The 112,017-nt window shown below is 63.0% G+C and carries 109 protein-coding genes, 19 pseudogenes and 1 riboswitch (1 of these 129 only partly in view); of the genes and pseudogenes, 77 read left to right on the top strand and 51 right to left on the bottom strand.

Going from position 1 to position 112,017, the window contains the following annotated elements:
• From F1C10_RS16435 to F1C10_RS16420, 5 genes and pseudogenes are all read right to left on the bottom strand, one after another.
• Window positions 1–393, bottom strand: a pseudogene (locus F1C10_RS16435) (replication initiator protein A) (it extends 563 nt beyond the left edge of the window).
• Between the two features lie 43 nt (window positions 394–436).
• Window positions 437–727, bottom strand: coding sequence for a ribbon-helix-helix domain-containing protein (locus tag F1C10_RS16900; protein WP_308458088.1), 291 nt, complete (start codon window positions 725–727; stop codon window positions 437–439).
• Window positions 728–731: 4 nt separating this feature from the next.
• Window positions 732–1,208, bottom strand: a complete 477-nt coding sequence (locus F1C10_RS16425) for a ParA family protein (RefSeq protein WP_258043203.1) — start codon at window positions 1,206–1,208, stop codon at window positions 732–734.
• Window positions 1,144–1,380: a ParA family protein gene (locus tag F1C10_RS16845; protein ID WP_258043202.1), complete on the bottom strand. Its 237-nt coding sequence runs from the start codon at window positions 1,378–1,380 to the stop codon at window positions 1,144–1,146. Before F1C10_RS16845 ends, F1C10_RS16425 begins: the two co-directional genes overlap by 65 nt.
• 244 nt (window positions 1,381–1,624) lie before the next feature.
• Window positions 1,625–2,135: pseudogene (locus F1C10_RS16420) on the bottom strand (recombinase family protein).
• A 142-nt stretch (window positions 2,136–2,277) separates the two neighbouring features.
• On the opposite strand from F1C10_RS16420, the pseudogene F1C10_RS16840 reads away from it, so the two are divergent.
• From F1C10_RS16840 to F1C10_RS16830, 3 genes and pseudogenes are all read left to right on the top strand, one after another.
• Window positions 2,278–3,045, top strand: a pseudogene (locus tag F1C10_RS16840) (IS1380 family transposase); the annotation flags it as partial.
• Window positions 3,046–3,286: 241 nt separating this feature from the next.
• Window positions 3,287–3,394: pseudogene (locus tag F1C10_RS16895) on the top strand (transposase); the annotation flags it as partial.
• Window positions 3,373–3,633: a transposase gene (locus F1C10_RS16830; RefSeq protein ID WP_258043207.1), complete on the top strand. Its 261-nt coding sequence runs from the start codon at window positions 3,373–3,375 to the stop codon at window positions 3,631–3,633. The pseudogene F1C10_RS16895 and the gene F1C10_RS16830, both read left to right, overlap by 22 nt.
• A 307-nt stretch (window positions 3,634–3,940) precedes the next feature.
• Here the strand turns inward: F1C10_RS16830 and F1C10_RS16410 are convergent, their stop codons facing one another.
• From F1C10_RS16410 to F1C10_RS16400, 3 genes are read right to left on the bottom strand one after another with little or no spacing between them, the layout of a single operon-like run.
• Complete coding sequence (locus F1C10_RS16410; RefSeq protein WP_185210367.1) at window positions 3,941–4,390, bottom strand: hypothetical protein; 450 nt, start codon at window positions 4,388–4,390, stop codon at window positions 3,941–3,943.
• A gap of 29 nt (window positions 4,391–4,419) precedes the next feature.
• Window positions 4,420–4,767 (bottom strand): hypothetical protein, encoded by a 348-nt coding sequence (locus F1C10_RS16405; RefSeq protein WP_185210366.1) that lies wholly within the window; start codon window positions 4,765–4,767, stop codon window positions 4,420–4,422.
• Window positions 4,768–4,782: 15 nt separating this feature from the next.
• Window positions 4,783–5,325 (bottom strand): hypothetical protein, encoded by a 543-nt coding sequence (locus F1C10_RS16400; RefSeq protein ID WP_219729822.1) that lies wholly within the window; start codon window positions 5,323–5,325, stop codon window positions 4,783–4,785.
• Window positions 5,326–5,875: 550 nt separating this feature from the next.
• Between F1C10_RS16400 and F1C10_RS16395 the strand changes: the two are divergent.
• Window positions 5,876–6,197 (top strand): annotated as a pseudogene (locus tag F1C10_RS16395) (type II toxin-antitoxin system RelE/ParE family toxin).
• A gap of 3 nt (window positions 6,198–6,200) precedes the next feature.
• The gene (locus F1C10_RS16390; protein WP_185210363.1) at window positions 6,201–6,482 is read left to right on the top strand and encodes a helix-turn-helix domain-containing protein; all 282 of its coding nucleotides are present in this window, start codon (window positions 6,201–6,203) and stop codon (window positions 6,480–6,482) included.
• 12 nt (window positions 6,483–6,494) lie between these two features.
• Here F1C10_RS16390 and F1C10_RS16385 read toward each other — a convergent pair whose 3' ends face one another.
• The 4 genes from F1C10_RS16385 to mobQ are packed head-to-tail and all read right to left on the bottom strand — an operon-like array spanning window position 6,495 to window position 8,687.
• Window positions 6,495–7,001: a hypothetical protein gene (locus F1C10_RS16385; RefSeq protein WP_185210362.1), complete on the bottom strand. Its 507-nt coding sequence runs from the start codon at window positions 6,999–7,001 to the stop codon at window positions 6,495–6,497.
• 11 nt (window positions 7,002–7,012) lie between these two features.
• Window positions 7,013–7,267 carry a CopG family antitoxin gene (locus tag F1C10_RS16380; RefSeq protein WP_185210361.1) on the bottom strand — a complete coding sequence of 85 codons (255 nt, stop codon included), beginning with the start codon at window positions 7,265–7,267 and terminating at the stop codon, window positions 7,013–7,015.
• On the bottom strand, window positions 7,254–7,550 hold the full coding sequence (locus F1C10_RS16375; protein WP_185210360.1) for a BrnT family toxin: 297 nt from the start codon (window positions 7,548–7,550) through the stop codon (window positions 7,254–7,256). The genes F1C10_RS16380 and F1C10_RS16375 overlap by 14 nt, the downstream gene beginning before the upstream one ends.
• Before the next feature lie 45 nt (window positions 7,551–7,595).
• Window positions 7,596–8,687 carry a MobQ family relaxase gene (gene mobQ / locus F1C10_RS16370; protein WP_185210359.1) on the bottom strand — a complete coding sequence of 364 codons (1,092 nt, stop codon included), beginning with the start codon at window positions 8,685–8,687 and terminating at the stop codon, window positions 7,596–7,598.
• 219 nt (window positions 8,688–8,906) lie between these two features.
• Here mobQ and F1C10_RS16365 point away from each other — a divergent pair, with 219 nt between their 5' ends.
• The 5 genes from F1C10_RS16365 to F1C10_RS16345 are packed head-to-tail and all read left to right on the top strand — an operon-like array spanning window position 8,907 to window position 11,795.
• Window positions 8,907–9,257, top strand: a complete 351-nt coding sequence (locus F1C10_RS16365; RefSeq protein WP_054434199.1) for a YnfA family protein — start codon at window positions 8,907–8,909, stop codon at window positions 9,255–9,257.
• A gap of 11 nt (window positions 9,258–9,268) precedes the next feature.
• Window positions 9,269–9,616 carry a conjugal transfer protein TraD gene (locus F1C10_RS16360; RefSeq protein WP_054434201.1) on the top strand — a complete coding sequence of 116 codons (348 nt, stop codon included), beginning with the start codon at window positions 9,269–9,271 and terminating at the stop codon, window positions 9,614–9,616.
• A gap of 19 nt (window positions 9,617–9,635) precedes the next feature.
• Window positions 9,636–9,860, top strand: a complete 225-nt coding sequence (locus F1C10_RS16355) for a conjugal transfer protein TraD (RefSeq protein ID WP_054434204.1) — start codon at window positions 9,636–9,638, stop codon at window positions 9,858–9,860.
• A complete protein-coding gene (locus F1C10_RS16350; RefSeq protein WP_185210358.1) occupies window positions 9,860–10,150 on the top strand; it encodes a hypothetical protein in 291 nt (96 codons plus the stop codon). Before F1C10_RS16355 ends, F1C10_RS16350 begins: the two co-directional genes overlap by 1 nt.
• A 1-nt stretch (window position 10,151) precedes the next feature.
• Window positions 10,152–11,795 (top strand): type IV secretory system conjugative DNA transfer family protein, encoded by a 1,644-nt coding sequence (locus F1C10_RS16345; protein ID WP_054435620.1) that lies wholly within the window; start codon window positions 10,152–10,154, stop codon window positions 11,793–11,795.
• Window positions 11,796–12,063: 268 nt separating this feature from the next.
• On the opposite strand, the gene F1C10_RS16340 is transcribed toward F1C10_RS16345, so the two are convergent.
• The 12 genes from F1C10_RS16340 to F1C10_RS16285 all read right to left on the bottom strand — a co-directional run bounded on the left by F1C10_RS16340 (window position 12,064) and on the right by F1C10_RS16285 (window position 20,251).
• Complete coding sequence (locus tag F1C10_RS16340) at window positions 12,064–12,774, bottom strand: replication protein A (RefSeq protein WP_231635603.1); 711 nt, start codon at window positions 12,772–12,774, stop codon at window positions 12,064–12,066.
• Window positions 12,775–13,131: 357 nt separating this feature from the next.
• Window positions 13,132–13,383: a ribbon-helix-helix domain-containing protein gene (locus F1C10_RS16335; protein ID WP_231635604.1), complete on the bottom strand. Its 252-nt coding sequence runs from the start codon at window positions 13,381–13,383 to the stop codon at window positions 13,132–13,134.
• Window positions 13,384–13,436: 53 nt separating this feature from the next.
• Window positions 13,437–13,703 carry a ribbon-helix-helix domain-containing protein gene (locus F1C10_RS16330; RefSeq protein ID WP_054435622.1) on the bottom strand — a complete coding sequence of 89 codons (267 nt, stop codon included), beginning with the start codon at window positions 13,701–13,703 and terminating at the stop codon, window positions 13,437–13,439.
• Window positions 13,700–14,383: a ParA family partition ATPase gene (parA, locus tag F1C10_RS16325; protein WP_054435623.1), complete on the bottom strand. Its 684-nt coding sequence runs from the start codon at window positions 14,381–14,383 to the stop codon at window positions 13,700–13,702. The genes F1C10_RS16330 and parA overlap by 4 nt, the downstream gene beginning before the upstream one ends.
• A gap of 188 nt (window positions 14,384–14,571) precedes the next feature.
• Window positions 14,572–14,811: a hypothetical protein gene (locus F1C10_RS16320; protein ID WP_054435624.1), complete on the bottom strand. Its 240-nt coding sequence runs from the start codon at window positions 14,809–14,811 to the stop codon at window positions 14,572–14,574.
• A gap of 26 nt (window positions 14,812–14,837) precedes the next feature.
• On the bottom strand, window positions 14,838–15,176 hold the full coding sequence (locus F1C10_RS16315; protein WP_054435625.1) for a helix-turn-helix domain-containing protein: 339 nt from the start codon (window positions 15,174–15,176) through the stop codon (window positions 14,838–14,840).
• Complete coding sequence (locus F1C10_RS16310) at window positions 15,173–15,523, bottom strand: type II toxin-antitoxin system RelE/ParE family toxin (protein WP_054435626.1); 351 nt, start codon at window positions 15,521–15,523, stop codon at window positions 15,173–15,175. The genes F1C10_RS16315 and F1C10_RS16310 overlap by 4 nt, the downstream gene beginning before the upstream one ends.
• Window positions 15,524–15,653: 130 nt before the next feature.
• Window positions 15,654–16,253 carry a recombinase family protein gene (locus F1C10_RS16305; RefSeq protein ID WP_054435627.1) on the bottom strand — a complete coding sequence of 200 codons (600 nt, stop codon included), beginning with the start codon at window positions 16,251–16,253 and terminating at the stop codon, window positions 15,654–15,656.
• 157 nt (window positions 16,254–16,410) lie between these two features.
• The gene (locus F1C10_RS16300) at window positions 16,411–16,893 is read right to left on the bottom strand and encodes a cytochrome c (RefSeq protein WP_021224435.1); all 483 of its coding nucleotides are present in this window, start codon (window positions 16,891–16,893) and stop codon (window positions 16,411–16,413) included.
• A gap of 12 nt (window positions 16,894–16,905) precedes the next feature.
• Window positions 16,906–18,141 (bottom strand): molybdopterin-dependent oxidoreductase, encoded by a 1,236-nt coding sequence (locus F1C10_RS16295; protein ID WP_021224436.1) that lies wholly within the window; start codon window positions 18,139–18,141, stop codon window positions 16,906–16,908.
• 89 nt (window positions 18,142–18,230) lie between these two features.
• Window positions 18,231–19,382, bottom strand: a complete 1,152-nt coding sequence (locus tag F1C10_RS16290; protein WP_185210357.1) for a TDT family transporter — start codon at window positions 19,380–19,382, stop codon at window positions 18,231–18,233.
• On the bottom strand, window positions 19,379–20,251 hold the full coding sequence (locus F1C10_RS16285) for a LysR family transcriptional regulator (protein WP_007406272.1): 873 nt from the start codon (window positions 20,249–20,251) through the stop codon (window positions 19,379–19,381). The genes F1C10_RS16290 and F1C10_RS16285 overlap by 4 nt, the downstream gene beginning before the upstream one ends.
• Before the next feature lie 146 nt (window positions 20,252–20,397).
• Here F1C10_RS16285 and F1C10_RS16280 point away from each other — a divergent pair, with 146 nt between their 5' ends.
• A complete protein-coding gene (locus tag F1C10_RS16280) occupies window positions 20,398–21,465 on the top strand; it encodes a molybdopterin-dependent oxidoreductase (RefSeq protein ID WP_007406227.1) in 1,068 nt (355 codons plus the stop codon).
• Window positions 21,426–21,974 (top strand): MgtC/SapB family protein, encoded by a 549-nt coding sequence (locus tag F1C10_RS16275; protein WP_179510735.1) that lies wholly within the window; start codon window positions 21,426–21,428, stop codon window positions 21,972–21,974. The genes F1C10_RS16280 and F1C10_RS16275 overlap by 40 nt, the downstream gene beginning before the upstream one ends.
• Before the next feature lie 51 nt (window positions 21,975–22,025).
• Here the strand turns inward: F1C10_RS16275 and F1C10_RS16270 are convergent, their stop codons facing one another.
• From F1C10_RS16270 to F1C10_RS16255, 4 genes are read right to left on the bottom strand one after another with little or no spacing between them, the layout of a single operon-like run.
• Window positions 22,026–22,796, bottom strand: coding sequence for an anti-sigma factor (locus F1C10_RS16270; RefSeq protein WP_007406229.1), 771 nt, complete (start codon window positions 22,794–22,796; stop codon window positions 22,026–22,028).
• Window positions 22,793–23,302 carry an RNA polymerase sigma factor gene (locus F1C10_RS16265; protein WP_007406239.1) on the bottom strand — a complete coding sequence of 170 codons (510 nt, stop codon included), beginning with the start codon at window positions 23,300–23,302 and terminating at the stop codon, window positions 22,793–22,795. The genes F1C10_RS16270 and F1C10_RS16265 overlap by 4 nt, the downstream gene beginning before the upstream one ends.
• 1 nt (window position 23,303) lies before the next feature.
• Complete coding sequence (locus F1C10_RS16260) at window positions 23,304–24,743, bottom strand: YncE family protein (protein ID WP_054435629.1); 1,440 nt, start codon at window positions 24,741–24,743, stop codon at window positions 23,304–23,306.
• 1 nt (window position 24,744) lies between these two features.
• A complete protein-coding gene (locus tag F1C10_RS16255) occupies window positions 24,745–25,143 on the bottom strand; it encodes a DUF305 domain-containing protein (RefSeq protein WP_037569481.1) in 399 nt (132 codons plus the stop codon).
• Between the two features lie 130 nt (window positions 25,144–25,273).
• A riboswitch (Fluoride riboswitch) is annotated at window positions 25,274–25,350 on the top strand.
• Window positions 25,351–25,373: 23 nt separating this feature from the next.
• Between F1C10_RS16255 and F1C10_RS16250 the strand changes: the two genes are divergently transcribed.
• From F1C10_RS16250 to F1C10_RS16235, 4 genes and pseudogenes are all read left to right on the top strand, one after another.
• On the top strand, window positions 25,374–26,732 hold the full coding sequence (locus F1C10_RS16250) for a voltage-gated chloride channel family protein (protein ID WP_007406263.1): 1,359 nt from the start codon (window positions 25,374–25,376) through the stop codon (window positions 26,730–26,732).
• A 25-nt stretch (window positions 26,733–26,757) separates the two neighbouring features.
• Window positions 26,758–27,141 (top strand): DUF190 domain-containing protein, encoded by a 384-nt coding sequence (locus F1C10_RS16245; protein ID WP_007406288.1) that lies wholly within the window; start codon window positions 26,758–26,760, stop codon window positions 27,139–27,141.
• 139 nt (window positions 27,142–27,280) lie between these two features.
• Window positions 27,281–28,144: pseudogene (locus F1C10_RS16240) on the top strand (DUF4158 domain-containing protein); the annotation flags it as partial.
• Between the two features lie 63 nt (window positions 28,145–28,207).
• Window positions 28,208–29,385, top strand: a protein-coding gene (locus tag F1C10_RS16235; protein ID WP_100239940.1) for an IS3 family transposase whose coding sequence is annotated in 2 segments (ribosomal slippage) — window positions 28,208–28,472 and window positions 28,472–29,385 — 1,179 coding nt in all. Because the reading frame shifts where the segments join, the coding sequence is not laid out codon by codon here.
• A gap of 398 nt (window positions 29,386–29,783) precedes the next feature.
• On the opposite strand, the gene F1C10_RS16230 is transcribed toward F1C10_RS16235, so the two are convergent.
• From F1C10_RS16230 to alr, 3 genes are read right to left on the bottom strand one after another with little or no spacing between them, the layout of a single operon-like run.
• A complete protein-coding gene (locus F1C10_RS16230) occupies window positions 29,784–30,131 on the bottom strand; it encodes a RidA family protein (RefSeq protein WP_185210356.1) in 348 nt (115 codons plus the stop codon).
• A 17-nt stretch (window positions 30,132–30,148) separates the two neighbouring features.
• Complete coding sequence (locus tag F1C10_RS16225; protein WP_185210355.1) at window positions 30,149–31,408, bottom strand: D-amino acid dehydrogenase; 1,260 nt, start codon at window positions 31,406–31,408, stop codon at window positions 30,149–30,151.
• Window positions 31,405–32,511: an alanine racemase gene (gene alr, locus F1C10_RS16220; RefSeq protein WP_258043197.1), complete on the bottom strand. Its 1,107-nt coding sequence runs from the start codon at window positions 32,509–32,511 to the stop codon at window positions 31,405–31,407. The genes F1C10_RS16225 and alr overlap by 4 nt, the downstream gene beginning before the upstream one ends.
• Before the next feature lie 156 nt (window positions 32,512–32,667).
• Between alr and F1C10_RS16215 the strand changes: the two are divergent.
• The 9 genes and pseudogenes from F1C10_RS16215 to ppdK all read left to right on the top strand — a co-directional run.
• Window positions 32,668–33,093: pseudogene (locus F1C10_RS16215) on the top strand (Lrp/AsnC family transcriptional regulator); the annotation flags it as partial.
• Window positions 33,090–33,605: pseudogene (locus F1C10_RS16210) on the top strand (transposase); the annotation flags it as partial. The pseudogenes F1C10_RS16215 and F1C10_RS16210, both read left to right, overlap by 4 nt.
• 197 nt (window positions 33,606–33,802) lie before the next feature.
• The gene (locus F1C10_RS16205) at window positions 33,803–34,459 is read left to right on the top strand and encodes a site-specific integrase (RefSeq protein WP_185210354.1); all 657 of its coding nucleotides are present in this window, start codon (window positions 33,803–33,805) and stop codon (window positions 34,457–34,459) included.
• 955 nt (window positions 34,460–35,414) lie between these two features.
• The gene (locus tag F1C10_RS16825; RefSeq protein WP_258043196.1) at window positions 35,415–35,897 is read left to right on the top strand and encodes an aromatic ring-hydroxylating dioxygenase subunit alpha; all 483 of its coding nucleotides are present in this window, start codon (window positions 35,415–35,417) and stop codon (window positions 35,895–35,897) included.
• 13 nt (window positions 35,898–35,910) lie between these two features.
• The gene (locus F1C10_RS16820; RefSeq protein WP_258043195.1) at window positions 35,911–36,660 is read left to right on the top strand and encodes an RHO alpha subunit C-terminal catalytic domain-containing protein; all 750 of its coding nucleotides are present in this window, start codon (window positions 35,911–35,913) and stop codon (window positions 36,658–36,660) included.
• A complete protein-coding gene (locus F1C10_RS16195) occupies window positions 36,657–37,007 on the top strand; it encodes a hypothetical protein (RefSeq protein WP_185210353.1) in 351 nt (116 codons plus the stop codon). The genes F1C10_RS16820 and F1C10_RS16195 overlap by 4 nt, the downstream gene beginning before the upstream one ends.
• Window positions 37,004–37,528, top strand: a pseudogene (locus tag F1C10_RS16190) (SDR family NAD(P)-dependent oxidoreductase); the annotation flags it as partial. The gene F1C10_RS16195 and the pseudogene F1C10_RS16190, both read left to right, overlap by 4 nt.
• Window positions 37,529–37,583: 55 nt before the next feature.
• Window positions 37,584–39,110: pseudogene (acs, locus tag F1C10_RS16185) on the top strand (acetate--CoA ligase); the annotation flags it as partial.
• A 232-nt stretch (window positions 39,111–39,342) separates the two neighbouring features.
• The gene (gene ppdK / locus F1C10_RS16180; RefSeq protein ID WP_185210351.1) at window positions 39,343–42,090 is read left to right on the top strand and encodes a pyruvate, phosphate dikinase; all 2,748 of its coding nucleotides are present in this window, start codon (window positions 39,343–39,345) and stop codon (window positions 42,088–42,090) included.
• Window positions 42,091–42,269: 179 nt separating this feature from the next.
• Here ppdK and F1C10_RS16815 read toward each other — a convergent pair.
• Window positions 42,270–42,452: pseudogene (locus F1C10_RS16815) on the bottom strand (hypothetical protein); the annotation flags it as partial.
• Window positions 42,453–42,725: 273 nt separating this feature from the next.
• Between F1C10_RS16815 and F1C10_RS16170 the strand changes: the two are divergent.
• Together F1C10_RS16170 and pyrE are read left to right on the top strand one after the other, a co-directional pair.
• Entirely contained in the window at window positions 42,726–42,926 is a 201-nt protein-coding gene (locus F1C10_RS16170; protein ID WP_185210349.1) for a LysR family transcriptional regulator, read from the top strand.
• A gap of 103 nt (window positions 42,927–43,029) precedes the next feature.
• Entirely contained in the window at window positions 43,030–43,548 is a 519-nt protein-coding gene (pyrE, locus tag F1C10_RS16165) for an orotate phosphoribosyltransferase (RefSeq protein WP_048575104.1), read from the top strand.
• 37 nt (window positions 43,549–43,585) lie between these two features.
• Here pyrE and F1C10_RS16160 read toward each other — a convergent pair whose 3' ends face one another.
• Complete coding sequence (locus F1C10_RS16160) at window positions 43,586–46,543, bottom strand: Tn3 family transposase (protein WP_026150043.1); 2,958 nt, start codon at window positions 46,541–46,543, stop codon at window positions 43,586–43,588.
• A gap of 103 nt (window positions 46,544–46,646) precedes the next feature.
• Between F1C10_RS16160 and F1C10_RS16155 the strand changes: the two genes are divergently transcribed.
• The 15 genes from F1C10_RS16155 (at window position 46,647) to F1C10_RS16085 (ending at window position 63,263) form a co-directional block, all read left to right on the top strand.
• Window positions 46,647–47,420 carry a site-specific integrase gene (locus F1C10_RS16155; protein WP_258043193.1) on the top strand — a complete coding sequence of 258 codons (774 nt, stop codon included), beginning with the start codon at window positions 46,647–46,649 and terminating at the stop codon, window positions 47,418–47,420.
• Between the two features lie 78 nt (window positions 47,421–47,498).
• Complete coding sequence (locus F1C10_RS16150; protein WP_185210348.1) at window positions 47,499–47,780, top strand: type II toxin-antitoxin system RelB/DinJ family antitoxin; 282 nt, start codon at window positions 47,499–47,501, stop codon at window positions 47,778–47,780.
• Window positions 47,749–48,069 (top strand): type II toxin-antitoxin system YafQ family toxin, encoded by a 321-nt coding sequence (locus F1C10_RS16145; RefSeq protein WP_185210347.1) that lies wholly within the window; start codon window positions 47,749–47,751, stop codon window positions 48,067–48,069. Before F1C10_RS16150 ends, F1C10_RS16145 begins: the two co-directional genes overlap by 32 nt.
• A 138-nt stretch (window positions 48,070–48,207) precedes the next feature.
• Complete coding sequence (locus tag F1C10_RS16140; RefSeq protein ID WP_185210346.1) at window positions 48,208–48,591, top strand: helix-turn-helix domain-containing protein; 384 nt, start codon at window positions 48,208–48,210, stop codon at window positions 48,589–48,591.
• Window positions 48,527–48,841 carry a hypothetical protein gene (locus F1C10_RS16890; RefSeq protein ID WP_185210388.1) on the top strand — a complete coding sequence of 105 codons (315 nt, stop codon included), beginning with the start codon at window positions 48,527–48,529 and terminating at the stop codon, window positions 48,839–48,841. The genes F1C10_RS16140 and F1C10_RS16890 overlap by 65 nt, the downstream gene beginning before the upstream one ends.
• Complete coding sequence (locus tag F1C10_RS16130; RefSeq protein WP_185210345.1) at window positions 48,838–50,304, top strand: Shedu immune nuclease family protein; 1,467 nt, start codon at window positions 48,838–48,840, stop codon at window positions 50,302–50,304. The genes F1C10_RS16890 and F1C10_RS16130 overlap by 4 nt, the downstream gene beginning before the upstream one ends.
• A gap of 98 nt (window positions 50,305–50,402) precedes the next feature.
• The gene (locus F1C10_RS16125; protein WP_185210344.1) at window positions 50,403–52,472 is read left to right on the top strand and encodes an ATP-dependent endonuclease; all 2,070 of its coding nucleotides are present in this window, start codon (window positions 50,403–50,405) and stop codon (window positions 52,470–52,472) included.
• Window positions 52,465–54,231, top strand: coding sequence for a UvrD-helicase domain-containing protein (locus F1C10_RS16120; protein WP_185210343.1), 1,767 nt, complete (start codon window positions 52,465–52,467; stop codon window positions 54,229–54,231). The genes F1C10_RS16125 and F1C10_RS16120 overlap by 8 nt, the downstream gene beginning before the upstream one ends.
• A 128-nt stretch (window positions 54,232–54,359) precedes the next feature.
• On the top strand, window positions 54,360–55,259 hold the full coding sequence (locus F1C10_RS16115; RefSeq protein ID WP_258043192.1) for a type IV toxin-antitoxin system AbiEi family antitoxin: 900 nt from the start codon (window positions 54,360–54,362) through the stop codon (window positions 55,257–55,259).
• Complete coding sequence (locus F1C10_RS16110; protein ID WP_185210341.1) at window positions 55,249–56,214, top strand: nucleotidyl transferase AbiEii/AbiGii toxin family protein; 966 nt, start codon at window positions 55,249–55,251, stop codon at window positions 56,212–56,214. Before F1C10_RS16115 ends, F1C10_RS16110 begins: the two co-directional genes overlap by 11 nt.
• Window positions 56,211–57,464 (top strand): DNA repair exonuclease, encoded by a 1,254-nt coding sequence (locus F1C10_RS16105; protein ID WP_185210340.1) that lies wholly within the window; start codon window positions 56,211–56,213, stop codon window positions 57,462–57,464. The genes F1C10_RS16110 and F1C10_RS16105 overlap by 4 nt, the downstream gene beginning before the upstream one ends.
• On the top strand, window positions 57,451–60,936 hold the full coding sequence (locus tag F1C10_RS16100; protein WP_185210339.1) for a YhaN family protein: 3,486 nt from the start codon (window positions 57,451–57,453) through the stop codon (window positions 60,934–60,936). Before F1C10_RS16105 ends, F1C10_RS16100 begins: the two co-directional genes overlap by 14 nt.
• 209 nt (window positions 60,937–61,145) lie before the next feature.
• Entirely contained in the window at window positions 61,146–61,661 is a 516-nt protein-coding gene (locus tag F1C10_RS16095) for a hypothetical protein (protein ID WP_185210338.1), read from the top strand.
• A complete protein-coding gene (locus tag F1C10_RS16090; protein WP_185210337.1) occupies window positions 61,658–62,455 on the top strand; it encodes a hypothetical protein in 798 nt (265 codons plus the stop codon). The genes F1C10_RS16095 and F1C10_RS16090 overlap by 4 nt, the downstream gene beginning before the upstream one ends.
• Entirely contained in the window at window positions 62,445–63,263 is an 819-nt protein-coding gene (locus F1C10_RS16085) for a hypothetical protein (protein ID WP_258043191.1), read from the top strand. Before F1C10_RS16090 ends, F1C10_RS16085 begins: the two co-directional genes overlap by 11 nt.
• A 146-nt stretch (window positions 63,264–63,409) precedes the next feature.
• Here F1C10_RS16085 and F1C10_RS16080 read toward each other — a convergent pair whose 3' ends face one another.
• Window positions 63,410–63,733 (bottom strand): hypothetical protein, encoded by a 324-nt coding sequence (locus F1C10_RS16080; RefSeq protein WP_185210336.1) that lies wholly within the window; start codon window positions 63,731–63,733, stop codon window positions 63,410–63,412.
• A 77-nt stretch (window positions 63,734–63,810) separates the two neighbouring features.
• On the opposite strand from F1C10_RS16080, the gene F1C10_RS16075 reads away from it, so the two are divergent.
• Window positions 63,811–64,008 (top strand): hypothetical protein, encoded by a 198-nt coding sequence (locus tag F1C10_RS16075; RefSeq protein WP_185210335.1) that lies wholly within the window; start codon window positions 63,811–63,813, stop codon window positions 64,006–64,008.
• A 143-nt stretch (window positions 64,009–64,151) separates the two neighbouring features.
• On the opposite strand, the gene F1C10_RS16070 is transcribed toward F1C10_RS16075, so the two are convergent.
• Both F1C10_RS16070 and F1C10_RS16065 read right to left on the bottom strand, forming a co-directional pair.
• Window positions 64,152–64,676 carry a GNAT family N-acetyltransferase gene (locus tag F1C10_RS16070; RefSeq protein WP_258043190.1) on the bottom strand — a complete coding sequence of 175 codons (525 nt, stop codon included), beginning with the start codon at window positions 64,674–64,676 and terminating at the stop codon, window positions 64,152–64,154.
• A gap of 2 nt (window positions 64,677–64,678) precedes the next feature.
• A complete protein-coding gene (locus tag F1C10_RS16065) occupies window positions 64,679–65,299 on the bottom strand; it encodes a recombinase family protein (RefSeq protein WP_008832583.1) in 621 nt (206 codons plus the stop codon).
• Between the two features lie 125 nt (window positions 65,300–65,424).
• On the opposite strand from F1C10_RS16065, the gene F1C10_RS16060 reads away from it, so the two are divergent.
• On the top strand, window positions 65,425–68,316 hold the full coding sequence (locus F1C10_RS16060; RefSeq protein WP_054735635.1) for a Tn3 family transposase: 2,892 nt from the start codon (window positions 65,425–65,427) through the stop codon (window positions 68,314–68,316).
• Window positions 68,317–68,344: 28 nt separating this feature from the next.
• Here the strand turns inward: F1C10_RS16060 and F1C10_RS16055 are convergent.
• Window positions 68,345–70,069: pseudogene (locus F1C10_RS16055) on the bottom strand (conjugal transfer protein TraG N-terminal domain-containing protein); the annotation flags it as partial.
• A gap of 60 nt (window positions 70,070–70,129) precedes the next feature.
• On the opposite strand from F1C10_RS16055, the gene F1C10_RS16050 reads away from it, so the two are divergent.
• The 3 genes from F1C10_RS16050 to F1C10_RS16040 all read left to right on the top strand — a co-directional run bounded on the left by F1C10_RS16050 (window position 70,130) and on the right by F1C10_RS16040 (window position 72,107).
• Window positions 70,130–71,307, top strand: a protein-coding gene (locus F1C10_RS16050) for an IS3 family transposase (RefSeq protein ID WP_185210332.1) whose coding sequence is annotated in 2 segments (ribosomal slippage) — window positions 70,130–70,394 and window positions 70,394–71,307 — 1,179 coding nt in all. Because the reading frame shifts where the segments join, the coding sequence is not laid out codon by codon here.
• Window positions 71,308–71,348: 41 nt separating this feature from the next.
• Window positions 71,349–71,636, top strand: a complete 288-nt coding sequence (locus F1C10_RS16045) for a hypothetical protein (RefSeq protein WP_185210331.1) — start codon at window positions 71,349–71,351, stop codon at window positions 71,634–71,636.
• A gap of 66 nt (window positions 71,637–71,702) precedes the next feature.
• Entirely contained in the window at window positions 71,703–72,107 is a 405-nt protein-coding gene (locus F1C10_RS16040; protein ID WP_037523445.1) for a hypothetical protein, read from the top strand.
• Window positions 72,108–72,113: 6 nt separating this feature from the next.
• On the opposite strand, the pseudogene F1C10_RS16805 reads toward F1C10_RS16040, so the two are convergent.
• Window positions 72,114–72,336: pseudogene (locus tag F1C10_RS16805) on the bottom strand (hypothetical protein); the annotation flags it as partial.
• Between the two features lie 134 nt (window positions 72,337–72,470).
• On the opposite strand from F1C10_RS16805, the gene F1C10_RS16035 reads away from it, so the two are divergent.
• Window positions 72,471–73,694: an ATP-binding protein gene (locus F1C10_RS16035; RefSeq protein WP_185210330.1), complete on the top strand. Its 1,224-nt coding sequence runs from the start codon at window positions 72,471–72,473 to the stop codon at window positions 73,692–73,694.
• 26 nt (window positions 73,695–73,720) lie between these two features.
• Here F1C10_RS16035 and F1C10_RS16030 read toward each other — a convergent pair whose 3' ends face one another.
• Window positions 73,721–74,893 (bottom strand): tyrosine-type recombinase/integrase, encoded by a 1,173-nt coding sequence (locus F1C10_RS16030; protein ID WP_185210329.1) that lies wholly within the window; start codon window positions 74,891–74,893, stop codon window positions 73,721–73,723.
• A 159-nt stretch (window positions 74,894–75,052) separates the two neighbouring features.
• Between F1C10_RS16030 and F1C10_RS16025 the strand changes: the two genes are divergently transcribed.
• From F1C10_RS16025 to F1C10_RS16015, 3 genes are read left to right on the top strand one after another with little or no spacing between them, the layout of a single operon-like run.
• Window positions 75,053–76,705 (top strand): Mu transposase C-terminal domain-containing protein, encoded by a 1,653-nt coding sequence (locus F1C10_RS16025; protein WP_170112583.1) that lies wholly within the window; start codon window positions 75,053–75,055, stop codon window positions 76,703–76,705.
• Window positions 76,702–77,625 carry a TniB family NTP-binding protein gene (locus tag F1C10_RS16020; protein ID WP_107394497.1) on the top strand — a complete coding sequence of 308 codons (924 nt, stop codon included), beginning with the start codon at window positions 76,702–76,704 and terminating at the stop codon, window positions 77,623–77,625. Before F1C10_RS16025 ends, F1C10_RS16020 begins: the two co-directional genes overlap by 4 nt.
• Entirely contained in the window at window positions 77,622–78,770 is a 1,149-nt protein-coding gene (locus F1C10_RS16015) for a TniQ family protein (protein ID WP_185210328.1), read from the top strand. The genes F1C10_RS16020 and F1C10_RS16015 overlap by 4 nt, the downstream gene beginning before the upstream one ends.
• 34 nt (window positions 78,771–78,804) lie before the next feature.
• On the opposite strand, the gene F1C10_RS16010 is transcribed toward F1C10_RS16015, so the two are convergent.
• The gene (locus tag F1C10_RS16010; RefSeq protein WP_107394495.1) at window positions 78,805–79,695 is read right to left on the bottom strand and encodes a recombinase family protein; all 891 of its coding nucleotides are present in this window, start codon (window positions 79,693–79,695) and stop codon (window positions 78,805–78,807) included.
• Window positions 79,696–80,145: 450 nt separating this feature from the next.
• Between F1C10_RS16010 and F1C10_RS16005 the strand changes: the two genes are divergently transcribed.
• Together F1C10_RS16005 and F1C10_RS16000 are read left to right on the top strand one after the other, a co-directional pair.
• Entirely contained in the window at window positions 80,146–81,162 is a 1,017-nt protein-coding gene (locus F1C10_RS16005; RefSeq protein WP_185210327.1) for a hypothetical protein, read from the top strand.
• A gap of 338 nt (window positions 81,163–81,500) precedes the next feature.
• A pseudogene (locus F1C10_RS16000) lies at window positions 81,501–81,899 on the top strand (chromosome partitioning protein); the annotation flags it as partial.
• 53 nt (window positions 81,900–81,952) lie between these two features.
• Here F1C10_RS16000 and F1C10_RS15995 read toward each other — a convergent pair.
• The gene (locus tag F1C10_RS15995; RefSeq protein WP_001389365.1) at window positions 81,953–82,717 is read right to left on the bottom strand and encodes an IS6-like element IS6100 family transposase; all 765 of its coding nucleotides are present in this window, start codon (window positions 82,715–82,717) and stop codon (window positions 81,953–81,955) included.
• Window positions 82,718–82,852: 135 nt separating this feature from the next.
• On the opposite strand from F1C10_RS15995, the pseudogene F1C10_RS15990 reads away from it, so the two are divergent.
• The 3 genes and pseudogenes from F1C10_RS15990 to F1C10_RS15980 form a co-directional block, all read left to right on the top strand.
• Window positions 82,853–83,741: pseudogene (locus F1C10_RS15990) on the top strand (VOC family protein).
• A gap of 81 nt (window positions 83,742–83,822) precedes the next feature.
• Window positions 83,823–84,155, top strand: coding sequence for a non-heme iron oxygenase ferredoxin subunit (locus tag F1C10_RS15985; protein ID WP_185210326.1), 333 nt, complete (start codon window positions 83,823–83,825; stop codon window positions 84,153–84,155).
• Between the two features lie 75 nt (window positions 84,156–84,230).
• Window positions 84,231–84,386, top strand: a pseudogene (locus F1C10_RS15980) (anthranilate 1,2-dioxygenase); the annotation flags it as partial.
• Between the two features lie 119 nt (window positions 84,387–84,505).
• On the opposite strand, the gene F1C10_RS15975 reads toward F1C10_RS15980, so the two are convergent.
• A complete protein-coding gene (locus tag F1C10_RS15975; RefSeq protein WP_258043186.1) occupies window positions 84,506–85,048 on the bottom strand; it encodes a DUF4143 domain-containing protein in 543 nt (180 codons plus the stop codon).
• Between F1C10_RS15975 and F1C10_RS15970 the strand changes: the two genes are divergently transcribed.
• From F1C10_RS15970 to F1C10_RS15960, 3 genes are all read left to right on the top strand, one after another.
• Window positions 85,035–85,799, top strand: a complete 765-nt coding sequence (locus F1C10_RS15970) for an IS6-like element IS6100 family transposase (protein WP_001389365.1) — start codon at window positions 85,035–85,037, stop codon at window positions 85,797–85,799. The two genes, F1C10_RS15975 and F1C10_RS15970, sit on opposite strands and share 14 nt — an antisense overlap.
• Window positions 85,800–85,881: 82 nt before the next feature.
• Complete coding sequence (locus F1C10_RS16940) at window positions 85,882–85,974, top strand: hypothetical protein (protein ID WP_374939387.1); 93 nt, start codon at window positions 85,882–85,884, stop codon at window positions 85,972–85,974.
• Window positions 85,975–85,979: 5 nt separating this feature from the next.
• Window positions 85,980–86,258: a 2Fe-2S iron-sulfur cluster binding domain-containing protein gene (locus tag F1C10_RS15960; protein ID WP_185210324.1), complete on the top strand. Its 279-nt coding sequence runs from the start codon at window positions 85,980–85,982 to the stop codon at window positions 86,256–86,258.
• 91 nt (window positions 86,259–86,349) lie between these two features.
• Here the strand turns inward: F1C10_RS15960 and F1C10_RS15955 are convergent.
• A pseudogene (locus F1C10_RS15955) lies at window positions 86,350–87,365 on the bottom strand (IS1595 family transposase).
• Between the two features lie 170 nt (window positions 87,366–87,535).
• On the opposite strand from F1C10_RS15955, the gene F1C10_RS15950 reads away from it, so the two are divergent.
• On the top strand, window positions 87,536–88,774 hold the full coding sequence (locus F1C10_RS15950) for an NAD(P)/FAD-dependent oxidoreductase (RefSeq protein WP_226870539.1): 1,239 nt from the start codon (window positions 87,536–87,538) through the stop codon (window positions 88,772–88,774).
• Window positions 88,775–88,834: 60 nt separating this feature from the next.
• Here the strand turns inward: F1C10_RS15950 and F1C10_RS15945 are convergent, their stop codons facing one another.
• Window positions 88,835–89,278 (bottom strand): SDR family oxidoreductase, encoded by a 444-nt coding sequence (locus F1C10_RS15945; protein WP_226949248.1) that lies wholly within the window; start codon window positions 89,276–89,278, stop codon window positions 88,835–88,837.
• Between F1C10_RS15945 and F1C10_RS15940 the strand changes: the two are divergent.
• Window positions 89,277–90,112: pseudogene (locus F1C10_RS15940) on the top strand (IS3 family transposase); the annotation flags it as partial. The gene F1C10_RS15945 and the pseudogene F1C10_RS15940 sit on opposite strands and share 2 nt — an antisense overlap.
• 182 nt (window positions 90,113–90,294) lie before the next feature.
• Here F1C10_RS15940 and F1C10_RS15935 read toward each other — a convergent pair.
• The 3 genes from F1C10_RS15935 to F1C10_RS15925 all read right to left on the bottom strand — a co-directional run bounded on the left by F1C10_RS15935 (window position 90,295) and on the right by F1C10_RS15925 (window position 91,487).
• Window positions 90,295–90,711 carry a Fic family protein gene (locus F1C10_RS15935; RefSeq protein WP_258043183.1) on the bottom strand — a complete coding sequence of 139 codons (417 nt, stop codon included), beginning with the start codon at window positions 90,709–90,711 and terminating at the stop codon, window positions 90,295–90,297.
• Window positions 90,712–90,713: 2 nt separating this feature from the next.
• Window positions 90,714–90,971, bottom strand: a complete 258-nt coding sequence (locus tag F1C10_RS15930) for a hypothetical protein (protein ID WP_185210322.1) — start codon at window positions 90,969–90,971, stop codon at window positions 90,714–90,716.
• A gap of 129 nt (window positions 90,972–91,100) precedes the next feature.
• Window positions 91,101–91,487: a DUF3768 domain-containing protein gene (locus F1C10_RS15925; RefSeq protein ID WP_185210321.1), complete on the bottom strand. Its 387-nt coding sequence runs from the start codon at window positions 91,485–91,487 to the stop codon at window positions 91,101–91,103.
• A gap of 258 nt (window positions 91,488–91,745) precedes the next feature.
• Between F1C10_RS15925 and F1C10_RS16885 the strand changes: the two genes are divergently transcribed.
• Together F1C10_RS16885 and F1C10_RS15915 are read left to right on the top strand one after the other, a co-directional pair.
• A complete protein-coding gene (locus F1C10_RS16885) occupies window positions 91,746–92,423 on the top strand; it encodes a hypothetical protein (RefSeq protein ID WP_308458087.1) in 678 nt (225 codons plus the stop codon).
• A gap of 86 nt (window positions 92,424–92,509) precedes the next feature.
• Entirely contained in the window at window positions 92,510–93,367 is an 858-nt protein-coding gene (locus tag F1C10_RS15915) for a DUF3800 domain-containing protein (protein WP_185210320.1), read from the top strand.
• A 223-nt stretch (window positions 93,368–93,590) separates the two neighbouring features.
• On the opposite strand, the gene F1C10_RS15910 is transcribed toward F1C10_RS15915, so the two are convergent.
• The gene (locus tag F1C10_RS15910) at window positions 93,591–95,438 is read right to left on the bottom strand and encodes a ParB/RepB/Spo0J family partition protein (protein WP_185210319.1); all 1,848 of its coding nucleotides are present in this window, start codon (window positions 95,436–95,438) and stop codon (window positions 93,591–93,593) included.
• A 30-nt stretch (window positions 95,439–95,468) separates the two neighbouring features.
• Here F1C10_RS15910 and F1C10_RS15905 point away from each other — a divergent pair, with 30 nt between their 5' ends.
• From F1C10_RS15905 to F1C10_RS15845, 13 genes are all read left to right on the top strand, one after another.
• The gene (locus F1C10_RS15905; protein ID WP_258043182.1) at window positions 95,469–97,838 is read left to right on the top strand and encodes a VirB4 family type IV secretion/conjugal transfer ATPase; all 2,370 of its coding nucleotides are present in this window, start codon (window positions 95,469–95,471) and stop codon (window positions 97,836–97,838) included.
• Window positions 97,839–97,852: 14 nt separating this feature from the next.
• The gene (locus tag F1C10_RS15900) at window positions 97,853–98,563 is read left to right on the top strand and encodes a type IV secretion system protein (RefSeq protein ID WP_185210318.1); all 711 of its coding nucleotides are present in this window, start codon (window positions 97,853–97,855) and stop codon (window positions 98,561–98,563) included.
• Entirely contained in the window at window positions 98,563–98,877 is a 315-nt protein-coding gene (locus tag F1C10_RS15895) for a hypothetical protein (RefSeq protein ID WP_185210317.1), read from the top strand. Before F1C10_RS15900 ends, F1C10_RS15895 begins: the two co-directional genes overlap by 1 nt.
• A 36-nt stretch (window positions 98,878–98,913) precedes the next feature.
• Entirely contained in the window at window positions 98,914–99,918 is a 1,005-nt protein-coding gene (locus F1C10_RS15890; RefSeq protein ID WP_185210316.1) for a type IV secretion system protein, read from the top strand.
• 415 nt (window positions 99,919–100,333) lie between these two features.
• A complete protein-coding gene (locus F1C10_RS15885) occupies window positions 100,334–101,026 on the top strand; it encodes a virB8 family protein (RefSeq protein ID WP_185210315.1) in 693 nt (230 codons plus the stop codon).
• Window positions 101,023–101,865 carry a P-type conjugative transfer protein VirB9 gene (gene virB9 / locus F1C10_RS15880; RefSeq protein ID WP_185210314.1) on the top strand — a complete coding sequence of 281 codons (843 nt, stop codon included), beginning with the start codon at window positions 101,023–101,025 and terminating at the stop codon, window positions 101,863–101,865. Before F1C10_RS15885 ends, virB9 begins: the two co-directional genes overlap by 4 nt.
• 1 nt (window position 101,866) lies before the next feature.
• Window positions 101,867–103,060 (top strand): type IV secretion system protein VirB10, encoded by a 1,194-nt coding sequence (gene virB10, locus F1C10_RS15875; protein ID WP_258043181.1) that lies wholly within the window; start codon window positions 101,867–101,869, stop codon window positions 103,058–103,060.
• The gene (virB11, locus tag F1C10_RS15870) at window positions 103,057–104,070 is read left to right on the top strand and encodes a P-type DNA transfer ATPase VirB11 (protein WP_185210313.1); all 1,014 of its coding nucleotides are present in this window, start codon (window positions 103,057–103,059) and stop codon (window positions 104,068–104,070) included. The genes virB10 and virB11 overlap by 4 nt, the downstream gene beginning before the upstream one ends.
• On the top strand, window positions 104,060–105,862 hold the full coding sequence (locus F1C10_RS15865; protein WP_185210380.1) for a type IV secretory system conjugative DNA transfer family protein: 1,803 nt from the start codon (window positions 104,060–104,062) through the stop codon (window positions 105,860–105,862). Before virB11 ends, F1C10_RS15865 begins: the two co-directional genes overlap by 11 nt.
• A 1-nt stretch (window position 105,863) precedes the next feature.
• Window positions 105,864–106,610, top strand: a complete 747-nt coding sequence (locus F1C10_RS15860) for an LPD7 domain-containing protein (protein ID WP_185210312.1) — start codon at window positions 105,864–105,866, stop codon at window positions 106,608–106,610.
• Window positions 106,611–106,883: 273 nt separating this feature from the next.
• Complete coding sequence (locus tag F1C10_RS15855) at window positions 106,884–107,600, top strand: hypothetical protein (RefSeq protein WP_185210311.1); 717 nt, start codon at window positions 106,884–106,886, stop codon at window positions 107,598–107,600.
• Window positions 107,590–108,660, top strand: coding sequence for a hypothetical protein (locus F1C10_RS15850; RefSeq protein WP_185210310.1), 1,071 nt, complete (start codon window positions 107,590–107,592; stop codon window positions 108,658–108,660). The genes F1C10_RS15855 and F1C10_RS15850 overlap by 11 nt, the downstream gene beginning before the upstream one ends.
• 7 nt (window positions 108,661–108,667) lie before the next feature.
• On the top strand, window positions 108,668–109,450 hold the full coding sequence (locus F1C10_RS15845; RefSeq protein WP_185210309.1) for a hypothetical protein: 783 nt from the start codon (window positions 108,668–108,670) through the stop codon (window positions 109,448–109,450).
• A 57-nt stretch (window positions 109,451–109,507) separates the two neighbouring features.
• On the opposite strand, the gene F1C10_RS15840 is transcribed toward F1C10_RS15845, so the two are convergent.
• Together F1C10_RS15840 and F1C10_RS16800 are read right to left on the bottom strand one after the other, a co-directional pair.
• The gene (locus F1C10_RS15840; RefSeq protein ID WP_258043178.1) at window positions 109,508–110,575 is read right to left on the bottom strand and encodes a relaxase/mobilization nuclease domain-containing protein; all 1,068 of its coding nucleotides are present in this window, start codon (window positions 110,573–110,575) and stop codon (window positions 109,508–109,510) included.
• 38 nt (window positions 110,576–110,613) lie between these two features.
• Window positions 110,614–110,862, bottom strand: a complete 249-nt coding sequence (locus F1C10_RS16800; protein WP_258043177.1) for a hypothetical protein — start codon at window positions 110,860–110,862, stop codon at window positions 110,614–110,616.
• A 6-nt stretch (window positions 110,863–110,868) separates the two neighbouring features.
• Here F1C10_RS16800 and F1C10_RS16795 point away from each other — a divergent pair, with 6 nt between their 5' ends.
• Window positions 110,869–111,180, top strand: coding sequence for a hypothetical protein (locus F1C10_RS16795; protein ID WP_258043176.1), 312 nt, complete (start codon window positions 110,869–110,871; stop codon window positions 111,178–111,180).
• A 230-nt stretch (window positions 111,181–111,410) separates the two neighbouring features.
• Here F1C10_RS16795 and F1C10_RS15830 read toward each other — a convergent pair.
• Window positions 111,411–112,017, bottom strand: a pseudogene (locus F1C10_RS15830) (chromosome partitioning protein ParB); the annotation flags it as partial.

Genomic DNA, 112,017 nt, shown 5'->3' with positions numbered 1-112,017 from the left:
AGTCGTCCTGCAACCGCTGTAGGGCGGCTTGGAGGTCTTGATAGGCGCGCCCGCTGGTGTTGCGCTTGATCGCCCGCAAAAGGTCGTAGGACGTGGTTGTAAGCGTCCTGGGCAGGTCGTTTATCCCCTGCTCCCGCATTCTATTAAGCGCTGACGTGGCCCATATGATGATATCGGCGTCCCAGATCGTCGCCATGCCGTAGGCGGGTATCGCCTCGATCTTCACCCAGGTTGCGCCGTCCGGGCTGGTATATTCGATCGGCTTGACCCGCTTGCGTTTCTGCAAGGAAAAGAACGGCCGTTCCATCGTCTCCGCTGATCCTTGAGCGGAAGGTCGCCCATGATGGGCAGGAACAGGTCGAACTCCGGGCTAGGATCGCGCCGTTTCTTCATGCTTCAATCCTGCACGCTTGCAATTGTGCATGTGTGCACACGTTCAAGTACGTCCGAACTGCTTGTCGGCGTCATATTTGGCGACCAGTTCGGCGATCGCTTCGGCCAACAAGTCCTGGTGGCTACGGCGCGTCCTTGCCGCCAGCACCCGGAACGCCTCGGCAGTTGGATCGGCCGGGTCGAAGTAAGCGCCCAAGTGATATTTGCCAGGACGTTGCCCGCTCGATCGGGGAGCGCGCGCGTCCGGTGGGGACGTTACACGCTCAGGCGCGGCGGACTCGGGCTTTGCATTTGTGGCGACGGCAGGCGCAAGGAGTGAGGAACGTCGTGCCATAACATCAAGCCTTCACATTTGCAGGTGTGCAATTCTGCAATTCATCAAACAGGAACTGGCGAAGCGACGCAATCTCCTGGGCGGCTTTTCCATTGGGTTCATGCTCGGCCACGCCAAGTCCGTAGGGCCATGCTGCCCGATAGGCGCTGCGCTCCCTGATGACTGCGCGCGCGACCTTTAATCCAGTATCCTCCGCCAGTGTCCTCGCATCATCCAGTAGCGTCGTTGCCGTAGGCGGGGCCGCATTGAGCACGACAAAGCCGGTCCTGCCGGTGCTGATGATGAGCTGAGCCGTGCGCTTGATTGCGTCCAAGTCGATGAGGGAGGGGCGGCACGGTATCAGCACGAGATCGGCCCGTTGTGCGGCTGCGGCTGCCTCGGCTCCGGCTGCCGGGGGCGTATCGATGATGGTGAGGTCAAAACCGTTTGCCTCGGCCGCGTCGATCGCCTGGTTCAAGCGGCGCGCGCTGATCGGCTCCACGTGGGGTAGCTCGGCCTCGCGGCGCTCGCTCCACGCCGTCGCGCTTTCCTGTGGGTCGAGGTCGAAAAGGGCCGTCCTGATGCCTGCCGCTTGCGGCCGCAACCGCCAGATTGACCGCGAGCGTCGTTTTGCCGACGCCGCCCTTTTGCGCTGCAAGTGTGATTATATGCAAGTGTGCACACCTTCAATTCTGATAGTCTGATGAATATGCAGAATAGCAAGATCGCACAACCTTCTTCTTGCCGGGCAAAAAGCCCGGCCCAAGGGTTGGGTGGGTGGGATAACAACGCGGTCGCTTTTAAGCGGCCTCCTATTCGCGCGAGCGATCGTTGCCTGTCAGGGACGAGGCGCCCAGCCACGGGCGGCTCGGTCGGAGCGTAGCGGAGATAGAGCGCGGCCCGGCAGGGCGCGCCTGCCTACGGCCTGGGAAGCCGCGATATGGTCGCCTGACTGACGTTGAACAGTGCGGCGACGGTGCGTTGCGTGTCGCCGGCGTCGAGCTTCCGCAATGCCTCGGTCTGCTGGTGAGGGGTGAGGGCGGTCTTGCGACCGAACTTGACGCCCCGCGCCTTGGCCTGGGTTCGCCCTGCGGCTGTGCGCTCAGTAATCCGCGCGCGTTCCCAGCTCGCCGCGATCCCCAGCACTGCGATAATCACCTCGGCGAATTGCGACGTGGTATCGACCATCGGCTCGGCGATCGAGCGGAAGCCCCGCGCCAACCTCCTTTACCGCATGGAGGATGTTCAGCAGGTCGCGGGTGTTGCGGGCAAGCCGGTCGGTCGCCCGTCACCATCAACACGTCGCCGGGATCGAGCGCGCCGATCGCCGCCTGAGCTGGGGCCGCTCGGCCGACGCGCCGCTGATCTTCTCGCGATAGATTTTGGTGCATCCCGCCGCTTCAAGCTGGGCGAGTTGCTGGGGCCAGATTTTGGCCGGTGCTAGCCCGGCTTATTCACCGCGTTGGCCGAGAGGGTTGGCGGGAGTGGCATAAGCCTCTGATCTGAAATTAGGAACTGGGTGTCTAAGCCGAACCTGCCGCAGGGCAGAAGATGCCACAGGCCACCCCGCCATGACCGACGATACTGCAAAACCCATTCCGATTCCCCAGCAGTGCGCAGCCGGAAAGTCACAGCCGCCTTTGAATGGTGGTCGGCTGACCTCGGACGGCGGCGTCCTGCTACTGGCACAGGCTGAGCGCGCGATGGGCATCTGCCGTCGGCTTGCCGCTTGCATAGCCGACCCGCGTGACCCTGGCCGGGTGATCCATGCGCTGCCCGACATCCTGCGCGCCCGGGTGTTCGCGATCGCTTGCGGATACGAGGATGCCGACGATCTCGACGCCCTTCGCGACGATCCCGGCTTCCGCCTGGCGCTGGGCAAGCTGCCGGGCTCCGGTGCCGGGCTTGCGAGCCAACCCACGATGAGCCGCTGGGAGAACGCGCCGACCACGCGCGAACTGGCGAAGTTGATGGCCGCCATGATCGATATCTACTGCGCCAGCTATCCCACTTCGCCGGCGGCGGTGACGTTGGATATCGATGACACCTGCGATGTCGTCCACGGCTATCAGCAGCTCTCGTTCTGGAACGGGCACCATGGCGAGCGCTGCTTCCTGCCGATCCACGTCTACGACACCGCCAGTGGCCGGCCGGTGGCGATGCTGCTTCGCACCGGCAAGACGCCATCTGGCGCCGAAGCTGCTGGCCACATCCGGCGTCTGGTGCGTCACATCCGCCGGCACTGGCCCGATACCCACCTCACCATCCGCGGTGACGGGCACTATGGCCGCCCCGAGGTCCATGGCGTTCTGCGAGGCGTACGGCATCGATTCGTGTTCGGCCCTGCCAACCAACGCTGCGCTGCGGGCCGATCCCGCCATCGTCGCCGTCGCCGATACCTGCGCGGTCAAGCGGGCCGAGGAGCAGCGTGTGATCCTGCGAAACTATGCCGAGACCCGCTTACGGCGCCAAAAGCTGGAAGGGCCAGCGCCGCGTCGTCGCCCGGATCGAGGCCAGCACGCTGGGCATGGACATCCGCTATGTCGTCACTTTCGCTGACCCAAGGGCTCGGCCGAGCACATCTACGACACGCTCTACTGTGCCCGCGGCCAGGCCGAAAACCTGATCAAGCGGCACAAGACCCAGCTCGCCAGCGATCGCACCTCGTGCCGCTCGGCCAATGCCAACCAGATGCGCCTCATTCTGCACACCGCCGCCTACTGGCTCCTGTGGCGGATCCAGCAAGAAATCCAAAATCTGCCGCGCTTGCCGTCGCCGAGTTCGCAACGATCCGCCTCCGGTTGCTCAAGGTCGCCGCCCGCGTCATTGAATCCGCAACGCGCATCCGCATCGCCTTCGCGTCAGCATGCCCCGATGCCGCCACGTTCAAGGCCGTCGCCACCAACCTTCGGCCTGCTCCTACATAGCCCGCGCGGCCGTGCCGCCGAACCGCAAGCCCCCCTCCATTAACCCCGAAAAGCCCATCGATCCCACCGCGGTGAAAAACACCGCCAGAGGCGCTCGTCCGGATCACATCACCGAAAACGCATCGCCACCCAACAAGCCCGGAACCTCAGTCTCATGAATAGGCCGGGCTAGAGACGCGGGCGTAACCGTAAATCACAGGCAGAATCGTGCATCAGATTTATGCATCAGGGAAGGGGCTGGATTTGCAGGTTTTCCGATCTGATGCAAAACCTTTGATTTTTGTATCACGCACTCCAGCAAGCGCTCTCAACCTTGTAGAGCGGCCTTCTTATTTCGAAGGCAATCCAGTGCATGGGAATGAGTTGCCTTAACGTAACCCTGCTTGTCGGCTTCCGTCATGTTTGAAGTTTTCTCAGCACTTTCGGCAACAGTTGAGCGCAATTCCTCCATAACACTCTCTTTGTTTCGTCCGATCTGACCACCTGCCTTCACAACATCTTCCATGAATGCGTCCGCAAGAACCTTGTTAACCTTAAACTCTCCGCTCGATTCTTGGTTCATCGAGTTCATCATGGTATCAATGAAGCAATTTTTTGCCTCAAGGTAAATTACCAAACCTGCATCTGACGATCTAGATTGTGATACCTCGAGACTTTCTTTTTGATGTGACTGATCGACCTTTGAAGGAATGTCTGTAGTTTGTTGCTGGCACCCTGCGATAAGAAGACCAGACGCCACAATTATGCTCTTTTCCATGGCAGCAAACTGGTCCGCTATTTTCCAGTTTACCACTTGCCGTTGACACAATTGACGATCCGCATCGCACCTTCACCTTGCATCACAGCCCCGGTCTCGGCCTGACACTCTCCAATGAGACGATCCATCTTCACAGAATCCTCCGCATGATGCGCTTGCAGCGTGGCCATGCCTCCGTCGATTTCATTTATCTTTGCCTGTGACCCGCTAACGGTCGATGGCGAACCATCCATTGTCGAAACCGACGCAGCTGCGTTGCTCGTAACAACAGGCTCATCATAACCCTTATTCCCGCACGAAGCCAATATTGGCAGACATGCCAATGTTACCAAAGCTAAGATTTTCATTCCCTGCCCCCGTTTCAAAAATTCTTTCAATAGAACGACCACTCTTTACTGACAGTCCGCACCTTTACCAGCTTCACAGAGCCGCCTTATCGCTGCCGCCGCTTGTCGGGCATCGGTATCTGAATAGCCTTTGGCTTTCAGTGCGTCATAGGAACGGCGATCTTCTTTCGGTAGCGCCTCACGGCCAGCGGCTTCAGGAGCCGGGCCTTTCGAAGACTGGGGCAACGGCAAGGGCGTGATTTCAGGCAGTGGCCTTCCCTGCTCTAGACCCCGCACAATTACTTGGAACACATCGTCGCGGGATATTTTGAAATGCTTGGCAGTGGCGCTCAACGCTGCCTCCTTTCCAAGCCTATCCTCCAAAGGAGTATAGAACTCCCAAATGGCAGATTCTTCCTCGGATGAACGTGTCGGCTTTCCGTTAGATGGCGTATAATAGACATCAACGAACCATTCTGAATCACGCCACACGGCTTTTGTAGAATTTTTTCCTGTCTGCCACACAGCATTGCAGGCACCATCGCCATCGGTTGATGTAGCTGCTTTGTCGCCCAGAGAGATTTTCAGTTTTGATAGAAAACCATCCACGAATGGAGCCTGCCGACTTTTATTATTGTGCCGCTCATGCACGCCGCTCAACACGCCGCTCGAAAACTCAAACTGTATCCAGTCGTCATAAGCCGTTCGCGTAGGCCGTAAGACCACTGTCATCCCTGGAAGTTTTCGAAGCGATCGAGTTTGCGACACTCTGGACCCGACCTTCACTAGCTCCCCACTCCAAGCGCTTTTCGATACTCGGAAAGATGAGCTTGCCAGCCCCGCTTGTGGCACTTGCCAGCTTCATCGCACAGGGGTCCATTTGGGGTACAGCAGGCACCGGGATGGAAGGTTGAGGCACTGCTGTAGCGTGCTGATCTGCTTCGGCCTGCGAAGAGTTTGATGATCCACAACCGGACAATTGAACCGCTGCAATTGCCAATACCCCTGTTGCGAATCTCATTCTTATTCCCCGCCTTACGCTCGATTTTGAACTGTATCAGCGTCTAGCTCGGAACGTGAGGTTCTCAAGCGGAAGCGACTGCTCATTTGCACTCGAAAGCTTGCTTGCTTTTTGTATCGAATTTGATACACCCCTCCCGTGAAACAAATTTCGTTCCTGGGTGACAGCCTCGCTCGGCTTCGTGATTTTCCTGATGATGCCCGCTCCGAAGCGGGCCATCAGCTCAACGAGGTCCAGATCGGCAACGATCCCGACGACTGGAAGCCGATGAAAACCATTGGCCCCGGCGTGCGCGAAATCAGGATCAGGGAGCAATCCGGGGCTTTCCGGGTGATCTATCTGGCGACGTTACCGGAGGCGGTGCTTGTCCTCCACGCCTTCCAGAAGAAAACCCAGGCGACCCCGCAAAAGGGACATTGAGCTGGCCGCGAACCGTTTACGGGCATGGAGGAAGGAATAGGCAATGGAAGTCCAGACTTTCGATAGCGTCTTTGACGCACTGGCCGACACCCCGGCAGAGGCCGCGAACATGAAGGCGCGCTCCGAGCTGCTGTCTGCCCTGAAAAGCCGTATCCGCGCATGGGACATGCCGCAGGAAGCGGCGGCGGCACGCCTTGGCATCACCCGCCCCCGGCTCAACGATCTGCTGCGCGGGAAGCTCGGCAAATTCTCCCTCGATGCGCTGGTGAACCTCGCCACGGCATCCGGCCTGACGTTAGAAATCAGGATCGCGGAAGCAGCATAATCAGACTGGGCGCTACCGCTCCAGGCCTGGCTGACGCGCAACCCTGACACGGCCACCGAACATTTCTTCATGGATCGGCTCGATCACGGCATGGGCCGCGCCATCTTCACGGCGCTTGGCCTTCGCCATGTCGAACTGTCGCCCTTGGTCGAGCTGATCCGCGATCCAGCCCCGCGCCCGCACCGCTTCCTGCTCTGCCATGACGGGATTGCCCCGGTGAAGGTTCTGGGCGATCGCCTGGGCAACCACATAATGGGTATAGGCTGCATAAAGCGCCGGATCGCGCGCGGCCTCCTCGGCCGTCGCATGCCTGAACCTTTCGCCCAATGTTGGGACACGATCGGCACCGCCCACCACAGCCGCGTCGGCGCTGCCGGCGACGAGCTGGGCCAGCACGCCACTCATGGCGTCCACCTTCGCCTGCATCGCCTCCACCTGGTTCGCCAGATTCTCCACCGCTGCCAGCATCGCCCGCTGGGTCGCCAGCAGCGCCATCACCGGATCGTCGCTGTCATCCATGATCGATAGCCTTACCGATGCAACGCCTGTTCCAGCGCCTGACGAATGAACCGCTGATACGGCATGCCCTTGCTGGCGGCGATCGCCTTGACCTGTTCCAGCAATTGCGCGGGCAGACGCATATTGACCCGCGCATCCTTGCTGCCGAACTCGAACCGCGTGGGCGTGAGCGCAGAAAGATCATAGCCGGTAAGATCGGCCGAACCCACGAAGTCCTCGGCTTCCTCATCGCTGGAAATCAGCGGAAGGGGTTTATCCTTGCTCATAGTGCTGCACCTCCTTGGCGTGCATGTAACGGGCGCTGATCGGGCGGATAAATCTGGCCCCGTTCCGCTCGCGCCAGGTGAAGGCCAGAAACACATGACGGCCACTGCTGGCGCGGCCGATCGCCAGAAAGCGCGTCTCCACCGTCGAATGCGCAGCATCTGGCCCTATGGATGGCGTCCCGGCGAACACGCTTTCGATTTCCGCCAGCGTCACACCATGCTTCTGGCATTTGGCCTGGTTGCCTTCGTCCCAATCGAAGCCAGCGACATTTTTGCTATCCATGAGAAAGAATGGCGTTTGTATGTACGTTTGTCAACCTTGCCAACATTACCGTTCACGGCCCCTGTCCCGTTCCTTGCTGCGATCCCGTTCAAGATCACGCTCGGCCTGGTCGTGATCCGACCCGCCCTTGCTGCCCATACGCGAGGCGATGCGATCGGCGGCGCTCCCCGGAGCCGGGGTGTCCTTATCCCGCTCCACACGCTGCGCCGTCGCCTCCGCGATCCGCTCGGCCGCACCGCGATCGTCGGCCTGGTCCTGACTACCCCATGCCGCGCTGAGACGGTCGCGCAGCCCCTGCGCCATGTCCTTGGCCTTGTCGCCAATGCCGCGCATCGTTTCCGCGATCCTGGCGCTGAGTTCGCGAAGCTGCTGCGTCAGCTCGCGCCGCTCCCGATTGCGGGCCTGCACCCCGCGCTGTTCGTCACCGCGATCGGTGGACCTGCCCTTGCGCTCCATCGCCACCGCCGACAACGGCACCTTGCCCAGCGGCTCCCGGCCTAGATCCTCATGCCCCTCCGCGTCACCACGTGTCCGCGCCGCCTCGCGCTGATCCTTCAACGACCGATGGTCTATGCGCTCATCACACCCGGCCCGTTCCAGCGCCTGGTTCGCGTGGTCGGCCCAAGAGGCCCGCCACCCCTCAAGCCGCTCGGCTGCATTCCAGTCCCGGTTCTTCTTTCCGAACCCCTCGCCGGTCAGATCGCGCATGGTCAGCATGACATGCGCGTGCGGCTGCTCCTGCCCGTCTGCCGAATGGCCCCGGTGCAGCGACACGTCCGCAATCATGCCCTGGGACACAAACTGCTCGCGCACATAGGTCTCGACCAGGGCGCGCCGCCCCTCCGCGTCCAATTCACGCGGAAGGGAGATTTCCACTTCGCGGGCAAGCTGGGCGTCCTTGCGCCGTTCCGCCGCCTCGACGCCGTTCCACAAACGGGCGCGATCAAGCATCCAGTCGGGCGTGCGATCCGGGGCCATGATCTCGCGATGCTCGATGTCGGATTTGCGCGTGTAGTCGTGGCATTTGCCCAGGCGCTCGTCGGTCAGCCGCTCGCCCGACCGATAGGCGGCGGCGGCGACCGCGCTGCGCCCGGTGGCCCGCGAGATGACTTTGACCGAACAATGGTAGATCGCCACGACGCCCCGCCCTTCTGCCTTACTGCACTTAAGGGGGAGCCGTCCGGCGGGGGCAACGCCCCCACTAGGACCACGCACATTGGGAACCAATGTATAAGCGTGCACTCACAATCCGCTACGCTCCTCGTGACTGACTCGCTGGCGCTTTCCGATCGTTCTGGCTTTACCCTCATACCGGGTGCGCTAAGGTGCTGTCGTTCAAGGCGCGGAAGCGACACGATGCCGACACTGGGTACACTGACTGCAACCGGCGTGATCTACGCTATGGCGGCGCTCGCTGAAATCGCGGGCTGCTTCGCTTTCTGGGCGTGGATAAAGCTCGGGCGGTCGGCATGGTGGATCGCGCCGGGCATGATCGCGCTGGCGCTGTTCGCGTTCCTGCTCACCCGTGTCGATGCCGATGCTGCGGGGCGGGCCTACGCTGCCTATGGCGGCGTCTATATCGTCGCGTCGCTGCTATGGCTGTGGCTGGTCGAGAACCGCGCGCCTGATCGGTGGGATATGATCGGTGCGACCATGTGCATCGTCGGCGCCGGCGTGATCCTGCTCGCGCCACGATCTGCTTCATGATGGAGGAATAGATGCGGAAGGTTCGCGATTACGATGCCGAGCTGAAGGCGCTGAACGACAAGGCCCGGACGCTCAAGGCGAAGCGGGTCGAACAGCTCGGGCAACTGGTCGCCGCTACGGGTGCGGATGCGCTCGATGCGGAAACCCTCGCCGGGGTGCTGCTCGATGCGATCGGATCGAAGGATGCGGGCGCGAAGGAGGCATGGCGTGTGAAGGGCGCTGCCTTCTTTCAGCGGCGCGGGCGCAAACCTGTCCCGAGCGAAGTCGAGGGGGGTAGCGGCACTGCTGCAATCGACGGATCGGGCGCTGCGACTGAACCGGGCGGCGACGCTGCGCGCGGAAGCGGCGGAACGTCGTAGCGATACGCGGGGCTGGGTCATGCAACGCCGCGAACGCACCCGTCACCTGATCGAGCTGGGCGGCCTCGTCCAGAAAGCCGGCCTGGTCGAGCTGACCGACGACGATCGCGCCACGCTCTACGGCGCGCTGCTCGACCTAGCGGGACGCGCGCGCGGCGATGATGCCGGCGACGCGCTGGCGCTCTGGAAGCGGCGCGGCAAGCGAGCGTTTGATGCGGACGCGGAAACGATGGAAGCGAGCTGATGGCGGATTTCGATATCGAGGCGGTGCGGGCGGAAGTCCGGGCGATGGATTTCGTGCGCGGTACGCCCGTGGAAGTCGCCATGTGGCGCGAGGATATGGCGGAGTCGCGCGCCAACCTCGTCATCGAGGACATGATCCCGACGCCCAACGATGATGCGTTTTTCGATATGCTGCTAGACGAAGGGGTGTCCCCTCCCCTCGTCTCGCAAATCCTGCTCCGGCTGCTCGATCATCCCGACGCCGATCGCTCGTTGCCGATCACGCCCATGATGGCGGCGGAAAGCCGCTAGGATGGGCATCGCGCGCGCTACCCGTAACCTTGCCCGCACTGCCCGCGCCAATCCGATGTGGGCGCTGCTCGGCATCCTGCTCGCCCCCTTCCGGTTCGCCCGTCACATCATCGGCATGGGCATGTTCGCGATCGTGCTGTTCCTCGGGCTGTTCGCCCTGCTGCTGCTATCGATCTGGTTTTTCGAGCTGGATAAGAACGGCGTGGTCCCCCAGCTCGGCTTTATCGGGATCGGCGGTGCCGTGGTGCTGGTCACGGCCTGGATGTTCGTTCTGCCCCTGCTCCGCCGGTTCGACTATGACGATCGCGCCGACACGCACGGCTCGGCCCGCTTCGCCAGCGCCGGCGAAGCCCAGGCCCTCAACGACGATCACGGCCTGCTGATCGGCCGCGACGTGAAGACCGGCAAGCCGCTGCGCTATGCCGGCCCCGCGCATCTGCTGACGATCGCGCCGGCCCGCACCGGCAAGGGCGTCGGCACCATCATCCCCAATCTGCTGGAATATCCGTTCGCGGTCGTCTGCATCGACCCCAAGGGCGAGAACGCCCGGATCGCCGCGCGCCAGCGCGGCAAGTTCGGCGCGGTCCATGTCCTCGATCCGTTCGGCGTCACCGGCCTGGCCTCGGCGGCGTTCAATCCGCTCGATCGTATCGACCCCAACGGCCTCGATCTCGCCGACGACTGCATGACGCTCGCCGACGCGCTGGTCCACGACGCGCCCGGCGAAGCCGGCGACGCGCATTGGAACGAGGAAGCCAAGGCGCTGATCGCCGGTATCCTGCTCCACATCATCACCACCGAACCGCCCGCCACTCGCACCCTGGACACGCTCCGCGACCGGCTGACGCTCGCTCCGGCCGCATTGGCGGCGCAGCTCGCGGCGATGCAGGCGCAAGGTGGCCTGGCCGCGCGCGCCGCCAACCGTCAGCTCGGCAAATCCGACCGCGAAGCTGCCGGCGTGCTGTCGGCCGCGCAGCGCCATACCCACTTCCTCGACTCCCCACGCATGGCGACGGTGCTGGGCGGCTCGGATTTCACGTTCGCCGGGTTGAAGGATGCGCCGGCGACGGTGTTCCTCGTGCTGCCGCCCGATCGGCTCGCCAGCTATGCGCGCTGGCTGCGGCTGATGGTGGCGCAAGCCCTGACCGAGCTGGCGCGCGCGCCGGGTCGTCCACCCTGGCCGGTGCTGTTCCTGCTCGATGAGTTCGCGGCGCTCGGCCGTCTCGAACCGGTCGAACGCGCGATGGGGCTGATGGCGGGCTATGGCGTCCAGCTCTGGCCGATCCTGCAGGACGTCCACCAGCTCCGCGCCCTCTACGGGCAACGCGCCGGCACCTTCCTGTCGAACGCGGGCGTCCTCCAGGTGTTCGGGGTCAACGATCAGGACAGCGCCAAGCTGGTCTCCGATCTGGCCGGGGAGGAAACCGTCGTGTTCGAGACGATGAGCCGCGCGATCGACGCGGAAGAAAGCGGCCTCTCGTTTGGTCAGCAGCATGTCGGCCGCGCGCTGCTCACCCCCGATGAAGTCCGCACACTGCGCCCCGACCGCCAGCTCCTGTTTCTCGCCGGGCAGCGCCCGATCATCGCGGCCAAGCTGCGCTACTATGCCGATCGCGAGTTCGCCGGGCGGTTCGATCCGGCATGATCGATCGCGGCTAAGTCGCTGGGCTGCAAACTAACGGGTCGATTTAAGCCCCGCTGGTGAGCTTGGGCGCAACCAGCGCGGGACAACATGTCGAAAGCCCCTTCCCTGCCCTCACCGCGCTCCTGACGGTCGCTACGGCACGTTCCGGTCGCGACCTCGCCCACTTTCTTCCCGCCAAGCCTGCGGCCGGTAGGCCGCCCGGTGACGCCGAAGGCGGCACGAAACGAACTACGCATTGGCCGTTAGGCCAATTCCGCATTGTATATTTCTAACTCTGGCTGGATTCATTCTGCCTCTCTGAATCACGTTCCTGGTCCATGATTGCTCGCCCGATCCGGGCAAGGATCGCGGCTAGGCCGGGATCGTCGATGAGCTGGCCCGGCTGCTCATCGAGCGGTAGCCTGGCAATCATCACCCTGCCCTCCTCGGCCGCTGCCTGCCGCCGATCGCTGTCGTCTTCTGGCGGTGGAGGCGTCATGCCACGCTCGACCTGCGGCGGGAGCATCAAGCGGTAGGCGTTCGAGGTCTGTTTGACCTGGGGGCCGCGCATTCCTGCGTTGCCGGTCGGCACATAGCGACGCAACCAGTCGAGGAAGCCATGCGCCTTGAGCCGCTTGAGCGCATCCACCACGGCCGCGATCGAGCGGCCGATGCGAAGCGCCAGCGTCGCGATGGCCGGATCGAGTCGGCCTGTCTTGTAGTCGATCAGGCGAAGCAACTCGCGCAACACCTCAAGCCCGACATGGCCGATCGCGCCATTCTCGCGGTTGTTGCGCTCGCGCCGGTGGGCAAGCCGTTTCAACCGGTCATATTTCTCGGCCGCCTGCATGAAGCGAGCGACGTTCTTGGGACTGAACGGTTGCCAGAACCGCCCTTCCCGGCCCTCCTCGGTGCGGCTGTAGCGGTGGACCCGCTGGCCGGTCTGACGGCCGGGCCGCCTACCCTTCGCCCCTCCAAGGGCCTCGAACACAGTTTGCATGGAACCTCCCGTCGTTCGGTCGGCCCGGCTGCTGGCGGCAATCCTTCATGGACAAAGCTCTCCCGTTCTCGAAAACAGCGTTTTCGAGTTGACTTCGCGTCCGATCTGCGGGAGGCTGTTCCTGCTACAGAACGCGGGCCTCCGCCCATCAGACTTTCCGAGAGCCCGGCCGCCAAGCCGGGCTTTCGTCGTTTTGGCCCTAGCGGTGCCACCCGCTACGATCGCCACGGCGAATCGGCGAACGTGTCCGCCGACACCAAAGCCTGTCAGATTCCTATGTCTTTGGGAAGTGCGCTCTATAATGCTGGCGCAATAGGTCAGGTGTTCACGTGTTCACACATTCACACGTGAACCTGTTCACTTCTCGATGGGCTGATTGTATTTCTGGAGAATGTCGAGGACGGCCTCGGTCAACATCGCCTCGATCGTGCTGTCTTCCTTGACGGCGAGGATCGCGAACGCTCGGGCAACCGCCGGATCGAAACGACCGGCGATCGACTTCTTGCCGATGCGATTGCGCTGGCGACGTGGCGCTTCGATCGGCAGCATCGGTTCTTCAACCTCTGCGGGCGTGCCGGTCGATTTCCTGGCGTTCGTCGATCTTGCCACCCCCAAAGCTCCTAATCTTGTGTTCACACGTTCACATATTCACACGTGGACAGTTATCGCTCGCCAAACGGATGCTTGCCGTGCTGGCGCATGAGCAGGTCGATGGCTTCGCCAAGGAGCGCCTGCAACGTCGTTCCCTGCTCGGCCGCCAGCATGTTCAGACCGCGACTGACCTCGGGGCTGAAATAGGCGCTCACGGCCTTCTTGCCCTGCCGGGTCTGCGCGCGGGTGGCGGGCGTCGCCGTCGCCTGGTCGGGGCTGTCGCCGATCGCGCCAGCCTTCTCCACCCGCTGCTGCTTCATCGCGCCAAATTTGCTCATGCCGCGCCCCGCTTCTTGTTCATCCGTGAACGTGTGGACACGTTCACCTGTCCACTTGTCCACGCCCATAGCGCGGCGACCTCCTCGGCCGCTTTACCTTCGGGTTCCAGCTCGATCGCGGTTTTCCCCTGCGCCGTGCTGTGATGATAGATCGCCCGCTGGGTGAGCATGACGGGCGCAACGTCTACGCCCATGCCGGCGACGCCATCGCTGCCCTCGATCAGCTCGCGGGCATCCCGGTAGGTTGTCGGCGCGCGCTGGGGGCCGCCCATGAACAGCACGAACGCGGGCTTGCCGCTCGCCTGCACAAGCTCGGCCGTCATCTCGACGGCTTTGAGGTCGAAGGCTTGCGGACGACACGGAATCAACACCAGGTCTGCGACCTTGCAGGCCTCCCGCGCCATGATGTCGGCATGGGGCGGGGTGTCGATCACCACCAAGTCGGCCCCGAGTTCGGCCGCTTGTTGGAGCTTGCGGGGCAAAAGGGGAGGGGAGGCGCAATCGACCACCTCAAGGTCCGACGATCCGCGCCACTCGCTCCAGTGGCTTGCCGTCGCCTGCGGGTCGGTATCGAGAATCAACACGGCAAGCCCCGCGCCCGCCCCGGCCGCGGCTAGGTGGATTGCCAGTGTCGTCTTACCCGCGCCGCCCTTCTGACTGATGACGGTGATGACCTTCATGTGAACCCCTGAACACGTGAACGTGTGGACTTGTGAACACGTTCACGTGTGGACGTTCCATGCGTCTAGGTCAAGGCGGCGATCCGCTGCGCGGATCCTCGCCCCCGCCAGCCGATCGGAACCCGGCGGGCCAAGACCGCTTGAGCGGCGGTGCCGCGCAGCGGCAGGCACCCCATGTCCTGCTGCTATCAGCGACCTAAACGAGTTTCGTCGTCGAGGGCGTCAAGGAGTTCCTGCGGATCGGTGAAGCCGACGCGGTGCGCCTTCATTGTAACGCGCGCCGACTCCATCGCCGCGCGCGTCTCGGCGTTCGGCATTTCGGATCGAACGGCGTCCTCGTCGATCGCCTTGGTCTGTGAGTCGGCAAGAAAGCCTTCCTGCTCAAGGAAGCTGTCGAGGGTTGGCCCTCGGTGTTTGTTGTCAGCCATCTTCAATCTCTCTCGGTGCGTGCCGATCAGGCCGGATGAAGGTGAAACCCCGCCTGACCGTCCACCTTACGCGGCAATACCGATACCGACACCTGCACGTCGCGATTGAGCCGGTCGAGAATCGTCATCAACCGGTCGATGGTAAAGCCCTTGAGCTTGGCCTGGCGGATGCGCGAAAAATCGGCGGCAGCGACGCCGGTGATCTTCTCGGCCGCCCGCACCGTCAGATTGTCGGTCGCCAGCGTCTTGCTGATCTCGCCCGCCAGAATGGCGCGAAGCTGGCGCTGTTCGGGTTCCTTCATGCCAAGGTCGGCATAGACGTTGCCAGTGCCTCGGATCAGCTCGAAGTCGTCATCGTCGGTCATTGCAGCGCCTCCTTCAGACGCTTGATGCGCTCGCGCACCAAGTCGATTTCCTGCTTCGGGGTGGCGATCCCGCTCTTGGACTTCTTCTGGAAGGCGTGAACCACCCAAATGTCGTCGTCGAGCTGGAGGGCGTAGATCACCCGGAAGGCTTCTCCCCGTTCCTTGATCGCCAGTTCCCATATGCCCGAACCCAACCCGGTCATGGGCTTGGCGATTTCCGGCGTGTCGCCCTCGGCGATCACCGTGAGAGCGTCGGTCGCCTGGTCCTGCGCGTCCTCGGGAAAGCGGCCGAACTCTTTGAGCGCGCCCTTGATCCACGAAATGTTGCGCAGGGCTTTTCGATGCATTGGCTCAAATGTAGTTGTATCTCACAACGCGGTCAAGAGATAAGCGTTGCTCGGCCCAAGGGTCGGGTGGGTAGGATAAAGACGCGGACGTCGAAACGACGACCTCCATCAAGCCGGGCAGGGCAGGGGGCTACACTCCCGCCAATCGCGCCCGATGTTCGCGCAATACGCGCTGCACGGTCGATCGCGACACGCGGAACAGGTTGGCGAGCTGGGCGGGGGAGCCTTGGCCGGATTCGGCCTTGGCGATGATATCGGCACGCTGGGGGCCGGTGAGGCTCGGCCGACGTCCAAGGTGCCGCCCCGCCTGGCGCGCATGATGCAGCCCGTTCATGGTCCGCTCGCGGATCATGGCGCGCTCGAACTCGGCGAACGCGCCCAGGGTCTGCGTCATCAAGCGCCCTGCCGCCGTGGTGGTATCGACGGCCTCGGTCAGCGATCGGAACCCCGCGCCTGCCTCGGTGATCTTCTCCAGCGTGAACAGGAGGTCGCGAAGCGAGCGCGATAGCCGGTCCAGCTTCCACACCACGAATACGTCGCCGGGCTGCAACGCGCCGATCGCGCGCGCCAGCTCGGGCCGATCGGACCGGCCGCCCGATGCCTCCTCGCGGTAGATCGGATCGCATCCCGAATCGGTCAGCGCGCGAAGCTGCGGGTCGAGGTCTTGCGAGTCGCCGCGCGACACGCGGGCGTAGCCGATCAGCCTGCGACCATTTGGCACGGTTTCCATGCTGTCATTGTGGCACGGGTTTATGACACCTGCAAACCCTTGGAAAAGCTGGGGTGGCGAGTTGGTGTCAGAACCGACCGTGGCTGTTGAAAAAGTCCTACTGAAGGCTGCCGATCGTCTGTCGAAATCGCCTTTTTAGATTATGCGAGAGGTTTGCTTATCCGGTTCCACCTGAGACATCAGGAGCCACCTTGGGGTCGGGATCCTGTGCCTTGCCGGTTGCGGGTGCCGCTTTCTGGCTCGGCATAGCGGTGAGATAAGCAACGATCGCGTCAACGTCCTTCTCGGCCACCGGCGCCTTGTACACCTCACGCATCTTGGTGACGGTCGCCTTCCACTGGTCCGCCGATAGCGCAGGCTGAGTTAGCGCCATGCTGGCCGAGTGGCACGAAGTGCAGTTGGCGTTGATGACGTCGGCGTGCGGACCATCGGGGTAGGTAGCGTCATCGACCGGCAGGTCGACGCTGGTCGAGGCGAGCGAAAAGCCGCGGGCTGAGACGCTGGTGGGCGGTGCCGGCTCGGATGTCTCGGAGATCGGGGCAGGCGCCTTGCGGCTGCTCGGCGCCCCGATCGAGACGAGGATAATGCCGGTCAGGCCGATCAGGCCAGCGGCCATGATGCCGGGAGACGGGGTCTTCATGCTACTCGCTCCTCAGGCCGCGATGATGGTGGTGGTCTCGATATTGCCGCGCATGAACCCGCCCGGGTTCCAGATCGGCTTCATCGGCTGGGCGACACCGTTGGTGTTCCAGCAGCGCACCATGATCGGGTTGGCACCGCGTCGCAGCGGCACGCGACCATCCCACCGACGGAAGCTGTACCTGCCCTCGTCCGCTCCGAGCGTCGTCCTGTACCAGGTGCGGCCTCCGTCCGACGATACATCGACCTTGGCGACGCCGCAGTCGCCGCCCATCGCGATGCCGCCGACCGGGATCGATGCCTCATAGGCTATCGTCTGGCCATCGGGCAGGCTGGTCATCCAGCTGCGCGGGATCATGCGGTTGATGGGGACAGTCGGGAAGTCTCTGGCGCCGGGCGCGACATTCGCGCCCGGCGTCGCGGGGATCTTGTAGGCCTTGGCCATCCAATACTGGTCGTCGGGGCCGGGCAGTACCTCGATCGAGTTCAGCATCTTGACCCAATAGGTCGAGTACCAGCCCGGCACGATCAGCCGGCAGGGAAAGCCATTGAGGAGCGGCAGCTGCTCGCCGTTCATGCCGAAGGCGATCATCACTTCGCCGTCGCGGGCATGGTCGATGTCGAGCGCCTTCTCAAAGTCAGGGGCGCCCGCCACGACCGGTTGATCGAGCGCACCGAAGCGCACCTGCACCGCGCCTGTCTTGACCCCGGCGAGGTCGAGCACGTCGCGCAGGCGCACACCGAGCCATTTGGCATTGCCCATCGCGCCGTTGCCCCATTGCGCGCCGGCAACACGTGGCTGGAACAGCCCACGGCTGTTTCCCGAGCATTGGTTGACCGCCGCCATCTCGACCCGCGGCAGGCGCAGCAGCTGGGCGAGGCTGATCGACAGCGGTCGGTTGACGTGGCCGAAGACGTTGAGGCGGAAAGTCTCGACATCGATCGAGGTCGGGATGTCGGCCCAGTGCCAGCGGACGAAGAACTGGTCGTTGGGCGTGAACACCGACTTGTCGAACACGTCCATCGGCGTTTCCAGCAAGGGCGGATGGACACGCTGGAGGATCATGCTGCCCTTGCCGGGAAAGGCGCTGGTCATCGGCCGTTCGGCATTGCCGCCAGGCAGCTTCAGGTCGACGAGCTGCTGCGCCAGTGCCGGCGCGGCGGCAAGGCCGGCGGTACCGAGCGCGGCATGCCTGAGAAAGCGGCGACGGCTGGTCTCACTCGCCAGTTCGGCGTCGAAATTGTCCATGACAAGGCTCTCCTGTGGCCAGCCACGCTGGCGGATCGAAGGGGCGTTTCGCAAGTGATCGGACCGACTGATCCGATCATCATGGCGGATCAGTTCGGGGTGGCGATGCAGGGTGAGACGAACAGGTTGCCGCGCCATGCGCCGGCCAGCGTCTTGGCGCCGACGAGCAGCCACATCGCCGCAAGCGGGACTGTCAGCACCGTGCCGACGAAACCGAAGAAACCGAGGTTCAGCGTCGTGCCTAGGCGGAAGGTGGCGACGGTGTAGACGCCGAGCGGAAAGGTATAGCCCCACCAGCCCAGGTTGAACGGGACGCCGGCGCGCCAGTAGCGGATGGTGATGAGCGTCGCGAGCGCCAGCCACCACAGGCCGAAGCCCCACAGGCAGAGTCCGGCCACAACGCCGATCCCTTCCGCGACGGTACCGACACCGGCCAGCCCGTGCGCCGCGAGGATCGCCGGCGCGTCCGCCCCGAGCACCAGCATGCCCAGAGCACCCGTGCCGATCGGTCCCAGCGCCAGCCAGGAGGACGCCGCCATGCTCTCATGCGGCAGCCTGTGGAGCGCCATGCGCAGGATGAGGATGGCGAGGATGCCGAACGCGACCGGCACCGAATAGGCCCACAGCACATAGGAGGTCGCAAGCGTGACTAGCTGCGCATGAGGATCGGTTAGATGCGGCGCGAGCAGCCCGCCGCTGGCGCCCGCCACTTCGGCAGCGACGACCGGCAGCAGCCATACGGCGGTCATGCCGTCCAGGCTGTGCTCGTGGCGGGTAAACATCAGGTAGGGGATCAGCACGCCGCAGGCGAGCGACATGGCGACGTCGATCCACCACAGGATATGCGCGACCGGCACGATGCCATTTCCGAACCGCGCGATGCCGAAGGCGAGACAGCCGTTGATGATCGTCGCCAGCCCCATCGGAATGGTCCCGATGAACATCGACACGGTGTTGTGCCCGAAGATGCGCCGCGCCTCGTGCCCGAACATCACCCAGCGCGCGCCATAGAGGCCGGCGAACAGCGCGAAGAGCGCGATATTGAAGAACCACAACACCTCGCCGACAGGTTTAAGCGAAGGCCCGATGCCGGGCACCTGCGGCAGCGCGAGGGCAAGGATGCCCGTGCCCATCGTCGCGGCGAACCAGTTGGGCGTGAACTGGCGGATCATCTCGCGGGGGTGATCGAGCCGGCTGAGCGGCTTGAGGCCGCTGAGAACGGAGTGCGTGTCGGCAGTCATGCGACCTGCTCCTTGATGAGATCCGTCAGCGCGTCGGCCGCGCGGGTGCGATAGCGTTCCTTGTGGCGCAGCGCGTGAAAGGCGCGGTCGGGCAGCCCGAGCGGCAGCTCGACGAGATCGCCAGCCTTGAGCGCGCGCGCGACGACCAATCGCGACAAGACGGCAACGCCGGCACCGGCCTCAACGGCGGTGCGCACCGCCTCGTTGGACGGCAGCGTCATCGCTATCGTCAGCTGGGCCGGATCAAACCCGCGCGTTCGCAGCACGTCCTCGAAAGTCGAGCGCGTACCCGATCCCTGCTCACGGACGATCCAGCGTGTAGTGCGCAGCCAGGCCTCGTCGATGCGTTCGGCTTCCTCGCGGCCGACCAGCACCATTGGGTCATGCCCGACATTCCAGTGGGCAAGCGCCGGTTCGTCCACCTCGCCCTCGACAAAGCCGAGTTCCGCCGCGCCGCTCAACACCTGCGCTGCCGCGCCTTCGGTGTTGTCGATCGCCAGCTCGACCGCGATCTGTGGGTGGCGTTCGTGGAAGGCGGCGAGCTTTGCCGGCAACCAATAGCTCGCGATCGTCTGGCTGGCGACGATCCGCAACGAACCACGCGCGAGCCCGGCATAGTCCGCGAGCATCGTCTCGGCATGCGCTGCCCGCCCCAGCACCGCGCGCGCTTCCTCCAGAAAGCCGCGGCCTGCCTCGGTAAGCTGGATGCCACGCCCGACGCGGTGGAACAGCGGAACGCCGTAGCGCGCTTCGAGGGCCGCAACCGCCCCGGAGGCAGCAGACTGCGTGACGTTCAGCGCCTCCGCTGCCTTGGTGACGTGTTCGCGCTCCGCGACACCGACGAATATTCTGAGCTGCTCCAAAGTCATGCAGCATATATCGCGTACTTAGATCGATACGACCAACCGTTTGATATGGTCATTCCAATCTGGATATCGGAATGGTCGGCAGCCTTTCGTCTGCGATGGTCTCGAAGACTTGAAGCGTTACGCGTGCCCGCGACGTTTGATCGTCCATGACCGATATGATCGAGCGCAGTTCTGATCCCTACAATGCCGAGCCGACGCCCGGTGCGTTGATCGAGCGGTTTCTGACGCCGCAGGCGCTGTTCTACGTGCGCAGCCACGGGCCGGTGCCGGATCTGCCCGCCAATCATCGGATCGAGGTGAGCGGGAGGGGCATGGCGAGCCGCTTCTTCTCGGTGCAGGAACTGAAGAGCACGTTTGCCACGCGCACGGTAACGGCGGTTCTCCAGTGCGCCGGCAACCGGCGTACCGATCTCCAGCAGGTCGCCAACACCTCCGGCGATCCGTGGGACGTAGGCGCGATCGGCAATGCGGAGTGGACCGGCGTACGCTTGGCCGATGTGCTCGATGCGGTCGGCGCGCCGGATGCGTCCGAGCTGTTCGTGGCGTTCACCGGCGCGGACGAGGTGGACGTGGAGGGTGAAGAAGCCTTGTTCGGGGTATCGATCGCCATGAGCAAGGCGCGGGAGCCCGACGTACTCCTCGCCTGGGCGATGAATGGCGAGCCGCTGACGCCCGAACATGGCGCCCCGCTCCGCATGGTGGTGCCTGGCTATGCCGGGGTCCGCAGCGCCAAATGGCTGACACGGATCGAGGTGCGTGAAACGCCCTCCGAGGCACCGATCCAGGCGCACGACTACAAGCTCTTCCCCGCCGCTGTGACGAGCGACACCGTCGACTGGAGCCAGGGTCTGACGATCAATGCCATGCCGCTCAACGCCGCGATCTGCTCGCCCGGTGCGGGCGAGAGTTTGGCCGCCGGAGAGGTGCGGATTGAGGGATATGCCATTGCCTATGACCGCCGTATTTCTCGGATCGAAGTGTCGGTGAACGGCGGTCGCGACTGGCAACAGGCGACCTTCGCCGATGATCCGGAGACGCGCTGGGGCTGGCGGCGCTGGATCCTTGACGCCACACTTGCCAAGGGACGCCAGCACCTTGTCGCCCGTGCCTTCGACGAGACCGGGCAGGGACAGCCCGAGCGGCCGGATACGATGTGGAATTTCGCCGGCTATCTGTGCACCGCCTGGCATCACGTTCACGTGCTGGTCGAATGATCGAAGCATCAGCGGCACCGGACGTCGCTTTCTGGATCGATGCGATTGGCCGGCTGGTGGTGGCGACCGCGGCCGGGATGGTGCTCGGCTGGGAACGCTCGCGTGAGAACCGGCAGATCATGGGCCTGCGGACGCTGGGTCTGGTCGGTCTGGCGAGTTGCATCGCCGTTCAGGCGATCGTGCATAGTGGCTTGCCGAACGTGAACGCCGATGCCGCAGGACGGGCGATGCAGGGCATTCTGTCCGGCGTCGGCTTCATCGGTGCCGGTGCGGTGCTGCGGGTCGGCCAGGGTCAGGAAGTGCATGGATTGGCGACCGCCGCGTGCATCTGGGTGACAGCCACGATCGGCGCGGCAGCAGGGTTGGCGGTGTGGCCGCTCATCATCGGCGGGGTGAGCCTTGCAATGCTCGTCCTGTTCGTCGGCGCGCCGCTGGAACGCCGCATCCGCGAGCGAGCCCGTCTGACGCCGGCCGAGACCGACAGGAAGGATGTCGAGCGCAAGCCGTGATCGCGCTGGACCGCCCGGTGCCCGTCGGCGCCGGGAGGCGGCAAGGCGCTATCAGGACACAAGCGCGGCATCTGCCTGACGCCGGACTTCATCGGCGATCGGATGCAGTTCGGCCGCGGGTCGCTCGCCCACCACACTATAGCCGATCCCGTCGACCGCCCATGTGACCCGGCCCATGGTCCCGCTGGACGTGCTGGTCATGCTCGCGGTCTTGTCGATCTGCATGGGCCTCGTCAGCACCGCAAGTTTCGACGCTTGCGGTCCGTCGTAGAGGAGCAGTGCCGCAGGGCCGTGGGGCGTCGCGACCAGTCGCCCCCCGCCATAGCGATAGCCGGCCGTGCTGAGGTCCGGGATCGTGACGCGCTCACCCAATCGAGCGGAGGTCCATCGGATCAGCATGGCGCGCTGGTCGGGGCCGATCTCCGCCGGTCGTATCCGGTCGGCGGCATAGACACGGAAATTATCACTCGCCTCGTTGGCCAGCGCCGCGATGCCCGCGCGGGGTTCGCCGCTCCACCGCGCGCTCGACCAGCCACCGCCAAACCCCAACGCCAGCAGAAGTGACGCGGCGATGGCGAGCTGCCAACGCGGTTGCCGTTGCCGTCCCCTGATCGCTGCCACGCGCATCGTCGCCGGGATCGGTTCATCCGCGACGGGGGCGAACAGGGATGCAAGGGCTCGCGCCTGCTCCGCCTGCTCTCGCACACGGGCATGCACGTCCGGCTGGCCTTCAAGATAGGCGTCGACCAGGCGCTGCCGCTCGGGCGACAGCCTGCCATCGATCCATGCGGCCAGATCGTCCTCGCCGATCGGGCTGGTCATTGCACGCTCCTCAATCGCGGCCGTTCACCCTCCCGGAGGAGGGTCGCCAGACGGTCGCGCCCCCGCGATATGCGCGACATTACCGTGCCCAGCGGCACGCCGACTACGGCAGCGACCTCCGCATAGGGCAGGCCCTCGACCGAGACCAGGAGCAGCACCGTTCGCTGTTCTTCAGGCAACGCATCAAGCGCGCGCAGCAGGTCGCGGTGGTGCAGGCCTGTGTCCTGATCGGCCGGGCGGCCGAGCGCGGCGTCGTCCACGAGGTGGAGCGGAACCGCCGTACCTCGCCGGCTATGCTGCCGCTGATGATCGACCAACAAATTGTGCAGGATCGCATAGACCCACGGGCGGACCTCCGCACCCCGTCGCTGTCGCCAGCGCCCGACCGCGCGCTCCAGGCAATCCTGCACCACGTCATCCGCCATCACCCGGTCGCGCAACCACGACCGGGCATAGCGGCGCAGCCCGGGGATCAGCGGTTCGATCGCGGCGGCAAGCGGGTCCATCTCAGTCGCGCTGCACCTGCACGATGCGCCCCGGCGCGCCGTTCACCACCTCCGCAACCGCCAGAAAGCGCCGGGGTGTCGCGGTGCTGCCCTGAACGATCTGGCGGATCGGACCCGATGCGTTGACGATCGCCGCACCTGCCGGGTTGCTCATGAAGTTCGCAAGCGGCTCTACAGCGCCGCTGCCGTCCGCATTGGCGGTCAGTACGAGCATGTAAGGCTTCTTGGGCTGCAAACCGGTAACGGCACTCTGCACGACCTGAATGATGCCCTGGTCGAAGAGGGTGATGCTGCTTGCCGTACCTTTGCCGCCAATCGGCCCCATGGTCAGATGCAGCGCCTTGCCCGCTGTGCCGAGCGGCTGGAGATTGTCGGTGCCGGGGCCTGTCGGAACTGCGTTCGACACATAGGCGATCGCCTGCGGTGCCTGTCCGACCGGCACGGTAGCGACGACCGTGTTGCCGGCAGTGTCGATCGCGGCCAGCTCATCGGAATTCTCTAGCCCGACATAAACGCGCCGGCCGTCGCCCGATGGCCAAACACCGTGCGGCATCTTGCCGACCGGAATTGTTGCCACCGGCGTGAAGTCGGACGTGCGGAACACCTTGACCACATTCTCTCCGCCGACCGTCACATACGCGAACTGCCCCTTGGCCGTGCGGGCGAAATTGACATGGTTCGTGATAGGCCCGGTATCCAGCACCTTCAGGATCGCGAAGGGTGGCCGAGCATCGAATGCGACCGTCTTGCCGATGTCCTTCAGCGTAAACCACACTTGCTTGCCGTCCGGCGTCGCGGCGATGTTGGGGCAGAAGGGGCTTGGCTGCGCCACCTGTCCGACCTGCGCGTGGGTCGCGACATTGAACACAGCCAATACCGGATTGAACGAAGAGCAGACATAGCCGTACCGGCCATCGGGAGAGAAGATCGTCATGCCCGGACCACCGGGCGTCTTGATGCGCCCCGTCTCCTTGTACGTCGTGGGGTCGAGCACGGCGATATAATCCTCGCCGCGGACCGTGACCCACACCTCCTTGCCGTCCGGCGTGAAGAACGCCTCGTGCGGACTGCGCCCGACATAGGTCGTGTGCTTGACGGTGTTGGTGGCGGTGTCGATCCACGACACGGCGTTCGATCCGATCGACACGACCGCCAAGGTCTTCCCGTCCGGCGAGAAGCCCAGGCCGTGAACCAGCACCTGTCCCTTGTAGAGCGGGGAGAAGTTCATCGGCTGGGGATCGCCGAGTTTGATGACGCCGAGCAGCCGGTTGTCGGCCGGGTCGGTCACCGACACCGTGTTGGAGAATTGTTCAGACGCATAGACGCGGTCGCGGTGGCTGACGGGCATGTCCTTAGCGTTCCACGGCGCCTGCTGGGCCATGGCGAGGCCCGGTGCGGCGCTCATCAGCAAGGCGGCCGAGCGCAGGATGGTCCGGATCATGTCAGTGCTCCATAGGGCTATGGTGGTCGCCGCCCTGCGTCGGGGCTGGCGTCGAAGGCGGTAGCGGCTGGCCGATCGCCAGCTTCATGGCGGCGATCTCCTGCTGCTGATCGATGATGATTTCCTGCGCGATGCGCTTGAGCTGCTCGTTATGGCCGTAGCGCAGCTCCGCCACCGCCATATCGATGGCACCCTGATGATGCGGAAGCATCATCGCCACGAAGTCGCGGTCGACGTCACCGGACGGCTTGACCATCATGCCCGCCATCATCCGGTCCATCGCGACAGACATCATGGTAGCGTAGCCATCGGCGGGGGCGGCCGCGACTGCGCCGGTAAGTAGGGCCGAAGCCGTCAGACCCAGCATCCAATCTCGTCTACGCATAAGCCTCCAGCGCATCGGTCTCGAAAGCGTAGACGATGCTCGTCGGGGTTTATTCCGTGGCCAAAGCCATTTTATCGGTCCTCACCAAAACGATAGTCTCATGCTTCTGCGGTTGGTTGACCGGGTCGCGGTCGGACAGCATATGCGCAGGCACGGCGATGGATTTCCGCCGGGCCATTCGGTCGAACCGCCCTCGCAAGGGCCGATGATTCCTACCAGGCGCCGCAAGGCAGCAAGGAGGAATCGTGCGCGCGACATTTCGCAATCTCTATGACCAGTTCAACATGGCAGCGTTCATTCGCGATCGCCGCACCCATGCCACGTCGGTACTGCGGTGGGCTTTGATCCTGGTCCCGATGGCCGCAGCGGTGGGAACGCTCTGCGCGGCCTTCCTGCGGAGCCTCGACGCCGTAACCCGGCTTCGCTTCGCCTTTCCCTGGCTGCTCTACCTGCTGCCGATCGGCGGGTTCGTGGTCGGACTGCTCTACCATCTGACAGGGCGCTCGGTCGAAGGCGGCAACAACCTCATCGTCGAGCAAATCCACGAACCGGGGGGCGGCGTGCCGCTGCGCATGGCTCCGCTCATCTTCTTCGGCACGGTCGTGACACATCTGTTCGGGGGATCGGCGGGACGTGAAGGCACCGCCGTGCAGTTGGGCGGCAGTCTTGCCAGCGGGTTTGGACGCGCGCTCAGATTGGATGCGGAAGCGACACGCACCCTCCTTATGACCGGGATCGCGGCTGGGTTCGGCGCGGTCTTCGGGACGCCGATTGCGGGCGCGGTCTTTGCACTGGAGGTGCTGGCGATCGGTCGGGTCGAGTATCGCGCGCTGGTGCCATGCCTGGTCGCGGCGCTGGTCGGTGACTGGACCTGTCTTGCCTGGGGCATTCATCACGGCGTCTACCATGTCGATGCGCTGGTGCCGGTCGACGCGCTGCTCGTCGCCAAGGCCGGTGTCGCCGGCATTGCCTTCGGTCTGACCGGGCTGACCTTTGCCGAGGCCAATCACGCGCTGGGCGGATGGTTGAAGCGCGTGATCCCCTATGGCCCACTACGACCCGTTATCGGCGGGCTGGCCGTGATTGCGCTGGTCTGGCTGCTCGGAACCCGCGACTATCTTGGCCTGGGTACGCTCGCCGCGACACCGGACAGCCTGACCATCGCCAGCTTCTTTGGTCCCGATACGCACTCGTGGAGCTGGGCGCTGAAGCTGCTCTTTACCGTCGTGACCCTGAGCGCGGGCTTCAAGGGGGGCGAGGTCACGCCGCTGTTCTTTATCGGCGCGGCGCTCGGCAATGCGCTCGCGCCGATGTTCGGAGTACCGTCGGGGCTATTCGCAGCGATCGGCTTCGTCGCGCTGTTCGCGGGCGCGGCCAACACACCGCTGGCTTGCACGTTCATGGGGATCGAGTTGTTCGGCGCGGCCTATACGGTGCCGATCGCAGTCGCGTGCTTCGTCGCCTACCTCTGCTCAGGCCACAACGGCATCTACCTGTCGCAGCGCGTCGCTGTGCCAAAGGTACCTGCCGCACACCTCACACCCGACGCGACCCTGCGCGATGCCCGCACGCACCGCGCTTCTCGCCGGCGCACGCGCGCCTGATCCTGTTTCCTGTCGAAAGCCCGTCATGCCCAATCGTTTCACCGTCCATCACCGCGAAGTCGGGATGCTGCGCATCTATCTGAAACCGTCCGACAAGATCGGCCCGCGTCGCTTCTGGGGGGCAAAGCCGCTCTATCGCGAGCTGATTCGCACCGCGAAGGCGGACGGCATCATCAACGCCGTCGCGCAAAATACCCATTACGGCTTCAGCAATCACGAACCGATCCGGGAGAACGGCTCGGAAATTGCCGATCCGCATCTGACGATCTGTGTCGAACTGGTCGGCGATCGCGATCAGCTCGACCTCTTCTGTCGCCGGCATGGAGATCTGATCGGCGACAAGGTGATCGTCTACAAACGACTGGAGCATTGGACTATCACGCGCAAAACTGAGCTAACCAGAGCCTGATCGGCGTTCCCGTAAAGGGTCGTTCTGTGGACGCTCTGAAAGGCGACCGCTTCGCCACATCCATATCCGTCCACATACTATGTCTCTTTACTCATGGCTGTCCATAGGCCCAGATGACCTTTTGTGGACGGGAATCGGCATGACGAAGCGCAAGCATCAACTCCTGACCGAGAGCGAACACGATCAGATCCTCGCCATCCCGACCGAGCGCGACCATCTGGCCCGACTCTATAGCTTCGAGCCTTCGGACATCGAGATCATCGGCGCACGACGGGAGCGACGGAACCAGTTGGGCGTCGCGCTGCAACTCGCGCTCTTACGGCACCCGGGCATCACACTGGCGCAGTTGATACAAGACAGGGGAGCGATACCCCATGATCTCGCCGCCTTCGTCGCGGAACAGCTTGGTCTCCACGTAACCGACCTGGCCAACTATGCGGCGCGGGATCAGACGATGACGGACCATGCCCGAGAGTTGGCCGCGCGCCTGGGACTGCGGGGGCCGACCCGCGCCGATATCCCCTTCATGATAGAAGCGGCCAGGAAAATGGCATGGGCGACTGACAAGGGGATGACGATAGCGACCGGAGTTGTCACCGCCCTTCGCGAGGCCCGGATTCTGCTGCCGTCAATCTCCACTATCGAACGTGCCAGCAGCGCGGGGCGCGCGCGTGCCCGCAAGCAGGCTGCCTATGCCTTGATCGCCGATCTCAGCACCGAACAGGTCCGCGCCCTCGACCAGCTCTTTGACGACGCCGGCGGCACGAGCCAGCTCGCTTCGCTCAAGACAATCCCCATCGCGGCCAAGCCCGATCACATCCGCCAGATTCTCGACCGCCTGCGGCAAGTGCGGAAGATCGGCATCTCCCCGGACGTGGCTGGCCGCATCCATGCGGACCGATTTCGGCAATATGTCAGGGAAGGCCGCGCTTCGCCTGCCTATATGATCGAGCGATATATTCCCTCCCGGCGGCGCGCCACGCTGGTTGCGCTCCTGGTCGATTGATCTGCCCCCCGCTGAGTGGCCCAGAGACTATGATAGTTTGGACCACGAAAGGGACGATGAATGCCGAGCAAGAAGCACAAGCCGGAAGAAATTATCGGCAAGCTGCGTGAAGTTGAGATTGTTCTGGCGCAGGGAGCCTCGACAGCAGAGGCGTGCCGCCGGATCGCAGTCAGCGAGCAGACATACTATCGCTGGCGCAAGGAATATGGTGGCCTGAAGACCGACCAGGCGAGGCGGATGAAGGATCTGGAGAAAGAGAACCAGCGGCTACGCCGGGCGATTTCGGATCTGACGTTGGACAAGCTGATCTTGCAGGAAGCTGCCAAGGGAAACTTCTGAGCCCCGCGCGGCGGCGGCGCTGCATCGATCAGTTGGGACGAGATTTGCCGATCCGGGTGTCCGAGCGACGGATATGCCGGGTGCTGGGGCAGCATCGATCGACACAGCGCAAGGTGCCGCGTGGGGCAGATGACGAACAGGCGCTCACGGAGGACATCGTCGCGCTGGCGAAGCAATATGGCCGCTATGGCTACCGCCGAGTGACGGCGTTGCTATGCCATGCGGGGTGGACGGTGAACCACAAACGGGTCGAGCGGATATGGCGACGCGAAGGACTGAAGGTCCCGCTGCGTCAGCCCAAACGGGGACGCCTGTGGCTCAACGACGGATCATGTATCCGCTTGCGGCCTGAGTATCCCGGGCATGTGTGGGCCTACGACTTCGTCGAAGGGCGCACGCACGATGGCCGCAAGTTCCGGATTCTGACGATCATCGACGAGGCCAGCAGGGAATGCCTGGCACTCATCGTTGCCCGGCAGCTCAAACACGAGGATGTGCTGGCGGCGCTGGCTGACCTGTTCATCTCGCGTGGGCCACCAGCGCATATACGATCCGATAATGGTAGCGAGTTTATCGCGACCGCCGTCCAGAAATGGTTGGGGCAGATCGGCGTGAAGACGCTCTATATCACCCCGGGATCACCATGGGAGAATGGCTATAACGAAAGCTTCAATGGGTCGCTTCGCGACGAACTGCTCAACGGCGAGATCTTCTACAGCCTCGCTGAGGCCAAGGTGCTGATCGAGGCATGGCGGCGGCATTACAACACCGTTCGCCCTCACAGCAGCCTGGGCTACCGACCGCCGGCACCGGAAACGGCGACACCGCCATATCCGGCCTCCGGTTCCGCTTCGCTCCACCTCCGTCCGGATATGGCGGCGATGGGCTTAATCCACTAACAAACCAATCGGGCCACTCGGTGGGGGCAGATCAAAGCCATACAATGGAGAACATGAAGGCCGATTGCTCGCGGTTGATGTTGAACTTCCGCAATAGGTCGGCACACGAAGTAAGGCCCGTGCCGACTTCCGGACGTTACCCTAGAGCGCTACGCAGCCAGCGCTGGCTCGGCGCCGGACCGCCAGTTCCACGGCAGCCGCTCCTCGTCGCTCCAGCGTCGACGCCGCTCCGGCCCGGAAAACACCGTGATCTGCCCCATCGACCGCTCCTAAGTGCACTCTTAAGAGCACGCTTAAGACCGGTCGCTCACCTCATCGACAAGGCGGGACCCGCCGGATGGGTACAAAAGAACATCGGGAGACGCCGCACACCGCGCATCTCCTGAAACGTCCGGAGGTTATCGCTGAACGGCAGTTACGATGATTTCAATTTTATATTCAGGCCCGGCCAGTTTAACCTCACCCGTCGCGCGGGTGGGTGCCGTGACGTCCTTCAGCCACTCCTCCCAAATCTCGTTCATGCTCGAAAAGTCTGTCATGTCCGCGAGCCAGATCGTTGCCTGGAGCAAATGACCGCGGTCCGAGCCGGCCTCCTCCAGCAGGCTGTCGATCGCTGTCAGAACCGCTCGGGTTTGTGCCGCGATATCCTTGCCAGGTGCGCCGATCTGGCCCGAAAGATACACGACGCCGGCATGGATGGTGGCCTGGCTCATGCGTGGGTTGGTGCTCAAATAGCTGATGGTCATGATAAACTCCTTGTCGTTCAGGACTGGTGATACCGGGACAGGGCAAGATCACGGGCTTCGATGGCTGGCGCTTCACCGCCTATGAGGCTGCCGATCAAATGGCCCGAACCACAGGCCATGGTCCATCCAAGCGTACCGTGACCCACGTTGAGAAAGAGATTGGGGGACTGGGTCGGTCCGATGATCGGCGGACCGTCTGGTGTCATGGGACGCAAGCCTGACCAAAAGGATAGATCGTCAAGCCGCGCGGCTCCCGGAAACAGGTCGGACAGACAATGGACCAACGTAGTGCGACGGCGCTCGGGCAGGTCATGCGAGAAGCCGGAGATTTCGGCCATTCCGCCCACCCGGATGCGATCGCCCAACCGGGTGATCGCAACCTTATAGGTTTCGTCGAGGAGCGTGGACACAGGCGCGCGAAAGCTGTCGGCGATGGCCGCCGTGATCGAATAGCCCTTGACCGGATAGATGGGGAGACGAATGCCAAGAGGCCGAAGCAGGGCTGGAGCGTAGGCCGCCAGTGCGACGACATAGCGATCGGCGGTGATAGGACCTTGATCCGACACCACTTGAGCAATGCGCCCGCGCTCGACATGCAGTTTGTGTATCGTTGTATTGTAGCGGAACTCGACCCCTTGACGCGCGAGGAGTTCGGCTAGTCTGGTCGTGAAAAGATGGCAGTCGCCGGTTTCATCGCTTGGCAACCGTAGTCCGCCGACGAAGCGGTCGCGCGATGCGCTAAGACCGGGCTCGAAATCAACGCAACCATCACTGTCCAGGCATTGATAAGGGATGCCATAGCGTTTGAGAACCTCCACGTCCTTCGAGCTGGCCTCTACCTGATGCTGAGATCGGAATAGCTGCAGGGTGCCTTGAGTGCGGTGGTCGTAAGAAAGAGCGAGTGCTGTTCGCAGGTCGGCGAGCTGATCCCGACTGAATTCAGCAAGCCGTACCATGCGCGCCTTGTTCACGGCGTAGCTGCGGGCGTTACAGTTGCGCAGCATGGCAAAGAGCCAGCGCGCCATTGCCGGGTCGAAGCGTGGACGCAGGACGAGCGGCGCATGGCGCATCAGCAGCCAGCGCATCGCCTTCAAAGGGATGCCCGGGGCCGCCCACGGTGATGCATAGCCAGGCGACACCTCGCCGGCGTTGGCGAAACTCGTCTCCAGAGCGGGGCCGGGTTGTCGATCGATGACGACGACCTCATGCCCCGCTCGATGCAGATAGTAGGCGGAGGTGACGCCGATGACCCCCGAGCCCAGGACGGCGACCTTCATGACCATGCTCCCGCGCCATAACGTTCCATGTGATTGTTCTCGAGATAGAGGCGTTCATGCCGCCGGCCGAAGCCGGTGAGAATTTCATAGGGAATGGTATCCGCAGACTCGGCGATGACTTCGATCGGCTGGGCTGACCCGATAAATTCGACAAACGCCCCGTCATGCAGGAGGTCGTCGGGCAGATTTGAGGCATCGAGCGTCAAGCTGTCCATCGAGATCCGCCCCACGATGGGAAGCCAGTGATTTTGATACCATGCGCCACCCCGCTCCGAGAATCTGCGAGGCACGCCATCGGCATAGCCGATGCCGATGGTAGCGATCCGCATCGGCCGTCGAGCGACATGATCCAGACCGTAACCAATGCCGCTGCCGGCATCGATCAAACGGATCTGAACGACGCGGGCATCGAGCCGGACGACCGATCGGAGCACACATGACTGTGACGAAGAGGTGGCTATTCCGAAGAGCGCAATTCCGCATCGAACGATGTCCATGTGAAAATCGCGCGTCAGGAATACGCCGCCGCTATTGGCAATGGAGGCCGCGACGCCCGGGAATCGGCGCGCAATTCCTTCAAAGCGCTCGAGCTGCCCTCTATTTTCGCTCCGGTCCGGCTCGTCGGCACAGGCGAGATGGGTCATTATCAGGCGTAGATCGACATCATCGCGCACCGAAGTTTCGCTCAGCGTCGCGGCCTCAATGGGGCTAAGTCCGAGCCGTGACATACCGCTATCGACCTGCAAAGCCGCTGGAAGGCGCCGTCGCTGAGCGATAGCGAGCGCCCGCCACCGCTCGACCTGCGCAAGGGAATTTAGGACCGGCAAGAAACCATGCTCAGCGCAGAGCGGTTCGCAATCCGGATCAAGTCCATTGAGAATGAAGACATGGCATGTCGGATCAAGCGCGGGAGCAAGGTCGAGTGCTTCTGCCAAATGGGCGGTGAAAAACCGGGTGCAGCCGGCACGGCGCAGGGCGCCCACAACCGGCAAGGCACCCAATCCATAAGCATTGGCCTTGACGACCGCACCGCACATCGCTGGCGCAATCCTGTGCGACACCGTCGCATAATTCTCGCGCAAAGCGTCCAGGTCGATCGTCAATCGACTGCCGGCGCTTGGACATGTCCTCCGAGCCATTTGCGCTCCTCTCTGGAAGAGCATATCGTTCAAATCGACGAATTAATGATCAAACCGTGCGCGAACCTGGCGTTTTTAGTGATTTAATAGCGGATTCGGTGAAGGAGTGATGGAAACGTGATGGCTGGTCTGGACGAGTTCGATAGGAAGATTCTTACACAACTCCGGTTGAATGCCCGGATCACCAATCATGCTTTAGGAGAGGTCGTCGGGCTATCGCCATCTGCCTGTCTCCGGCGTGTGCGTATCCTCGAGCAGAACGGGACGATCCGCGGATATACCGCCCTTTTGGGAGGCTCGATGCCCGAAGAGGGAACGACGGCTATGGTCCAGGTCGTTTTGGTGCAACAGACCAAGGAATGCCTTACTCGGTTTGAAGCGGCGCTGCACGATCATCCTGAAATCCGAGAGTGGTACCTCATGACGGGAGAGGGGGATTATTTTCTGCGAATTCAGATCTCCGGCATCGATGATTATGAGCGATTTCACCGAGAAGTACTTTCGCTGCTACCCGGTGTTTCACGGATAACCTCCAGTTTCGCTATCTGTCGACCGTGCTCGACGACTTCTCGCGCTACATCATCGCCTGGAAGCTGTGCACCAACATGCGAGCCGAGGACGTCACCGACACGCTGGACCTCGCCCTGGCGGCTTCTGGTTGCGACAGCGCCACGGTGCTGCACAAACCCCGGCTACTCAGCGATAATGGCCCCAGCTACATCGCGGGTGAGCTGGCGGAATACATCGAGGCCCGGAAAATGAGCCATGTCCGCGGCGCCCCGTGTCATCCCCAAACCCAGGGCAAGATCGAGCGCTGGCACCAGACCCTGAAAAACCGCATCTTGCTGGAAAACTACTTCCTGCCCGGCGACCTCGAAGCCCACATCGAGGCCTTCGTCGAGCACTACAATCACCAGCGATACCACGAGAGCCTGGCCAACGTGACGCCTGCCGACGCCTACTTCGGCAGGGCTCCGGCAATCATCAAACTGCGCGAAAGGATCAAGCGACAGACCATCGAACATCGGCGCTTGCAGCACCGCAAATTCGCCGCCTAACATCAACCCCCTGACGAGGTCCGCACTCCGCTAATCTACGCCGCGAGTTGTGCCGAATGTTCTGACGACGGACAGTCCGGACCGTCAGCTATCGCCTCGTTCGTCAGGGTGACCGACGCCTCAAGCGTCAACCCTACCTTCGGGATCTCTACGATTCTCCGTCCGTCTGACCGGAGCTTCTCCAAGAACGCCAGCTCGTGCGCGTCGCCCTGCCGCTGAAGCAGCTTGGCCTCGTCGCCGTCGGTGCACGGTACGATGTCGCGCCGCTCGAGCAGCCGCAGATCGAGCGCCGTCGCATCTGGCACGACAGCGCTTACTGGATACCACTTCTTCTGGTTTACACTGGCTGCCGACGCGAGGAGGTCGCAAAGGCGATGGTCTCGGACATAGAGCTGATCGACGGCATTTGGGTGCTGCGTGTCCGGAGAACCGAGGCCGGGCGCGTAAAAACCGAGTCGTCGGTGCGCGACGTGCCGCTGGCCGACGAGGCCCTCCGACTGGGATTCCTGAGCTATGTCGACCACCTGCGTAGCGCGGGAGCGGCCGCCCTTTTTCCGGAGCTGGGAGCGCAGCCCGGCAAATTCGGCGACATCTTCTACAAAAAGTGGTGGCGAGGGTTCGAGAGAGCAGGCCTCGTGCCTGAAGGCAAAGACATGCACTCCATCCGCCACTTCGTAGCGACCGAGCTTGCCGTTGCAGGTGTATCCGAGGAACGTCGGGCTGACCTGCTCGGCCATACGGTCACATCAAGTGAAACGGCGAGGACCTACACAAAGCGTACCCCGCTTGTGATCCTCCAGCAGATTGTGAATATGATACCCGTGGTGACGTCTGCTATCATGCCGCTTCGTTGAACATTTTGTCAGAGTGACGAGCGGGCGACACATGGTGCCCGCTCGCGCGGCGGAGAAGCGCGAGCCTAGAGCAACCGGTCCTCTCGCCTTCAGAATGCGAGCACTGCTTCTAGACGGCGGACTTAGAGGACCTTACCAAGAAAGCTGTGGCTTGCAGACCGCTGATGACCTTGACCTGACTGGCAGTCACAGGGGCCTCCTGGCGTCTTTTTAGCGTGCGATGACGCGCTGCTAAACTTAAAATCAGCATCTTAGGAAGAGCCCGGCCGGCACGTCTCGCCGCGCGTTGCCCTGTGCTGGGAATTCGCACTTCCTCGACGCCCGGGGCGTCCGGGCCGGCTTTTCTTCGAAGCCTTGGCTGCTCTACCGTCCCGATCGTCATCACGAGCGCTCCTCGTTCGCGTAGTTGACGAAGGTCGCGCCGCTTGAACGCTGGCGCTTCTCCAGAATGGCGGTGAGCTTGGGGATGTTGTGCTCGATGGTGGCGTCGCATGGAGCCCGCTCATACCGGTCTGCGCCCGGCCGGGATCGACCCCCAGCCATGTCCGTCTTTCGACGCGTCGCGCCGCAATGCTGCCCAACCCCATGTTGAGCTTGGCCTTGCTGGTTTGATACGCCTCGTAGCCCCTCCGCCTTGAAGGGTGATGCTTCCAAGGCTGGACGACATCAAAGCCACCATGCCAGTCGGCTTCACCAGATCGGCATAGCGGTCTGAGATCCGCAGCGGCGGGAGCGCGTTGACGAGCAGAATTTCGGCCAAGGCGGCGGGTTCTACCTCAGCTGTTGCCCTTTCGGCTGCCACCGCTCCGCTATGCTCCAAACTCTCTCGAGGAAATGTCATATCTCGAGATAAGCGTTGACACGCGCCGATGATGCACTTAGCTTGAGCAAGTGGCGCCGATTCTTTTGAGCGCCTTAATCAGATCCCGGAAACTCGGGCCACGGAGAATCGATGATGGGCGTCCTGGAAGGACTAGAACTACCGCCGATGGGGAGCCACGAGCTTGGCACCGAGAAGACTCCTGTAGATCATTATATCTCGCCGGAGTTTTTCGAGCTCGAGAAGAGGCATATCTTCGCCAAAAGCTGGCTGATGGTAGGTCGCGAGAGTGACGTTCGAAACCCGGGCGACTATGTGCTCCATCAGGTTGAGCCGCTGAGCGCGTCGGTCATCATCGTGCGCGGCAAAGACGCTGTACTACGCGCCTTTCACAATGCCTGCTCGCACCGAGGTGCGCGGATCGTCAACGCCCCGTGCGGCAAGGCTCGCGGCGGACTGGTCTGCCCTTTTCACGGCTGGGCCTATGGCTTCGACGGCAAGCTGCTCAACGTCCCGGCTCAGGAGACGTTCGGGTCCCTGAATCTTGATGATGAGAAGCTCCGTCCAGTATCGGTTGACGTCTGGGGGGGGGTTCGTCTTCATCAATCTGGATCCTAGCCCGGTCCATTCGTTGCACGAGTATTTCGCGCAGCTTGGCGACGCATTCGATAGATATCTCGCTAACCCGAAGTGGTCTTGGAGTTATGGGTGGCGCTCTAGTTTTAAGGCCAACTGGAAGTTTCACATCGATGCGCAGGTTGAGGGCTATCATGTTGACCAAAACCATCGCAATACCATCGGAGGCAACATTCCCTCCGACAGCTGCCGGCCGTATGCGTTTCCGGACAGTGTCGGCGTGCCTGGTGGCGTGGGCGTCTATCTAGGGCCGGACCCCACCGCGGGCCTGCATACGCCTGTCGCAACGCTATCAGCCAGATTCGGCGCGACGTCGCCCTACACTAAGCCCGAAAAGCGATTTGAAGCCGACGGTGGCGAAGGAGTGCTACGGACGGAACATCCGCTCTGGGTGTTCGACAACTACTTGCTGTTCCCCAACGTTGTCATGTTCGTGCAGAAGGGGCAGCTTTACATTCAGCGCACCACGCCAATATCAGCCGATGAATGTATCTGGGAGGTCGATTTCTACCATACTAACAAGATCACCAATTTTGGGGAGATGTTCAGCTCGGAACAAGGCCGTATCCAGATGCGCGACGTGGTCAGTGAAGATCTGTCCACCGCCGAGGGCATTCACGCCAATTTCAAGTCGGGCGCGATCACTGAGATCAGCTTTAGCGCGCAGGAGGTGGCGCTGCGTGCCTTCACCAAAGCTCTGATGCGGGCAACGGGGCAAAAGGCCGAGGCGGAGGTGGCAGCGTGAGCAGCAGCATTTCCCGTCCTTTGACAACCGACATCGATCCGTTCTTGCCTGCCTGGGGGCTGCCGACGTCGCATGAGCGAATGGTCAAGCGCGCGAACAGCACTATGGACGAGATTCAAGCATTTTACGATGCGATGATGCCGCGCCTCGAAGAGATTATCGAATATCTCAACCAGTTCCCGATCGCGGAGATACCTGAGGCCGATCAGCCACTAGCAAACGCCGCGCTCGCGATGTGCGAAGTCGACAACGCCGTTAACAAATGGAAAAGTCCGACCCTCGAAAGCGGAATTGATATCCGCCGCATGCCTGAGAAGGCCCATTTGTACGACAGTCCCAGGTCATGAGCGGCCGCCTGGCGGGGAAGGTAGCGCTCATTACTGGCACCGGAGGCGGACAGGGCCGTGCCGCTGCAGTGCTCTTCGCAAAGGAGGGTGCACGTATCGTCGGTTGTGACCTGAAGGCGGAGGCCGATCAGGAAACTGTTGAAATGGTGCGGGCCGCAGGCGGTGACATGGTCACTGCGGTCGTCGATCTCGGCGATGAGGATGCGGTACGGGGCTGGATTGACCTGGCGGTGCAGACCTATGGCGACTTTGATATTTTGTACAACAACGCCTCCGCTGTCCGATACGGTCGGATAGGCGACTTCAGTACCGAGGACTGGCGTTTCCTGATCCGCAATGAACTGGACCTTGTTTTCTACGCCACAAAATATTCCCATCCGATTCTCAAGCGGCGCGGCGGCGGATCGATCATCAATACAGCGTCAATCGCGGCAATGATTGGCTCTAACTTCAATGGGGGCGTTTATCAGTTCGCACACAGCATGACAAAAGGTGGCATCATCGCAATGGGGAGGACTTGGGCCGCCGAGTTCGCTGAGGACGGTATTCGCGTGAACAGCATCTCCCCGGGCCTGATTGCCAGAGGCGGCTTTCGCGATCCTGGCTTGCGCGCGCATCGGCGCCGTTCACTCAGTGGTGTTTGGTGGCTTCTCAGCGGATTCGCTTGCGGGGCGTATGGAGGACTGCGGCAGCCGTGTGATCATCACCGCGGACGAGGGCCGGCGGGCGGGTAAGACCATCCCGCTCAAGAACGTAGTGGACTCGGCTGCACGGGCCGTTGGTGGCGTAGAGACGATACTGGTGGTACGCTGCACGGGCGGTGACGTGCTGATGCTCGAAGGTCGGGACGTTTGGTATCACGATGCTGCCGAGCACGTCTCAGCCGAGTGCAGACCCGAACCGATGTGCGCCGAGGATCCACTCTTCATCCTCTATACGAGCGGCTCCACGGGCAAGCCAAAGGGTGTGGTACATACTACGGGGGGCTATCTGCTCTGGGCGGCGCTCACCTTCGCTACGACCTTCGACTACAGACCGACCGAGGTCTTTTGGTGCACCGCAGATGTGGGCTGGGTTACTGGGCACACCTACTTGATCTACGGTCCGCTGGCGAATGCCGCCACATCCTTATTCTTTGAGGGGGTCCCGAACTGGCCGAGCGCGTCGCGGATCTGGCAGGTAGTGGACCGCCATCAGGTTGCAACTCTCTATACGGCCCCCACGGCACTTCGCTCGTTGATGAAGGAGGGTGAGGGGCCAGTTAAAGCTACCTCCCGCCTCAGCCTGCGGATCTTAGGAACTGTCGGCGAGCCGATTAATCCCGAAGCCTGGCGGTGGTACCACGACGTCGTAGGGGACGGGCGCTGCCCGGTCGTTGACACCTGGTGGCAGACTGAAACTGGCGGCCATATGATAACGCCCTTCCCGGACACCGAGACAAAGCCGGGGTCCGCCACATTGCCCTTCTACGGCGTAGAGGCGAAGTTGCTTGATGCGGAAGGAAATGAACTTCACGGCGAGGCTGAAGGAAACCTCGTCATCGCGCGTGCCTGGCCTGGCATGATGCGCGGCGTCTGGGGTGATGATCGCCGGTTCTTCGAAACATATTTCAAGACATTCCCAGGGGTTTACACGACGGGCGACGGCGCGCGTCGGGATGAAAGCGGCTTCTACTGGATCACCGGGCGTGTTGATGACGTAATTAACGTCTCGGGTCACCGTATGGGTACGGCTGAGGTGGAAAGCGCTTTGGTTCTACATGGTGACGTTGCGGAAGCCGCGGTGGTCGGCATGCCGCACGAAGTGAAGGGTCAGGGCATTCACGCTTTCGTCACGCTGAACTCCGGCGTCCATGCCGACGACCACTTACGCCAGGCACTGCGTGAGCACGTGCGGAGCGAGATCGGGCCAATTGCCACGCCTGATGTGATCCAATTCGCCCCTGGCCTACCTAAAACCCGCTCCGGCAAGATCATGCGCCGCATCCTGCGAAAGATTGCTGAAGGCGAACCCGGCGCGATTGGAGATACCTCGACGCTAGCCGACCCTTCAGTGGTGGACGAGTTAATCAATAATTATTCGCTTCAAATGTCTGGGCGCTGAAGATTGGAATTCAGCTGGTGTGCAGCCGAGCTCAGCCGGCATGGCGTATCCGGCATTCGCGTCCCAGAAATTCTAATTGCTGCTTTCCCGTTCTTCACACGAGTTCTGCCGAACTGCCGCGCGTGAGGCGACATGCCGTAAAGCGGATCCATCGCTTATAGTGTACGTAGCGAATAGCTTGGATGTTGTCGGGGACGAGCTCATTGACGGTATGTAACTTGTAAGGGAAGACATGGCTGACTCACTCAACCCGACGTTCCGGTCTGACACCGGGCCCGCGGCGACCCCGCGCTACGTCTATCGCTTTGGCGGCGGCGTTTCGGACGGCGGTGATACAGGCCATGGCGGCGACAAGAACCTGCTGGGCGGCAAGGGCGCGAACCTGGATGGCATGGCCTCGATCGGGCTGCCCGTGCCCCCCGGTTTCACGATCTCGACCGCGATGTGCACGCGCTACTACGAGGAGGGACAGGCTTTCCCGGACAGCCTGCGGGCGGAGGTCGCAAAGGGCATCGCGCATATCGAGGGCATCACCGGCAAGGCGTTCGGCGACGTCGCCAATCCGCTGCTCGTCTCGGTGCGATCGGGTGCGCGCGTGTCGATGCCGGGCATGATGGATACCGTGCTCAACCTCGGCCTCAACGATGCCACCGTCGAGGGGCTGGCCCGGGTCTCGGGCGATCAGCGGTTCGCGTGGGACAGCTATCGCCGCTTTGTCCAGATGTACGCCGATGTCGTGCTCGAGCTGGATCACGGCGCGTTCGAGGAAGCGCTGGAGATCGCCAAGGAGGACAAGGGCGCCCAGCTCGACACCGACTTGTCCGCAGACGATCTGAAGGCGCTCGTCGCCACCTACAAGCGGCTCGTGCAGGAAGAATGGGGCAGGCCCTTTCCGCAGGACGTGCACGATCAGCTCTGGGGTGCGGTCGGCGCGGTGTTCGGATCGTGGCAGTCGGAGCGTGCCAAGGTCTATCGCCGGCTGAACGACATCCCCGCCAATTGGGGCACCGCGGTCAACGTCCAGGCGATGGTGTTCGGCAACATGGGCGATACGTCGGCCACCGGCGTCGCCTTCACGCGCGATCCGGCGAAGGGCGACCGCGCTTATTACGGCGAGTTCCTGATCAACGCGCAGGGCGAGGACGTCGTCGCCGGCATCCGCACGCCGCAATATCTGACGAAGGTCGCGCGCGAGACGGCGGGTGCCAAGGCCGCGTCGATGGAAGAGGCGATGCCGGAGGTCTACGGCCAGCTCGCCAAGGTATTCGATCTGCTGGAGACGCATTATCGCGACATGCAGGACATCGAATTCACCGTCGAGCGCGGCCAGCTGTGGATGCTGCAGACGCGATCGGGCAAGCGCACCGCCAAGGCCGCGCTCAAGATCGCGGTCGATATGGCGGAAGAGGGGCTCATCTCCCAGGAGGAGGCGGTCGCGCGCGTCGATCCGTCGGCGCTCGACCAGCTTCTCCACCCGACCCTCGATCCGGCGGCACCGCGCGACGTGCTCACCAAGGGCCTGCCCGCCTCACCCGGTGCGGCGTCAGGCGCGGCGGTGTTCGATGCCGAAACCGCGCAGGCCTGGGCGGAGCGCGGCGAGGCGGTGATCCTGGTACGAGTCGAGACGAGCCCGGAGGACATCCATGGCATGCACGCCGCGCGCGGTATCCTCACCGCCCGTGGCGGCATGACCAGCCACGCCGCCGTGGTCGCGCGCGGCATGGGGCGGCCCTGTGTCTCGGGCGCCGGCGCGCTCACCATCGATGCGCGTCAGCGCCGGATGCGGATCGGCACGCGCGAGATCGACGAGGGCGAGACGATCACGATCGACGGTGCCACCGGCGAGGTGATGGCGGGCGAGGTCGCGACCGTGCAGCCCGAGCTCTCGGGCGATTTCGGCACGCTGATGGTGTGGGCCGACAAGGTCCGCCGTCTGCGCGTGCGGACCAACGCCGAAACGCCCGCCGATTGCCGCGTCGCGCGCGATTTCGGCGCGGAGGGGATCGGGCTGTGCCGCACCGAGCACATGTTCTTCGATGCCGCGCGCATCACCGCGGTCCGCCAGATGATCCTGGCGGAGGACGAGCGTGGCCGCCGCGTCGCGCTCGATCGGCTGCTGCCCGAACAGCGCGCCGATTTTGCCGAGATCTTCACGATCATGGCGGGGCTGCCTTGCACGATCCGGTTGCTCGATCCGCCGCTCCACGAGTTCCTGCCGCACGAGGAGGAGGAGTTCGCCGAGGTTGCCAGAGCCGCAGGCGTTGGTGTCGAGACGCTCAAACGCCGCGCGGCCGAGCTCCACGAGTTCAACCCGATGCTCGGCCATCGCGGGTGCCGGCTGGGGGTCACCTACCCCGAGATCTACGAGATGCAGGCGCGTGCGATCTTCGAGGCGGCGGTCGATGTCGCGGAGAAGACGGGCGCCGCGCCGATCCCCGAGGTGATGGTGCCGCTGGTCGGCACGCGCCGGGAGCTGGAGCTGATGAAGGTCGTGATCGACCAGGCGGCGGAAGCGGTGTTCGCCGAAAAGGGCCGCCGCATCGACTATCTCGTCGGCACGATGATCGAGCTGCCGCGCGCCGCACTCCGCGCCGCCGATATCGCGCACGACGCGGCGTTCTTCTCGTTCGGCACCAACGATCTGACGCAGACCACATTGGGCGTCAGCCGCGACGATGCCGCGCGGTTCCTTGGCGTCTATGTCGACCAGGGGATCTACGCCAAGGATCCGTTCGTCAGCCTGGACGTGGAGGGCGTCGGCGAGCTGATCCGGATCGCGGCCGAGCGGGGCCGGTCGACGCGCGCCGACATCAAGCTCGGCATCTGCGGCGAACATGGCGGCGACCCTGCCAGCATCGCGTTCTGCGAGGAGGTCGCCCTCGATTACGTCTCCGCGTCCCCGTATCGAATTCCGGCGGCAAGGCTAGCTGCAGCTCAAGCTTCGCTGGTCCGAGCGGCGCAAAGGAGTATCAGCACCTAGTATGCGCAAAGACAGGTTAACGGATTGCTTGCCCTTTGAGGCTTCCTGTAATGCAGTGCTATAAAGATGCACTTGGCAGCACAGGTTGCTAAATAAGAAAACGTCACAGTCAAGTCTTCGCGGTCCGACAATTAAGTCCGCAAGCGCCACCAGCTTCTCAGGCATGCCGACCAGCCGCACCACCTCATCGATGATCAGCTTTCCGATGAAGAGCGTCACGATCGGCAGCAGCGCCCGCACCAGCCGAAGCAGGAGCGTGGCGACGTGAGCATGCGGCTCGTCCTCCACACCATCACCACGAACGGGGGCGGATTGCGGAGTGCGCCGAACCGTTCGCGAACCGAGGTGCGCTTAGGCGGCAGCCCTCCGCCGGGCGAAGGACCTCCGAACGTGCGCGCGCCCTCGATTTATTGGCGTGGCATGGCGTGTTCCTGTTCCCGTCCCGGGTTTGTCGTCCGGGAGCTGAGGATCGGGGGCCAGCATAGACGTAGTTACCCGCGGGCTGGCGGCATGGATATGTTTCCTGTTGGCGGCGCCGGCCCAGCGCCAAAGTCGTCCGGTGATGGCATCACAGCCGATCGGTGCTAGCGTGCGCCGGGCGCGGTCCTGATCCTGCAACCGCGCATGGAGCAAGCGTGGCAGACAAGTACGAGGACCTTCGGACGTACGTCGCGGTGATCGACAACGGGGGGATCAACGCGGCCGCCGCGGCACTGGACATCGCGAAGTCAGCTGTCAGCCGGAGGCTCGGTCAGCTGGAGGAGCGCCTCGGCGCGACACTCATCATTCGAACGACGCGCAGCTTCGAGCCCACAGCAGCGGGACGGCGCTACTAGGGGTCACCACACGAAAGTGAGTTTTACGTACGCTAGGCGAGAACAGAAAACGAACGGCAAAAAGTGATGGGAAGCGGCCGTTTGCTTATGGCAAGACGTACGCATGATCGACCCGACCCTAGCCGCCGACATCAACGCTGCCTCTGCCTTGGAAGGAACGTTCCGGCTGCGGTCTGGACAGCTATCATCTACATATTTCGACAAATACCGATTTGAAGCTCGGCCTGATCTTCTGAGCAGGGTGGCCGCGGAGATGATCCCATTGATCCCCGCCAACGCAGAAATCCTTGCCGGACTGGAACTTGGGGGTGTGCCGATAGCAACGGCGTTGTCGCTTGCCACAGGAATGCCCGCCGCGTTCGTTCGGAAAGCACCGAAGGACTACGGCACTTGCCTAGCGGTCGAAGGGGGCGACGTTTCAGGCAAGCGCGTGGTGCTCATTGAGGATGTTATCACGACTGGCGGTGCGGTCGCGGACGCTACCCGGCTCGTAACAGAGGCTGGGGCAACGGTCATAGGTGTAGTCTGTGCGATCTGGCGTGGTGATGGACTTCCCAGGATTGCAGCGTTGCCCGATCTTCCTGTCTCGGCTGCCATGACGATGGATGACCTGCTCGCCTGAATGGGCGCGGGTCGGCAATTCCCATCCCCGGATCATATCACGCGGCAAGAAGTGATGGTGAAATGCGAAGCTGCCTCAGCTGATGCGGTGCCGGCCGATCGTCCCGCTCCCAGCTATAGTCGCCGGTGAGCGCGATATGCTCCCAACCCAGCGGCGCGATATGGCGGGCAATGTCGTCCGACGTGTTCATGTCCGCCAATGCCTGTTCGAGATAGCGGGTGTTCCACAGGATGATCGCGGCGACCAGCAGGTTGAGACCGGAGGCGCGATAGGACTGGTTTTCGAACCGACGGTCGCGCAGCTCGCCGAGCTGGTTGAAGAACAATGCGCGGGCGAGCGCGTTGCGCGCCTCGCCCTTATTCAGCCCGGCCTGGGTTCGCCTGCGCAGATTGATATCCTGCAACCAGTCGAGCATGAAGATCGAGCGTTCGAGCCGCCCGACTTCGCGTAATGCCAGTGCCAGGCCGTTCTGGCGCGGATAGGCGCACAGCTTGCGCAGCATCGCCGAGGCGGTGACGGTCCCGGTCCGGATCGAGGTGGCAAGCCGCAGCAGTTCGTCCCAATGCGCAGCTGCATGGTCGTACGCGATCGGATCGCCGACCATGCCGGCGAGCAACGGCCCCGCCTCCTGCCCGGGCAGGAGATGCAGGCGGCGCTCTTTGATATCGCGTAGGCGGGGCGCGAAGCGGTAGCCGAAGAACGGCATCAGCCCGAACACATGGTCGGACGCGCCGCCCGTATCGGTATAATGCTCTTCGATCGATAGCCCGGTCTGGTGGTACAGCAAGCCATCGAGGACATAGGGTGCTTCGCCTGCGGTCGCGGCGATCACGCGCGAGCCGAAAGGGTCATACTGGTCCGATATATGGGTGTAGAATGACACGCCGGGTTCGTTGCCGTTGCGCGCGTTGATATCGCCGATCGCGGCACCGCGCCCGCCGGCATGAAATTGCTGCCCGTCGCTCGATGAACTGACGCCGGTGCCCCATAATCCAGCGAGCGGCATTGCGCGATGAGCGTCGATCAAGCGCCCCAGCGCCTCGCCATAGGCAGCCTCGCTGATGTGCCAGTCATGCAGATGGGCGAGCTGGCGCAGGCTCGCGCCCCGGCAGCTGTCCGCCATGCGGGTCAGGCCGAGATTGATGCCATCGGCGAGGATCACGGTCAGCAGCGCGTTGCGATCGTCGGCAGGACGGCCCGAGCGCCGGTGTGTGAAACAGTCGCCGAAGCCGGTCCACGCATCGACATCGAGCAGGATGTCCGTGATTTTCACGCGAGGGAGACGATCATAGGCGGTGCGACGCGCGACCTCTGCGGCGGGTGGCGTGATCGCCTTCAGCGGCGAGATCATCAGACCATTTTCATCGAGGCGGACCTGGGGCAGTTCACCTTGCCTGGCCAGTACCGTCACCCGTTCGATCGCGCGGTCCAGGCGCTCACGGCGCTCCCCAATATGTTGATCGAATCCGGACTCGATCGCGAGCGGGAGCGGCCCCTTCTCGCGCAACGCTGCAAAGGTGGCTGGCGGAATGAGATAGCTGTCGAAGTCTCGAAATTGCCGACTGCCTGCCACCCAGATATCGCCGGCCCGCAACCGGTCGCGAAGCTGGGACAGCGCGCAGAGTTCATAGGCTGCGCGATCGACGACGCCGTCGCGGATCACGAAGGGTCGCCAGCCTGCCGACACGAAGCGTAGCGGCACCTTGTCGGGCAGGCGTCGTTTGCCGGTATGGTAGAGATCAGCGATGATGGCGAGCGCATCGAGGATGCCCTGGACCGGTCCGGCACCGCGAAAAGCGAACGCCCGCAGGAATTGACCGGCGAACAGCTTCACCGTGCGATGCCGCTCGATCAGTTCGGCCGTGCGGTCGATCGTCTCGGGGCGGACGAGGACTTCCGCTTGGGCGACAGCGGAGCCGAACCGTTCCCAGTCGAAGGGGCCGATACGCGCAAGGGAGTCGATACCCTTGGCGTGCGCGTCGATCAGCACGCGGCAGCTATTTGTTAGCGTGCGCAAATGCCCCTGCATCTCGCGCACGGTCCTGATCGCCTTGTCGCGCGTCCGGTTTTCTGCGCGGCGCACCATGCTGCCAAGCAGCTTGTCGAACATGGTGAGCGCGGCGTCAGTCAGGCTTTCCTCGAGCCGGATGGCTGCGGTCGCGAGCGTCGCGTGGCGGCGCATGGCCGCCAGCTCGCCGAGATGTTGCGGCGTGATCCGCACTGCCTCGTCGGCCAGTCGATCGAAGGTTGCCGACGGTATCATGGTGGCGCGCGCCGGGTCGAGGTCGAGCGTGCGGACATGATCGAGCCGTTCAAGCAACCGCAGGATGCTGCGCGGCGCCGGCGATTGCGGGGCATTGCGCAGCCAGGCCAGCCATGTTGTCCCCTGATCCGATCGCCGGGTCAGCAAGGCGTCCAGCGCCGTCAGCTTTTCCGGCTCGATGCCGTTGGTCAGGATTGCATGGGTGAGTTGTTCGGCCTGTTGGCGCGCGTGTCTGACGATCGCCTCGATGACAGCCGATGGTGGCAGTAGCACCCGCCGTCGGCGCAACTCGTCGATCACGGTGCCAGCGAGCAGGAGAGGCTGGGCGGCAGTCTGCGCGACCGGCATCGCGAACGCCACGATCGCGCGAAAGTGGTTCCGGTCGAAAGCGGTATAGCCGAGCCGCTGCATGAGATCGGCGAGATGTGCGCGCCGGGTTTCATCGCGACGGGCGTAATCGTCGAACGCCGTTGTCGGCACGTCGATCTGATCGGCGACAAAGGCGAGGATGGCACCGGGCGGCCTCTCTCCCGCCTCCAACACTCGGCCTGGCCAACGCATGTAGAGCAGCAGCAGTGCGAACCCGAGCCGGCTCGACGCTCCCCGGCGTTCGCCGACAAGATCGAGATCCTCACGGCTGAGGGTGAAGTAACGGGCGATTTCCCGTTCTTCGGTCGGCGGATCGTAATGCGGGGCGAGCGCCTCGCGTGTCAGCAACCGCCGCCTTGCCATGTGCCACGACCTTTCTCGCTCTGTCCGTCAGACGGTCCTCTGGCGGCCAGCATGAAATCGCCATGGCATCGATCCGCTGCCGGCGAGCCCCGACGCCGTCGCCGTGTTCGCCAGCGCCGACGCCGATGCCGGCACCAACCCGCGCACCATCGGCAAGCGGATCTCGGCGATCGCCTATTACCACCGCCAGGCCGGCCATGCGCCGCCCAACACGGTTCCGGGGTCGGGCCGGTTGCTCGAGGTGCTCGCCGGTATCCGCGCGACCCACGGCAAGCCCAAGGTCCGCAAGCGCGCCGCCGACGCCGCGGCGCTGCGCCACATGCTCGATACGATCCAAGGCGATGGCCTGCGCGCGGTCCGCGACCGCGCGCTCCTGGCGATCGGCATGTCGGCCGCGCTGCGGCGGTCCGAACTGGTCGCCTTCGACGTGCCCGATGTCGCGCTCGTCGACAAAGGTATTGAGCTCCTGATCGCGAAATCGAAGACCGACCAGACCCGCGAGGGCGTCATCGTCGCGATCCCGGAGGGCAAGCGCATCCGGCCCAAAGCGTTGCTGCTCGCCTGGATGGCGGCCGCCGGCCATGCCGAGGGCCCGCTGTTCCGGCGGCTGTCACGCGGCGACCAGCTCACCGCCGATCGCATGTCCGACCGCGCCATCGCACGCCTGGTCCAGCGCTGCGCCGCGGCCGCCGGCTATGATCCGGCGCACTATGCCGGCCACTCGCTGCGGGCCGGGTTCCTCACCGAGGCGGCCGCCAACCGGGCGAGCATCTTCAAGATGCAGGACGTCAGCCGCCACAAATCGGTGCAGGTGCTCTCGGAATATGTCCGTAGCGCCGAGCTGTTCGACGATCACGCCGGCGCGCAATTTCTGTAGCGCACCTGGCCCGATGCCTGCTTGTAATTGTTGCTCAGTTGAGCTACATCCGAATAGAGATTTGACGAGGAGTCACACATGACTGCGACCGCTTTCGTGCGCGCGCGCATCGACGAAGCCGTGAGGGATGAAGCCGCCGCCGTGCTGGCTGAGTTGGGACTTACCGTGTCCGACGTCGTACGCATGACTCTCACGCGCGTCGCCCGAGATCATGCAGTGCCGTTCGAGCTTAAGGTGCCGAACGCTGAAACGCGTGCAGCCATCGAGGAATCGCGCGCCTTGATGAAGGCGCGCCGCGCCCGTTTCACCGATGCCCAGGACGTTTTTGATGCCCTCGACCAAGACGCCCGCCAGCAGTAAGCGAGCTTCCCTTCCCCGAGAGGCCGCCTATACCAAAAGCTTCGTGAAAGATTGGGACAGGCTCTCGCGTTCTGGCCGTTACAATATGCACCAGCTCAAAGAGGCGATGCTTCTCTTGATCGCCAATGATGCGCCGCTTGGACCGGAGTGGTTGGACCACGCTCTGAAAGGGGAATGGGCGGACCACCGCGAATGCCATATCGGCGGCGACTTCCTACTGATCTACATGATCGAGGGAAATAGAATCAACTTCACGCGGGCCGGGTCACACTCCGAATTGTTCGCGTGATCCAATAGGCCGTGCGATATGCAGCGACTGTCGTTGGGCAGCCACAGTGGAAGCGCGTTAGCAGCAATTGAGCGTTGACAGGGCCGACAAGCGTTTCGACGAACATTTAGCAGCTCTTGCGGGCAAGTGAGGCCGACCATGGCGAATGAATATAAAACCGTTCCCATCGATGATGTTTTCAACAGCATGGCGCCGGAGCGGCAGGCACGCGTCAAGGCGCGCGCGCACGCCCTGATCGCTGAAGAGCTGACCCTGCGCGATCTTCGCAAAGCGCGAAACCTCACGCAGAAGGCGATCGCACGTAAGTTGAAGATGGGTCAGGACGGCGTGTCTCGCGTCGAGCAGCGCACCGACATGCACCTATCCACCCTCCGTGGTTACATCGAAGCGATGGGCGGGCATCTCAATCTGGTCGCCGAGTTTCCCGATCGTCCGCCTGTCTCTATCAAGGAGATTGGTGATCTGGAAGCGGAACCCGAAGCGCCACGACGTCGCCGAACCAAGGCTGAAGCCCACGCTTGACAAGCAACGCCCCGCGCGCGCGGATGAGGACGATCCTGTCCGGCGCCTTCGCTATCAGGCCGCCGTCCACGTGGGATCGATCTATGCCGGCCACTCGTTGCGGGCGGGGTTCCTGACCGAAGCGACCAACAATCGGGCCAGCATCTTCAAGATGCAGGATGTCAGCCAACATAAGTCCATGCAGGCGCTCTCGGAATATGTCCGCAGAGCCGAGCTGTTCGACGATCACGCCGGTGCGCAATTCCTATGAGACGTCCTATCCGACCGACGGCCGAGAAGCTCGAGATCGAGCGCGCTGCGGTCACCGACGACTTCCTCCAAATCTACGCCGTGGCGCACCGGACGGAGGACGCCCTCGGGCTTGAGCTGACCCGGAGTGCCGGACATTTCATGCTGCAGGTCATCCTCTCCGAAAAGGCCATTGCCCGCGCCGTTACGGCCAATCCCGAGTTCGTCGCGCCGGATGCAGGGATCGTCCTCGCAAAGTACGACATGGACCATGACCGGCTGACCACCTTTCCGATGACGCTCGCGAGCGACAGTCGATATTTCCTCAAGCCGAAATATCGGAAGATCCGGTCCATCACGTTTGAAGGTCACGGGAACATCTTCGGCGGCGACGGGAACGTCTCGCTGGAGTTCGAGGAGCTGCCGCTTGGCTGTGTCCGCCAACCCTATGCAGGCTTCGGCCTCAATCACGAATATCGCTTCATCGTCCATGCGCTAGAACGGGTAGAAGGCGTCACGGATCTCACCCTGTGCGAGGATTTCGAAACCACACAGGGAGAAGCCACGCTCCGCCTCCCCTACGACACCTTCGATCGATGGCGCCGGGCTATCCGCCGGAGCCACAACACGGCGGTCTCGTTCGGAAATCAGTCAAAGCAGGCCTATCTTCGCGGCCAAGTGGAGCGAGAGCTCGGCATTGCGGGCAACCGGTCCGAGCCGCAGGATCTCGACGCGCTCGCGACATCGCTCGCCAGCTCTCTCGGCCAAACCGGTCGCCGGCGCTCCTTGGGTGCGGCCGCAGCTGCGCTGAAGACCGTTAAGGCATCTGCTCGGGAACTCGCGGAGGCCGATCCGGTCGATCTGCTCGACCTGAGCCGAGAGATCGAGCTGATTACGCTTGAGGATCTGATCGCGCGCCTGTCGCTTCGCATCGACGAAAATCACGCCGAGGCGTTCTGGCAGAAGTTTTTCCTCGCCAATCCGTTCGTGCTGCGGCTCGCATTCGGGCTCCCGGTGATATTGTTCAGGGATCAGGTAGCGGTCGGAGGCACGAAGTTTGATGGATCCGGCGGGAAGATCGCGGATTTCGTGATGAAAGCGGGCCTTTACGGCAACCTTGCCATCATCGAAATCAAGACGCCGCAAACCGATCTGGTTGAAGCGCGCGCCTATCGGGATGAGGTCCATGCGCCCACCAGACATCTGTCGGGAGCCGTCACCCAGGTCGCCGACCAGCGATACAAGCTGCAGATGGATATCAAACAGAAAAAAGTCGATTCCCGGCAGTTCGACGTTTTTACCTACGGGATCACGTGCGTAGTGATTGCGGGCCGCGATCCTGGTGACGAAGCCAAAAGGAAGTCTTTCGAAGTCTTCCGGAGTAGCCTGAAGGATGTGACCGTCATCACCTTTGACGAACTGCTGGTGAAGCTGCAGTCACTGCATCAGTTCCTCACCGGGGGGGGCGGACCCGCGGATGATTGAATCGAGCCTACTGGCTACAAGCGAACGGATCAGAATGAGGTTGTGGGCCGAGCGACAATGGCCTCAACGTGCATGGGGTGGATGAGGGGCGGAAATGCATGCGAATTAAGCACGTGGAGATCGAGAATTTCCGGCTTCTGCGGAACGTCGCGGTCGGGCTGGAGGAGCGGACCACGCTCATCGTCGGACGCAACAATAGCGGCAAGACCTCGATCGCCGAGCTGTTCCGCCGACTTCTTTCCGAGAGGACGCTGACATTCAGGCTCGAGGATTTTTCGCTCGGCTGCCATGAATGTTTTTGGACCGCGTTTGAGGCCCATCGCGCCGGCGCTGCCGACGTCCGCGGTCACCTGCCATCGATCACCGTCACGCTCGATATCGCTTATGATGTCGACGCCCCCGACCTCGGACCGCTCAGCGACTGTATCATCGATCTCAATCCCGATTGTACAGACGCGCGGCTGGTCCTCACCTTTGGTCCACGCCCGACGGCTACCGAGGGGTTGTTCGATGGGATCGTCGCGCCCGGCGAAGATGCGGCAGCAGACCGCGTCACGCTGTTTCGCGCACTCGGTAGCCGTCTGCCGGCCGCCTATGCGACTTCGCTCGAAGCGGTCGATCCCAACGATCCGACCAACCGTAAGGCGCTCGAGCCGAAGACGCTCACCGCGCTGATCCACGGCGGCTTTATCAACGCACAGCGGGGGCTCGACGACGACACCCACCGCGAGCGCGACGTGCTCGGCAAGGTCGTCGAAGTCCTCTTTCAATCGGCTCTGGTAGATCCGCTGGATCCCGAAAAGCGCTCGACGGCTGAGCAGCTCCAGGCGGCGGTAGAGCAAATTCAGGGCGACCTTCATGCCGGCTTCAACGCGAAGCTGACCTCGCTGCTGCCCACCTTCGACCTGTTTGGTTATCCGGGACTGGCCGATCCCGGGCTCGTTACCGAAACCAGCTTTGACGTCGACAAGCTCTTGAACGACCATACCAAGGTCCGTTATGTCGGCGTGAACGGCGTCACCCTGCCCGAGACCTATAATGGCCTCGGCGTCCGCAATCTCGTTTACATGCTCCTCCAGCTGTTGCGCTTCTTTCGCGAATATCAGGCAAGCCCGGCGGCGGCTGGCGTCCACCTGATCTTCATCGAGGAACCGGAGGCCCATCTGCATCCCCAGATGCAGGAGGTGTTCATTCGGCAGCTCGATCAGATCACGAACGCTTTCGTGGCGCAGCTCAACGAGAACCGGCCCTGGCCGGTGCAGTTCGTGGTGACGACCCATTCGCCACATATGGCGAACGAGGCCCGTTTTGAGTCCATGCGATACTTCCTGTCGATAGCGGACGGCGATGGTCTGCGACGGTCGATGGTCAAAGACCTGCGTCAGGGCATGGGCAACGCGCCTGCGGCCGATCGCGAATTTCTGCACCAATATCTGACCCTGACGCGGTGTGACCTGTTTTTCGCTGACAAGGCCGTGCTCATCGAGGGAACGTCGGAGCGCCTTCTGCTCCCCGCGATGATCCGGAAGACGGATGCGGCTGCCGCCGGAGAGCCCCAGCTCGGCAGCCAGTATCTGACGGTGATGGAAGTCGGCGGCGCCTATGCGCACCGCTTCTTCGACCTGCTCACCTTCCTCGAGTTGCGCACGCTGATCATCACCGACATCGATGCCGTGAAGCCCAACGAGAAGGGAAAGCGCGTGGCCGTCCCCGTCGCCGATGGCGCGTTCACCAGCAACGGCTGCATCAAGGCTTGGTTTGGTAATGCCGTGTCGCCGCCCGAATTGCTGGCGAAGACGTCGACCGACAAGATGGTTGGCAATCGCCGGCTCGCGTTTCAGATCCCCGAAGCGGATGGCGGGCCGTGCGCACGCAGCTTCGAGGACGCCTTCATCCTCGCCAATCCCGATCGCTTCGCGCTTGGCGAAGGCGATCCGGCCACGCTCGCCTATGAGCATGCGGCCGATCAGAAGAAGTCGACGTTCGCTCTCGCTCATGCGATCGAGCACACCGACTGGAATGTGCCCCGATATATTGCCGAGGGTTTGCGCTGGCTCGCGCAAGGCAACCCGGCGCCGATCGTGCCGCCGGCGGCCGTTGCGGTCGAGATCGTCGCCGGGGCTGGAGGCATCGCCGTGAATGTTGCCGAGGTCGACGACCATGGCTGACGGACCAGAAAGCCCCGCCGATGCGGCCGGCCGCGTCGCGCTGGAACGCATGTTCGCCTGCCTCGACGAGAACCGGAGCTTTCGCCTGGAAGCGGGCGCCGGCGCGGGTAAGACGTATTCGCTCGAGAAGGCGCTGCGCCGGCTGATCGACCGGCGCGGCGTCGAGCTCTTGCGTCGGCGTCAGCAGGTAGGATGCATTACCTTTACCAATGTCGCCAAGGACGAGATCATTTCTCGTATCCAGGCACATCCCGCAGTTCGCCCGGAAACGGTACATGGCTTCTGCTGGTCGGTCCTGCAGGATTTCCAGACGACGCTGCGGGCGCTTGTGCCCGGCCTTCCCGAATGGCCGGAGCGCCTTGAACCCCTCGGCGGCATTGGCACCCGGCGGGTCCATTACGAGCTGGGGTTTCCCGGTGTCAGCGATCAACAGGTCACGCTTCGGCACGAGGACGTGCTGGCGCTGATGATCCAAGCCCTCGCACTGCCGAAGTTTCGCAAGGTGCTGACCGCGCGCTATCCAATCCTGCTGATCGACGAATATCAGGATACGGACGCCGGTTTTGTCGATGCGCTCAAGGGCTGGTTCCTCGATCTCGGGGAAGGCTCCTTGATCGGGCTGTTCGGCGATCATTGGCAGAAGATCTATGGCGAGGGCTGTGGGTTGGTCGAGCACGCCGCATTGGAGGTGATCGACAAGAACGCGAACTTTCGATCGGTCGATGCGATCGTCCAGATGCTGAATCGCATGCGCCCTGCCCTGCCGCAGATGGTGAGCGATCCTGATGCGCTGGGGGAAGCGCGCGTCTTTCATACCAATGGCTGGCCGGGCGTCCGGCGCACAGGCCAGGGCGGTGGTCATTGGACCGGCGACACCAGCCCCGAAGCCGCCCGGGCCTATTTCCAGCACATCAAGACGCGGCTTGTCGACGAAGGCTGGGATTTTGCCATCGAGAAGACCAAGATCCTGATGCTCAGCCACAGCGTGCTTGCACGCGAGCAGGGCTATGCCAGCATCCCGCCCATCTACGGCCAGTTCAACGATCCCTGGCTGAAGAAGGATGATCCGCATATCAAATTCCTGACCGATCAGCTTGAGCCCGCCTGCGCGGCCTTTGCGAACCAGCGTTATGGCGAGATGTTCGAATGTTTCGGAGCAGGCATGCCGCGCATTCGACGGCATCAGGACAAGGTCGCGTGGGCGGAGGCGATGCAGGCGCTGATCGCGCTTCGCCTTTCCGGCTCGATCGGCGAGGTGATCGACTTCATCGCCGAGCAACCGCACATGCGGCTCCCCGAGGCGGTCGAGGATCGTGAGCAGCGACTGGCGGACGTGGGGCCGGAACCCGTAGAGGGAGAGTCGCGCCGCGTTACCCAGCTGCGCAAGCTACGCGCCGTTCCTTACACTGAGCTCATCGCCCTCGACCGCTTCATCGATGGGCACACGCCGTTTGCGACCAAGCATGGCGTGAAAGGTGCCGAGTTCGAGAATGTGCTCGTGATCGTCGGCCGCGGCTGGAACAAGTATAATTTCGCGCAGATGCTGGAGTGGATCGATGCCGGCCCGCCTGCCGACAAGACGGCCTTCTTCGAGAGCAACCGTAATCTCTTCTATGTCGCCTGCTCGCGTCCCAAGGTGCGCCTGGCGCTTCTCTTCACCCAGATCCTCAGCGCCAATGCCATGGCCAAGCTGACGGCCTGGTTCGGCGCAGCGAATATTGTCGCGCTGCCGGCCGCGCCCGAAATACCGCAGGGATGAGGGTGGCTTGCCACGGCAGTCCCAGCGCCGCCGTGTGGCAGCAGGACAAGCACCTTCGGCCTCCAGTTTATCAAACGTGGGTTTTGTTCACTGATCATGAACTTTATGCGCGCTCTCTAAACTCGGTCTTGCTGCCGGTTTACAAATATGCCAAAAAGTTCAGCGTGAATGAACAAAGAAAGACCTCTCTAAACCGGCTTCTTTCCCAGCTCGATCCCGGTCAGCTGGTGGATAGCGCCTGGCTCCAGGATCAGGGCGTCTCGCGACCCTCGATCCATGCCTATGTCCGGAACGGCTGGCTCGAGCGGGTCGCGCCGCGTGTCTATCGCCGTTCGACCGGCTCGGATTCCTCCACCCAGCGCTGGGACGCTGCGATCCTGTCCGCGCAGGAGCTGCGTCCTTCGACCTTCTATGTCGGCGGGCCGACCGCGCTCGATCTCCTGGGCCGCAGCCACTATCTGCGCCTCGGCGGTCATCCGGCAATCTATCTCTACGATCCCGATCGCACCGCGCCGGCTTGGCTGATGAAACTGCCGCTCGATGCGGCCCTGACGCTGCGTACCCGCTCGCTCTTTGCCGACACCCTTCTGGGGCTGGAATGGCGACGCTTCGAACTTGGCACCGGGCGCCTCGGTGCGGCGGTCGCTGAACCGACCAAGACGAACCCGTGGGACCATTTCCTCCGCGTCGCCGGCGAAGAACGTGCGGCGATCGAGATGCTCGACGAGGTTCCCGCCAATGTCGGCTTCGACCATGCCGACGATATCTTCCAGGGCCTGTCCAATCTGCGGCCCCGTATCGTCACCCGCCTGCTCGAGACATGCCGAAGCGTGCGGGCGAAGCGGCTCTTCCTCTTCTACGCCGACCGCCACACGCATGCTTGGGTCAAGCATGTCGATCGCACGCAAGTCGATCTCGGCAAGGGCAAACGACAGCTGGCGCCGGGCGGCCGGCTCGACGCTCGCTACCAGATCACCATACCCGTCTCGCTCTCCGCCAGAGTTGACCAGGCGAGCGATGACGGCTGAGCGTTATCTGGACCAGGTTGCGCTTCTGCTGCGCACGATTCCGGAAATCGCCTCCGAACCCGATTTCGCCCTGAAGGGCGGAACTGCGATCAACCTGTTCGTGCGCGACCTGCCACGCCTCTCGGTCGATATCGATCTCGTTTACTTGCCCGTGGCCGAGCGGGAGGCGTCGCTCAATGCCGTCCGCGATGGCCTGGAGCGCATCGCACAACGCCTCGAATCCCGGCTCGGCTTCAAGGTCGAGCGGCATCTCCTTGTCGATGGGAAGCGCCTGCTGGTGCATTCGGGCGGCACCGCCATAAAGGTGGAGGTCTCGCCCGTGCTGCGCGGCACGGTCTTCCCGCCCGAGATACGCCCGGTCAGCCCGAGCGTGGAGGAGCGCTTCGGCTTTGCCGAAATGCAGGTCGTGTCGCTGCCCGATCTCTATGCCGGAAAGATGGCGGCAGCACTAGACCGCCAGCATCCGCGCGACCTGTTCGATATCCACCACCTGCTCACGCAGGAGGGGATCGATGACGATCTGTTTCGCGCATTTCTGATCTATCTCGTCAGCCACCCGCGCCCGACGCATGAGCTCCTCTGTCCGCATCGCCTCGACATCGCGGGCCAGTATAATGACGAGTTCTTGGGAATGACGGTCGAGGTCGAAGCGCTCGACACGTTGCTCGCCGCACGCGAGACCCTTGTCGGCATGGTCCAGCAACGTGCCGGGACCACGGACGGTCGTCGCTTCCTGACCAGCTTTCTCACGCTCGATCCCGACTGGTCCGCGATCGGCCTCAGCGACCAGATAGCCGACCTGCCCGCGTTACGCTGGAAGCTGCTCAATCTGCAGCGCCTGAGCGACGAGAATCCCGAGAAGTTCGCGGCACAAATTCACTTGCTGGAGCACTGTCTGGATCACCCAACCGGGATCGGCGACACCCGTGTCCAAGGGGAGGCAACTGCGCCATGACGTTCACATTCCTACACGCGGCCGACCTCCATCTCGACAGCCCGCTCCTCGGTTTGGCCACCAAGTCGGCCGATTACGCCGCGCGCGTCGACCGCGCCTCGCGCGACGCGTTCGAGAACCTCATTGCGCTTGCGATCGACGAAGGCTGCAGCTTCATTGTACTCGCAGGCGACATCTTTGACGGCGACCTGCGCAATTTTGAGACCGGACTCTTCTTCATCGACCAGATGCGGCGCCTCGAGCAAGCCGGAATCCAGGTGTTCATGATCCTCGGCAATCATGATGCCGAAAATCGCTTCGCTGCCAAGCTCTCCATGTCGGCCAATGTCCATGTCTTCGACAGCAAATGCGCTGAGGCGATTGCCATCGAAGCGTTGCAGGTGACGGTGCATGGTCGCAGCTTCCCGCAGCGTGACGTGACCGAGAATATCGCCCGAGATTATCCGGCCGCGGTTCCTGGCCACTTCAATATCGGCGTGCTGCATACCGCCTGCCAGGGCAGCGAGAGCTATCACGCGCCCTATGCGCCGTGCACGGTCGAGCAGCTCGTCAATCATGGCTATGACTATTGGGCGTTGGGCCATGTCCACGGCCGCGCGGTGCTGAACACCGATCCGCACATCGTCTATCCCGGCAATCTGCAGGGACGCAGCCCGCGGGAAACGGGACCCAAGGGCGCAACCATCGTCACAGTGAGCGATGGTCAGGTTACTCAAGTCGAACATCGCGATCTCGATGTCGTCCGCTGGTTTGTCCTTACGGTGGAGGCAGCCGAAACCGAAAATCGCACCGCGCTGCTCGACCAGATCCGTGTGGCGATTGAGACCGTCCGCGCCGAAGCGGGTGATCGCGCGCTTGCGGTTCGCTTGCGGCTAGTCGGCGAGACGACCCAGCATCGCGGCCTCCTGCTCGATCCGCAATCGCTGCGCGACGATATTGCGGCGCTCCTCGCGACGCTGACCAGCGATATCTGGCTGGAGAAGCTGGTGATTGCGACAACCCCGCCTGCTCAGCCAAACTCGCTCGATCCGACCGTCTCGGGCCGGCTTGCGGCCGAGATCGGCGCGGATACCGACGAGATCTTGAACGACTTGGTCGAGGCGCGGCTTGCCGAGGTCCGAGCCAAGATGCCGGCAGGCGCACATGCCGAGGCGTTCTTCGAAGCCCTGCGCAGCGAAGCGCCGGCGCGCGCGCGCGCGCTCGCACTCTCCCTGATCGACGAGACGGAGGCCGGCGATGCGGCTCGCTGAACTTACCCTCGAGCGGTACGGCGCCTTTGCCGAGCGCAGTCTCGTCATTCCTTCGACCGCGGGGCTCACGATCATCTACGGCCCCAATGAAGCCGGCAAGAGCACTTGCCTGTCCGCGCTGAGCGACTTCCTGTTCGGCATTCCGGAACGGACGCCGCATGCCACCTTGTTCGGCTATGATGGCATGCGCGTCGGCGCGACATTGGTCGATGCGAGCGGCACCGAAATGACGTTACGCAGGCGGCGCGGTCGTGGCCGCACGTTGACCGACAAGGCGGGCGGATCCCTTGAGGACTCGATCCTCACCCACCTGCTTGGCGCTACGACGCGCGAGCGGTTTGCCACGCTCTTCGGCCTCAATCATGAGACGTTGCGCTCCGGCGGATCGCGTCTGCTCGCTGCCGATGGCGATATCGGCCGCTTGATTGTCGAGGCCGGCGGCGGGCTGCGATCGCTGATGGCGCGGCTGGATGCTCTCGACTCCGAAGCGGACAAGCTGTTCGCGCCGCGGCGATCTGGCGATCGGGCCTTTTATAAAGCGCTCGACGCGTTCGATGCCGCCGACCGCGACGTGAAGCACCACACCGTCACGCGCGATGCCTATGAGCAAAGCCGCAAGGCTGCGGACGCCGCGATGTCCAAGCTCAGCCAGGCGCGAACCGAGAAGCAAGCCGTCAGCGCCGAAATCTCCGGTCTGGAGCGGCTGGTCCGTGCCGTGCCGCATATGCTCGCCCTCGATCGGTTGACAGCGGCCTTGAGCGACTATGCAGATCTCGACGCCCTGCCGACAGACTTTCATCGCCAGGTGGACGAGGCGATGCAGAAGCGTGACGCAGCAGCAGCAGCACTCGCCGACGGACGGACGAAACGGGACCGGCTCGTTCAGCGGCTCGACGCACTGGTGGTGTCAGAGCCGTTTATCGAGGCGGAGGCCCGGGTCCGCGATCTCGCCGAGCAAGCCATTCACGTCCGCAAGGCTCGCACGGACCGAACAAACCGGCTCAAGGATATCGAGACGGCCGAGGCCGGGCTCGCGACACTTCGCCGCATGCTGCACCTGCCGGCCGATGCCGATCTGACCGCGCGATTACCGAGCCAGGCTGCACTGGATCATGTGCAGCAGTTGGCAACCGACGCTATCGAGCGTGGCGCTGCCATGGTGGCTGCGCGCGAACGCACGGCCGATCTAGCCGACCGGTTCGAGATACTGCAACATCGCCTCGATGCCGCCGTCGCGGCGGGCTACGAAAAGCCAGTGACGTTCAGCGCAGCCCAATTTGCGAGCCTCGCCGCACAGGCGGCCACGGCAGTCGCGGTGCAGCGTCAAGCCGACCAGGCTCTGACCACGGCGACCGCCACGATCACCGCCCTTGGCTTTCCGACGCTCGGCGACCTCGTCGCTTTCGTCTGTCCGTCCGCCGATGCCATTCGCGCCGAGCAATTGGCAAGCAGCGAACTCGAAACCGCCTTGGCGAGCCAGGTCGAACAAAAGGTCGATGCCGAGAAAAAGGCCAAGGTCGCGAGCGAGACAATTACGCAGCTCGAGGCAGCCGGCCCGGTCGCTTCAGACGTGGCGTTGGCCGAGGCCCGGGGTGCTCGCGCCAGCGCGTGGTCCCCACTGCGCCATGCCTATCTCGATGCCGACATCCCTGCGGATGCGACGGTCCGGCGAACAGGCATCGACGCGTATGAAAGCCACGTCCGGGGCGCCGACGATCTCGCTGATCGACGGGCAGCCGAGGCGCAACATGCCGCAAATCTTGCCCTCGCCCGTCAACAGCTCGCCAGCGGCACGATTGCGATCGACGGATGCAGCACGCTGATCGCCGATATCGGCGCACGACTTGACCGTCGTTCCACCGCCTTCGCGCAGGCCTTTCCCGACGCGACCGCACGCTTTCCACAGCTTGCAGGCCTCCTGGATTTTGTCGAACGGCGTGGACTGGCGCTCGACGCGCTCGACGCCGCCCGCGCCCTCGTCAGCGACGCCGATCGTCAGGCAACTGATCTCGAGCCGCTTCGTACCTTGTTCGAAAGCGCGCAGGTCGTGATGAAGGTTAAGCATTCGGAAGGTCAGGCGTTCGCGGCCGAAGTGCAAACGCTGTGCGCCGCCCTCAGCCAGCATGAGGCCGAACATGCCGACTATCGGCGCGACCTGCGCGATACCGAGGCGCTGCGGCCAACCGCAAAGCGGGCCGACCAGGTTCTTGCCGACCTGGTGACAGCCCAACAAACCTGGCAGCAGCAGTGGAGCGCCGCACTCGGCGGTCTAGGCCTCGATACCGATCTCGCGCCGGAGCGTGCGGGCGCACTGATTAGTGAATGGTCGGGCGCCCGGGCGACGCTCGGCACGATCGCGCAAACCCGCACCCGTCTTACCCGAATGGATGACGACGAAGCGACGCTGAAGGCTACCGTTGTCGCTTTGGGTACAAGCCTCGACCTTTCGCTGCCTGCCGATCCGCTAGCGGCAACCGACCAGATAGCGGCGCGGTGGCAAGAACAGGACGCGACGCGGCTGCAGCGCGTGGCGCTCGCGCCCAATGTCGAGGACGCCAAGGCCGAATGCGTTGCGCTGGAGACGGTCGATGGCGAAGCACGCACCGCGATGGCAGCGCTTGCCATCAGCGCAGGCGTCGCGGTCGAAGGCGACGCCTTGCCTGACGTCGGGGTGCGTTGCGCCGCCCGGGCGCGCCTCCTGGACGAGAAGGCGCAAGTGGAGCGGTCGATTGCCGATGTGAGCGACGGCCTCGGCATCCCCGCGCTGCGTGACCAATGGGCCGGGCGCGATCTCGATGCACTGCGTGGCGCCCTGACCGTTGCCCAGCAGCGGTCAGATCAGCTGGAAGCCGACGTGGAGACCGCCATCCTTGCCCAAAAGGCGGCGCAGGACGCTCTCGACACATATGCGGCTGAATCGGGGGTAAATCAGGCCATCGCGGAGCGCGAGAGCGCAGCCGCGCGGATGCAGGCCGCAGTCGAGCGCTATGTCGAACTCACCGTCGCGCGCGCGCTGATCACCAAGGCAATCGACCGGGTCCGCAGCGAGCAGCAGGATCCGCTCGTCAGTCGCGCAGGCGAACTCTTCGCTTCCACCACGCGCGGCGAGTTCTCGGCGATCGACACCGATATCGACGACAAGGGCCTGCCCGTCGTGGTCGGACGTCGCCAGTCCGGCGCTGCGGTGCCGGTTGCCGCCATGAGCGACGGAACACGGGATCAGCTGTTCCTCGCGTTCCGGCTGGCAAGTCTTGAGAATTATTCGGCCTCGACCGAGCCGCTGCCATTCGTTGCCGACGACATCCTGGTGCATTTCGATGATGAGCGCAGCGCGGCCACGCTCGATCTCCTCGCGCGCTTCGCCGAGACCAATCAGGTCCTGCTGTTTACGCATCATAAGAACGTGCGCGACGATGCCCGTCGACTTGAAGCGCAAGGATCGGCAACGATCGTGGAGATCGAGCGACTTTGAGACTGCCGTGATCCTGTCGGGCAGTCGAACGGCACTGATAGCCCATTCGATCCGATTTCAGCCGATGATTTGTTGCGGTCCCGTGCCGTTCTCACCACAAGTAGCGGCGTGCGGCAGTCGCTCTACGCTATTCAAGGGATCGTCATTTGAAACAACCTGACCGGCTCGCTGAGCGGCACAATGCGGCCACACATGGGTCGCGGCGCTAGATGGCGGCAATTGACCGTCGCTTGATCCCGTTGATCGAGACCTTGACCGCGGTGGGGGCCGATTGGCTCGCGTTCGAGTTGATCGATGGTATTCGGCGGGGGCGCGAGACCGAAGAGACGCCCGACGCCCTTGCATCCTCACGCCGAGAGCTTCGAAACGGGGAACAACCGAAGGCAACCGGTGAACCCAAATTGATCGCCGCCGAGCCGCAGCCGATCGTCGGCGACGACCAGATCGAGTGGGCGACGCAGTATGTCGCTGACCGCCTCGATTCGACCTTGGAAGAACTGGCCGCGTGCTTCGAGAACCTCGACGCCATTTTGGACGGCGAGATCACCAAAACCGGCCTGGTCACGGGCGAGGCTGCCGGCGTTCCGCTGATCGTGCTTGCTCTTGGTGAGGACCAGCTAAAAGTCGACCGGTCGGGCGCCGATCAATCACGGTCTGTTATCCCCAAGTTACGCCTGGCCCTCGAAAGCTGGTCGTCACAAGTGCGGGGCCAGACCCAGATATGATCACTGATGTCCAAAACGCCCTCAACGCGGTGCTCGGCAGCGCCACGACGCTGCAGAATGCTGGCGGAGCCGGTCGGATCTTCGAGCTGTTTGTCATGACGGGCATTGCGCGCGAGCTTAAGGTTCGCGGTTTCGAGGTTTGGATCCAGCGGTCCGACGGGTCACGTATCAATCCCGGTGACACGGATCGACGCTTTATCCAGCGGGGCGGCGTACCGACCGGTGTTGCCAGTGCCTCTCAGGGAACCAACAATGGCAGCGTGATCGGCTACCGCTGGCGTCGGCTGCCCGCATGGGAGATCTGGAACGGGATCCAGTTTGGGGGACGAAGTGGCGCTACGCACGAGATGGATATTGCCGTGGTTCCCGCCAGCGTCGGCGCGAGTCTGCGCAGCGCGCCCGGCGGCGGTATCCCCGTGGGCCGGCCCCGCGTGGCTATCGACTGCAAGGACGTCGGAACGCCTGGCAGCGTCGATGAAATGCGCGCGTTCATTGCCCGGCTGTATGACGTTACGCTCCTTCACGCGCACCATCGTCACATGCATTTTCCCGAAGCGCGCGCGCTCCATCCCGGAAGCCCGAGCACATCGAAGCACAGGGCAATCGTGACCTATTGGCAGGAGAACAGGCGGACCAAGAATATCATCGCGCGGCGGACAGGCTTCTCGGGCGGCGCAGCCGCGCTGACGCGGTATCACGGCATCGAGCCTCACGAGAATATCGTGGTCGGCAGCAGCAACGTGAACGAACTCTTGGAAGCTGTCGCCGACTGGATTTTTCGCTATGGGCGCTGATCCGACTGCCGAGCAGTCTCGGCTGGCGCTTGGTTTGTACGCTGCCTATCGCGAGATCCGCGATGGCCTGCCCGTGGCTGGCAAGTTCATGCCCTATCGTTGGCGCAACCTTCCGAATCCCCTCGGCGCGATTTGGATGGCCTACTCTCAGATGCTGGATGAGTTTTCGTCCGAACTTGCCAACATCGTCAACGACCTGACCAACCACGTCCATCGCCTGCAGGCGTGGGCCAGGGTCGTTGCCAACTTGTCGGACGATGAGAAGATGGAGGCGACGCACGAGTTCATCGACGTGCTCGCCACCAACGCGGTCAACCTGCCGTATGTGATCCGATCGCGCTTTGCCTTCGCGTCGGCACATCTCTGTCACCAGGCGAACATGGCCAAGAACCTGACCGACTGGAAGGATGATCTACCACTTGATGGTGAGATCTGGCTCAATACGACTGATCAGTATGGGCGTGGGTGGCGCCGATACACGCGGTTCAAACGACGTGTCGAAGCCATCGGGGCCAGCCAATATAAGGAAAGCACGCTCGATTTCCGCAATGCTTATAACCATCGATTTTCCCCCAAGTTTGTAATCGGAATGACCGACCTCGTAAGTCGTCACGTCAATGAGACGACGGGCCAGATCTGTTATGGCTTCGGTGGCCGTGATCCCTTCGACCTTGATAAGATCGCCGATCTCTTAGCGACGGAGCGCGAGCGCTGCTATTCTGCGTTCGAGGCGTTCCAGATACTGGTTCGCGAGCATGAGTCGGCGATCACAGCTTTCGAGGAGGCAGAGAAGGCGGCTCGATCATGAGACAGTGAGCTCGTCAAAATACCACATGGATGGCAAGCGGACTTTCAGCTGCTCCCCTTTCACCAATGAGCAGGTAATCAGCCGTCGCCCAAAAATCCGGATCGAGCTCGCTGTGCCGCGTCCGTGGCCTTGGAGCTGCGATGCCTTCATCCAGCTCGCGCATACAAGACCGCCGCCAGCGACATAACGAAGATCGACAACCAGATGAGGATCTGCCCGAAGATGTGCAGCACAATCCCCGCCCAAGAATAATGACGCTTCAGCACCACACCGCTGCCCACGGCCGTGAAGAACGCGATCACCGCCGGCATCGACATCGACGGCGGCCGCTGAATGATCGTCTCGAAGATCGGCATCAGGCCGATCGCCATAACGAGCATCCACGAGAATCCGAAAACCAGCGTATTCGCGAGGTTCAGATGCTCCAGCGGGCTTGGCCGTTGGTCCTTCTCCCGGAAGCGGGCTCCCATCAGGAAAGCTCCGCCCTCAACCAGCTTGTGAACAAACCTCGAACGTCGTATGTTTGGGACGTTCGGAGGTATGAGCAATGCTGGACACCACCACATATCTGCTGACTCAGCAGAACGCGGCGGGCCCCATGCTTCGGCAGGAGGAACCGCCACTGATCGATTTGACGGATTCCGATGCCGGCGGCGTCAATCCTTCGCTTGGCGCGACCATCGGTGGCGTCATTTCGCTTGGCCTGATCGTTGCCGCTGGGACCTATCTGGCGTTGGCGATCTGACACGGCGATCACTTCCGCAATTCGGGATCGTTGAAGAACCCTTTGTTGTGATCGTCGTGTACCTCTGATTGTACATCTAGGGGGCGTTTGCGGGAGGGGGCGGAATCCTACGCCAAGCTCGCCCAGATAGCCGGCGCGAGATCTTACTTGTTGCTGCCTTCTACGGTCGCGCCAGAAAGGCGACGGCTCAGTTCTATCCGGCGATGGCTACGCATTTTGAAGGTGTCTGGCCCAACGCGCCGATACTCAATGAAGCCGAGAGAACGCCAAAATCGCTCTGCCGCTTCATTCGCTTCCAGCACGGCCAACCGAATCTCTGTGGCACCTCTCGCAGCGGCCCAGCTTTCGACCGTCGAGTAAATTGAGCGTCCGACGCCACGACCACGCTGTGCGGCATCTACGATCATGAAGCCGAGATACCATGTGCCATCACGCGGATAATCGCGGAGGATGGCCGCGATTGCATATAGGCCGCCAGGCCCCTTCCATCCCAGGACAGCTTGATTGTGGGCGCTCTTTTCGGGCGGCACATCGGAGAAAAGCTCGCGAGCACCGTCCAGCGTGGGCGCGGCCCCGTCCTGCAACAGGAAATAGTCGCTGCAACGGTTGTACAGGTCTGCAACGTCTGCGGCGTCCGCTTGGGTAAGTTTGATCGGGGCTCCCGTCATCATCATCGCGTTTTGGCAGCAAGCACGCGCTGACCGTAATCCCGGAGTTCCCCGTTGGGACCGACATAGCGGTAGAGAGTGACGCGCTCGATCCCGAGTTCCTTGCAGAGGTCGGAAACGGACGTGTCGCGTTGGGCCATAGCAGCCTGAGCGAGCCGCACCTGGGCCTTGGAGAGGGCGAACTTGCGGCCACCCTTGCGTCCCCGCGCGCGGGCAGCGGCCAGGCCAGCCATGGTGCGCTCGCGGATCATATCCCGCTCAAACTCCGCCAGTGTGGCAAAAATGCCGAACACCATCCGGCCCGATGGCGTCGTGGTGTCGATCTGCGCGCCCTTGCCGGTGAGCACCCGCAGACCGATACCGCGATCCGACAGATTCTGCACCGTGCTGACCAGGTGGGTGAGCGTTCGGCCGAGCCGGTCGAGCTTCCAAACGATGAGGACATCGCCGTCGCGCAACGATTTCAGGCAGGCGGCAAGACCGGGGCGATCATCACGGCTACCGGATGCACGATCATCATAGATATTGCCTGGCTCGACACCGGCAGCGCGAAGGGCATCGTGCTGCAGGTCGAGCGACTGCGAGCCGTCGGCTTTGGACACGCGGGCGTAGCCGATCAGCATGGATCACAAACGAAGGTTTGAGGCGGTGACGAACATGAGCACATAAGATTGGGCTATTGTGTATCTTAACCAGCATCTCAATCAAGCTATCTCAAACCGTAGCTCGGAAAGAATAAGGAGCATGTATGCCGCGTCGCGTGACCCTGACCGATCGACAGCGCGAGGCGCTGCTTCACTTGCCGGTCGATCAAGGTGAGCTGCTGCGGCACTATACCCTCAGCGATGAGGATCTCGGGCATATCCGCCAGCGCCGGCGCGCCCACAATCGTTTTGGCTTCGCGCTGCAACTGTGCGTCCTGCGCTACCCGGGCCGGGTGCTCGCTCCTGGCGAGTTGATCCCGGCGCAGGTATCGGATTTCATCGCGGCCCAGCTCGGCCTGACCAGCGACGATCTACTCCTCTATGCCGCGCGCGAGGAGACCCGGCACGAGCATCTGGCGGACCTTCGCCGAATCTACGGCTATCGCTCCTTTTCGGGGCGGGGCGCACGGGATTTGCGCGAATGGATCGCTCGGGAAGCCGAGGCGGCGACATCGAATGAGGATCTTGCCCGTCGCTTCGTTGCGGAGTGTCGCCGCACCCGCACGATCCTTCCCGGCTCCTCGACGATCGAGCGCCTTTGCGCCGATGCGCTGGTTGAGGCCGAGCGCCGGATCGAGGATCTTATCGCCCATCGCATCACGCCAACCCTGAGCGAGAATTTGGCTCACCTGTTGGAGGATACGGTGGATGGTCGCGTCACGCGCTTCGTATGGCTGCGACAGTTCGAGGTTGGCGCAAATTCAGCAGCCGCTAACCGGCTGATGGATCGACTGGAATATCTTCAAAGGTTCGATCTTCCGGCGGATTTGCTGGACGGCGTGCCGGCGCATCGTGTGACCCGGCTTCGCCGGCAGGGCGAGCGCTATTACGCCGACGGCATGCGTGATCTGCCCGAAGACAGGCGGCTTGCGATCCTCGCTGTCTGCACCCTGGAATGGCGGTCATCGCTGGCCGATGTCATCGTGGAGACCCACGATCGCATCGTAGGCCGTCTCTATCGGGCCTCCGAACGCCTTTGCAACACCAGGATCGCCGACGCAAAGGCGGCCGTTCGGGACACGCTGAAGTCCTTTGCCGAAATCGGTGGTGCTTTGCTTGGAGCGCAGGACGATGGCACGGCCCTGGACGGGATAATCGCCACCGGGCCTGGCTGGGAACGGTTCAGAACCCTTGTCGCCACGGCCTCCGCGCTGACCAACGTGCTCGCGGCCGACCCGCTCAGCCGTGTGCTGGACGGCTATCACCGTTTCCGCCTCTACGCGCCCAGGATGCTGCGCCTGCTCGACATGCAGGCGGCGCCGATCGCCACGCCTCTTCTGGCGGCCGTTGCGATGCTGCGTAACGGGATCAAGGTCGATCCGCCGGTGGATTTTCTACGTCCCAACTCGAAATGGCATCGTCATCTTCGCGCTGAGCCCAGCGGCGACCACCGGCTTTGGGAAATCGCGGTGCTGTTCCACATCCGCGACGCCTTCCGGTCCGGTGACATATGGTTGGCGGGATCGCGCCGCTATGGCGACCTCAAGCAGCTTCTGGTCCCGCCACAGGCGATAGAGCAGACCGCGCGGCTCGCCGTGCCGCTGCGACCCGGCGAATGGCTGGCCGAGCGCAGGGCTCGACTGGATACACGGCTGAAGGAGTTTGGCCGCGCGGCGCGAACCGGCACGATCCCAGGCGGCATCATCGAGAACGGCAAGCTGCACATCGACAAGCTGAGGGCCGACACGCCCGAAGGGGCCGAGGATCTCGTGCTCGATCTCTATCAACAGCTCCCGCCCGCGAGGATCACCGATCTGTTGCTGGAAGTCGATGAGCGAACCGGATTTTCCGAGGCGTTCACGCATCTGCGCACCGGCGCGCCCTGCAGCGACCGGATCGGCCTGATGAACGTGTTGCTGGCGGAAGGCGTCAATCTCGGTTTGCGCAAGATGGCGGCGGCGACCAACACGCACAGCTTCTGGGAATTGCTGCGGATCGCGCGCTGGCATGTCGAAGGCAGCGCCTATGATCGGGCGCTCGCCATGATCGTGGAGGCCCACGCCGCCCTGCCCATGGCCGCCTTCTGGGGACAAGGGCAATCGGCATCCAGCGACGGGCAGTTCTTCCTTGCTACCGAGCAGGGCGAGGCGATGAATCTGATCAACGCGAAATATGGCAACGTCCCGGGCCTCAAGGGATACAGCCATGTGTCCGATCAATATGCGCCGTTCGCAACCCAGGTGATCCCGGCAACGGTCAGCGAGGCTCCCTATATCCTGGACGGGCTGCTCATGAATGACGCGGGCCGCCGCGTTCGCCAGCATTTTGCCGACACGGGCGGCTTCACCGATCATGTGTTCGCCGCCTGCGCCTTGCTCGGCTACAGGTTCGCCCCCCGTATCCGCGATCTCCCTCAGAAAAGACTCTATGCCTTCACGCCCAACGCGACGCCGGCCAATGTGCGAGCGCTGGTCGGAGGTAAGATCAATGAACCGCTCATCGAGCGCAACTGGCCCGACATCCTGCGCATCATGGCGACGATCGCAGCGGGGATCGTCGCCCCCAGCCAGATTCTTCGCAAGCTCGCCTCTTACCCGCGCCAGAATGAGCTGGCCCTCGCATTGCGAGAGGTGGGCCGCATCGAGCGAACCCTGTTCATGATCGACTGGATTCTTGATGCCGGCCTCCAGCGCCAGGCTCAGATCGGCCTCAACAAGGGTGAGGCCCACCACGCCCTAAAGCGCGCCATCAGCTTCCACCGCCGAGGTGAAATCCGGGATCGATCCGGCGAAGGCCAGCACTATCGCATCGCCGGAATGAACCTGCTCGCCGCCATCATCATATTCTGGAACACCATGAAGCTCGGCGAGGTCGTCAATACCCGGGCCGCCAGCGGTACCCATATCGCGCCTGATCTACTCGCCCACGTCTCGCCGTTGGGATGGGAACACATCAATCTAACCGGGGAATATCGCTGGCCCAAATCCTTAGCGTAGGATTCCGCCCCCTCCCGCAAACGCCCCCATCTACCGAAGCCTGGACCCTGCTGGTCCGCCCCGCTTGCGCCGCAGCTCTATCGTCGCTGAGCGACGTCCGTCCCGCTTCGATGATCTCCGCGGCTGCGCCCGGATTTCCGCCGCCCGGTCCTGCGGGGATCCCGCCAACGCCATGCGGACGATATGTGGCCCGCACATCGGCGGCGCCGCCGATGTCAATATGATGGACGTCCACGAGGTCCGGCGCGTTAATCCGGCCCTGGATCTCCTCGCGGATCGCATCGCGTTTATCTTGCATCCAGCGCGAGATCATTTCCTGGCGAACGGTTCTCTGATGGTCCGTAAGGTCCGTGGCCCACAACTCAGGAGCATCCAGACCGCTGTTCGAAGCCTGCTGCTGCCGATACCATTGGGCAAGATCCTGGCTTAGATTCTCGCTGAGCTGCATCCCATGCGTTTCCGCATAGCTCGCATCGCGCGACAGGGACTGCGACAGCTCTTCCAGTTTTCGCGCCGTCTCCGAGTAAGACCTGGCCCTCGCCAGCGCGTCTTCGGTGCCGACCGACGACGAAGACGACTGCGACGCACGGCTGAACACCCCATCGCGCTCATAGGTACCGTCGGACGTGGTAGCGCCCGATCCGCTGGAACGGCTGTCCTCGGTGCCATGGCGAAGTGTGTCTTGTTGCGATCCGGTCTTGCTGACCCCAAGGCTTCCGCCCACAGACGGGAGGAGCCCACCGACGCCCTTCCGCCCGCCTGAACCACCTTTCCCGCCGCTACTACCAATTCCACCATCGAGACGCCCGGCAACTTGATCGAGAGTCCCCGCTGAGCGATCATGCCCATTCGAAACCCGCAGGCTTTGTCCTGTCGACGACCGTTCCTCCAGCCCCTGCGAACTGCTTCCCGTCGTCCGATCGAACTGGTCGATCGATGTGTTGGCCGACCGGCCGCTGCTCGAATCCCACCCCGACGAACGCTCGCTCGACGTGCCGAACGCGCTGCGGTTGGTGTGCGTGCTGGTCAGGATGTCGTTCGCCGCGTTCTCATAGGCCTGCGACTGCCGGTGCGCCTCGCTGGCCATCTCCCGCCATTCCGCGACCGTGCCGGTGTTCATGGTCGGCGTGAAGCCGAGCCGCGAGATCGCGCCGCTGGTGTCGATGACGTCCTGCCCATTGCCGAAGCCGGACACCACAGCGCCGTTGTCCTGACGCCACCCGAAGCTCGGGCCGCCGCCCATGAAACTGGGCGCGGTCGACCATTGGTCGCTCTGCCGCATATTCGACGTCGCATTGGCCCAACTGACATTGCCATAGGAGTAGTTGCCCGTCGTCTGCTCCACGGCCGCCGCCTCGGCCGCGTTCTGTGCCGGAGCGAGCATCGACATCGACTGCCCGGCGATCGACATGGCACCACGCGCCAGCCCGGCGGCCAGGAAGGGCACGCTCATGAGCATGAAGCCTGCAATCGTCGCCGTCTCGCCGTTGACCGCGCCGATGCCGGCATAGCTACCGAGCGTCACGCCACCCGAAGCGACGCCGGCCGCGGCCGATTCCGCCCGCGTCATGCAGATCATATGCAGGATAACGTATAGCGGCCCCCACGCGGCGAGATAGAAGAACCCCATCCCATAGCCCTTGAGCGAGCTCACGCCGGTCTGCGGCATCAGGAACAGCGGGAATATGACCGGGAACATCGCGAAGAAAACGACTGTCAGCACGATGTTGAGGATCGGGACCCACGCCATTGATCTGCCCCCTGCTGAGTGGCCCAGAGGCTATGATAGTCTGGACCACGAAAGGGACAATGAATGCCGAGCAAGAAGCACAAGCCTGAAGAGATCATCGGCAAGCTGCGTGAAGTTGAGATTGTGCTGGCGCAGGGAGCCTCGACTGCCGAGGCATGTCGGCGGATCGCGGTCAGCGAGCAAACCTATTATCGCTGGCGCAAGGAATATGGCGGCCTGAAGACCGATCAGGCGCGGCGGATGAAGGACCTGGAGAAGGAGAACCAGCGACTACGCCGCGCGATCTCCGACCTGACGCTGGACAAGCTGATATTGCAGGAGGCGGCACGGGGAAACTTCTGAGCCCCGCGCGGCGGCGGCGCTGCATCGATCAATTACGACGAGAGTTGCCGATCCGGGTATCCGAGCGACGGATATGCCGGGTTCTGGGCCAGCACCGATCGACACAGCGCAAGGTGCCGCGCGGGGCGGATGACGAACAAGCACTGACAGAGGACATCATCGCCTTGGCGAAGCAATATGGTCGTTACGGCTACCGCCGGGTGACAGCGTTGCTGTGCCACGCGGGGTGGACGGTGAACCATAAACGGGTCGAGCGGATATGGCGGCGCGAAGGGCTCAAGGTGCCGCAGCGCCAGCCAAAGCGCGGACGTCTATGGCTCAACGACGGATCATGCATCCGGCTGCGGCCCGAGTATCCGGGACACGTGTGGGCCTACGACTTCGTCGAGGGGCGCACCCATGACGGCCGCAAGTTCCGCATCCTGACGATCATCGACGAGGCCAGCAGGGAATGCCTGGCGCTCATCGTTGCACGGCAGTTCAAGCACGAGGATGTTCTGGCGGCCTTGGCCGATCTGTTCATCTCGCGTGGGCCGCCAGCGCATATACGATCCGATAATGGTAGCGAATTTATCGCGACAGCCGTCCAGAAATGGCTGGGGCAGATCGGCGTGAAGACCCTCTACATCGCGCCGGGATCGCCATGGGAGAATGGCTATAACGAAAGCTTCAACGGGTCGCTTCGCGACGAACTGCTCAACGGCGAGATCTTCTACAGCCTCGCCGAGGCCAAGGTGTTGATCGAAGCCTGGCGGCGGCATTACAACACCGTCCGTCCGCATAGCAGCCTGGGATACCGGCCACCGGCCCCGGAAACGGCGACACCGCCATATCCGGCCTCCGGTTCCGCTTCGCTCCACCTCCGTCCGGATATGGCGGCAATGGGACTAATCCACTAACACTCCAATCGGTCCACTCGGTGGGGGCAGATCATATGCTGGTGACGGTCCTCTTCATTGTCTATCAGGGCGTTGAGGCGATTACGGTCCACGACGCCGAAGCCGCCGCATGGTCTGAGCTTATGAAGTTCGTGGACAGCCAGTGGCACCAGCGGTTCGACGATGAGCCCTACCTTCTCGAAGAGCAGGAACGCGCCAAGATGTTCTTTGCCGATGAGGATGATCTTTTCATACTGGCCGAGGCTGACCTTACGGAACTGGCGGACCGCGTCGACGAGCTGAGCACCGAGGCCTGTGGATGTTGCCCCTCCCCTGTTCGACCATCATGACCTTCTGATTTTCGATTTCGATTTCAATCTGCTGGCGCTAACCTGTTCGCAAGGAGCGGCTCGCGCATGTTCGAATGCCTTATCCTGGGTGATAGCACTGGCGTCGGCACGGCGCGGGCGATCAATGCCCGCTACGCCCAGCAGTGCGATGTCCAGGCAACCGAGCGCGCCACTGCAGCCCAGATCCTTGCTTGGCGGCGGCCAGCCAAACGCTACGGGACATCGATCTTTGCGATAGGATCAAATGATATGGCCGGTCAGGGACTTCTCAATAAGCTCCTGAAAATCCGAACGAGCGTTTCGGCGAAGCGTGTCATCTGGTTGCTGCCTTATGCGCGCGCCCAAGCTTACACGGTCAGTTCTGTCGCGGCGACCTTCGGCGATGAGACGCTCGATCTGATGCGCTTTCGCTCAGAGGACAATGTTCATCCTCTGAGCTATCGCGATGTCGCGCTCCGCCTCCTGCGCTAGGACCGATCAACCAACACCTCCCGACCACAGGCAGCACCCGCGCTGTTGCGCCGCGGAAAACCGCATCGCCAGCCGTGCGCTCGCTCCATTTTTCGCTGCAAGCTTCGCGCCGTAGCGCATCACGGTCTTCGGATCGTGCCAGCGATACGCCTGCATGATCGCCGTCAGTGAAATTGTCCCGGGCGATGCGTACGCGGATCGAACGGCTCGACACCGCTTTGAGCGAGCGGGCGCACCCGGTGTCGCCGGCGACCGACGGGCGAGGCTTCGCGGCCTCAAGTGCAATTTCATTTGGCCGTGGAGATAATTTCAGATAGACGCCCACACTCTTTCATTTAGGTGCTGATTGGGCTTCAGACCGCCATGCTTCTTCGTCATGCAACCCATCGCGTCCATGAGGCCCTGCAGGATACCAGGGTGGTCATGCTGGCCGGACCCCGGCAAGCAGGCAAGACCACCCTCGCCCGCTCCCTCGCGGAGAAATCCCGGACCTATCTGACGCTTGACGACGCGACGACCCTGTCTGCCGCGAAATCCGATCCGGCCGGGCTGGTGCGCGGGCTTGACCAGGCGATCATCGACGAGGTCCAGCGCGCACCCGATCTCCTCCTGGCCATCAAGGAAAGCGTCGATCGGGATCCCCGCCCCGGCCGCTTCCTCATAACCGGCTCGGCCAATCTGATGACGCTGCCGCGCATAGCGGACTCGCTTGCGGGCAGAATGGAGATCATCCGCCTCTTGCCGCTCGCCCAATCCGAGATTCTTGCGCAGCCAGCACCGCGCTTCCTCGAGTTTCTCTTCGCCGGTCGAGCGCCGGAACCCGGAACGCTGCGGCTCGGCGGCGACCTCGTCGATCTGGTGCTGGCCGGCGGCTATCCGGAGGCCGTCGCGCGCAAAAGCTGGACCCGACGCCAGGATTGGTACGACAACTATGTCGAGGCCGTGGTCGAGCGAGACGTCCGCGACATCGCCAGCGTCGACCAACTCGATCGCATGCCGCGCCTGCTTCGGGCGCTTGCCGCTCATGCCGGGCAATTGATCAACCACGCGGGTGTCGGCGCCGGTCTCGATCTCAATCATGTGACCACCCAGAAATATACCGGGATCTTCGAGCAGCTGTTTCTCGTGCGGACCTTGCCGCCCTGGCACAATAACGCCCTCAAGCGCCTGACCAAGAAACCCAAGCTGCATTTCCTCGATTCAGGCCTCCTGGCCGCGCTCACCGGCCTCACACCCGAAAAGGTGGCAGCGGATCGCTCCCGTTTCGGCGCCATTCTCGAAACCTTCGTGTTCTCGGAGATCCTCAAGCTCACAGGCTGGTCCGACGACCGCTTCTCGCTGAGCCACTTCCGGGACAAGGAGCTGGATGAGGTCGATATCGTCCTCGAGGACCGGGACGGGCGGATCGTCGGCCTGGAGGTCAAGGCGTCCGCGACGGTCCGCTCCGAGGATTTCTCGGGCCTGCGCAAACTCGCCGCTGCGACGGGGCAACGATTTGCGTTCGGCGCCGTGCTCTACGATCATGAGCAGACGATAGCCTTTGGCGACCGCCTGGCCGCAGCACCGCTTTCCAGCCTCTGGGGCTGACGACCACAGCCGGCTGCGAGGGATCCTCAGCTCTCCCCAGTGGCCGATGCCGACAGCCGCGCCGCCATCCGCGCACTTGCCCCGCTTTTCGCCGCGAGCTTGGCGCCGTAGCGCATCACCGTCTTGGGATCGCGCCAGCGATAGGCCTGCATGATCGCGGGCAGGCTCTCGCCCGCCGCGAAATTGTCTTGCGCCACCCCGACCCGGATTGAATGGCTCGACACCGCTTTCAGCCAGCGCTGCAGCTCGGCTTCGCTCATCTCTCCCAGCAACTTCCGATCGAACGCGGCGCGGATCAGCCGCTTGTAGATCAGCGTGATGCTGTTGGGGTGCAAAGCCCCCTGCCCTATCGTCCGCACCGACCCGTCGAAATGGGTCTCGACCCGGCGGAACAGCGCGCCCGTGTCGATATGGCCGGCGTCACGCCAGCGGGCGATCGCGCGCATCGTCGCCGGCGACAGATAGGCGACCGCGCCCTCGCGCTCGCGATCGGTCTTGCTTGTCGGAATGAACAGCGTCCCCGCCCCTTCCCCGTCCGGACCGTCGATTGCGTCGACCATGATCGCGACCAGTTCCGAGCGCCGGCAACCGCTGTCATAGGCGACGCGCAGCAGAGCTTCGTCGCGATGCCCAAGCAGATCGCGGCGGCAGGCTTTGAGCAGATGCGCGAGGCAGACGCCGCTCGCCGGGCTGTCGAGGTCGGCGATGTCGCCCTTGAAGCGCAGCGCCCGCGCCTGGCGCTGGCGGGTGCCGAGCGTCTTGCGCGCCGCCTTCATCTCAAACCGGACCAGGGGCGCGGCGGTGGGATCGTCGAGCCCGGCCATGCGATATGCCCAGCCGACATGGACGAGGTAGCGCGCGATCGTCGCGGCGGCGCGCATCTTCTCGACCGAGGCATCGATCCCCGCCAGCGCCCGCACCCAGCCCGCGACCGTCTCCACGCTGGCGTCGACAGCGCGCACGCGCGCGGTGCGACACCACTGCCCCCACAGAGTCAGGTCGGAGCGGAAAGCGCGGCGAGTATTGGCCGACCATCCGCGCACCGCTGCGGCAATCAGGCCGGCATCGACCGCCACGCCGGCGCCGACGAGATCGCGCACGTCCTGAACGACGAGATCGAGCGTGTGCGTGTCGCCCACGGCCACCCTCGTCCGCGCCGACGGCGGCGTATTGGCGGCAGAAGGCACGGTTTCGCTCATGGCGCCTGTCAGTTTGAGTAAACCGGCGGACCGGAAAAACTAGAGATTTCAATCTTCACCTTGCTACAATACCTCCGGACTCTCGCCTGCCTGTCCAATTTCTGATACAATACCGGCGGACCCGGCAACACGAGTCCCTGGCACGATCGGGGATAGGCTATGGCCGAAACGGGCACGGCTCTTACGAGAGCGGATTCTACAGCCTGGAGCATCGCTTGCAATCGCGAGCCGACTATTCGTGCGCTCGCCAACCTACCTAAAATTACCCGCGCCGCCATGTTGGATGCGAGCGCGGAACTGAGTCTGAGCAGGTCGCGCCTTTTTGAGCTGGTGGCGCGCTACCGGGAAGATCCCGTTACCAGTTCCCTTGTCGATCGGCCCGAAGGCTTTCCCAAAGGACGCCGCCGCCTGCCGCCAGAGGTCGACCAGCTCGTCGCCTCCGAAATCGAGCAGTTCTACCTAACCCGCCCCAAGCCAACCCTCGCGCGACTGGTACGCGACATCCGGCACGCCTGTTATGAGCGCGGCCTACGCTCTCCAACGCGTAAGACGATCGCCGCACGCGTTGCCACGATCGACCGGGAGCGGCTCATCAGGAAGCGCGACGGGGCGAAAGCAGCGTCTGATCGATATAGACCAGTGATCGGATCTTACACAGCCGACCATCCTCTTCAGATCGTCCAGATGGATCACACGCCTGCCGACATCATCATCGTCGACGAACATTTCCGCAAACCTCTCGGTCGCCCGACGTTGACCCTGCAGATCGACATCGCGACGCGCGTGATCCCAGGCTTCTATATCTCGCTCGAAAGCCCGTCGGCCACGTCAGTCGGCATGGCGATCCGTCACGCGGTCCTGCCAAAGATGGCTTGGCTTGAGGAGCGGGAGATCAAGATTGATTATCCCATCTTCGGCATTCCCAAGACACTGCATCTCGACAATGCCCCAGAGTTCCGGTCCCGGGCGCTGAAGCGCGGCTGCCAGCAGCATGGCATCAATCTCAAGTACCGGCCCCGACGTACGCCCCACTACGGCGGCCACATTGAGCGCCTGATCGGAACAACGATCGGCGCCGTGCACCTCCTACCGGGTACGACCTTCTCAAATATCCAAGCCAAAGGCGATTACGACGCGGAAGGCCAAGCCTGCATGACACTGCGCGAGTTCGAGCAATGGTTTACGATTGAAGTTGGCGTCTATCATGGTTCGATTCATAGCGAGCTTGGCATTCCTCCCCTCACGGCCTGGGCCGACGGGCTCGGTGTTCGCCCCGATCCGCTCCGGCTCCCGGCCGATCCCGATCGCTTCCTGCTGAATTTTCTCCCTTTCGAAATGCGGAAGATCAGGCGTGAGGGTATCGAGCTGTTCCACGCCTTCTACTGGCACGGCGGTTTAGCCAGCCTCATCGCAAACTGCGGCCAAAAGCTCCCGATCAAATACAATCCCCTCAACCTCTCGGCAGTCTACGTCGAGCTGTCCGATAACGAGCATCTGACGGTCCCGCTTAGTGATCGGCGGCGGCCTGCCATCACTAAGTTCGAGCACGACCTGGCAGTCCGAACGCTGCGCGAGCGCGGGCGCCAGGCTGTCGATGAACAGTCGCTGTTTGACATGGTCAACGAGCAGCGGCGCATCGTCCTTGACGCGATCCACAAGACTAAGGCGGCCCGAAAATCCGCGCAGCGTGTTGCCTATGCCCTCGAAGCAGGTTTTCCGCCGTCCCCGCACTCTCTGCCGCCGCCGCCCACATCGCCCGAGCCGGATGATACGGAGCCTATTGTCCCGTTCCAGATCGAGGAACGATTATGACCGACCTCTACGATCATTTGTTTCCCGCATATCGCGAGCAGGCGGTGTTATCCGATGAAGAGCGCATCGACTGGCTGCGACGCGACCGATGGGTTTCGCTTCCGCAAGCCGAAGCGGCACTCGGCAGGCTTGAGGATCTGCTGACCTATCCGCAGCGCGGGCGCATGCCCTGCCTGCTGCTGTTCGGATCGACCGGGATGGGTAAGAGTGAAATCCTCAACCGCTTCGCTGAACTACACGCGAGCAGGTACGACAAGCGCGCCGGTCTCACGACCATGCCGATCGTGATGGTGCAGATGCCGCCGCAACCGACTGAGGACGAATTCTACACTGAGCTTATGCTGGCGATGAACTATGCCGAGTTCGATCATATCAGCCTGCGATCGCTGCGCTCACTCGCACGACGGACCCTTGGCGAGTTCGGAACCAAGGTGCTTGTGCTCGACGAAATCGATAAGATGCTGGCGGGCTCGCCGCGCCAGCAACGGATATTCCTCAACACTATCCGTTTTCTGACCAACGATTTGCGCATCCCGATCGTATGCGCGGGCACGGAAGATGCGCGCATCGCGATCCTCACCGATCCCAATCTCGCCGACCGCTTTGCCGCTTTCGAGCTTGCCCCATGGCGTAACGATCACAGCCTGCGCCAGCTTATGGCGAGTTTCGCGGGATTGCTGCCCTTACGCCGTTCTTCCCGGCTCGATGACCATGAGGTCCGTCAACGCGTCATTGCGCTAACCGAGGGCGTGACAGGCCGGATATTCCGAATCATGGAGGCTGTCGCCATTGAGGCGATCCGCAACGGCCGCGAGATGATCGACGCCGACAGCTTCGAAGACGACCAGCTATTGCTCCCGCTCGTGTCGATGCAAGTAATTGCCAGCGCCAAGCGGGCGATGCGCCGGCGCGCGGCATGATTGCACCCAATGTACCGCTCGCTGACGAACTGCTCACGTCCTGGCATGCGCGCCAGCGCCGATCGCGCCGCGGACGAACGCTTTCCAAGCCCAAAGCGGTTCGAGATCGCAAAGGCAACTGGCGACACCCCGATATTCGGCCGATGCAGGCTTGGCTGAAAGCCGCCGCCGATCGCCTGGACGTGTCGGCAATTCGCTTGGCCGAGCAAAGCCTTGCACGGCGATACCCTGCTCTCGCGCTCGACTTTCTGGTCTGGGAGCACCTACCCCGCCCGGTCGACTATCCCGAAGTCAGCGCCGTTCCGAGGCTCGGCATCTCCTGGTGTAGCCGGTGCCTCGCAGAGGGCTTTGCCAATGACGAACCTGCCTACGTCCGGCAGCAATGGGTATTGGCCGCTTCAGGGTTCTGCCACCGGCACCGCTGGCCTTTGGAGGACCGGTGCAACGCGTGCGGATCGCTGAACTGGCGCTTTGCGACGCCGGCCCGCGGGCCGCTACGAATGATCTGCGGGGCATGCTGGCGACCACTGGAAAGAGCTTCCGTGTCGACACTCGACGCTGAAAAGGCCGCCCGGGCCTGCTGGGACCACGCCATTACATTCGAGTTGCAGTTGATGGGTGCCATGGCAGGCAAAACCCCCGACCAGTTCCGCTTCAACTTCACATCGGCCAGCCAGCTCCTCGATCAGGTGCGCGACATTTGCAGCCTCCTGACCCGATCCCCGCCGGGCCACGACCATTGGGGAGGCAGGACCAGGGCCATCGCGCTCAACGATTTCGCATGCGACGCGATAACGCCCGGCATGCGCGACTACCGATTTCTTTCATACGATGAACCGAACCCACTCGCCACGGCAACACCACTGCTGCGCCGGTGCCTCCTTGCGGCCGCCCACGCAATCATCGACTCCGATCCAGGGACGACCACCGCGCTGTTCGGCCCTGACGCACCGCCGGCAATCGACACCTTCGTCGCCGGGATGAATCGCGAGCTGCTTGACAGCTATCCCGCCGCCACGGGCCACTGGTCTCCCACGTTCACTCGACAAATTGAGGCTGCAAAGCAGCGGAGGCGGCGGCGCTCGACCCTCGCAAAGTTCAAACTACGCCGTTTCGCCGGCAACACAGCCTTCGCGGAGGTGTAGCGGTCATCTCGCGGGACTTCCTTCCAAGCCCCGCTCAGGTGTCCATCAAATGCAGCTTCTCGGCTTGGTCAATCACCCGCCGGACCCCTTCAGGCGACCACGCCAGCCCACCCCGCGGAGTTGGTTCACGCAGATCCCGTGTCAGCCACGCGGCGATTTCTCGCAGCGAAGAATCCGGATGCGTCTTTCGTCGATCGGCGACAAGCCGCGCGACCCGCGTATCAGGCGGCAAGCGCGGCGCCGGATCGAGGATCGTCGGGTCCGCATACCCTGCCTTGACCAGCGTTCGGCACGCTTTCACGAGCGTCCGCTCACTGAACGAACGAACCGGCGGTGTGATCGCGCGGATTTGTCGCAGCACGATCCCCCAGGGGAGGTGTGGCCGCAGTCGCGCGACCGTGGGTAACCATCGGTGCCGATCATCGACCAGTTCATGGAGATAGCGCTCCTTGAGGGCGTACCGGATGTCTGCGATCGCCGCTGGATCGCGCGAGCGCATCTTCGGGTTCCCGGGCTTCGCCCCGCGCGCGACAGCGGCCTTGAGGCCGGCCCTGGTCCGTTCGCGGATCAATGCTCGCTCGAATTCGGCGAAGGCGCCGAGCATCTGGGTCATCAGCATGCCTTGCGCGCTCGACGTGTCGATGGGATCGTGGATCGAGCGGAAATAGGCCCCCTTCCCCCGCAAGGTCTCGACGATCTCGAGCAGATGCGAGAGCGACCGGGCCAAGCGGTCGATCCGGACCACCAGCAGCGTGTCGCCGTGCCGCACGCGCTCGAGCGCTCGTGCAAGGTTCGGCCGATCGCGGCTGCCACCGCTCGCCTTGTCCTCGAGGATCACCGTGCAACCCTCAGCGCGCAAGGCACTGAGCTGCGCGGCGGTGTCCTGTTCGTCGGTCGAGACGCGCGCGTAGCCGATCAGGGCCATTTGTCACATTCCATATAATGGGGTCAAACGACCGGTTGCCCCCATATGATATGAATTCGAGGACCTTATGGCCAGCTTTGATTGAGGTGGTCGAGTTCGATCGGCCCATCTCGACGGCCACAGAACCCGCTGTCAGCCCGGCTCTCCCGCGCGGACAGGCAGCGTCGGCTTTCACATCCTGGCGAGCTCGAAAATGCGGGCAGTCTGCGGGGTTTTCTCGGCAGAGGCCGCACCAGTCCGGGGGTTTGCTACCCAGAATCCGGCGGTTTGGGGACAATCTGGCGCGCTACGTCGCGCGGTAAGCCAGAGTCCGGTCGTATGGGGAAACCGACAGCGCCCAGCGATACCGCCAACACCTTCTATTGTATAGAGTGGTGATAACGGTCCATTATCAACACTGTGCGTATCGGCAACATGGACCGAGATCAGCTTTGCGGATACAATCGGGCGATGGCGCGCCCCTCCCCTGCCCTGATTTCGGTTCCCTGGACCGTAGAATTGGCCAGCGCGCTCGAATCGGCAGCAGCCGCGATCGCACGACTGGACGCCCGGGTTTCCGCCAGTTCCGTGGCATCCGCCTGGTCCCTTCGCGCGGCGTGGAGCGGTTATGCCACAGCCCTCCAGCTGCAGGGTGTCGAAATCGACGAGGCGGAGGTATTTGCATGGGGAACGGGGGTGCCTTTGCCCGGCCGACAGCATCGATCGTCGTTGGACGACCCGTTCTCGGCGTTCGATGGCTGGCGGCGATCGTTGGCCGCGACCGGCCATCACTGGCAGGAGCAGCTCCCGTTCACCCCCGAGCTCGACGACGGGTTTGCCGCTGCACCGGCCTTGCTGCGCGCCTGCGAGGTAATGCGACAGTTCGCTTTGGCTGATCGGTCGATTCAGCCGTGGCTGTGGCTGCCCGTCCTGCTCCACCGGATGGGCGTCACCCAGGCGCCCCTCCCCTCGCTCGCCGGTGGCCACAAGGCGCTGCGGTTCGGCAGCCTCCAGGCAGGACCGCAATGCCTGCGCTTGCTCCGCCAGATGACCAGGGCCGCGGATCAATCGATCGCCAGTATTGACGCGATCGAGGACGACCGGCGCAGGGCGATCTATGCCATTTCGGGACTTCACCGCCCAGGCTTGCTTACCGCGCTCGCCGCCGCCCTGCTCCACCATCCGGTCACCAGCCCCGATCGGATCGCAGAGACACTTGGCCTGACGCTCTCCGGCGCCGGCAAGCTGCTCGATCGCGCCGCCAGTATGGCACTGGTCAGGGAAGTGAGTGGTCGCCGCTCCTGGCGGGTCTACGCCGCCCCTGATGTCGCGATCGCACTGGGACTAGCCCCTGCGCTGCGCGGCCGACCCCGCAAGGCGCTCGATCCATTAGTTCCGCCAAAAGACATCGACGATATCGTTTCCACCTTCGATCGGGAGATGGCCGAATTCGACGCTCGCTTCGGTTCGTTGGCCAACGGCGCCTGACGCCGCAGCGGGAAGTTCGCATCAAGCATGATCGCGCGCCCCCGGTTCACCGCCGGTGGCCAACCAGTCGCGCCAATTGGTCGGTTTCCTTCGGTACGAAACCGCGCCAATTTTCGTCTCGACAGAGTGTTAGCTCGATTTTCGCGCATATTGTCCGGCGCTACGGCGCCCCTCGTTCGTTCGGTTGGACTATGCCCCTGCTCCGCGCCACCAAACCGGCCCACAAACTGAACGGAAGATCCAAAGCATGCGGTTCGCCTGATCTCTTTTGCACTCAACATTGACGATTGAATGGAAACCGGCCTATGTAACCATAAATTGGTTCAGGGTGGAAGACAATGGCCGAATTGACTTCAGATGCATCGCGAATAGCAGAATTGGCGGATGCGGGCGTCCGCATGATTGAGCGGCTTCGCCGCAAGGCCTTCCTTCCCGATACCCGCAAAGGTCTCGATGTGCGTTATGGAATCGCCGAAGCCGCCACGCTCCTCGGCTGTTCGACCAACCGCATCCGCATGGCCGAGGAGGACGGTCGCCTCCCCCAGCCGCCGGCTACCGATTTGGGACGCCGGGCGGGCTACACGATCGAAGAGCTCCTTCATATGCGCGATGTCCTTGGCGCGTCGCCTGCCCGCGCGCCCCTCGATCAGCCGCCCATTATCGCTGTCCAGAATTTCAAAGGCGGCGTCGGCAAATCGACCGTTACCACCCACCTTGCACATTATTTGGCGGTGCAGGCTCTGTTGCAAAGATTGGCGGCAGTCAGAGGTAGGCTGTCGCTCTGCGCCGATCAGGCGGCTGCTGCGAAATGGTGGTTGAGCATGCCCATGGCCTCCGTCAGCGCCGAGGGCCCAATGCCAAAAGCTCTCTCCACAAGGCGCACCTCGCCCCTGATGCCGGGCTGCAGGCACCAGGGGCGAGCCTGTCCTTTGCGCAGGGCTCGCATGACTTCGAATCCCTTGATCGTGGCATAGGCCGTGGGGATCGATTTGAAACCGCGCACCGGCTTGATCAGTATCTTGAGCTTTCCGTGATCGGCCTCGATCACGTTATTGAGATACTTCACCTGCCGGTGGGCCGTCTCCCGGTCCAGCTTTCCTTCGCGCTTCAATTCGGTGATCGCTGCACCATAGCTCGGCGCTTTGTCGGTATTGAGCGTGGCAGGCTTTTCCCAGTGCTTCAGGCCTCGCAGGGCCTTGCCCAGGAACCGCTTCGCTGCCTTGGCGCTGCGGGTCGGCGACAGGTAGAAATCGATCGTGTCGCCCCGCTTGTCGACTGCCCGGTACAGGTAGGTCCACTTGCCCCGCACCTTGACGTAGGTTTCATCCAGGCGCCAGCTCGGATCAAAGCCACGCCGCCAGAACCAGCGCAGCCGCTTCTCCATCTCCGGGGCGTAGCACTGGACCCAGCGATAGATCGTCGTATGGTCGACCGAAATGCCGCGTTCCGCCAGCATTTCCTCAAGGTCGCGATAGCTGATCGGATAGCGACAATACCAGCGCACCGCCCACAGGATCACATCACCCTGGAAATGGCGCCACTTGAAATCCGTCATCGTTCCGTCCGTCCAATCTCCGCCAAGCATGCTCAAGCTTCACGATTTTTGCAACAGAGTTGGACTAAGGCGCGGGGGGCGGGACCGGGCTGGGGTGCCGGGCTTGAAGTAGAGACAAGAGAGAGGATGAGCGCGATGTCGCAAGTGACCGAGCTGGGTTATATCGGTCTGTCCATATCGACGTTGAGGCGTGGAAGGATTATGCGGCGTCGATCGTCGGCATGGAGATCGTCGACGAGGGTGAGGGCGACCGCATTTATCTGCGGATGGACAAGTGGCATCACCGCCTCACGCTGCACATCGATGGCGGCGACGACCTGGCCTATATCGGCTGGCGGTTGCGGGTCCGTCCGAGTTCAACGAGCTGGTCGAGAAGCTGCGGCTCAACAACCTCGACATTCGCGTGGCGTCGTAGGAGGAATGCGCCGAGCGGCGTGTTCTGGGCCTGGCCAAGACGGTCGATCCGGGCGGCAACCCGACCGAGATCTTCTATGGTCCGCTGGTCGACAACTGGCGTGCGTTCCACCCGGGGCGGCCGATGTTCGGCAAGTTCATGACCGCCAAGGAAGGCATCGGCCACTGAATCTTGCGCCAGGACGACATTCCTGCCGCGGTGCGCTTCTACGAGATGCTCGGCCTCACCGGCTCGGTCGAGTACAAGCTTCCGCTTCCCGGCGGCATGGTGGCGCAGCCTTATTTCATGCACGTCAACGGGCGCCAACATTCGGTGGCGTTCGGCGCTTGGGCCGATGAAGAAGCGGATCAAGATGCTCGAATATACCGATCTCGACGATCTGGGGGTGGCGCACGACATCATCCGCCAGCGCAAGATCGACGTTGCGCTGCAGCTGGGCAAGCATTCGACCGACGAGGCTTTGACCTTCTACTGCGCCAACCGTCGGGCTGGCTGTGGGAGCTGGGCTGGGGTGCCAAGAAGGCGGACAACCAGCAGGAATATTACAGCCGCGACATTTTCGGCCACGGCAACGAGGCCGCCGGCTACGGGATGGACATCGAGCTCTAACCGAGCGTTTGAAGTCTTGGGCGATGGACGCCGGGGTCTTGATGATCCCGGCGTCCCAGCGACGATTGCGAGAAGGATGATATGAGCGAGCTGATTCGCCTGTGCCGAGTGGATGAGGTGAAGGAGGGCGAGCCGGTGGCGGCGCATGTCGCCGGGCTGCCGCCGTTTGCGGTCTATGATGTCGGGGGCACTTATTATGTGACCGACAACATCTGCACGCACGGCAATGCGATGCTGACCGACGGCTATCAGGACGGCGGCACGATCGAATGCCCGTTCCATGGCGGCGCGTTCGACATTGCGAGCGGGGCGGCGACGGTGTTCCCGTGCCAGATCCCGCTCAAGACCTATAGTGTCGAGGTCGACGACGGCTGGATCGCGATCCGGCTGGCATCGCCCGAAGCGGGCGCCTGAAATGGGAGCTGAGATGGGGGCACGGACGGGGTTCGAGGAAGCTGGGGCGCGCGATCTTCACCAGGAGGTTGAGGACTGGTGGCGCGCCATGCCGAGCTGATCGACGAGGACCGTCTGGAGGAATGGCCCGAGCTGTTCACCCAGGAGTGCGTCTACAAGATCATCGCGCGCGAGAATGTCGACCGCGGCCTGCCGATCGCGGCGATCTTCTGCGACAGCCGCAAGATGCTGGTGTGAACCGACAATTTAAGCTGCAATCTGCTTTGAACGCGGAATGCCGCCAACCGACAGATTATGCTGCAGCGGACGAGACTTCACACGCACCGTGATTGCCAGCCCGGGCGCAATTCTCATGATGGTTTTGAAGTCCCGGCCACCAGCTGCTCCAGCGCCTGCACCAGAGGCATTGCCGTGATGCCGTGCGGCTTCGGGTAGGCCATTTCTCCGGGGTAAATCAGCCAGCGCTTCTCGATCTCGAGATCGTCACAGGCAAGGTGAAACCCGCGCTCAACGCTGGGCGCCGTCGACCGCTTCACTTCGATGGCCACTTCGGGAACGCCGCCGGACACGAGGATGAGGTCTATCTCCGCACCATTCGCCGTCCGGTAGAAATGGGCATCGTAGCGATCGCCGACCGCGCCGATGATGTTCTCGATAACCATTCCTTCCCAGCTGGTGCCGGCGACAGGATGGGAAAGAATGTCGTCGAGCTTTTCGAGGCGCAGCAGGGCATGCAACAGCCCGCTGTCGCGAACATAGAGCCTCGGTGCCTTCACCAGTCGTTTGCCGACATTGGCAAACCAGGGATTGAGCCTGCGGGCTCTGTTGCAAAAATCGTGAAGCTTGAGCATGCTTGGCGGAGATTGGACGGACGGAACGATGACGGATTTCAAGTGGCGCCATTTCCAGGGTGATGTGATCCTGTGGGCGGTGCGCTGGTATTGTCGCTATCCGATCAGCTATCGCGACCTTGAGGAAATGCTGGCGGAACGCGGCATTTCGGTCGACCATACGACGATCTATCGCTGGGTCCAGTGCTACGCCCCGGAGATGGAGAAGCGGCTGCGCTGGTTCTGGCGGCGTGGCTTTGATCCGAGCTGGCGCCTGGATGAAACCTACGTCAAGGTGCGGGGCAAGTGGACCTACCTGTACCGGGCAGTCGACAAGCGGGGCGACACGATCGATTTCTACCTGTCGCCGACCCGCAGCGCCAAGGCAGCGAAGCGGTTCCTGGGCAAGGCCCTGCGAGGCCTGAAGCACTGGGAAAAGCCTGCCACGCTCAATACCGACAAAGCGCCGAGCTATGGTGCAGCGATCACCGAATTGAAGCGCGAAGGAAAGCTGGACCGGGAGACGGCCCACCGGCAGGTGAAGTATCTCAATAACGTGATCGAGGCCGATCACGGAAAGCTCAAGATACTGATCAAGCCGGTGCGCGGTTTCAAATCGATCCCCACGGCCTATGCCACGATCAAGGGATTCGAAGTCATGCGAGCCCTGCGCAAAGGACAGGCTCGCCCCTGGTGCCTGCAGCCCGGCATCAGGGGCGAGGTGCGCCTTGTGGAGAGAGCTTTTGGCATTGGGCCCTCGGCGCTGACGGAGGCCATGGGCATGCTCAACCACCATTTCGCAGCAGCCGCCTGATCGGCGCAGAGCGACAGCCTACCTCTGACTGCCGCCAATCTTTGCAACAGAGCCGCTCGGCGTGCCTCGCGAGTCGATCCGCGTGATCCTGCGCGAGATCCCGGATGCGAATTTCGCGGTGGCGGGCGTGACCTTCGCCGCGCGCAAAACCAATACTTTGAAAGCGGCAAGCTGACCACGATGATCAAGCATCAAGTCCAGATCGTCGATGGCAGCCGCTTCGAATGCCCCAAGGAGGAACGGGTCCTGATCGCGATGGAGCGCTTGGGGCTGAATGACATTTTCGTCGGCTGCCGCGGCGGCGGGTGCGGCGTGTGCAAGGTGAAGGTGACCAGCGGAAATTATCGCACCGGTAAAATGAGCAGGCTACAAGTGAGCGAGGCGGAAGAGGCGGGGGGTTATGCGCTCGCCTGCAAGCTGTTCCCGCTCGACAATCTCGTCATCGAATTGCCCAACTAAAAACTTTTTGTCAGAAGACGGAAAATGCAGCCTAAGCAATCTCGACGACCGCAAGATCGGCATGTTCGATCAATAACGCGTGCCTATCCGGTTAACGCAGACACCCACTACATGTGGGGTGCGCCCAGCCACCGGAATATAGCTCGGCGTAGGTCGAGCTTTCACCTCGCCCGCAATTCCGAGGAGCGAGCGGAAGGCGTTGAACGGGTAGAACCGTCTGTTGAAGCGGAACGTGAACTCGTTGAGGTAGGCCTGCAAATGCTTTGCGCTCACGCCGTGGTGGATGCCGTTGAGCCAAGTCTTCAGGTTGCTGAAGACGAGGTGGATGATCGGCATGAACTCCTCGGCCACCTCGGGGTCGCCACATTCGGCGATTGCGTGGTGGTCATAGCCGCGTGTCCGCAGGTTGCCATAGCCGCTCCAATCGTCGGTGACGATCAGCGACCCCGGCATGACGGCACTCCCTACGAAGCCGCACAGCGAATCGGCGCTGCGGTCGGCGGCGATAGACAGCCGCACCCGACCGGCAAAGCGGCCATCCTTACGCTTGTCCTGGGCTGTACCCGGCTCCCGGTGGCGGACTTCGACGGCGGCAGCCACCAGCGTCTTATGATGAACACCCCGGCCTTCGCCGCGTGTCTTTCCACCGACATAGGTTTTCGTCCACCTCGACATGACCGTCCGTCTTGCCGCCGATCCGGTCCTGCTCGGGCCGTACCATGCCCGCGCGGAGCTTGTGCAGGATTCCGAAGGCGGTTTCGTACCGTGTCAGCCCAAGCTGCTGGAACTGAACCGCCGACATGCCTGCGTCTGGCTGGCGACCAGATAGGCTGCCCAGAACCATGTGCTCAAGGGCGTGTGGCTGCGTTCCATGACCGTGCCGACGGTCAATCCCGTCTGGCGGCGGCAAGCGCGACAGGTCAGGACGCCGGGCCGCGTAGCGATGCGGAAAGGCTCACCCACAATGCCACAATGCGGGCAGGCGAACCCGTCACCCCAGCGAATCCTTTCCAAGTAGGCGGCGCAGGCCCCATCGTCGGGAAAAAGCCGCTGAAACTCGGGGAGCGATTGCGGGAAGGGCAGATCGGTGCGGCCGAGAACGTCCATAACCCACTACCCGCTTCACGCACACAATCTATCCCTAGTGGGTGTATGCGTCAACCGGATAGGCACGCAATAACGATCGTCACGAAAAGCAGAGGAAAGTTAGGCCAATCCCGGTTCAATCAAACCGGGATTGAGTCTAAGTTCGGTTCGAAGGGTACGGAGGCTAATTTATGATCGCTTCGGTTGTGATTGTCGGCGCCAACCTTGCAGGGGGACGCGCCGCCGAAGCGCTCCGGCTCAACGGCTATGAAGGACGGATCGTCCTGATCGGGGAGGAGCGGTGGCTGCCCTATGAGCGGCCGCCGCTCTCCAAGGAATGCCTGTGGGACAGGGACCAGCTTCCCGAGAATTTCTTCCTCCACGACCAGCAATGGTATGAAGACAATAAGATAGAGCTGGAGCTCGGCGTGCGCGCCGAAGCACTGGAGCTTTCCGGCCGAGGGGTTCGGCTGGCCTCCGGCAAGGAAATCCCGGCCGATCGCATCCTGCTCGCGACCGGCGGCAAGGCGCGCTTGTTGCCGCTCGATGGTGCGACCGCCGCCAATGTCCATCATTTGCGGACCAAGGATGACGCCGACCGGCTCGCGGCAGATCTCAAGCCGGGTGCGCGTATCGTCGTCATCGGCATGGGCGTGATCGGCGCTGAGGTCGCCGCGAGCGCGCGCAAGAGCGGCTGTGAGGTCACCGCGATCGAGCCGGCGCCGGTGCCGATGATCCGCACGCTCGGTGCGCATTTTGGCGCCTGGCTCGGCCGCGAGCACGACAAGCGCGGGGTGAAGGCGCGTTACGGCATCGGCGTGACCAGGCTGTATCTTGACGGCGGCCTGGTCCGCACCGTCGAGCTCGACGATGGCACGCGCATCGATTGCGACGCGGTGGTGGTCGGGATCGGCATCGTGCCCTCGACCGAGCTTGCCGCCAACGCCGGGCTAGCGATCGGCAACGGCATCGTCGTCGATCGCCAGGGGCGCACCAGCCATGAGGCGGTGTTCGCGGCGGGCGACGTCGCCGACCAGCCCAATTTCTTCGGCGGCCGGGTGCGGCTCGAAACCTATCAGAATGCCGCCGATCAGGGCATGGCCGCGGCGCAGGCGATGATCGGCCGCGAGGTCGATTATCTGAAGCCCTGCTGGTTCTGGTCCGACCAATATGACATCAACATCCAGGTCTCCGGCCGGATCGACGACAGCCTGCCGGTGGTGATGCGCGGCGAGCTCGACAGCAGCCAGTTCACCGCTTTCTTCCTCGACGGCAACGTCGTCGCCGGCGTGCTGACCGCAAATCGCGCGGTCGACATGGGCGTCGGCAAGAGGATGGTCGAGCGTCGGCTCGAGGTCGACCCGGGTCAGCTCGGCGACGCCTCGATTCCGCTCCGCGAGTTCTTGAAGCCCAAGGCGCGGGCGGCATAGGCCTGCGGTGAAACCCTCTCCCGTACGGAAGAGGGTGGGCGCCTTGGACGCCCCCTCAGATCAGCCTATCCCGCCGCCTGCCACGTACAGCGTCTGGCCGGTGATGTAGGACGCCTCGGGCGAGGCGAAAAAGCAGATCGCGGCGGCCAATTCTTCCGGCGCCGCGAAGCGCTTCATCAAGGTGTCGCGCAACGTCTGCTCGCCGACTTCGCCGAAACCCTTGATGTCGGCCTCGGTCGGCGGCTTGGGATTGCGCGGCGTGACCCGCTCGACATTGACTCCGCCGGGAGCGACGCAATTGACCCGGATCGGCCGGTCGTCGAGGTCGAACGACAGCGCCTGGGTAAGCGCCGACACTCCGCCTTTGGCCGCGGCATAGGGGACCCGGTTGATGCCGCGCGTTGCGACCGGGCCGATGTTTACGATCGCGCCGCTGTTCGCTTCGAGCATCAGCGGCAGCACGGCATGGCAGCACCACATTGTCGGCCATAAGGAGCGCTGGATCTCGGCCTCTCAGGCGCGCCGTATGAAGGATCTGGAGAAGGAGAATCTGCGGCTTGGCCGGGCGATATCCAACCTGACGCTGGATAAGCTCATTCTCCAGGAGGCCGCCCGGGGAAACTTCTGAGCCCCGCGCGGCGACGGCGCTGTATCGACCAGCTGTGGCGAGAGCTACCGGTGTCCGAACGACGGATTTGCCAGGTGCTCGGACAGCATCGGTCGACCCATCGCAAGGTAGCGCGCGGGGCGGACGACAAGCAGGCGCTGACCGAGGACATCATCGCTTTGGCCAAGCAATATGGTCGCTATGGCTATCGACGTGTCACCGCCCTGCTGCGCGACGCGGGGTGGACAGTGAACCGCAAGCGGGTCGAGCGGATCTGGCGACGCGAGGGGCTCAAGGTGCCGCAGCGGCAGCCGAAGCGCGGGCGGCTGTGGCTCAACGATGGCTCCTGTATCAGGCTCCGGCCGGAATATCCGGGCCATGTGTGGGCCTATGACTTCGTTCAGGGCCGCACTCACGACGGGCGCAAGTTCCGGATCCTGACCATTATCGATGGGGCCAGCCGGGAATGCCTGGCGCTCATCGTCGCCAGGAAGCTACGTCACGAGGACGTGCTGGCCGCGTTGGCCGAGTTGTTCGTCATGCGCGGGCCTCCGGCACACATCAGGTCCGCTAATGGTCCTGAATTTATCGCTACGGCCGTCCAGAAGTGGCTCGGCAAGATCGGCGTGAAGACGCTCTACATCGCGCCGGGATCACCTTGGGAGAATGGCTACAATGAGAGCTTCAACGGGTCGCTGCGCGACGAGCTGCTCAACGGCGAGATCTTCTATCCTCCGAGCGCTCCCAGCTGATATAACCTTCATGCGAGCCGGGAATCAGCGCCAACCACTCATCCCGGGCCTTGCGACGACTCCTCGTCCGCAGGGCGGCGCCATCATATCCAGCTACAACGTGGGTTTTACCATAGGCATACAGGATCGCCTTGCGCTCAAGATGCTGGGGACCGATCTTCTCACAGATCATCGCTCTTCTCCTCCCGTGCCGCGCAGGGGGCGCCGGTGGCGTGGTCGAGCAGTAGACGCACGATCAGGGGCATCAACTTCAGCCCGCGAAGGCCGTTCTTCGCCCCTACGTCGGCGAACAGCTTGTCGAGTTCCCGCGCGATGTAGGGCACGTGCGCGAAACGCGCACCGCCCTTGGCGGTGTCGACGGTGCGGTCCTGGCCAGCCCATTCGTAGAGGTCTTGGAAGAGATGCTTATGCAGGGCACGGTAGCCGTCGGCCGTTGCCGGAAAGGTCAGGCGCGCGGCTTCCGCGCCGCGCGCCTGAGTAAGTCGCCGCTCGGCCTCTGTGAGCGTCTTATCATCGGTGATCCCAAGCCGGTTCCGAAGCGTGTCGGTGCCGGGATAGGTATAAGGATCGTTCGCCAAGGTCAGGCGGCGATCTGGCTGGTTCCCGGTTTGTAGAGGTCGAGAATGATCGACGGCATCAGCGCGGGAGGCACGCCCTCGTCAAGCATCAGCGCGAACATCGCATCCTCGGCCTCGGTCGGCGTCATGTCCTCAATGACGAGGTTGGCCCGTGACTCCGAAACGTCGTCGCGCCAAAGGGCAATCTGCTCCGGGGTGCCGCGCTCGAAGGACATCGAGCGAATGCGACCGCGAAGCGCCTCAAGATCGATGTGAGCCATCAAGTCATCTCCTTTCCCCATTAACCCTACGCTTTCTAGGGCGATTCCTCAACAAATCACTTGGGCTTGGCGGTCGCGACACATCGCGATCCGCGCTACGACGAGCGCGGATCGCTCGGACTCCAAGCCTCAATATTCACTTGCGAGCATGATCGTCAGCACGCGCTTGGTCCGCCGCTCATCCCACGGCGCGTCACTGCCGAAGGTGAGGCTGTTATCGTAGTAATCCAGTTTCCAGAACACGGTCGCTGCAATGGTCTTCTCGTCACTCGGCCGCTGCTGCGTCCATTCCCCAGTCGCTAGGCGGTAGATCGCGCCGAAGTCATGCTCGCCATAGGGGTCATTGTTGCCGTCAAATTGCGTGAAGCTTACAATTTGCGCGAGCGCGGCGAAACGGTCCGCGTCGGGGAGGGACTGAAAGCCCATCGTCACGTTGGCGATCGATGCCGTGCCCGGCTTGGTGCGGGCGGCGTCGTTGAGGCGGCGGATGGTGTCGAGGTGTTCGGGATTGCGCATGACTGATCCTCCTTCTGGCATGGGCCGTAAGGCCACGGCCTGCGGCCCTGCCGTTCCGGCGAGGAACGGGATGGGGAGGGGGGGGCGAGAATCTACCGCTGGCGCGGGCGAGCCGTCCTAGCACGGCCGGTGCGGAGCGACGGGTGCCGTGCTTGGCGGATTACACGGGCGGTCGATTGTCGTTCGGGAACGAAAGGGCGGCGCCCTTGGCGTTCCCCTCCGCGCCGATCGTGGCGGCGATCGGCGGCAAAAAACACCGTGCGGATCTCCGCACGGCATTTTCGCGTGCAAGCGTGCCCCCGTTATCGGGGTGGCGGATTGCCGGCTGATTTTCTGCTTTCGTTCTCGACTGGACTGACTCATAGAATCGTCATGCCGATCATGGCCGAACATCGCTGGCTCTATCCGATCGACTGGCCTGAACTGTCGAAGCTGATCCGCTTCGGCCGCGCCAAGGGTCGCTGCGAGCATTGCCAGCGTCCGCATGGTCGGCGGGTGTTCCACCTGGGCGATGGCCGCTGGTGGGACGCTGATCGCCGCCAGTGGCGCGACGGACGCGGACGGCGTGCGCGAGCGCCTGGCGCGGGTGTGGCGGCGATCGTCCGCGTCACGCGGGTCTTTATCGCGTGCGCGCACCTGAACCATGATCCGACCGACAACGCGGCCCGCAACCTCGCCGCGCTGTGCCAACGGTGCCACATGATCCATGACGCGGCGGAACACCGGCGCCGGCGATGGCTCAACGCCTATCGCCGACGCGCGCTGGGTGATTTCTTGGTGGCAATCGAGCGGATGCCGGTCGTCACCGTGGGCCGGCCGATCACGCGAGGATCGCCACCCGCATGGGCCGAGACGCCGCAGGCGGCACGGTCGGACGCCCGGCAGGCGGGAGATAGAGCCGTGCCCGACAGGGCCGCGCCCGACCTTCTTGCCTAGCGATAGGGCAGCGTATCGATTGCAACGTGCCGAGCGATGGAAGAAGGTTCGGGGCAAAAGCAGCAAAAGGCAGCAACGAACCCATTATGAGCTGGACCCTGTTCATCGACGAGTCCGGCCAGGATCAACGTCATTCGCCCTATGAGGTTCTAGCGGGGATCGCGGTGGAGGACCGCAAGGTCTGGCCCTTGATCCGCGACCTGTCCGACGCCCAACAGCATATCTTCGGGATGCGGTTGTTCGAGGCTTATGGCCGCGAGGCGAAGGCGCAGAAGCTGCTCGACCGCAAGACGTTCAAGCACGCCGCCCAGCTCGGGCCTTTCGAGCATGTGCAGCGGACCCAGCTCGCTCGGGAACTGCTGATCGACGGCACCGCGGTCACGCGCGATCGGCTGACCGCATTGGGGCAGGCCAAGATCGAGTATTGCCGTTTCAGCCTCGATCTCGCGCGGCGGCACGGGGCGAAGGTGTTCGCCACGATCGTCCCGCAAGAAGCCCCGCGTCCCGAGCGGAGCGATGCGTTGCGCAAGGACTATGCGTTCCTGTTCGAGCGGTTCTATTATTTCCTGAACGGTTCGCCCGGCGATCCGATGGGGTATCTGGTGTTCGACGAACTGGACCGCAGCGCCGCGCACATTCTGCTCGGTCAGGTGTCGAACTATTTCGTGAACACGCGCAACGGGCGGAGCCGATCGCGGCTCATCATCCCCGAGCCGTTCTTCGTCCACAGCGATCTCACCACGCTGATCCAGACCGCCGACATCGTGGCCTATGTCATCAGTTGGGGATTGCGCCTGCGTCGGATGACCGCGCCCGCGCGCGAAGAACTGCGCCCTCTGGCAGACCTAGTCCACCGGCTGCAATTCACGCGCGACACGGAAGGGGGCGATCGGATTTACGGCTTGAAGCTGATCGACGATCTGAGGCCGAGGCCATTGGCCTGAAACGAAAGAAGGCAATGCTCGCGTTGCCGCGCACAAAGCCTCCGTCAACCGATATAGACGCGAAACCCTTACTTTTCAATTTCCAAATATCGCGAGCGCCGCCCGATCCCGATCGGGCGGCGCTCGCGGTCCCGCTAGGGGGCAGCGGGCGCTACGGCCCGCTCCGGGGGGCAACGCTGATGTAAAAGGGGGGTCCGACCGAAGCCGGACCCCTTGTCCTCGATCAAACCATTTCGTCGTCCGCCGTCTGATCGTCCTCCACTCCCTCGATGCCGTCGCCGTCCATGTCGGGGTCGTAGTCGCCCGGGTTGCGCTCGGGTTGGTCGAACGCGCCGATCTTCATCGGGGCGGGAAGCCAGTTGCCGGGGAGCCGTCCCGACACGTTGACGGCAAGGTCCGCCTTCTTCTTGATGCTCGCGCAATTGTCGGCGCTGGGGGCACCGCATTCTTCGTGCAACAGGTCGATCATTGCGGCGCGGCGCATCTTGTCGAACAGCCCGATCGGAGCGGACCAACGGGCGGCAATGTCTACACCGCTCGCGCGCGCGATCTGCTCGAAGTGGTGATGCCGGATGCCGGGTGAGCCGCCCGCGAACACCGTGCCGTCCACGGTCATCGCGACAAGCCCGGCGAGCAACGCCATCTTGTCGTCGGCCTCCATGCTGCGGATCGCCTCGAACCGGCCTTTGACGGGGACGGAAGCGAACCGGGTCGCCATCGTTTCCTCAACCGGGCGAACGTCGCTCGTCGCCATAAGCTCGTCGGGAACGTCGGTCGCAACCATCTTGGCCTGAACCTCAAGCGCCATCTGATAGCTGTGCGCGCCGTGAAGCAACTGGCCCGCAAGGCTGTCCAGCATTATGTCGAGCGCCAGCGCCGAGTCGGCTGCGACCGCCTCCTGCACGATCTGCGTCTTGATGCGCGACAGGTCCGCAAACAGGCTGTTGCTGTAGAGCGGGGTCGGGCCGTCGCTGGTGGCCTTGGGCTTCGGCTCGGCCATGGCACGATAGAAGCTCTTGCCGAGCGAGCCGTCGTGCGAAACCCATAGCGCCACGCCCCCGATCGCCACCTGTTCGGCATTGAAGCCGCGAAGCCCCTCGGTGATCGCGTCACGCTCGTTGGTCAGCGGTTCGATGCGGTCGCTGTCCTCGCCTTCGGCTTCGGCAATGGCTTCGATCTCGGCGTCGATCGCGGCAAGCCGCTCGGCCTCGGCCTCGGTCGGCTCGCGGGTCGCCGGATAGATGCTGCCCTTCATGCAGAGGTCGTGGGGCCGGTCCAGTTCCGCCCGGACCTCATGCCAACCGATCGCGCGATATTCGGCGGCGATGCCGTCCAGCACTTCCTCTGCCATTTCCTGCACAAGCTCGGGCTGGTCGGCGTAGCCGGCGTCGCCCTGCGAGAACAGGTCCGGCGTGATCGTCCCCCCCTTGGCCTCAAACGCTTCCCGTCCGACGAACAGGAACGCGCCGTGAGTGGTCGCGACCTTCTCCGTGGTGAGCATCCGGCGGATGGTGTGGGCTTGACCGTTCGCAGCCTTGCAGACCTTCACCTGCTGATCGTGATCGTCGGTGAGGGTAAGCGCGCGCGCCGCGTCGAGCGATAGCTGATCCTTGGCGATAAGGGCTATCAGAGACGGTGCCAGCGCGGAAAGGCGAAGCATCTTATAGACGAAGCTGACCGCGACTCCCGACCGGGCGGCGATATCCTCGGCGGACATGCCGGTATCGCGAAGCGCCCCATAGGAGCGGATGCGGTCGGCGGGGTGCATGTCCTCGCGCTGCTCGTTCTCGATCAACGAAAGCTCGATGGCCTCACTCTTGTCCCGCAACTCGACGGGGAAGGTATCGCTAAGTTTTACCCGCTTACGCTTCACCAACACTTTGAGACTACGGTAGCGCCGTCCACCGGCGAACACCCACAACAGGCCGTCCTCTTCGTAGGCGATTAGGTTCTGCAACAGGCCGTGCGCGTCGATATCGTCGGCCATGCTCTCGATGGCGGAAGGTTTCACGTGCCGCTGATTGAGCGGGGAAAGGCGAAGCTGCGACAGTTTGGGGTGGATGATAGCCATGATGAAAACTCCTGATCTGCGATAATTGGGTTGATTGGTGACGGGTCAGCCTTCGAGGCTTGCGAGTTCGTCAAACTCGGCCGATGCGCGCGCCGCGCTGCCGCCCGCGTAGGTCACGCCGCTGCGAGGATAGAAGAATACCCGCTCGTTTTTACGGTAGGGGGTGCCGTCTGCGCTGGTGCCGTCCGCTTTCGCCCGCTTCCAATACGGGTCGCCCGTGTATCGAGTGTAAGCCACTGTCCTGTTTCCTTTCTTTCGAGGCGCAGCCGGTCGCTGCTGCAACCGGCTCTGCCTCTCCGGCGAGGAGCGGGATGGGGAGGGAGGAGGAAAATCGATGGCTTGGTGCGGGCAGGCTGCTTAGCGCGGCCGACACCCCAAAGGGTGTCGGGTGCCGCGCTTGGCGGACCACACGGGGCTGTCTATTTTCCTTCGGGAACGAAAGGGCAGCGGCCCTTGGTGTTCCCCGTGCTGGCGGTCCTCCGGGGAGGGCCGCGGCACCAACGGACTTTCGTCGTGCCTAAGGCGCGAGATTTCGAGAAGCTGCTTGATCGCTGCTCGCCGCGCCGGCTGTCGATCTACGGGTTCAATGGCCTCAAGTTTTCCGAGACGATGGAGGTCGCGGAAATGGTGATGACGGGCCGGCATCGCCGCGTCCCGATCATCCGGGGCCACCTTGGCAGCGCCCTCTACCGCCAGCGCGTGATCTTCGGCGGAGAAACGGTCGAGGTCCGCGACGCCGATCGCAGCGCCTTTGGCGGCATCTTCGGCATCCGCGAATATCCGGCGTTCACGACGCCGCGCCAATTCGAGTCCTTGCTGGCGGTCGATTTCGGGTTCGTGCTGACGCAATCCTTCACCTTCCTCGGCCGCGCCGCGGCGTCGGAGCGGTTCCGGCTGCGCCAAAAGCAGTTGGAGAATGCCGACGATCGGGCTGTCAGTCAGATGCTCGATCTCGTCGACGCAGCGGACGATCTCATGTCCAACCGCTTCGTCCTGGGCGATCATCACTTCACGCTCGCGGTGTACTCGGACAGCCTCAAGGGGCTGCGCGACAACCTGTCGATCGCGCGTGCCGCGCTCGCCGACACCGGCATGGTGGCGGCGCGCGAGGGCGCTGCGCTGGAAGCCGCGTATTGGAGCCAGCTCGTCGGCAATTTCGCGTGGCGGGCAAGGCCGGCGCCGATCACGTCACTCAATTTTGCGGCGTTCTCGCCGTTCCACACCTACCCTGCCGGCCTCGCTGCCGGGAATCATTGGGGCGATGCGATCGCGCTGATGAAAACGAGCGCGCGCAGCCCCTACTTCTTCAGCTTCCATAAGCGCGACATCGGTCACACGCTGGTTGTCGGCCCCACTGGCGGGGGCAAGACGGTCATCGTCAACTTCCTCATGGCGCAAGCCGAGAAGACGGGCGCCCGCCAGATATTCATCGACAAGGATCGCGGCGCGCAGATTTTCGTCCTGGCCTCGGGCGGCACGTATCTGACGCTCGTCAACGGCACACCAACGGGCTTCGCGCCGCTCAAGGCGCTCGAAAACAATGCGGAGGATCGCGCTTGGCTGTCGCTGTGGGTGCGCCAGCTCGTCCGTGCCGAACAGCGCCCGATCACGGTTCAGGAAGAGCGGATGATCGACGAGGGTGTGGCCGCGGTGATGCGGCTGCCTCGCGAGGATCGATCGCTCGATGCGCTGCGGACCATGCTCGGCATGGCGGACGCTAGCGGCATCGGCGCCCGTCTCGAGAAGTGGACTTCGCGCGGTGCGATGGGGTGGGTGTTCGACAACGCAGCGGACGAAATGACGCTCGACGCGCGGTTCATCGGGTTCGACATGACGGACTTCCTCGACAATGCCGAGATCCGCGCACCGCTGATGCTCTACCTATTCCATCGCATCGACAAGATGCTGACCGGCGAGCGGACGATCATCGCCATCGACGAGTTCTGGAAGGCGCTACAGGACGAAGCGTTCCGGGGCTTCGCGCAAGACGGCCTGAAGACATACCGCAAACGCAACGCGATGATGGTGTTCGCCACGCAGTCGCCGGCCGATGCGCTCAAGAGCGACATTGCGCACTCAATCCTCGAACAGGTCGCGACGCAGGTGATGCTCCCCAATCCCAAGGGCGCGCGCCGCGACTATGTTGAGGGCTTCTCACTTACGGACGCGGAATATCAGCTCATCCGCGAAGAATTGTCGCCAGAATCCCGCAAGTTCCTCGTCAAGCAAGGCCATGACAGCGTCGTGGTCGAGTTGGACCTGACTGGACTCGATGACGAGTTGGCGGTGCTGTCAGGTCGCGCCGAAACGACGTCGATCGCCGTCGCGGCAGCAGCGGAGTTCGGCCCCGATCCTGCGGCCTGGCTCCCCGTATTCCACAAACGTCGTCGTCCAAGCTGAGAAGGAGAAGGGACATGCGTAACTTGAAGGTTTTTGCCGTCGCGCTGGCAGGATCAGCGTCCATGCTCGCCGGGTCGGCGCACGCGCAGGGCATTCCGGTTATCGACACGTCGTCGATCGTCCAGCAGATCGAACAGGTCCGGCAGGGCGTGCAGGTTCTCCAGCAAGGCGCCGCTCAAATCCAGGAAGCGCAGAAACTCTACCAGGATCTCAACAAAGCGACCGACATTGGCAACATCGCCAACCGCCTGAAGAGCGACGTGCTACGCACCAGCAACGTGTCGTCTAACAGCCTTGGCGGCTACACCAGCGGCGATCTCAACGTCGTAGGCGGGCTGCGCGGCAAGGCGAGCGAAGTTTATCAGGATTTGATCGGCCGCGTCTCGCCAACGGCCACAGCCGAGCAGCGCGCGGCATCAGAACAAGGTGCGCGAGAGGCGGCCGTAACTACCGGTCTCGCGAGCAACGTCGGCGATGCTGTGACGAGCCGGCGCGAGGGCCTGGAAGAGCTTCGTACCCGCCTCAATGGATCGACCTCGGCAGCCGAGCGCGCCGATATGACGGCGCGGCTCCAGCTCGAACAGGCGCAAATGATGAACGATCAACTGGCGCTTCAAGCGATCGAGATTCAACGACGCGCGAAGGCGGAAGGCGATTACCAGAAGTATCTTGCTTCGCAGCAGGACAGCCGCGCCGCGTTCCGTCGGGACATGGGCCTGAACTGATGGCCCGTTTCCCGCGCCTTGCCCTCCCCCTCGCGCTCGTATGCGGGCTGGCGGCCTGCACACAATCAGAAAAGGAGCAGGACGCATCGGGGCTGCGCTCCGATCTTCCCCTACGCGATACTCAATACCTGATCGCGCATCGAGCTGAGTTGCAGACGATCAATTCAGTCTGCGCGGCATGGAAGCAATCACAACGGCCCGTGGGATCATGGCCTTCGGTCATCGTCTCCAACTGCAACAACGCGGAAGGTGCGAACGAATATATTCGATCGACCGAGCAAAGAGCAAAGTTTCGGAAGGAGATGGGCATCTAGCTCGTCGCCTCAGCGCGTTTTTTAAGGACGATTGACGTGGGTAATGACGTCTTTACTCGGATGTTCGATGCGCTGAATAATGCTCTTGCTGGCATTATTGCTGCATACTCCGGCATGGTCGGCTGGATTTCCGGGCCGCTTCGGGTCGGCGTCACCATCTATATCATTCTCCTTGGCATCGCGATCCTGCGAGGTGCCGTCGATTATCCATTCCGCGAGTTCGTGTTCCGGGGGATGAAGTTGGCGGCTCTAGTGTTCGCTGTAACCACGCTCTACGGCGCATCTATCAGCCTCTTCACGATGAACGGCCTTCCTCAGGACGTCGCCAACGCCGTGGGTGGTCCCAACGTCACCGGCCTCGGCGGCTTCTTCGACAATATCGTCAAGGGGTCGGCACAAACGGTCGATCGCATCACGCAGATTCAGGACATGAGGACCGCTGCTGCGGGTCGAAACCTGATCGGTATGCCAAACAACATCATCGAGATATTCTTCACTGGCGTTTATTGCCTAGTCATCATGGTTCTTGCCCTTCTGGCGACCGCCCTGGGCTTTACGATCTGCGCGTTCGCGCTTTTTGCACTAGCGCTGCTCGCTGTGGTCGGCCCGCTTTTCGTTGCTGCTCTGCTTTTCGAGTCCACAAGGTCGTTCTTCTTCGCTTGGCTCGGATCGGTAATTAGCTACGTGATGCTCGTGGCGTTCGCGTTGCTTCTGACCGTCTTCATCCAGCAAACCGGGGAGACGTTCATCACGGAAGCGACAGCGGGTAATACCGATATCGTCGCAATCGCGGTGAAGGCCATCGCCTTCTACATCTTGGGGTTCTTCTTCTTCCTCCAGATACCGGGCCTCGCTGCTGGCCTTGGTGGTGGTGGTGCCTCCCTTGCTACGCAATTCGCTCACGCCGCGACCGGCAACATCATCCCGGCCGCCGGTCGGGCGCTGTCGGCCGCGCCGGGCAGGATAGCGAGTTCCGCTTTCGCGAGGGGCCGCGCCAGCGCCGGGGGCGGTGGGGGCGGTACTCTTCGCCGCACAAGTTAAATCAGGAGATTGAGAATGAAGTTCGGCTCTGCCCTGACGGTTCTCGCTCTCGCGAGTCTCACCCCATCCGTTCCGGCCGCGGCGGCGAAAGATGACAAGCTGCCTCGCTGCAACGGGCGGCAGAAGCGGCCCGCAAATCTATACGGCACAATCCTCCCGACGCTGCCGGATCGCTCCGCCCCCGCTGTTGCCGTCTCGTCAAATGGGGCGGGTGTGCCACGTGGCACACCTAGCCCTCAAAGTGCGCCAGCTCCGTCGGCCCCTCCCACGACCAACCTGTTCCCCCCGGCGAGCGCGACGCCGGCTCCGCAAGAGCCGGACACGTCGCAAGGCGGCAAGGTCCCGGCGATCGGCGCCATAGGGCTTGGAGCCGGCCCCACAGCGGCCCTTCCGACCTCATACGCGAGCTGCTGACATGGCGATCGGTGTCAAAGACAAAGAAGAAGACCTCAAGGCGTATTTCGCGGAAGCGGAAAGCTGGGATCGGGATAGGTTCGTCGCCGCAACCCGCTCGCGACGTGTGGCCTGGATCGTAGCCGGCGTGACTAGCGCGTTGGCGATCGTCAGTGTCGGATCGGTCATGGCGCTTTCGCCGCTCAAGACCGTCGTTCCCTACGTCGTCACCGTCGATAAATCGACCGGCGCGACCGAAGTCGCTCAAGGGCTCCGCGGCGATAAATCGATCACCTATGACGAGGCGATCCGAAAGTATTTTCTCGCCGACTATGTGCGAACACGCGAGGGGTGGATTCCGCAAGCCCGGGAAGAGTTCTACCGCAAGGTGCTGGCCCTCTCGACGCGCGAGGAACAGAACCGCTGGACGTCTTTCTACAGGAAGGACAATCCTGACTCGCCGCAAAACCAGCTCACCGCCAACGACGCGGTGTTCGTGGCGATCCGCTCCGTTGCCTTCATCTCGCCTAACGTCGCTCAGGTCCGCTTCGTAAAGCGGTTGCAGCGCGACCAGCAGGTGATCGAGACGCCCGCCATCGCAACGATCACGTTCGATGTGCTGTCGAAGCCGGAAACGGAAGCCGGCCGGTATGCCAACCCGCTCGGGTTTCAAGTGAAGTCCTACCGAGCTGATGCGGAGGTTCCGACGCGATGAAACCCATCCTGCTCCTGGCCGCGGCGATCGGCGCGCTGTCTCCGCTGCCGGCGCTAGCGGAACAGACGCCGCGTTCGCTCGGTGCCGACGCCCGCATCCGCGAGGTTAATTATACCGACGGCAACGTGATCCAAATCCGGAGCGCGTTCCGGACGGCGACGCAGATCGAGTTCGCCCCCGGCGAAGTCATCAAGTTCGTCGCAATGGGCGATACCGTGTCTTGGGAGGTCGCGCCGGCCGACAATTCGCTGTTCGTAAAGCCGCGCGAGCGTGCCGGTGCGACGAACCTGATCGTGGTGACGGATTTCCAGGGCACCAAGCGCAACTACACCTTCGAGCTCTCTGCCGTTGCCGGCGCGCGCGCTCCCGGGACCTTCTTCAAGGTCCGGTTGCGCTACCCCGAATATGAGGCGCTGCAAGCGCGTCTGGCGCAGCAGCGCGCACAGCTCACGGCCGCCCTCGCCGCGCAGAACGGCGCGATCAAGTCCGCACTCGACATTGGTGTTCTCGAAGGCAAACGGAACCTGAATTACAAAGTCCAGGGCTCGACGGCGCTTCAACCTTCCGAGGTCAGCGACAACGGACAATTCACGGTACTGCGCTTCCCGAACCAGCGCGAGATCCCCGCCATCTTCACCGTCAATCCGGACGGCAGCGAGGCGACGGCCTCATTCGATGTGCGCGACGAGTTCGTGGTCGTCCACGGCGTCTACAAAGAGATGCGCCTGCGTCGGGGTAAAGTGGTGCTGTGCATCTACAACGAAAGCCCGAACTTCTACGGCCGCGATCCCAAGACAGACACGGCCTCGGAAGTCGTTGAACGCACGACGGAGAACTGACGTGTCCGACAAGAGATTCGACGTCGATGCAACGCCCGACATGGGCGAGATCGACCGCACGCCCGCGGCCGATCGGCCGAGCCGCATCCCGTCCCTCAACGCCTCGCAATGGGATAACAAGAAGGTGATCGTCGGCGCGGCGCTCGGCGCTGCCGGTATCTTTACGGTGCTGACGCTCGTCACGGGCGCGGGTAACCAGCAAGTGATTCAACCGAAGAAAGCACCCGCCGCAGTCGAAGCGCCTTACGATCCCAATACGGTGATTGCGCCAACACTGGCGACGGCACCGCGCGATCCAAACGCGCCGGTGCAACTCGCCGGCGAGCAAGTCCCGGCGATCGGCCCCGATGGCCAGCCCATCACCCCCTATGGCTCGTCGACGGCACCACACCAGCAAACTCGGGAAGCGACCGAAGCGGAGCGCCGCGCGAACGAGGCGCGTTCGCTACGCGACAATGCACGGCGATCAACGCTGATTGCCTATAACGGCGATCAAGGCATTGGCCGCAGTCAGGGTGCCGCGGGCAGCATTGGCGCCGCACAAGGTGACGGCGAGAACGCCGCTCCGAAGGCGACGGCCCTCGATACCCTCAAGCAAACTTCGGCGATCGGAACCGCCACGGCGCGGATGATCGGTGATCGCAACTACCTCGTCACGGCCGGGGCCATCATCCCCTGCACCCTCCAGACCGCGATGGACAGCACCGTCCCCGGCTACACGACGTGCGTGATCCCCCGCGACATCTACTCGGACAACGGCCGAGTCGTGCTGCTCGAGAAGGGCACGCGCGTCTTTGGCGAGTATCAAGGGGGATTGCAGCGCGGGCAAAACCGGCTGTTCGCGATATGGACGCGGGCCGTCACGCCGCGGGGCGTGGCGATCGAAATTGGCTCGCCGGCGTCGGACTCCCTCGGCCGCGCCGGGATCACCGGCAAGATCGATCGGTTTTTCTGGCAGCGGTTCGGGGCGGCGATGCTGTTTAGCGTTCTCGACGCGGGCGGGCAGATTGCCGGCCAGGCTGTCAGCCCGCAAGGGTCGACCGTGTTCCGCACCCCCGGCGACACGACGTCGCAGGTGCTACAGGACACGCAGCAAATCCGGCCGATCGTCCGCGTCAATCAAGGGACCGAGATGGCGATCACCGTCGCCAAGGATTTCGACTTCTCGCAGGTTTACGGGCTCGGTCTCCGATGACCGTGGCAGCCTTCCGCAACACGGCGATCCTCGATCACGCCGTGCGCCCGCTGCGCCGCTATCTCGATGATGAAGGGGTGACGGAAGTCGTCATCAACGAACCGACGCTGATCGGCGTGGAGCGGAAAGGCGGGTGGACCTGGGAGCGCGAGGACGATCTAACGCTCGATGCGCTCAACCAACTGGCGCGCGCTGCGGCTGCCTTCACTTCGCAGGATGTGACGCGCGAGAACCCGATCTGCTCGACGGTGTTCCCAACCGGCGAGCGCGTCCAGCTCGTCATGCCGCCCGTCGTGCCGGATGGCACCGTGTCGATCACGGTTCGGAAGCCGTCGACGAAGACGCTCTCGATGCAGGATTTCGAGGCAAGCGGCCTGTTCACCGATACGAAAGTTGCCAGCAAGCGGGTCAGCACGGTCGAAGAACGGCTCTTGGGGCTGCTCCACGCCGGTCGGCATGTCGAGTTCTTCGAGATGGCGGTGCGTAGCCGGCTCAACATTCTCATCTCCGGCGCGACCGGCTCGGGCAAGACGACGTTCTCCAAAGGGTTGATCCAGCTTATTCCCGAAAACGAACGTCTTTTGACGATCGAGGACACGCGCGAGCTGGTCGTGCCGCACAAGAACGTCGTCCACATGATCTACAGCAAGGACGGCACCGGCACCGCCAAGGTGACGGCCAAGGAGCTGCTGGAAAGCGCGCTGCGCATGAGGCCCGATCGCATCCTGCTCCAAGAGCTTCGGGACGGCACCGCGTTCTTCTATCTGCGCAACGTCAACAGCGGCCATCCCGGCTCGATCACCACCATTCACGCGGACTCGGCCGAGCTAGCGTTCGAGCAACTGACGCTGCTCGTGAAGGAAAGTGAGGGCGGCGCGGACCTAGCCCGCGACGACATACGCTCGCTGTTGAAAATCCTCGTCGATGTCGTGGTCCAGATGAAGAAGGTCGACGGCGAGTTTCGCATGACCGAGATCTATTATGACCCTGCAGGGCGTCATGCAGCCTAGACGAGGCACCATCCTCGCGGCCGGCATCCCGGTCGCGATCGTCCTCGCCTTCTTCGTCGCGAGCGTCGTCGCGTGGATCTATCTCGGGCTTCCAAGCGCGAAGTTCGATCCGTTAAAGATGCCGGCTTTCTTCTGGTATTATCGGCACGATCCGGTCGTGTTGAAGGCGTTCGGCGCTGGCATGGTCGTCGGCTTGGTGCTGACCGGAATCATGCTGTGGTGGCTCCTGAAACAGAAGCCCCCGCTCCACGGGGCCGCTCGCTTCGCCAAGGAAGGGGAAATCCGTCGCGCCGGATTTCGCGCAGACAACGGCATCGTGGTCGGCAAGAAAGGCGGGAAGTTCCTTACCTTCGGCGGTAGCGAGCATTGCATCGTCGAGGCCCCTACCCGCTCGGGCAAGGGCGTCGGCATCGTCATCCCTAACCTCCTGTCGTGGCAGGCATCGGTTGTCGTCCTCGATGTGAAACGCGAGAATTGGGACGCGACGGCCGGCTTCCGGCAAAAGTTCGGGCAGGCCGTCTATCTCTTCAACCCGACCGACCCGGAAGGCCGCACGGCCCGTTATAATCCGCTCGGCTATATTGATCGCACCGATCCCGACCAGGTGGTGATCGAGCTGCAGAAGATCGCGACCATGCTATTCGTGGCACCCGAGCGGGGGGAACCGTTCTGGACGGATTCGGCACGGACCGCGTTCGTAGGTGTCGGCGCATACCTTGCGGTTGCCGATCTGCCGTTCACCATCGGCGCGATCTATCGCCTGATGACGACCGGCGACACGCGCGGCTATTTCCGCAAGGTTCTCGACGATCGTGCGCTCGATCTGTCGCAAGGTTGCCGGAACGCTCTCGCCGACTTCACGTCGGGAGCGGACAATACGTTCGCCGGCATCGTCCAGACTGTCACGTCGAAATTGAGCCTGTGGCTCAACCCGCGTGTCAATGCCGCAACCGAAGAAAGCGACTTCGATCTGCGCGAGCTGCGCACCAAGCCCATGTCGATCTACCTGGGCGTGTCTCCCGACGAGCTGGATCGCGTCGCGCCGCTTTACAATCTCCTGTTCCAACAGCTCATCGACCTGAACGTGCGTGATCTGCCGGATAGCGAAACGCCGCTCCAAGTTCTCGTCATCCTCGACGAGTTCGCCCGGATCGGCCGCGCGCAAGTGATCGCCAGCGCCTTCTCCTACGTCGCCGGTTACGGCATCCGCCTCCTGCCGGTCATTCAGTCCCGATCGCAGCTCCGCGCGGTCTATGGCGAGCATGTCGCGAACGAAATCGTTGCCAACTGCGGTGTCGAGGTCGCGTTCACACCGAAAGAGCTGCGCGTTGCGAACGAGCTGTCGGAGCGCATCGGCTATGTCGGGCAGGAATCCGTCACGAAGTCGCTCACGATCCACGGCATCCTGGCAAACCGCTCCAAGTCCATGTCGGACCAGCGGCGCGCCCTCTTGCTCCCGCAAGAGCTGATGCAGTTTCCGGACGGCGAGCTGCTGTTGCTGCGAGGCGGCATCCCGCCAATCCACGGGGACAAGATACGGTTCTATGCGGACGGGCTGTTTCGCAGCCGCGTCATGGCGGCGCCAGTGGTGCCACCTATCCCGAAGACGGTTCGCGATGACGAGGATCTTCCCGAGTGCGCGATGCCGACGTTCGACCAGCTCACCGACCCGGACCCGCTGTCGTTTGCGATGGATTGCGTCGTGACGGAAGACCATCCCGACATGCTCATCGACGTGTCGGCCGAGCAGCGCGGAAACGAAGTCGTTGGTGTAATCGAACAGGAGCGGTGACATGGTTGAGAAGGTCGAAGCTGCCGGCACCGGCATCGAGGGCGACCACCGTCGTAGGCGGCCGATGGAAGTCCCGGCCGACCTTGAGTCCCGCTTCCTGCGCGTCGGCAACAAGCTCTATCGCAGCGCGCACGACAAAGAGCCGATCGCGACGATAACCCCCGATCGCATCAAGGCGAAGGGTCCGGAGTCACTGCCTGACCTTGTGAGGCTCGCGACGGAAAACGGGTGGACGTCGCTCAAAATCACCGGCGACGAAGAGTTCAAGCGCGCCGCCTATCTTGCCGCCTCGGCGCAAGGGATCAAGATCGACGGGTATCAGCCCGACGAGAAAACCAAAGCCGCTGCCGATCGCGAACAGGCCCGGCAGGCCGGGGTGTCGGGGGTGAAGCAACCGACGCCCCGCACCGCTAACCAGGCTCGTGATAGCAAAGAACAGGTCGACCCGCGCGTCGATCTGGCCGAGCGGTTTCGCCGGCAGACCGACGTTCAGAACGCGAAAGACCCCGAGCTGCGCAAGGCGCAAAGCCACGTCGCATTCGCCACGACGGTCGCAGAAGGGCGATTCCCGGGCCAGCCCGTGAAGCAACGCGAGTTCGTGGCTGAGCGCAAAGAGGACGTGGCGGCTCGGATCAGCCGCGGCGAGCGGATCGCCGGCATCGAGGTGAAGCAGCAACAAGCGCAGCGTGTCCGCGAAATGGCACAGGATCAGATATTGCAGAAGTCCCGCTCGATCGGAGGACGCTGACGATGCTGATCTTCATCGTTGAGGGGTGTGCCACGTGGCACACCTCGGACGGCTAGGCCCATGATATGACGTTCTGCCTTAGGTCGGTTTGCCTTGTGCCAACACCTCGCTCAGTTTGGCGAGCCGGCATGCCTTAGCGATCGACGTGCGGGATGTTCGAGAAGGCCGTCGTTCAAGCCATTACGCTCGTCTGAGCGACAATCCCTTGCCCTCGGCAGGTGCCTGCCAGATGGTGCACCATCGCGCCCGTATCGAGACGCCGAATGGAAATTCATGAACCTAAACATCGCCGCGTCGTCGATCGAAGAGCGTCGCTCTGTTCTAGAATGGCGTGACCGGCATATCATAGCCGCCACACTCGCACTTCACCGCGCGTGCCAGGACGCTTGGCCCTTAATCGAAGCGCGGTTGGCCGCGGTCAGTTGGCACAGCGTCCTCACCGAGACAGACGCGTTCGTCACCCGCGAGATAGACCCTATCGTTGCTGGAGCGGTCAACGAGGCAGTTCAACGCTTGATCCGCGAGGCTCAATTAGAACTCGACCATATTATCGAGCACCATCTTGCGCTTGAGGCGACCCTTGGCGGAACACCTGTCGAAACCAACAAGCTAACTAGCGAGCTGGACCTGATTGCTGGGCTCGCTCCAATACTAGGAAGCGTGGGTATTGCTGCGGCGTTACCCAGTTTTGCAGTCGTTTCTGGAGCCGTAATGTTCGGAATGGTGGCAACCAGCGCCATTAGCGCACCTATCTTGTTAACTGGGATCGCCGTCGCTGGCGCGGGGCTTGCGACGGGGGTTCTTCAGACCAGCCGCATCAAGGAGAAACGGACAGCTAGGATGCGTGTTCGGGTACGAAATCACATTGATGCTGCGGTACTCAATGATGTGCCAAAATCCACGACCCCCTCGCTGCTCGTTAGCCTCACGATTGTCATCCAAACGGCCGCGGCGGCTGCCCTAGAAAGAATTGAGAACAATGCTGGATGACGCGATCCTGATGGGCGTTCCTGAGGCCCTGCGTAGCGATTTTGCTGCTGGCACCGTCTATCGTGTCGGCGCGCTTCTGTTCCGTCATGGGCAAGCCGGAATTGTCAGCCACGTTCAGGAGACGGCCGTAGCACAGCAAGCCGCTTCTATGATGCTCAAGGGAGCGGCTCCCCATGTCGGCAGTGTGCTTGGAATGGCTACCGGTGGCCCCCCTGCCATGATCGTCGGTGCCGTGACCAAAGTAGCGCAGGTCGGAATGCAGGGCATCGCCATTGCGCAGAATGAGCAAATCAAAGCTGCGGTTGCGACACTCCAGTCGCTTCAGCTCGCGTCACTGGCAGTGAGCGCGGTAGGGATCGGCGTATCGGTAGCCGGTTTTGCGATTCTTTCGCAGAAGATCGGCCATGTCAGCGATCAGGTCGCAGCTCTTGATGCAAGACTCGATCGAATGGCGCGGAGCATCGATGAACTTCGGCATGAATATGTGCGGGAGGATTTTGATCGCCTACGCACCGCATGCGAGCAGATGGACGAAGCATGGTATCTCGGCGATCCTGAGCCACAATGGCGATCGGTCGCTCAGGAACTGCATGGGATACAGAACAGATTTTCGCGTCGCATCCGGCGTATCGTGAGCGAAACTGAGGAAATCGGAACGGTAGAACCGTTCATCGAAGCCTTCGCGCTTGCGGGCGCGAACCGCACGGCGTGTCGGCTGGCCGCCGGCGACGCGGGAGCCGCTTACCTGGCAAGCGAATCTTTTGCCCGTGAGTTTGAAGAGATTACCGCGCCGATCGGCGCTGCGAGCTTGCTCACCGCCCGTCTGCGCGAGGAAGGCATTTCACCGGGCGATAGCCGATATGCTGTTCACGCTGAACGGGTGCGATCCGATGTTGAAGTGACCGCCGCCTCGTTACGGGAGCGCGATGCCGTCGTAAGCTCGACTCCCATCACTCTGCGTCGGCTTGAGCAGAGCGGCATTTCGGGACGGCACTGGCTCGAACGAGCGCGGCATGAGACAAGCGAGCCGCTGATGTTCCTTGCTGGCGAGACGGGCTAAATCGATCATGGCGCGGCTGGTAGTTGTCATGATCGGGGTGCTTACCACCATTGGCGTCATCATGATTTTTGCGCGCGCTGGTCGGCAGGAGACCGCGATCAACCGCGGTCTGAGTTGGATTGGTCGGGCGATCGAAGGGCTGTTCACAGCTGCGCTCTGCGCGGTGATTGGTGGTGCGCTGCTCTATGCAGGCGGTTCGTATTTCGACGACGGTCTTGGAACCGTCGTAGGTGTTCTTGGCGGTCTCCTATTGTTTCCTGTTTTCTTTATTCGCTCGTTGCGGTCTGGGTCGAAGCCAACGACTGTTACTCTCCCGCCTCGAACCCCAACCGAACCAGTGTCCAATAAGATAAGGACGGGGTCAGCGCAGTCTCGCTGGTTCTTCCTCCGTCGAGCTAGTTTTCGACCAGATCCCGATCGGGAGTTGGAAGCGGCATGGGAGAAGGCGATAATTGAGGCGGACGAAATCGCGAGCGAAATAGCGATTGCACGTCGAAGCTGCCGGAAGTTTCTCAACGCGGCGGCTCATCGAGAGTTGGACGGCGACGCCATCGATTGGGCAGTGTTTATCCGCAAGCACGTGCCAAACTTGATTGAAGGCTTTTTTCAGCGTTGCCGCTTACGGCCGGGCGAGCGCGCCGAGGCTATGGATGCCTTGGCTGATTCTTTGCAGCGAATTGGTGCGGAAGCGGATCGCCGTACCGCGCGCCAAGGCTCCGAGACAGCCGATACATTCGATATTACCCGAGAGCATATCCGTCGTCGTACCGCGCGAGACCCTTTCTCATGAACGAGGGGCAGCTAGCTGCCCTTCGCCACCGGAAGCATATTTCCGCCGATCTTCAAATCATCGCCGTCGAGTTGGTGCCGGGGGTGTGCCACGTGGCACACCCATGTCGGGCTGCCGATCAGGTTTCGCACGTGCCTGCGCGTCCCTGACGCGCTTCTCCGCATCCCGCAGCATCCGATCGGGGATCGTTTCTATGTCGGCCCGCTCCTGAATGAACTGGCGCACATCGCGCGCGAGCCTGCGATCATCCCGATCGCCGGTGCGGTCGAGCCGCTGGGCCGCTGCTTCATACTTCCGCTTGGTCTCGGTCCAGCGGTCGCGCGTTTTGGAGACGAATGGTGGTTGCTGCGCCTTACCGAGCGCGATCTGCATGGCCTCGCGGGCTTGGCGTAGATCGGCCTCGGTCGGTTGCCTCGACGCTCCGCTGCGTATTCGCGCGCGCAATTGGGTGAGGGCCATGCTGGTCCCTGCCCTGCCCTGGCCGCGGGTGTAGCGGGGCGTCGCCTCTGCCTCGACGCCGCGGCTGCGTAGTGCCTCGGCGAACGCCTCGCGAAACCGAAACAGATCCTCGCGCCTCGGATCGAACCGCTTGCGGTCCAGGCCCTCGGCCTGAACGGTAAGGTGGACGTGCGGCCGATCGGTGTCCGTGTGGAGCGCCATGACATAATCGTGGTTGTCGCCGATCATGCGCTCGGCCGCTTCCCGCACCGCCTGCTTGACGGTTTTGGGATCGGTCCCGGCCGGCATCGAAAACACCATCGCCACGGCCGATACGGTGGTGCCTTGGCGCCAATAGAGCGCGTCGGACCATTCGTCCGCGATCCGCTCCGCGTCGGCCTTGGTGGTTATCTGCTCGCCGTCCCTCGTCTCAAGCGGGACATCGCCGTGGCGGCCGATATAGTCGAGGTGCGCGCCAAGATGCCTCGCGCCCTTTTTTCTGCCGGTGACTTTCACCACGACCTCGGGTGTACGCCTGACGACACGCGCGAGGGTGGCCCTGGCGTCGTTGGCGGTCGGCGCCGGACTGGAAGCAGAAGCGGCGAAGGGGCCGGTGCCGTTGACCAGGTGCCGGGCATATCTGATGTTCGGATCGCTTACGGTGCGAGGCTTGAAGCGTGGCTTCATTGCCTCCCAAAGCTCATCCTCGCGATCTCCGAACGGCATTAGTCGGCAACCCGCCAATATGCGGCGTCACCGCGTAGCGCGTCGCCTAGTGCCGTGATCTGCTCGTTGATCTCCTCCCGCATGTCGGCAATCCGGCGAAGCTCGCGGTCAATCTGCAAGCCGCTATCGGCCATCAGCGCGGCGTTACCAGCCTTCATCGCCTGATTGAGGTTCCGGCCGATGCGCTGAAGCTGCATCCGGATCGGCGCGACGGCATCACGCATCCCGTCGTCGACGTTCGCCTTCAAGGCAAGATGCCGGCGGACGAGCGCCTTGATCCAGCCTGCGCGATCGATGCCGCGATCGGCGGCACGATGATCGAGAACAGCGGTTTCGGCGTCGGTGAAGCGAAGCGAAACGCGATTGCCGGCGCTATCGGCGCGAGGCGCAATCCGCGGCGCATCTGCGACGTGCCGCAACGACTGTTGCAGCACGGTCCGGAGCAAGGCGCTCCGCCCTCCCCTGCCCTCCGCAAGCGCGTCGAACGCAGCCAGCAGCTCGCGATCGACACGCGCCGTCAACATCGCTGTCTCCTTGGTGGGGGATGCAAGCTGCGGCGTCGATGACATGCACCGGAGGGATAATGTAATACCACAAACGCCGCAATACCTATCCTGCCATTAAACAACTCCCACCAAATTCTGCTCCCATTAAACAACTCCCACCAAATTCTGCTCTCACGTGTGCCACGTGGCACACCCCGATCCTCTCGGAAGCGATGAAGTCGCGGAAGGAAAGGATTGGCCCTAAGTGCGAGCGTCGGCTCTCACCGGCACTCTCAGCTATGGCGGCGCGATCAGCGCCAGCTCACAATTCGCGGTTGCTCTTCACCGTCGAAGTGCAACAGCGCCTCGACGACCATCGCGCGCTTCCCGTCAATCTCGATCGTGGGGCGCTCCACCTTAGGTTTGGCAGGTTTGGTCCTGGGCGATGATCGTGGCGTGGGGCTGTCGGCTGCGATCGGCGCCACGCTCAATTCCGACGAAACGGGTGTCTCATCAAGCGCGCGGTTGGCCTCGTCATCCCTGATCTCATCCGTCGACGGCGGGGAAACCGGATCGGTGTCCTGCGCTATCTCGGGCGTAGTAGCGTCCGGTGTATCTCCCTCGGCACCTTCGATCGCCGGTACAGACGCAGGGGCAGGGGCAGGGGCAGGGGCAGGGGCAGGCGTCTTCTTCGCCCCGACGTCGCGCGCAAACTTCTCGCACGCCAGCACCGTCATGTCCTCGGCCGCGGTGTTGGCCACGAAGGCTCGTGTTGCCGCATCGTCCGTCTTTGCGGCCTGGGTCAGCGCGACCGCACTCCGCATCGAAATGTCGGAAAAGAGCGCAGTGATATAGTCGGGGGCCTTTGCCAGTCCTTGATAGCGGGTAAGCAGGGTGCGGTTGCGGCCCGTAGCGCGC

Origin of the sequence: Sphingomonas sp. NBWT7, assembly GCF_014217605.1 — a bacterium.
Lineage (GTDB): Bacteria > Pseudomonadota > Alphaproteobacteria > Sphingomonadales > Sphingomonadaceae > Sphingomonas.
This window is presented reverse-complemented; position numbering and strand designations above follow the sequence as displayed.

Coding starts and splice junctions, on each gene's coding strand:
- F1C10_RS16280 (WP_007406227.1), top strand. CDS start 20,398: ATGACCGATATGATCGAGCGCAGTTCTGATCCCTACAATGCCGAGCCG.
- F1C10_RS16310 (WP_054435626.1), bottom strand. CDS start 15,523: ATGCATCGAAAAGCCCTGCGCAACATTTCGTGGATCAAGGGCGCGCTC.
- F1C10_RS16320 (WP_054435624.1), bottom strand. CDS start 14,811: ATGGCTGACAACAAACACCGAGGGCCAACCCTCGACAGCTTCCTTGAG.
- F1C10_RS16345 (WP_054435620.1), top strand. CDS start 10,152: ATGGGCATCGCGCGCGCTACCCGTAACCTTGCCCGCACTGCCCGCGCC.
- F1C10_RS16360 (WP_054434201.1), top strand. CDS start 9,269: ATGCGGAAGGTTCGCGATTACGATGCCGAGCTGAAGGCGCTGAACGAC.
- F1C10_RS16230 (WP_185210356.1), bottom strand. CDS start 30,131: ATGACCATCAGCTATTTGAGCACCAACCCACGCATGAGCCAGGCCACC.
- F1C10_RS15995 (WP_001389365.1), bottom strand. CDS start 82,717: ATGACGGATTTCAAGTGGCGCCATTTCCAGGGTGATGTGATCCTGTGG.
- ppdK (WP_185210351.1), top strand. CDS start 39,343: ATGGCTGACTCACTCAACCCGACGTTCCGGTCTGACACCGGGCCCGCG.
- F1C10_RS16355 (WP_054434204.1), top strand. CDS start 9,636: ATGCAACGCCGCGAACGCACCCGTCACCTGATCGAGCTGGGCGGCCTC.
- F1C10_RS16100 (WP_185210339.1), top strand. CDS start 57,451: ATGCGGCTCGCTGAACTTACCCTCGAGCGGTACGGCGCCTTTGCCGAG.
- F1C10_RS16035 (WP_185210330.1), top strand. CDS start 72,471: ATGCTTCTTCGTCATGCAACCCATCGCGTCCATGAGGCCCTGCAGGAT.
- F1C10_RS16020 (WP_107394497.1), top strand. CDS start 76,702: ATGACCGACCTCTACGATCATTTGTTTCCCGCATATCGCGAGCAGGCG.
- F1C10_RS15970 (WP_001389365.1), top strand. CDS start 85,035: ATGACGGATTTCAAGTGGCGCCATTTCCAGGGTGATGTGATCCTGTGG.
- F1C10_RS16060 (WP_054735635.1), top strand. CDS start 65,425: ATGCCGCGTCGCGTGACCCTGACCGATCGACAGCGCGAGGCGCTGCTT.
- F1C10_RS16110 (WP_185210341.1), top strand. CDS start 55,249: ATGACGGCTGAGCGTTATCTGGACCAGGTTGCGCTTCTGCTGCGCACG.
- virB11 (WP_185210313.1), top strand. CDS start 103,057: ATGACCGTGGCAGCCTTCCGCAACACGGCGATCCTCGATCACGCCGTG.
- parA (WP_054435623.1), bottom strand. CDS start 14,383: ATGAAGGTCATCACCGTCATCAGTCAGAAGGGCGGCGCGGGTAAGACG.
- F1C10_RS16300 (WP_021224435.1), bottom strand. CDS start 16,893: ATGAAGACCCCGTCTCCCGGCATCATGGCCGCTGGCCTGATCGGCCTG.
- F1C10_RS16140 (WP_185210346.1), top strand. CDS start 48,208: ATGGCGAATGAATATAAAACCGTTCCCATCGATGATGTTTTCAACAGC.
- F1C10_RS16290 (WP_185210357.1), bottom strand. CDS start 19,382: ATGACTGCCGACACGCACTCCGTTCTCAGCGGCCTCAAGCCGCTCAGC.
- F1C10_RS16015 (WP_185210328.1), top strand. CDS start 77,622: ATGATTGCACCCAATGTACCGCTCGCTGACGAACTGCTCACGTCCTGG.
- F1C10_RS16350 (WP_185210358.1), top strand. CDS start 9,860: ATGGCGGATTTCGATATCGAGGCGGTGCGGGCGGAAGTCCGGGCGATG.
- F1C10_RS16030 (WP_185210329.1), bottom strand. CDS start 74,893: ATGAGCGAAACCGTGCCTTCTGCCGCCAATACGCCGCCGTCGGCGCGG.
- F1C10_RS16245 (WP_007406288.1), top strand. CDS start 26,758: ATGCCCAATCGTTTCACCGTCCATCACCGCGAAGTCGGGATGCTGCGC.
- F1C10_RS15930 (WP_185210322.1), bottom strand. CDS start 90,971: ATGGCTCACATCGATCTTGAGGCGCTTCGCGGTCGCATTCGCTCGATG.
- F1C10_RS16145 (WP_185210347.1), top strand. CDS start 47,749: ATGCCCTCGACCAAGACGCCCGCCAGCAGTAAGCGAGCTTCCCTTCCC.
- F1C10_RS15895 (WP_185210317.1), top strand. CDS start 98,563: ATGGCCCGTTTCCCGCGCCTTGCCCTCCCCCTCGCGCTCGTATGCGGG.
- F1C10_RS16070 (WP_258043190.1), bottom strand. CDS start 64,676: ATGACGGGAGCCCCGATCAAACTTACCCAAGCGGACGCCGCAGACGTT.
- F1C10_RS15845 (WP_185210309.1), top strand. CDS start 108,668: ATGGCGCGGCTGGTAGTTGTCATGATCGGGGTGCTTACCACCATTGGC.
- F1C10_RS16295 (WP_021224436.1), bottom strand. CDS start 18,141: ATGGACAATTTCGACGCCGAACTGGCGAGTGAGACCAGCCGTCGCCGC.
- F1C10_RS16365 (WP_054434199.1), top strand. CDS start 8,907: ATGCCGACACTGGGTACACTGACTGCAACCGGCGTGATCTACGCTATG.
- F1C10_RS15865 (WP_185210380.1), top strand. CDS start 104,060: ATGCAGCCTAGACGAGGCACCATCCTCGCGGCCGGCATCCCGGTCGCG.
- F1C10_RS16255 (WP_037569481.1), bottom strand. CDS start 25,143: ATGCGCTGGAGGCTTATGCGTAGACGAGATTGGATGCTGGGTCTGACG.
- F1C10_RS15950 (WP_226870539.1), top strand. CDS start 87,536: ATGATCGCTTCGGTTGTGATTGTCGGCGCCAACCTTGCAGGGGGACGC.
- F1C10_RS16095 (WP_185210338.1), top strand. CDS start 61,146: ATGGCGGCAATTGACCGTCGCTTGATCCCGTTGATCGAGACCTTGACC.
- F1C10_RS16125 (WP_185210344.1), top strand. CDS start 50,403: ATGCGAATTAAGCACGTGGAGATCGAGAATTTCCGGCTTCTGCGGAAC.
- F1C10_RS15985 (WP_185210326.1), top strand. CDS start 83,823: ATGAGCGAGCTGATTCGCCTGTGCCGAGTGGATGAGGTGAAGGAGGGC.
- F1C10_RS15885 (WP_185210315.1), top strand. CDS start 100,334: ATGGCGATCGGTGTCAAAGACAAAGAAGAAGACCTCAAGGCGTATTTC.
- F1C10_RS16305 (WP_054435627.1), bottom strand. CDS start 16,253: ATGGAAACCGTGCCAAATGGTCGCAGGCTGATCGGCTACGCCCGCGTG.
- F1C10_RS16120 (WP_185210343.1), top strand. CDS start 52,465: ATGGCTGACGGACCAGAAAGCCCCGCCGATGCGGCCGGCCGCGTCGCG.
- F1C10_RS16075 (WP_185210335.1), top strand. CDS start 63,811: ATGCTGGACACCACCACATATCTGCTGACTCAGCAGAACGCGGCGGGC.
- F1C10_RS16225 (WP_185210355.1), bottom strand. CDS start 31,408: ATGAAGGTCGCCGTCCTGGGCTCGGGGGTCATCGGCGTCACCTCCGCC.
- F1C10_RS16080 (WP_185210336.1), bottom strand. CDS start 63,733: ATGGGAGCCCGCTTCCGGGAGAAGGACCAACGGCCAAGCCCGCTGGAG.
- F1C10_RS16375 (WP_185210360.1), bottom strand. CDS start 7,550: ATGGATAGCAAAAATGTCGCTGGCTTCGATTGGGACGAAGGCAACCAG.
- F1C10_RS15850 (WP_185210310.1), top strand. CDS start 107,590: ATGCTGGATGACGCGATCCTGATGGGCGTTCCTGAGGCCCTGCGTAGC.
- F1C10_RS15900 (WP_185210318.1), top strand. CDS start 97,853: ATGCGTAACTTGAAGGTTTTTGCCGTCGCGCTGGCAGGATCAGCGTCC.
- F1C10_RS16010 (WP_107394495.1), bottom strand. CDS start 79,695: ATGGCCCTGATCGGCTACGCGCGCGTCTCGACCGACGAACAGGACACC.
- F1C10_RS16330 (WP_054435622.1), bottom strand. CDS start 13,703: ATGAGCAAATTTGGCGCGATGAAGCAGCAGCGGGTGGAGAAGGCTGGC.
- F1C10_RS16410 (WP_185210367.1), bottom strand. CDS start 4,390: ATGGAAAAGAGCATAATTGTGGCGTCTGGTCTTCTTATCGCAGGGTGC.
- F1C10_RS15960 (WP_185210324.1), top strand. CDS start 85,980: ATGATCAAGCATCAAGTCCAGATCGTCGATGGCAGCCGCTTCGAATGC.
- F1C10_RS16270 (WP_007406229.1), bottom strand. CDS start 22,796: ATGACCAGCCCGATCGGCGAGGACGATCTGGCCGCATGGATCGATGGC.
- F1C10_RS15915 (WP_185210320.1), top strand. CDS start 92,510: ATGAGCTGGACCCTGTTCATCGACGAGTCCGGCCAGGATCAACGTCAT.
- F1C10_RS16340 (WP_231635603.1), bottom strand. CDS start 12,774: ATGCAAACTGTGTTCGAGGCCCTTGGAGGGGCGAAGGGTAGGCGGCCC.
- F1C10_RS16260 (WP_054435629.1), bottom strand. CDS start 24,743: ATGATCCGGACCATCCTGCGCTCGGCCGCCTTGCTGATGAGCGCCGCA.
- F1C10_RS16380 (WP_185210361.1), bottom strand. CDS start 7,267: ATGAGCAAGGATAAACCCCTTCCGCTGATTTCCAGCGATGAGGAAGCC.
- F1C10_RS15840 (WP_258043178.1), bottom strand. CDS start 110,575: ATGAAGCCACGCTTCAAGCCTCGCACCGTAAGCGATCCGAACATCAGA.
- F1C10_RS16285 (WP_007406272.1), bottom strand. CDS start 20,251: ATGACTTTGGAGCAGCTCAGAATATTCGTCGGTGTCGCGGAGCGCGAA.
- F1C10_RS16160 (WP_026150043.1), bottom strand. CDS start 46,543: ATGGCAAGGCGGCGGTTGCTGACACGCGAGGCGCTCGCCCCGCATTAC.
- F1C10_RS15860 (WP_185210312.1), top strand. CDS start 105,864: ATGGTTGAGAAGGTCGAAGCTGCCGGCACCGGCATCGAGGGCGACCAC.
- F1C10_RS16900 (WP_308458088.1), bottom strand. CDS start 727: ATGGCACGACGTTCCTCACTCCTTGCGCCTGCCGTCGCCACAAATGCA.
- F1C10_RS16385 (WP_185210362.1), bottom strand. CDS start 7,001: ATGGATGACAGCGACGATCCGGTGATGGCGCTGCTGGCGACCCAGCGG.
- F1C10_RS16025 (WP_170112583.1), top strand. CDS start 75,053: ATGGCCGAAACGGGCACGGCTCTTACGAGAGCGGATTCTACAGCCTGG.
- F1C10_RS16150 (WP_185210348.1), top strand. CDS start 47,499: ATGACTGCGACCGCTTTCGTGCGCGCGCGCATCGACGAAGCCGTGAGG.
- F1C10_RS16065 (WP_008832583.1), bottom strand. CDS start 65,299: ATGCTGATCGGCTACGCCCGCGTGTCCAAAGCCGACGGCTCGCAGTCG.
- F1C10_RS16390 (WP_185210363.1), top strand. CDS start 6,201: ATGGAAGTCCAGACTTTCGATAGCGTCTTTGACGCACTGGCCGACACC.
- F1C10_RS16315 (WP_054435625.1), bottom strand. CDS start 15,176: ATGACCGACGATGACGACTTCGAGCTGATCCGAGGCACTGGCAACGTC.
- F1C10_RS15910 (WP_185210319.1), bottom strand. CDS start 95,438: ATGGCTATCATCCACCCCAAACTGTCGCAGCTTCGCCTTTCCCCGCTC.
- F1C10_RS16090 (WP_185210337.1), top strand. CDS start 61,658: ATGATCACTGATGTCCAAAACGCCCTCAACGCGGTGCTCGGCAGCGCC.
- F1C10_RS15925 (WP_185210321.1), bottom strand. CDS start 91,487: ATGCGCAATCCCGAACACCTCGACACCATCCGCCGCCTCAACGACGCC.
- virB9 (WP_185210314.1), top strand. CDS start 101,023: ATGAAACCCATCCTGCTCCTGGCCGCGGCGATCGGCGCGCTGTCTCCG.
- F1C10_RS16825 (WP_258043196.1), top strand. CDS start 35,415: ATGGGCGTCCTGGAAGGACTAGAACTACCGCCGATGGGGAGCCACGAG.
- F1C10_RS16130 (WP_185210345.1), top strand. CDS start 48,838: ATGAGACGTCCTATCCGACCGACGGCCGAGAAGCTCGAGATCGAGCGC.
- F1C10_RS16005 (WP_185210327.1), top strand. CDS start 80,146: ATGGCGCGCCCCTCCCCTGCCCTGATTTCGGTTCCCTGGACCGTAGAA.
- F1C10_RS15855 (WP_185210311.1), top strand. CDS start 106,884: ATGAACCTAAACATCGCCGCGTCGTCGATCGAAGAGCGTCGCTCTGTT.
- F1C10_RS16105 (WP_185210340.1), top strand. CDS start 56,211: ATGACGTTCACATTCCTACACGCGGCCGACCTCCATCTCGACAGCCCG.
- F1C10_RS16085 (WP_258043191.1), top strand. CDS start 62,445: ATGGGCGCTGATCCGACTGCCGAGCAGTCTCGGCTGGCGCTTGGTTTG.
- F1C10_RS16265 (WP_007406239.1), bottom strand. CDS start 23,302: ATGGACCCGCTTGCCGCCGCGATCGAACCGCTGATCCCCGGGCTGCGC.
- pyrE (WP_048575104.1), top strand. CDS start 43,030: ATGATCGACCCGACCCTAGCCGCCGACATCAACGCTGCCTCTGCCTTG.
- F1C10_RS16040 (WP_037523445.1), top strand. CDS start 71,703: ATGTTCGAATGCCTTATCCTGGGTGATAGCACTGGCGTCGGCACGGCG.
- F1C10_RS16795 (WP_258043176.1), top strand. CDS start 110,869: ATGCCGGCGGACGAGCGCCTTGATCCAGCCTGCGCGATCGATGCCGCG.